A 111,233-nucleotide genomic window follows, 5' to 3' on the forward strand; every position below is an offset into this window, starting at 1 on the left:
ACGGCTCCCACACCCTCCGGCTGGAGAACCTCGACACGAGCAACGGCCCCGACCTGCGGGTGCTGATCACCGACGCCCCGGTGCAGGAGGGCCCCGCCGGCCGTTACGGCAACACCTCGCACTCGGGTGTGACCTTTGGCCGCGGCGGTCGTTCACCGGCAGTGAGGAAGATCATCATCGTCCCGCAGGACGGGCCATGCGACTGAGCCGCGCCCTGTGTGCCGCGGCCGCGGCCCTGCTGCTCACGAGCTGCTCCGGTGCTCGCCCGGGATCCCCTCACCCTGGAATCCCGGCCGGTGAGCAGGGACGGGCCGACCTCATCAAATCCGCGCAGCTCGCCCTCGTGACCCGCTGTCTCGCCGGGCAGGGGCTGACCGTACCGGCCGCACGGGAGCGCCCTGAGGCCACCACCGCCGAGGGCAAGCGGCTCCAGGCCGCCCTCTTCGGCACCGACCCCCGCGAGCTGTCCCTCACCCTCCCCACCGGGTACACCGTCACGGCCAACACCGACGGCTGCCTCGCGAACGCGCAGCGCGCCCTCTACGGGGATCAGAGGCGGTGGTTCGAGGCCGAGGTGGTCGTCAACAACCTGCGCGCGGAAGCCCAGGCCCGGCTCGGTACCGACCCCGGTTACCGCGCCGCGCTTGCCCGCCGGACACGCTGCACCGACCAATCACCCGGAATCCGGCCGGAACCACCGGTGCCGGCCGCCACCGACCACTGCGACCGCGACAGCGGGCTGGCCGAGGCCAGGGCCCGCCTGGAACCGGCCCTGCTGGCCGCGGTACGTGCCGAACGGCGCGAGGAGCTGAGCACGTACCAACGGCTCCGTACGGTCGCCGTGCGGCGCGCCGCCGACCTGGCTTCCTCCTCTTCCACCACCACCCCCACCAACACCCCCTAGCACCGAAAGGACCACCCCCCATGACCATGCAGCGCGTCTTCACCTCCGCCGCCGTGGCACTCCTCGCCGTGACCGGAGCTCTGGCGGCCTCCACACAGGCCGGCGCGGCCGACTGCCCCAGCGGACACTTCTGCGCCTGGGAGCACGCCAACTTCGACGGCCAGCGAGCCAACTGGTCCGGCGATGACGGCTGGTGGGAGAGCTTTATCGCCGACGAGGACTCCTCGTGGGCCAACCACGGCATCTCGGGTCCGGGTGTCAAGGACCACGTCAAGGTGTACTCCCGCGCCCAGCAGGGCGGACACATGACCATCTGTCTGGCCCCCGGCCAGGAGGTCGGCTTCAACGGGGCCGCGAACGACAACGGCGACTCCCACACCTGGGCGATGAGCTGCTGAGCACACCGGCCTCCCGCATACCTCGGGCCGCATGAGTCCACGCCACGGGCCTGGACTCATGCGGCCCCGTCACCCCCCCCGCGGCTCCTGAGGCCCGGGGGGCATGTTGCAGAATCACTGACCGAGGCCAGTACCTGCGGACATGGGGAGTCCCGGACATGCGCGTGTTGTTGTCGACGTACGGATCGCGTGGCGACGTCGCACCGCTGGTGGGACTCGCGGTGCGGCTGCGGGAATTGGGCGCGGAGGTACGGGTGTGCGCCCCGCCGGACGAGGAGTTCGCGCAGCTGCCGGCCGGTACCGGCGTGGAGCTGGTGCCCTTCGGTCCGCCGGTGCGCGCGCTGGTGACCGGGGCCGTGCCGGTGGCGGGCGGTCCGCCGCAGCGCGCGGCCGAGTTGGTCGCCGCGCATTTCGACACGGTGGCCGCGGCGGCCGAGGGATGCGATGTGCTGGTGGCGACCGGTTTGATGCCCGCCGGTGTGCGGTCGGTGGCCGAGAAGCTGGGCATCCCGTACGTGTACGCGTGCTTCCATCCTTTCGAACTTCCGTCGCCGCACTACCGGCCGTCCTTGCGGCCCGGCCGCCCGAACCCGCCGGAGGTGACCGACCACCGGGCGCTGTGGGATCTGGACGCCGAGCGCGTGAACGCGCTGTACCGGGAGCCGCTCAACACCCACCGGGCGTCGATCGGTCTGCCGCCGGTGGACAACGTCCGCGACCACGTCTTCACCGACCGGCCGTGGCTGGCGGTGGACCCGGCCCTGGGTCCGTGGCAGGAGCTGACCGACCTCGACGTCGTCCAGACCGGCGCGTGGATCCTGCCGGACGAACGCCCGCTGCCGGACGAGGTGGTGGAGTTCCTGGATTCCGGCGCACCGCCGGTGTACGTGGGCTTCGGCAGCATGCCGATGCGCACCTCGCCGGACGTCGCCCGGGTGGCCGTCGAGGCGGTCCGGGCGCAGGGCCGGCGCGTACTCGTCGGGCGCGGCTGGGCCGGCCTGGCCCTGACCGACGACCAGGACGACTGCTTCGCCGTCGGCGAGGTCAACCACCAGGCGCTGTTCGGCCGGGTGGCCGCCGTCGTGCACCACGGCGGTGCGGGTACGACGACGACGGCCGCCCGGGCGGGCGCGCCCCAGGTGGTGGTCCCCCAGATGGTGGACCAGCCGTACTGGGCGGGCCGGGTGGCCGACCTGGGCATCGGCACGGCACACGACGGTCCGGTTCCGACCGCCGAGTCCCTGTCGGCCGCGCTCAGTGCCGCGTTGACTCCCGGGACCCGCGCTCGAGCGCGGGCCATGGCCGGTGTGATCCGTACCGACGGCACGACGGTGGCCGCGGAACTGCTGTTCGGCGCGGTCCACGGGGGCAGGGCGCCTGTGTGAGCCTCGGGGGGGCGGCGAGTCGGCTCCTTGCCACCGCTACCGGCCGGCGACCGGCAGGCGCACCATGTAGAGGTCGACCGGGTCCTGGGACTCCACGGTGAAGCCGTGGCGCTCGTACAGGCGCCGGGCGGCGCTGCCCTGGAGGACGTTCAGGCGGACGGGCACGCCGTCGGCGTCGGTCCGGTCCAGGAGTGTGCGCAGGACGGCCGAGCCGAGCCCCCGGCCCTGGGCACCCGGGGCGAGGTAGAAGTGCTCCAGCCACTGTCCGGTCCCGGCCGGGCGCATGGTGACGCAGCCGGCGAAGGCGCCGTCGGACACGATGACCGACGTGTGCCGCGGTGAGAAGGAATCCCGCAGCCGCTGCCGGACACCGTGCTCGTCGAACCGGCCCAGCCGCTCGAGGTCCGGGCGCATGACCACGGCCCGCAGCTCCGCGATCGTCTCGACATCGGCCGGCTCCGCGGGGCGCATGGCCCATCCGGCGGCCTTCGTACGCGCATCCACGGCCGGATTATGTCAGCGCGTCACGTGGGCTGCGTGGGGCGGGTGGTGCCGGGACGGCAGATCACCCTCGGGTTGTACGTCTCGAACGTGCCCAGCGGGTTCTTCTTCCACAGCCACAGGTGCAGCGCGTAGTGGACCGGCTGGCCCGGGTAGTGACCGCGCGCCGGGCCCTTGAACGGGGTACCGAACAGGCTGGGCCGGTCGTCGTCCGTCGCCAGGTTCTGGTCACGGTCGTAGACCATCCACTGCACCCCGACGAGGCGCTTGCCGCCGTGCCCGTCGTCCTCGTAGAACAGCGCGGTGGGTTTCGCCGGGTCGAGGGAATTGTCGAGCTCGTGGTTGAAGTGCGGGTAGCCCAGCGCCCCCGGTCCCTGCTTGTTGACGACGCAGTACTTGTCCGGCACATAGCCCGCCTCCACCGCGTTGGCGTGCTGGTGGAACCTGGCGGTCGCCTCGTACGTGATCGCGCGGGCGGCCGCGCCCCGACCGGTGTCGGCTCCGGCCGCGGGGGCGGCGACGAGCGCGAGGGTCAGCGAGGCAGCGATCGTGAGGACCGGGGGAAGGCTTCGGGCCATGTTCGGACTCCTAGGGACGGGCTGACGTCACGAGCAGCCTGTCCCCTGATCGCCCGGCCCGCCACACGGTGCGACAGGTCGGCTGACCGCCGCCCGGGTGACGGCGGGCCGGGCCGTACCGAACCCTGTCAGGGCGGAAGCGGCTCACTCCATCGAGCCACGGTGGTTTCACGCCACACCGCTCCAGGGAACCCGTGTGTCCGCAGAACTCGAGTGCCACGGAGGGTGCGGAACATGACGCAGGAGAACGCGACACCGGGCGAGCACGGTGCGCTGCACGACCTCGTGTCGGCCGTGTCCAAGGGCGCGCCCGAGTACCGGGCCTGCCCCCATCCCGTCTACGCCGCGCTGCGCGAACAGGCCCCGGTGTGCCGACTGACGCCTCCGCACGGGGTCGACACGTATCTCATCACCCGTTACGAGGACGCCCGGGACGCGCTGTCGGACCCGCGCTTCAGCAAGGACATGCGCGGGGCGATCGACACGTACCACGCCGTGTACGGCAGCTTCTTCGACGCCCTCGACGACAACGTCCTGAACTCGGACCCGCCCCGGCACACGCGCCTGCGCCGGGTTCTCCGGAGCGGTTTCACCCCCCGGCGGGTGGAGGAGATGCGGCCGAAGGTCACCGCGATCGCCGAGGGGCTTCTCGGCGCGTGCAGCAAGAGCGACGCGGTCGACCTGATGGCGTCGTTCGCGTTTCCGCTTCCCATCGCGGTCCTGTGCGACCTGATGGGCATCCCCGAAGGGGACCGCCCCGAGATCCTGGCGCACTTCGGGGTGGTGTCGCGCGCCAGGTTCGATCCCCGGATGGGGGCGGAGCTGCAGGCGGCCGAGGAGTGGCTGCGCGACCGGTTGGCCCGGCTCATCGCGTACACGCGCGCCCATCCGTCGGACTCGTTCCTCAGCGACCTCATCCGGGCGGAGGAGGAACTGGACGACGCCGAGCTGATCTCGTCGTTGTGGGTCCTCTTCTTCGCCGGACACAAGACGACCGCGTTCCAGATCGGCAACTCCGTGCTGAACCTGCTGCTCCATCCGGATCAGCTGGAGAAGCTCCGCAAGGACCCGGGGCTGATTCCGCGGGCGGTGGAGGAGATCGTCCGGTTCGAGGGATCCGTGGAGACCTCGACCTTCCGCTACGCGACGCAGGACGCGGAGGTCCGGGGGACGGTGATCCCCAAGGGCTCGCTCGTCCAGATCGCCCTCACCTCGGCGAACCGCGATCCCGAGAAGTTCGACTCCCCCGACGCCCTGGACGTGACGCGCGAGGGCCTGCAGAGCACGCACCTGGGCTTCGGCCACGGCACGCACTACTGCCTGGGCGCGCCGTTGGCGCGGCTCGAGCTCGAGATCGCCCTGTCCTGCATGCTGCGGGAGTTCCCGGAGATGGAACTGGCGGACGCGGAGTCCGCCAAGGGGGCATGGCTCAAGGGGCCGATGCCGGCGTTCCGGGGACTCCAGGAGCTCCGGCTCGTGCTGGAGCCGTCCCGGCCGGCCCGCCACGGCGCGGAGCGCGTGGCCTCCGTGGTCTCCGTGACCTCCGTGGGCTCCGTGGGCTCCGTGAGCTCCGGAAACTGACCGACCAACTGACCCAGCCCGACGGACGGTGGATTTGGCATGACAGATTCCGCGAGCACCTCCAGGCTCGGCCTCCTCGGAACGCCGACGGACGAGCCGCTGACCGCCGCCGCGGGCGCCGCAGCGGCCGCCGAGGACCTCGTCGGCCTCGCCCGGGACTCCTCGGTCCCGGGCGGGGCGGAAGCCCACGCGGCGCTGTCGAAGATCGACATGCACCATCACTTCTGCGCACCGGAATGGCGCGAATGGGCCGCACGGCACGGGCTGGTCAAACCCGAGAAGCTGCCCCCGTGGTCCCGGCTCGACACCGAGGCCTCGATCGGCTTCATGGACCGCGCGGGCATCACGACGGCGGTCCTCAAGCCCATGCTGCCGGCGCGCTACCGCTCCTCCGCACAGCTGCGTGAAGCGATCAACATCACGCTCCAGTCGATGCTCGAGGTGGCGAGTTCGCATCCGGGACGGTTCTCGTTCTACGTGCCGCTCTTCCTCGACGACCCCGACGCGTCGTCCTGGGCCGTACGCCGGGGGCTCGGGCAGCTCGGCGCCGTGGGTGTGAACGTGACGGCCAACTACGGCGGCGTCTACCTCGGCGATCCCGCGTACGACCGGGTGTTCCACGAGTTGAACGACCATTGCGCCGTGGTCGACACCCATCCGCACAACCTCCCGGACGGCGCTCCCGGGGCGGTGACGGTTCCGGGCATTCCGAACTTCATGTGCGACTTCCTGCTGGACACGACGCGCGCCGCAGTCAACATGATCGTCCATCGGACGCTCGACCGTTTCCCGGACATCTCCGTCATCCTGCCCCATGCCGGCGGCTTCGTGCCGTACATCGCCGGCCGGCTGGAGGCACTCGGACGGTTCTGCGACCCGCCCCTCGAACCGGCCGCGGTAGGCGACCACTTGCGACGCTTCTACTACGACACGGCGGGCCCCATGGCCGGCGCCGCGACCCTCCTCGACCACGTGCCCGCCGACCACATCCTCTTCGGAACGGACTGGCCCGCCGCCCCCGCCGACACCGTGACGAAGCTGGCGCTCCCCGCCCTGGAATCGGACCCCGCCTTCAGCGCGGACCAACTGCGGGGGATCTACCACGGCAACGCACTGCGCCTGATCCCGCAGCTGGCCAGCGTCTGACGCGTCACCACCTAGCCGACCGCGGGGCGCGGGTGGGTTTCGTACATGCGGATCGCGACCACCAGGCCGGAGCCTGCGGTGAGGGCGGCGACCGTCCAAGTGGCGGCGGTCAGACCGTATGCGGCGGCGAGGGCTCCGGCCAGCAGGGCACCGACGGCGAAGCCGCCGTCCCGCCACAGGCGGTAGACGCCGACGGCGCGGGCCCGCCAGGCGGGGTGGGCGACGTCGCCGATGACCGCGAGGAGGGTCGGGTAGACCAGCGCGGTGCCGATGCCGAGGAGCACCTGGGCCACGGCCCAGACGGGGAAGGCGGTTCCGGCGGCGACCAGGCAGAGGGCGGCGGCCTGGAGCAGCATGCCCCCGGTGATGAGGTGTTTGCGGCCGACGCGGTCGGACCACCAGCCGGTGAGGAGTTGGCCCGCGCCCCAGACCGCGGGGTAGATGGCGGCGAGGATGCCGATCTGCGTGATGGGCAGGCCGTGGGCGGCGAAGAGCAGGGGGAAGATGCCCCAGGCGAGGGCGTCGTTGAGGTTGTTGACCATGCCTGCCTGGCTCGCGGCGGACAGCGCCTTGTCGGTGAAGCTGGTGCGCCGGGTGACCTGGGCGGTGGTCAGGGCCGTTTCGGCGGTGGTCTGCACGGGGTGGAGGGCTGCTTCGGCGCGGGCGTGTTCACGGGTCTCGCGGATGAGGAGGGTGGACATGCCCAGGCCGAGGGCGGCGTAGGCGGCGCCGAGGAGGAACGGCTCGGGGCGCAGTCCGTAGTGGGCGGCGATGGCTCCGGTGGCCAGGGACGTGGCCGCGACCGCGACGTATCCGGCGGCTTCGTTGAACCCCATGGCGAGGCCGCGGCGTTCGGGGCCTGCCAGGTCGATCTTCATGATGACGGTGGTGGACCAGGTCAGGCCCTGGGAGGCGCCGAGCAGGATGTTCGCGGCGACGATCCAGCCCCATGTCGGGCCCCAGGCCAGCATGGCGGGTACGGGCAGGGCGATCAGCCAGCCCGCGATGAGGACGGGTTTGCGGCCGTAGCGGTCCGAGAGGGTGCCGGCGAAGAAGTTTACGGCCGCCTTGGTGGCGCCGAAGGCCAGGATGTAGGTCAGCGAGAACGCGGACGCGGCCAGGTGGAAAACCCGGTCGGCGAGCAGGGGCAGGACGACGCGTTCTTGGCCGAGCATGCCGCCGACGAGCGCGTTGACGGCGACGAGCAGGGTGAACTGGGCGAGGTTGGCGCGCAGCCCGAGCCGGATACGGGTGTGGCCGGCGGTCGGGTGTGCGGGGGCGGGAGTGCTCACTCACCCTCCTCGAGCGCGCGGCCGGTCGCCTCGGCCCAGTCGCCGGGGCCGCCGTCGAGGACGGCGAGGTCGCGGTGCCGGACGCGCTGGAGCAGGCTGGCGGCGGTCATCGCGCGTTCACCGTGCCCGCAGGCCACGACCGCACCGGCCGGAGCCTCGTCCGTGCGGGCCTGGAGTTCGCCGAGCTCGATGCCGATGGCGCCCGGGATGCGGCCGGCGGTGTGCTCGGCCCGCTGGCGGACGTCCAGGACCGGCCGCCCTGCGATCCGGTCGGCTGAGACGAAGGCGATCGTCTCCTGTGCGCCGCCCTGAGCGGTCCAGGCGTCCATGGCGCCGTCCAGGAATCCGGCCAGCCGCTCGTAGCCGATCTTCAGCGCCTGCCAGGTGATCTCGTCCAGGTCCTGCCCGGGAGCGGTCACGAAGACGAGCGGAGCGTCGTCGGGCAGCAGCCAGCCGAGCCAGGTGGCGAACTGGTCCCGGAGCGGGATCGAGAGCGCGCCGGGAACGTGGCCGGCGGCGAAGTCGGCCGCGGGGCGTACGTCGACGAGCTGCGCCCCCTCGGCGAGCAGCGTCCGTACGCGCTGGGTATCGAGTGCGCGCAGGAGCGGGGCGCCGGCCAGGACGGCGGGGCCGCGCCGGTTCAGTTCGCCGAGCCGGTCGAAGTAGGCGGGGTAGGAGCCGAGGCTGCCCAGCAGTCGGGCCGCGAAGGTGTCCTCGTCGGGTGCGGCCAGCAGGGGGTTGGCGCGTTTCTGGGCGCCGATGGTGGTGGTGCGTTCGGCGCCGGGCGGGGCGGAGCAGAAGGAGCCGGCGCCATGGGTGGGCCACACCGCCACGGGGTCGGGCAGCTGCGCCAGGCGCTGGAGCGAGCGGTACTGGGCGCGGGCCAGCTCCTGCGTGCGGTCGGCGCCGAGGAGGTCGGTGCGGGCGGCGGAACCGACGATCAGCGAGCCGCCGGTGAAGACTCCGAGCTCCCGGCCGGCGTCGAGGAGCAGGAAGGACAGGTGCTCATCGGTGTGGCCGGGCGTGGCCAGGGCCCGCAGCGTCAGCCCGCCGAGGTCGACCTCGTCGCCGTCTTCGAGGCCGCGGTGGGCGAAGGCCCGCATCCCGGCCGCGGAGGCGAGCACGGCCGCGCCGTCGTCGTGGGCGAGCTGGAGGGCGCCGGAGAGGAAGTCGGCGTGCAGGTGGGTGTCGGCCGCGAACGCGACCCGCAGTCCGCGCCGGTCCGCCGCGGCGCGCAGGGCGCGCAGGTCCCGGGCGGCGTCGACGGCCAGCGCCCGGCCGTCGCCGAGGTCGACGAGGTAGGCGCTGTTGCCCAGGCCGTGGTCTACCAGGGGCACGAGGTGAGCGTCGGCGAAGCCCATGAGTCCTCCAGTGTCGGGGTCGGTGCCGGGTCCCTTCCACGCCCGCCCCTCATATACAATATTCCATGGATTTATGGAGGATTCCATGGGAGACCCCGAGCGCAAGACCGCGCTGTACGACGCCTTCGCCCGCACGGGCAAGGCGCTGAGCAGCGGCAAGCGCCTGGAGCTGCTCGATCTGCTGGCCCAGGGGGAACGCACCGTCGACGCCCTCGCCAAGGCGGCCGCCCTCAACCTGACCACCGCCTCGGCGCACCTGCAGACCCTCAAGCAGGCCGGGCTCGTCACCACCCGCCGTGACGGCGTACGCGTCCACTACCGGCTCGCGGGCGACGACGTCGCGGCCCTGTACGCCCTCCTGCGCACCGTCGCCCAGGCCCACCAGGCCTCCGTAGAGCCCGCCCGCACGGCCTATCTCGGCACCCCCCAGGCCGAAGAGGTCAGCCGTGAGGACCTGCTCGCCCGCGCGCGGTCCGGCGAGATCGTGGTCCTCGACGTGCGCCCGGCGGAGGAGTACGCCGCCGGCCACATCCCGGGCGCGCTCTCCATCCCCGTCACCGAACTCGCCGACCGCATCGCCGAACTCCCCGACGACACGGAGGTCGTGGCGTATTGCCGGGGCGCCTACTGCGTCCTGGCCTACGAGGCCGTACGCCTCCTGCACGACCGCGGCCGCGCGGCGGTCCGCCTCACCGACGGCATGCTGGAATGGCGCCTGGCAGGCCTGCCCGTGGCCGCGGGGAGCGCCGCATGATCCCCGCCCCGAGCGGCACGCACGGAACAGAAGATGACCGGACCATGCACGACACGGTACGAAGTCCTTCGTGAACGCACAGATCCAGTCCGCGACCGTTCGGATATTCATCGCCCTCGCTCCGCCCGATGACGCCAAGGAGGAGCTGGCACGGGAACTGCGCCCCGCCCATGCCGCGTACCCGCGCATGCGGTGGAACCGGATCGAGGACTGGCACATCACCCTGGCGTTCCTCGGAGAACTGCCGGTCGCGACCGTCCCCCTCCTGCGGCCGCCGCTCGCGGCCCTCGCGGCGGCGCACCGGCCCGTACGGCTGGCCCTGCGCGGCGGCGGGCACTTCGACGAGCGGGTGCTGTGGAGCGGGATCGACGGGGACCTCGACGGCTTGCACGTGCTCGCCGCCGAGGTGCGCGCCGCGGTCAAGGAGTGCGGTGTGGCCTTCGAGGAGCGGCCGCTGCGCCCCCATCTGACGCTGGCCCGGTCCCGCCGGAACGCACCGCCCTGCGCGGTGGAGGCCGCCGAGGGACTCGCCGCGTTCGCCGGTCGCCCCTGGCAGGCCGAACGCCTGCACCTGGTCGGCAGCAACATCGGCCGCGGCCCCGGGCCGATCCACTACCGCGACATCGAGGCGTGGAACTTCGGCGGCGGGCTCTGACGGCACGTCGTACGTCGCCCTCGTACGTCGTACGTCGCACGTCGCACGTCGCACGTCGCGCGGAAAGGCCCCGCCGAAGTCACACCGGCGGGGCCCCGATCCCACGTGCGTGCGTCAGAGGGCGCTCTTCGACGCGCTGGCGACGACGCATTCCTTGTACTCGCTGCCGTCGCCCTTGCCGGTGTACGGCGTCGTGGCCTCGGCCGGCTTGGACGCGCCCGCCTTGACGGTGAGTGCGGCCACCTTGGCCTGCGCGGTGGTCGCGGTCGAGGTGGCGTCCCCGCGGAACTTCATGGTGATGTTGTAGGTGTAGTCCACCGAACCGCTGTTGGTGACGGTGAGCCTGGCGACCAGGTTCTTGCCCGAGCCGTCGAGCTTGCAGCTGTCGATCTTGATGTCGCGCTCGGCCTTGTTGCTGCTGGAACCGCCGGTGACGGAGCCAGTGGTCGAACCGCCGCTTGTGCTGGTGCTGCTGTTGTCGCTGTTGCCGCCGGTGCTGCCCCCGCTGGAGCTGCTGGAGCTCGAGCCGGAACTGCTGCTGCCACCGCAGCTGGCGCCGCTGGAGCCACGGGCTCCGGTGAGTGCGAAGACGGCGATACCGAAGACGGCGACCGCGCGGACATGACGAAGCTTCACGTTCAACCCCGTTGAAATATCAGGAACCGAGACCGCCCATCTTGACGGGCGCACGTCACCCTAACAGCGAACTCAGCTGGTCCCGTCCACGCTTGTGCGCTCGGTGTGGCCCCGGGTCCGTGCCGACATGCCTCGGTGCAGGCAGGCGGTGAGGCGCGCCGCGATGGTCCCGCCGGGGTCCAGGCGGGGGTTGAAGATCGTGACGTCGAGGCCGACGGCCCGTTCGCCGGCCAGAGCCGTGCGCAGCACGCTCTCCAGTTCTTCCCAACTCAGGCCGTCGGGAAGGCGGTAGTCGACGGCGGGCATGACCGCGTCGTCCAGGACGTCGACGTCGAGGTGGACCCAGTACCCGGCGCTCCCGCCGTGCGTGAGCCGGCTGACCGCCTCGCGCGCGGCGGTGGCGGCGCCGGCCGCGCGCACACCGTCGAGGTCGATCGCCCGCAGGTGTGGCGGCAGCGGTTGCATCCCCGCCTCGCGCGACTCGGCGCCGTCGCGGAAGCCGAACGCGACGGCGTCCTCGTCACGGAGCAGCGGCCCGCGCCCTTCCAGGTCGGTGAGCGTCCCGGGGCCGCGGCCGGTGGCGAGGGCGAGTTCCATCGAGGCCGCCTCGCCGGCCGGCTCCGCCGACGGCTGGTAGAAGTCGGTGTGGCCGTCGAGGAACAGCAGGCCGTAGCGGCCGCGGCGGCGCAGGGCGAGGAGGCTGCCGAGCAGGATGCTGCAGTCGCCGCCGAGGACCACGGGGAAGCGGCCGTCGTCGAGAACGGCGCCGACCGCGTCGGCCAGCAGGACGGAGTACCGCGCGATGCCGACGGGGTTGAGGATCCCGGTGTCGGGGTCCCGCCGGGAGTCGTACTCCGGTGCCTCGACCCGGCCGGCGTGCACGAGCCCGGGGTGGTCCAGCAGACCGGCGCCGAGCAGCGCCGCCGGCAGGTCCTGGACGCCGGACGGGCGCAGCCCCAGCACGGACGGTGCTTCGATGATCGCCATGTCGTGCACGTCTGCGCCCCTTCGCCGCCCGTCGAGGACCGCCGCCACGGACCCATGGTCCCGCACGACGGCCGCCCGTGCCGAGCCGACGGGCGTCGGGGCAGGTCAGCCGGCGTCGAGGACCAGGTCGGCGCGGTGGCGGCCGGCGGCGACGAGGCGGGCGTTCGGCTCGTCCGAGCGGTCCACCCACGCGCGTGCGTGCGCGGGGTCCTTGCCGTGGCGTACGTGCCGGTCGACCAGGCGCCGGACCCGCAGGTCCTCGTCCGGGGCGAGGTACCAGGCCTCGTCCAGCAGCGGCCGCACCGACGCCCACTCCCCCGCGTCGTGCAGCAGGTAGTTCCCTTCGGTGATCACCAGCGGTACGCCCGGGGTGACCGGGATGCTGCCCGCGATCGGTTCCTCGAGGGCGCGGTCGAAGGCGGGTGCGTACACGGTGGCCGCGCACACCGGGTCCGCGCCCGCCTCGGACCGGTCCGATCCGCGCAGGCGGCGCAGCAGGGAGACGTACCCGGCCGCGTCGAAGGTGTCCGGAGCGCCCTTGCGGTCGGCCCGCCCCACCCGGACCAGCTCGGCCTGGGCGAGGTGGAACCCGTCCATCGGGACCACCACCGCCGTCTCCGGCCCGAGCGCTTCGGCGAGCCGGGCGGCCAGCGTCGACTTTCCGGCCCCGGGCGGTCCGGCGATGCCGAGGATCCGCCGGCCGCCCCGGGCGGCCAGCGCGGCCGCCCTCGCTACGAGTTCCGTCGTCGTCTGCACGGGTCCATCCTGCCCGACCTCAGGTACCGGGCAGCGCGCTTTTGAGCTTGGTGTGCAGGTCGTTCGCGAGTTGCTTATCCGAGGGCGGTTTGTCGGTGTAGAGGCGGCGCAGTTCGGTGGTGAAGGTCTGGGTGAAGGCGCCGTACAGGGGGGTGCGGGGTCGCTGGACGGCGTTCTGCAGCGCGGGCAGCAGGGTGTCGCGCGCGTACTTCGGGCGGCCGTGCTCGTCCCGCGGCATGCGGTCGGTGCTCTCGGCGTTCGGGGTGGCCGGGACGGGCGGCTTCGCCACGCGGCACGTCACGTCCTTGTCTTTGTACGCGGACAGCCTGGTGGCCGCGAACCCCGCGTCGAGCAGACAGCGTTCGCTCTCCTGGCCGGTGAGGAACCTGATCAGCTCCTGCGCCGCCGGCCCCCGCTTCGACGCCTTGCTCACGGCCAGGTTCTGGCCGCCCAGGACCGCTCTGCCGGGCAGCGGGGCCACCCCCAGCTGCTGGTCGGTCAGGGACTGGTGCAGGGTGCGGTAGGCGTACGGCCAGTGGCGCAGGAAGGCGGTCCGTCCGTCGGCGAAGTCGCCGAGGGACTCGGCCTCGTCGGAGCGGCCGGCGTCCCCGAGCGTATAGGGGGCCTTCGTGCGGTCGCGCAGCTCCGTCAGCCCCGCCTCCAGGGTGGACACGGAACCGGTGTACCGGCCGGCGGCGTCGGTGAGGGAGAAGCCCTCGCCGGCGGAGGCAAACGCCTCGATGCCGTTGACGGTGAGGCCCTCGTACGGGGCGAGCTGGGTGGTCCACCCCTTCTCGTAGCCGTCCGCCGCACTGCGACCGGCGTCCCCCACGGTGCCGATCAGCTGCTGGACCGTGGACCATTCGGTGCCCTCGCCGAGCTGGGTGTCCGTGACGCCCGCCTTCTTCAGGTAGTCGGGCCGGTAGAAGAGCAGCCCGACATCGCTGTTGAACGGGACGGCGTACGTCTTCCCGGCCCAGCGGGCGGTGGCGGCGACGGAGGGGATGACGTCCTCCGCGTCCAGCAGCTCGTCGGGGAGCTCCTGGACCAGGCCAGCGTCCGCGAACTCCGGTACCCAGGTCACGTCGAGGTTGACCACGTCGTAGTCCGCGCTGCCGGACTGAAGCGCGCCGAGCAGCTGGCTGCGCTGCTGGTCCGCCGAGCCGGGGAGCTCGACCAGCCGGGCCCGGGAGCCGGAACCCTTCTCCTCCTGCTGCCGGTTCCACTGCTCGATCAGCTTCTGCCGGATGCCCCCCTTGCCGGTGACGTCGCGTCCGCTGGCCACCACGATGTCGCCCTCGGGGGCGGCCGCGCCGGCCGGCTGGCCCGTCGCCCCGGACCCGGCGTCGCCGCTCCCGCTGCACGCTCCCAGCGCGAGCACCGCCACGAGGACCGCCGCGAGGGCCCGGGCCGGGGCGCGAAGGCCCGGCCCGGACGTGCCGCGCCGTCTGCTGCCGCGCGTCACCCCGCGTCTCCCGTTCCCGCCCGGGCGACCTCGTCCCGCAGCCCGGCCACCAGATCGGTCCTGGTGTCCAGGCAACGCCCGCCGCTCGCCTCGGAGATGACGGCGTCCGGCTTGCCCTTGTCGCAGCCGCCGCTGTCCAGGGATGCCATGACCACCGGAACCTTCCTCTCCCGCGCGTACGCGCGCAAACCGTCGAGCCGTCCGCCCTCGGTCAGCCGGTTGTTGTCCTCGTCGTCGGTGATGTAGACGATCAGCTGCGGACGGTCGTCGTCGGCGCCGCGCCGGGCCATGTCGTCCAGGGCCGCCGTCAGGGCACGGTACGGATCCGCCTCCATGTCCTTGACCTGGGCCCGTTGATCGATGGCGCGCTCGGCTTCCTCGCGCCGGTACCGGCCGAAGGGCAGCAGTTCCTGGTGGGCGAGCGGGGCACCGGGCGCGGCCGCGACCGCCCAGACGCCGTACTCGTCCTGGTCCCCCAGTCCGCCGAGCGACTGCTTGACGATGCCGGGCGCACCGCCCGGCCCCTCCCACAGGTCGCCCATCGAGCCGGAGCTGTCGACCAGGAACAGAACCCGTCCGGGCCCGTTCGCGTCCCGGTACTCCTTAAGGGCCGCGGCCATCGCGGCCTGCCGGGCGGGAGCGCCCAGGGCGCCGGGGTTTTCCAGTGCGCCGAAGTCCCTGAAAGTGAGGTCGGGGGCGAGGGGGCGGTGTTCCCCTGCGGCCTTGCGGAAGCCGTCCTTGCCGAACTCGACGAGTCCGCCGCGGATCTCCGCCGTGCCCGGACCGTTCCCTGTCAGCCAGGCACGGAACCGCTCGACCGCCTCCTGCCGCGCGTCCTTGTCGCGGTCGGCCTCCCGCCAGCGCACCCGTACGAACGTCGGGTCCAGGCCCGGCGCGTCGTCGGGGTAGGCGGCCAGCCGCCGGGCCCGCGTCGTGCTGTCGCAGTCCACGCCGGACTTCATCAGGAACTCCGGTACCAGGGCGGCGGTGCGGTCGTCGACGGAGTCGTCGTCGGGCAGCAGGCACAGCAGGTTCCCGCCGGTGGGCGCGGGTGGACCGGGCTGCGCGACGCGGCCCTCGGCGGTGGCGGCGTTCGTGCCGCCCGCGCTGCCGGCACCTCCCGCACCGTACAGCCCGATGGTCGCCACCAGGCCCGAGTCCGTGTGCTCCGGGTCCGGGCGCCGTACCTCCGCCTTCGGTTCGCGCGTGCGCAGTGCGTCCATCAGCGTCGTGAGCCCCCCGGTCCGGTCGGCGAGCGCCTCCGGCGCGAGGTGCTGCGGTACCGCGAGCACGAGGGGCGAGTAGGCGAACGGGGCCGGGTCGACCTGCAGTTCCGCGTAGCTGCGCTGGTCCTGGGGCGGGCGGGCGCGGGCGGCGCTCGCCGAGGTCGCGGGGATCCAGATGTCCGGCTGGGGGCCGATGTCGCGCTGCGGGTTGACCGCCTCGGAGGTGGGCCGCTGCCAGGGGTCGGACTGGTCGTGGAACGCGGCGACGACGTCCGCGGCGCCGGCGCTGTACACGGTGATGCCGCTGCGCCGGCAGCCGTCACCGGTCCGGTTCGCGTCCGACACCAGGTACACCTCCGTCGCCTTGCGTACGGTGGACTCGATGTCGGGATCGGTGAGCAGCCGGAGTTCGAGCGGAGGCTTGCAGGGTTGCCCGCCGCCCAGGAGTTCCCCGGCGAGGAGGAACCCGGCAGGGACGAGCCCCGCGAGCACGGTGAGCACTCCGGCGGTGACCGCGATAGCACGGGACCGGCCGGTCAGGCGCCTGCCGCCGGTGCGGAGCGGACCGCCTGCCGGGCGCGGACGGCGCGTTCCGGGAAGTGGCCACCGGGACCGCCGGTGCGGTAACGGCGTGTCCGGCACGGCTGTCAGGTCCGGGCGGCCGGTCCCGGGACCCGCTCCCGGATCCGCCCCGTCCTCCGGCCGGCCCGCGCCGCCCGCACCGCCCGCACCGCCCGCACCGCCCGCACCGCCCGCACCGCCCGCGGAGCCCGCGGAGCCTGCCGCGAGCAGCACGTCCGTGCCCGCATCGGCCTGGCGGCTCTGCGGCTCCCAGTGCTCGGCGGGCTCGCGCAGCGTCGTGTGATGCACGGACATGTACGCCCACACCCGCTCCGCCAGCTCCTTGAAGCCCACGGGAGGCGCGGAAGCGGCGTGCGGGTCGACGCGCAGTTGGCGGATCAGCTCCGCGGTGAAGGGGGTCGGGGTGGTGTCGTCCCCCGCGTCGATCCGGTTGTTGGCCTGCACGCTCATCAACAGCGAGATCCGGTGCCGCTGCGAGGTGTCGAGCGCGTCCCAGGCCGCCGAGGCGTTACCCGCGTAGCAGCAGTCGAGCACGACGACCACGTGCTCCGCCCTGGTGCGGGTCAGCACGGCCAGGACGCTCTTCCAGGGGACGGCCCCCCGGAACACCGACTCCGTGCCCGCCACGATCGTTGCCGCGCGCATCAGGAGCCACAGTTCGTCACCGGTGCTGGGCACGGCGCCGTGCCCGGAGAAGTACAGCAGGAGCAGGCCCTCGGCCTGTTCGACGGCCTCGTCCAGGCGACGGTCGAACTCGTCCACGTTGCGCGGCCGGACGACTCCGATCTCGCCCTCGCCGAACACGCCGCCCCCGCGCAGCACGGCCTCGAGGCCGACCAGGTTGTGCTCGACCGCCCCGAGGTCGCCGGGCACTCCGAACGGGTGGCCGGGCTGCGTGAACTCGTACGCGGGCACGCCGACGAGCAGCGCCCGGTTCACCCTCCCGCGCGGATCGAAGCGCGCCACCGGACTACCTCGCGTCGCCGTCCGGCACGACGTCGACCTCGACCTCCGGAGGTTCGCCCCGTTCGACGGAGCGGCGGTTCTCCCGCCACGCCCGTACCCCGCTCTTCGCCTGCTCGTACACCTCTTCGAAGAGCTTGGGGCCGACGATGCCGACCAGGACCAGCATGATCTCCAGACCGGCCCCCATCGGGCTGCCGGCATTCTCCTCGGCCGCGGCCCGCTCCCTGATCTCCAGGTCGCCGCTGCTCCTGAGCGCCTCCAGCTTGTGTTCCCGTTCGAGCCACGCCTTCAGGGCTCCGACATCGCTCGCGTTCGCACCCTGACCCAGGCGTATCCGGACAGCAGTTTTCGCCAAACCCTCCCCCTCGTTCATAACTCAGCATCATGGCACGTGGGTTGGGGGCGTGGGGAGACATCGGTCCAGTGCAGGTCCGCGCCCGCGCGCGCCGGGCGGCCGCCGGGGGCGGCCGGGAACAATCACGCCAGGCCGACAGGTTGTGACGCGTGTGCACGCACTGGTGGTCCTGCGCCGCTGCTCTCCGTGGCGGCCGTAATGCTCACGGTCATCGCGCACGTGTGGCGCCGGGGCGACCGAGAACGCCCCGGCCGGGCCGAGGGAGCGGCCGGCCGTGTGCATGAGGGTGGAGGAACGGGGGCAGGCGCGCCGAGGGGACAGCCCGCCCGACAGGACCTGTCGGGAGGAGAAACCCGAGGAGGACGCCATGGACGAGCAGGGCGGCGCAGGAGGAGTACCACTGCACGACGAGCAGGCGCAGGACAGCCACCGCAAGCCCCACGCAGACCGCCACCCAGACCGCCGCGGAGACGAGAAGACGGCGGACGAGAAGACGGCGGCCGCCGACACCGACGAGGCGAGCCGCCTCGACCGGCCGCAGCCCGGGAAGCCGGGCGGCAAGGGGACGCGCTGGGTGAGCCCGCGGGACGAGTGACCCGGGCGCTGCCGGCCCCGGCCGCGGGTCGGGGCCGGCAGTGTCGACGGCCGTTCAGGCGGCCAGGGGTGCGGTGGACATCCCCGCGCCCTCGCGCAGGCCCGCCAGGAACTCCTCGACGGCCTCCACGGCCGTGTACTCGGGCTGCCAGGCCAGTTCCGTACGGGCCCGGGAGGCGTCCAGCAGGGGCAGCCGCAGGACGGCGTCGAACAGGTCCGGTGACGCGGGCGCGAGGTGCAGCCGCCAGGCGGCGGCAAGGGCGGCCCGGACCGGGGCGCTCGGCAGGGGAACCCGGCGGGCGTGCAGGATGCCCGCGAGGACCTGCGCGTCGAGGGGCGGGTCGGCCGCCAGGTTGAACGCTCCACGTACCGGGCGGGTGACGGCCGCGAGGTAGGCGGCGGCCGCGTCGTCGGTGTGCAGGGCCTGGAAGGTCAGGCCGGGCATATCGGGGACGGCGGGGATCAGGCCGGGCCGGATGAGCCGCCCGGGCAGGAGCCGCCCCCCGAAGATCCTGCGCTGTTCGGAGGCCGAGGTCCGCTTGAACAGGAACGCCGGGCGCATGCGGACCACCCGGATGTCCGGATGCGACTGCTCGAAGGCGTCGAGGACGCGCTCGAGGTAGGCCTTCTCACGGGTGTACGCGGCTTGCGGCCAGCCGTGGGTGGGCCAGGACTCGTCGACCCTGCGGTCCTTGGGGCCCGGTGAGTACGCTCCTACGGACGAGGCGTGGACCAGGACGGGCACGGCGGCTCGTGCCGCGGCTTCGAAGACGCGCACGCTTCCGAGGACGTTGGTCAGCCAGGTCTGCGACGGATGGTGGGTCGGCTGGAACTTCCAGGCGAGGTGGATCACGGCGCCGGCCCCGGCGAACAGCGGCACGAGGTCCGGGCCGTCCGGTTCGATGTCCACGGCGGCCCAGGTCGTCTTGGCGGGCCTCCACTGGGGCACCCTGCGGGCCAGGCCGAGGACGGACGTGACGGCCGGGCTGTCCGCGCAGGCCTGGACCACGCTGGTTCCGACGTTTCCGGTGGCGCCGACGACCACGACCCGAAGGCCGTCGTCACCGGGTTCCAGGGGCGGGGGGCGAGTCATCCTGGGGGCTCCCTTCGGGAGGCGTGCTGTCACTCGTACGACGCGCCTAACCCGCACCGGGCCGGGCAAACCTCGGCTGGTCACCTCGTGTGTGTCACCGTCGCCAGAACAGGTGGTGCGTCACACCGCTCGGACTGGGCACGACGTCGAGGTGGAACCGGTCGAGCAGCTCCTCGGGGGACTCCCAGAGGCGTACCCCGGATCCGAACCGCACCGGCGAGACCGCCACGTGCAGGGTGTCGACGAGGTCGGCGTCGAGGAACTCCCGGATGGTGGTGGCCCCGCCGCCGAGGCGGACGTCCTTGCCCTGCGCCGCCTCCTTCGCCCGTTCGAGGACCGTGGCCGGGTCCTCGTCGACGAAGTGGAAGGTGGTGTCGGAGAGGGTGAACGAGGGACGCGTGTGGTGGGTCATGACGAACACCGGGGTGTGGAACGGGGGCTCGTCACCCCACCAGCCGCGCCAGTCGTGATCCTGCCAGGGGCCGCGCTGGGGACCGAACTTGTTGCGGCCCATGATCTCCGCGCCGATGTTGTGTGCGAAGTCCCGCGTGAAGTAGTCGTCGAGGCCGCGGCTGCCCCCGGGGTCGGTGCGGTTGGGCCAGCTCGCCGTGGCGCCGGCCCAGGCGAACAGGTCCCCGGGATCGACGTCGCCGAACGGCCGCTCGAGGGTCTGGTGCTCACCGGCGCCGATTCCGTCACTCGAGACGTTGAAGTTCTGGACTCTCAGCAGCTGCTCCACGCGTTTCCTCCTGCGTAGTCGATGACGATGAGACTGCCCGGGCCGGGCAGACTCATCGCCGCTGCCGTGACATCCAACCCGCTCCGGCCAGGGAACGCGATCACCGGGCCCGGCGAGTCCCCGCACCGCGGACGCCCCGGCGGGGCGGGACGGCGCCCTCAATCACCGGGCGCGGGCGCCGCCGTCAGGGAGAGGTCCCAGAAACGGGCGTAGCGGCCGTCTCGGTACAGCAGTTCGTCGTGGCTGCCCGCTTCCACGATCCGGCCGCCGTCCAGGAAGACGATGCGGTCGGCGCGTCGGACGGTCCGCATCCGGTGGGCGACCATCACCACGGTGCGGCCCGCCATCAGGCGCTCGATGCCCTCGTGCGCGGCGGCCTCGTTCACGGGGTCCAGTGCGGAGGTCACTTCGTCCAGCAGCACGATGGGCGCGTCCTTCAGCAGCGCGCGTGCGATCGAGACGCGCTGGCGTTCACCGCCCGAGAGCAGTGCCCCGCCCTCGCCGACCTTCGTCGCCCATCCTCCGGGCAGCCGCTCGATCACCTCGTCCAGCCGCGCCGCGGTCGCGGCTGCCCGCACCTCGGACTCAGCGGCGTCGGGGCGACCGAGGCGCACGTTCTCCTCGATCGTGCCGTCGAAGAGGTAGACGTCCTGGAAGACGAAGGCGATCCGCGCCATCAGCACGTCGGTGTCGACCGCGCGGACGTCCACGCCCCCCACACGCACGGCACCCGCCTCGACGTCGTAGAACCGTGCGATCAGCTGCAGCAAGGTGCTCTTGCCGGCTCCCGACGGTCCGACCACGGCGAGCCGCTGGCCTTCCGGCACGCACAGCGACACGTTGTCGATCACCGTGCGGTCCCCGTGCCGGAAGCCGACGGAGTCGAACTCCAGGTCGTGGCCCACCGGCTGGACCGGTTCGGCAGGCTCCGGCAGCGGCTCGGTGCGCAGCAGCGTGTCGAGTCGCTCCAGCTCGGCCCGTGCGCCGCGGAGTTGGCCGCCCATGTCCGCCAGCGACAGCAGTGGATCAGCGCACCGGGCGGCCAGCACCAGGATGGCCAGGACCTCCGCCGCGCCGATGTTCCCGCCGAGCGCGAGGTAGGCGCCCAGGACGAGCAGCACCGTGAACATCGCCTGCACCGTGAGGGTCAGGCCCAGTACGCCGGGCAGCGCCGACAGCGTGGAACGGCGCGACGCGCGCCGGAGTTCGCGCAGCGAGTCGTCGAGCGCCCCGAAGCGTTCCGTGGTGCGGCCGCCGGCCCGCAGCACCGGCTGGGCCTGGAGGTACTCGATGACTCGCCCGGAGGCCTCGTGTTCGCGTGCGGCGCGCTCGGCGTCGGTGGCGGCCATCGAGCGGCCGGTCCGGATCTGGATCGCCGCCACGACCGGTACGGCGGCCAGCGCGGCGAGTCCCAGCTGCCAGTTGAAGAAGAGCATCACGGCGACGATCGTCAGGGGGGTCACACAGGCGGAGATGAACGGCGCCAGCAGATGCGCGATCACGCTCATCGCCTGCAGGACCCCGCGGCCGGCCAGGACGGACACCTCCCCGACGCGGCCCGCGCTGTACCAGCCGAGGGGCAGTCGGGCCAGGTGATCGCCGAGGCGGTGGTACATGCCGTGCAGCAGCGTGGTCCCCGCGCGGAATCCGGACAGATCGCTCATGTAGCGCAGGACCGCGTAGACCGCGACCACGGCCCCGAACGCGATCAGCCAGGGCCGGGCGTCCTCGGGCGTGCTCCCGAACAGGGCCCGCAGCACGGGAACCAGCAGCGCGTAGGACAATCCCTCGACCACCGCGGTCGTCGTCATCAGGGCCACGGTGCGGCGCACCGGCCGGGCGTACTCGGGTCCCAGCACGCTCAGCAACAGTCGGATCATCGGGCCTCGTCTCCTTGCCGTACGCCGTCGTGGGTGTCGAGTTCGTCGGTGGCCGCCGATCGGTGGGCGTGCCAGAACGCGGCGAACCTGCCGTTCCGTGCCAGCAGTTCGACGGGCCTGCCGCGCTCGACGATCGATCCGTTGTCCAGCATCACGACGGTGTCGGCGTCGGCGACCGTCTCCAGGCGATGGGCGATGACCAGAACCGTCCGCTCGCCCTTCAGCGCCGCTAGCGCCCGGCGCACCGCCTGTTCGGTCTGCGGGTCGGCGAAGGCCGTCGCCTCGTCGAGTACGAGAACGGGTGCGTCGGCGAGCAGTGCGCGGGCGAGCGAGAGCCGCTGTGCCTCACCGCCCGACAGTCCGGCCTCCTCACCGATCACCGTGTCGTATCCGCGGGGCAGTTCGAGGATCCGCTCGTGGATGTTCGCCAGCCGGGCGGCCCGCACCACGTCGTCGAGGCCGGCGTGCGGGACCGCCAGCGCGATGTTGTCCGCGACGGACGCACGCAGCAGGCGCACGTCCTGGAAGACGAACGAGACCATCCGGTAGAGCTCCCTGCTGTCGAGGTCGCGCAGATCGACACCGCCCAGGGAGACCGAACCGCGGGTCGGGTCGAAGAACCGCGGCAACAGCCGGACCAGCGTGGACTTTCCGCTTCCCGACGGCCCGACGACCGCGGTGACCGTGCCCGGCTCGAGCACCAGGTCGATCCCGCGCAGCACCTCGTGATCGGCTTCGTAGCCGAATCGGACGCCGCGCAGTTCCACCCGGTGACCGCGTGGTGCGACCGGGTGGTCCGGCTCCGGCAGCGGCCGCACCGCGAGGACGTCCCGGATCCGGCCGACCGCGCGTCCGGCGGCCTGCATGTCGTCGAAGCCGTGGCCGAGGGCCGCCACCGGAGCGGTGAGGCCCAGTCCGAGCAGCAGGAAGGGCAGCAGGTCGGCCGGCGCCAGGCCGTCGGTGGTGATCAGCGCCGTGCCGCCGATCAGTACGGCGAGCAGGACGAACGGCGGCGACAGTACGAGCTGCATGCCCGCGGCGATCCCGGCGAGGCCGCGCACCATCCGGTAGAAGATCGTGACGAACTCGTCCGTGGCCGTGCGGAACCTGCGGTGGGCGCGCCCGGATCCGCCGAACGCCTTGACCACGGCGATGCCCTGCACGAACTCGACGACGGAACTCGAGATCCGTCCCATGGCCGCGTCGAACTCCTTCTGCTCGCGCAGCCGGGTCGGGGTCATCATCAGCGGAACCAGCGCCACCGCCAGCACCACCGGTATCAGCGTGATCAGCGTGAGCCGCCAGTCGACGGTGAACAGGTAGACCAGCGACACCAGCGGCACCACGAAGGCGGAGACGAGCTCGCCGGGGGTGTGGGCGATGAACGGGTGGACGGCGCTGACGTCCTCCCCGACCACCTTCGCCAGCTCGCCGGTCCGGCGCCGGGAGAACCAGCCGATCGGTACGCGCCCCAGCCGTTCGGCCAGTTGGCGGCGGAACGACAGTTGCACCCTGACGTCGAGGAGGTGCCCGAGTCCGGAGGACGCGGCCGTCAGCAGCAGCCGTACGAAGAGGCCTGCCGCACCCGCGAGGACGACGAACCGGACGTGACCGTGGTCCATCGGGCCGGGCGACAACAGCGCCCGGCCCAGTTCGGCGACGGCCAGCAGCGGCGCCAGGCCCGCGACGGCGCCGATGACCTGCAGGGTCATCACGGCGGCGAAACTGCCCGCGTACGGGCGCAGCAGGCCCGCGATGCCCTGCCTCACGGGGCGAGGGCGCGGCGCAGGGCGGAGCCGAGTTCGGCGATCTGCCGCTGCGAGACCGCGGCGGACTGGATCGCCAGCGATCCGTGGAAGGTGCCGGGCCACTGGTGGAGTTCGACCGACACGCCCGCCTGCAGCAGGCGCAGCGCGTACTCGATGCCCTCGTCGCGGTTCGGGTCGAATTCCGCGGTGGCGACGTAGGCGGGTGGGAGGCCGGTCAGGTCTTCGGCGCGGGCCGGTGCGGCGTACGGGGTGGCGGGCCGGGAGCCCAGGTAGTGGCCCCATGCGGCAGCGCGTACGGCGCGGTTGTTCCAGGGGGTGTCGGTGAAGTTCTCTGCGGACCACGTCTGCCGGCGGTCGTCGAGGATGGCCTCGTTGAGGAGTTGGAAGCGGATCGGCGGCCCCTGCTCGTCACGTGCCCGCAGGGCCACCGCGGCCGCGATCCCCGCGCCGGCGCTGTGGCCGCCGACCGCGATCCGGTCCGGGTCGATGCCGAGTTCGGCCGCGTGGTCGTGCGTCCAGTTCAGCACGGCGTAGACGTCGTCGAGGGCGGCCGGGAAGCGGTTCTCGGGCGAAAGGCGGTAGTTGACGGTGATGACGACCGCTCCGGAGAGCTGCGCCATCGGGGCGGCCCACAGGTGCTCCGTGTCCAGGTCGCCGCCGACCCATCCGCCGCCGTGCAGCCAGACGACGGCGCCGCGTGCCTGGTGCGGGCGGTAGACCCGCACGGCCACGTCCGGATCGGCGGCCACCGTGCGGTCCGCGATCTCCAGTCCCGCGGTGTCCGGTGCCGGCCGCGAGGTGGCCAACTCGGTGTACATCTTGCGGAAGGCGACCGGGTCGCTCAGGTCGGTGCGGGAGAGCAGGGGGACGAATGCTTCGAGTTCGGGATCCATGTCGCCATCCTCACCGCCGGCCGGCCCCGGGATCATCCGCCAACTGTCGCGCGTCCGGCCCGGATCGCCCGCCGATCGGCGCTTCTTCGCCCGGTCGATGGGGCCTATCCTCCTGGAATGGAGGCACTGGCCGTACGGCTGTCGGGAATGGACTCGTACGTCGAGGGCGCGATCCGCGTCGTCGCGTTCTACGACACGCTGATGCGCCGGCGGGTGGACCTGCCGGCACTCGCCCGGGCCTCGGCGGCCCTGGCCGAGTGCGTGGCGGGGTTCCAACTCCACGGCACCGGAAGGGTGACCCGCGTCTCGCCCGACGGCAGGCCGGCGTCCGACCCGCCGGCACCCCCGTCCACCACGGCGCCCGTCACCCTCGACGACGAGGAGATCGGCACGGTGTGGCTGGAACGCCCCGGCTCGCCGAATCCGCTCGACGAGGTGCTCCTCGACCGGCTCGCCATCGCCGCCGCGACGGCCGTCGAGCGGTACGGCCCGGCCCGCACCACCATGGCCGACCCCGCGCTCGTCGAACTGGCGATCAGCGAGGACAGCGACGAGGCGGCCAGAGCCCGGGCGCTCCGACTCCTCGGATTCACCGCGGACGTGCCGGTGCACGTGCTGGCCGTACGCTCGCACCTGCCGCTCGACCGGATCGGCTCCCTGCTCTGCCCCGCCCGCCTGGTGAAGGCGGCGGCCCTCGCCGACGTGGGCGTCATCCTGGCCGCCACCGTCGACCCCGCCCGGATTCCGGCGGACGTACGCGCGGGCATCGGCGCCGCCGAGGGCCCCGACCGCTCCTGGCGGCGGGCCCGCACCGCCCTACGCTTCACCAGCGCCCGCCAACCGGTCGTCCACTACGACGACTTGGGGGCGCTGGCGCTGCTCGCCCACGTGCCCCAGGACGCTGCCGCGGGCAATCCCGACGTGGCCGCGATCGCCCGCATCGCCGGCACGCCGGAGGATCTGGAGACTCTGGACGCCTACTGCGCCACGGGCTCCTTGCGCCGGGCCGCCGACCGCCTCCACCTGCACCACAGCAGCGTCGCCCGCCGGCTCGAGCAGATCGCGCGGTCCCTGGACATCGAACTCACCGAACCGACCGGACTGGTACGGGCCACCCTGGCCCTCACCGCGTGGCGGCTGCTCGACTCGACGGCGCGGCCGGGAGTTCGCCATGCCGACTGAGTCCTCGGCCGCCTGCCGGGCTTCGTCGGTCCCACCCGCCCTGGGAGCGTGACCCGTCAGCCTCCGGTCGCCGAGAAGTGCTGGTAGTCGGGGTTGGACCAGCCTCCGCCCCAGTGCCAGCCCACCTCCTCGAAGGCCCGGGTGACGACGTCGCCGGGGCGGATCATGCCCGGGGCGGGACGGTCACGCCGCAGGTGGGGGCGGCCGGCCGCGGGATGGGGAGTGCCGCCGCGGTCCACGTAAGGGTTCTCGAGCGGGTTGACGTCCACCGCGTCCCCGTAGGCGTGCCGCGAGAGGCGGCCGGGGTCCCCGGTGACCTGCCGGCAGTTGAAGGCGGACGTGTTGTCGTCCGCCATCGACCGGGCGTCGTCACCGTCGTACGCCGCGGCCGACCGCATGCGGCGGATGGGGAACCTCGCGTCGAACGCCTTGCCGAAGACGCGCAGGAGGGGACGGACCACCCTCTCGTGGACGACGAGTTCACCCCGGTGGACCTTGCCGTCGAAACCCCAGTGGTTCATCCGGATCAGCCGCAGCCGGTCGGGGCCGACCGGGCAGCCCGGCCGGTACGTGGCGCGCAGCGCCGCGTCCGGCACCCTCTCCACCTCCGCGGCCAGCCCCCCGTGGGCCTCCTGCACACGGACCACGGGCGGTCTGGCAGGAGCGGCCGTACAGGCGGCGAGGGTGGCGGTGCACACGACGACGACCGCCGCGGCGGCGTGGGAGGCCAGGCGCACGGCATCACGGCGTGGGGGCCGCCGACCCGCGTCGCCGCACCCCACGCGGAGCGGGTTCAGCCCGCGTCCCGGTGGGTGAGCCGTACCTCGAAGCCGCGCAGTTCCTCCGGCGCCGCCGGCTCCTCGCGGACTTCGACCGCGCGCACGTCGGCCGTCGGCGGCCCCGTACGCGCCCACCGCACCATCGCCTCGACGGCGGTCTCGCCGCCTTCGAACAGCGCCTCGACATCGCCGTCGGGCAGGTTCCGTACCCAGCCCGCCACGCCCTGGGCGAGCGCCTCGCGGCGGCAGGTGTCCCGGAAGAACACCCCTTGCACGGTCCCCGACACGATCACGCGCTTGCGTACCATGCTCCGACCATAAGGCGAGGCTGGGAGTCATGGTCGTGCACGTACTGGGCAGCAGGGTCCTCCTGACCCCCACGGACCCCGAGCGCTCGCGCGTCTTCTACGGGTCCACGCTCGGGCTGGCCGTCTACCGCGAGTTCGGCACCGGCCCCGAGCGCGGCACGGTCTACTTCCTCGGCGGCGGCTTCCTCGAGGTGTCGGGGCGCGCCGAGGCGCCGCCGGCACCCGGGCTGCGGCTGTGGCTCCAAGTCGCGGACGTGCATGCGGCGTACGAGGAACTGCGCGGCCGCGGCGCCGAGGTGCTGCGGCCGCCGCAGCGCGAGCCCTGGGGCCTGGTCGAGATGTGGATCGCCGACCCGGACGGCGTGCGCATCGCCGTCGTGGAGGTGCCGGCGGATCACCCGCTGCGCTTTCGCCCGTGACCGGGCGCGGCCGCCGTGATTGCGCGGGCATCCGCCGTTTGGGTCACCGCGCCCGGGGCAGAAGGGGACTGCCGCCCCGCGTAGAACGCGGGGCGGACCACATGCACGTGACCGCGACGGTTGCTCCATGCGGGGGAGCGTGGGTGGGCTGCGGTCCGCGGAGGCGCGGGCGAGGCCCGTGGCGGGGGGCAAGCGCCTCAAGGGCGCGCCCGCGGCGACCGCTGGCGTACGCGGCCACCACCGCAGCCTGGACCGGCTCCCCGGGCCGCGGGCCGGGCCGGAGCGTGATTCCGCACAAGAAGGGCAATCCCCGCGCCCCGGCCCGTGGAGGACCGGGGCCGTCAGTCCCCGATCAGTGCCCGATCGTGATCTCGCGCTTGAGGATCTTGCCCGTGGGGCCCTTCGGCAGGCCCGGTACCAGCTGGACGACCCTGGGGTACTTGTACGGGGCCACGCGGGCCTTCACGAACTCGCGGAGCTCGTCCGCGGTGACCTCGGCGCCCGGCTTCAGCGTGACCACGGCGGCGACCTCCTCGCCGTGGACCGCGTGCGGGACCCCCACGACGGCGGCCTCGGCCACGGCCGGGTGCTCGTAGAAGACCTCTTCGATCTCGCGCGGGTAGACGTTGTACCCGCCGCGGATGACGAGGTCCTTCTTTCGGTCGACGATGAAGTAGAAGCCGTCCTCGTCGCGCCGCGCCAGGTCGCCGGTGCGGAACCAGCCCTCGGCGAACGAGGCTTCGTCGGCCTCCGGGCGGTTCCAGTAGCCGGGCATGACGTTCGGGCCCTGCACGGCGATCTCGCCGACCCCGCCCTCGGCGACGTCCTTGCCCTCGTCGTCGATCAGGCGTACCCGCACACCGGCGATCGGGGTACCGATCGAGCCGGGCTTGCGGGGGCCGTCGAGCGACCCGAACGTGACCACCGGGGCGGTTTCGGACAGGCCGTAGCCTTCGACGACCGGGCATCCGAACGCCGACTCGAACCGGTGCAGCACCTCCACGGGCATCGCCGAGCCGCCGGTCACGGACAGCCGCAGGCCGCTGTCCTCGGTCAGACCGGTCGAGCCGGCCGCGTCCGCGGCGGCGAGCAGGCCCAGGAACATGGTGGGCACGCCCTCCATCACCGTGACCCGGTCACGGGCGAGGATCTCGAGCGCCTTCGCCGCGTCGAACCGCGGCAGCAGGGTGACGCGGGCGCCGGTGAGCACGGCCGCGTTCAGGCCGCAGGTCTGGCCGAAGACGTGGAAGAAGGGCAGGCCTCCGAAGACCGTGTCCGAGGCCGACATGTGCAGCAGGCTCACCACGGCGGCCGTGTTGCTGCCCAGGTTGCCGTGGGTCAGCCGGGCGCCCTTGGGCCGGCCGGTGGTGCCGGAGGTGTAGAGCAGCACGGCCAGGTCGTCGGTGTCCCGGTCCACGACCTCGGTACGCGGCTCGGTGGCGGCCAGGGCGGCGCCGAAGTCCTCGGCGGTGACGTCGACGCAGTCGATGCCCAGCTCGGCCGCCGCGGCGCCGGCCTCGGGCAGCGCCTGCCCCCAGGCCAGGACCAGCCGGGCACCGCAGTCGCCGGCGCTGTAGCGGATCTCGGCGGACTTCAGCAGCGGGTTCATCGGGACGGCGACCGCGCCGGCCCGCAGGACGCCGTAGTACACGACCGCGAAGTGCGGGATGTTCGGGAGCAGGATCGCCACCCGGTCCCCGGGACCGACGCCCTGGGCGGCCAGCCAGCCCGCGACGCGTGCGCTGCGCTCGTCCAGCGACCGGTAGTCGAGCGCCAGGCCGTCCAACTGGATCGCCGTGCGGTCGGGGTTCGCCGCCGCGGTGCGGGCCAGGTTGAGGGCGAGGTTGGTCATCTTTGACCTCTTTCCGATGGTTCGGTCTACGGGTGGGCGCCGGTCGCCGGGCCGGCCCGCCGTCAGCGGCCCTGCCCTGCCCAACGGCCAGGCTATCGGTCAGGCGTCCGGTACCCACCGCGCCGAAGACCGAGCCGGCTTCACGGTGGCCGGGGCAGGTCGGCGGCGTGCAACGCCCTGTGTGACCATGGCTCGTCGACACATCCGCGCCTCATGGGGGGACCATGCGCACCCGTACCACCACCGCCACGACCGGCCTCGCCGCCGCGCTCGCGGCGCTGCTCGTCCTGGCCGGCTGCACCGCCTCGGGCACGAGCCCGCGCGGGGCGGCGAGCTCCGGGCCTTCCGCGCCCGCGCCGAGCGGCGGGTCCGGGTACGAGGGCCCCCGGCCGCAGGATCAGAACCTGCTGGCGTGGACCGGCGACCCCAATGACGCGGGGCACGTCACCGCGCAGTCGGCCGCCGGGGTCGGGGGCCGGATCACCCTGGTGCGGATCGTCCTGCGCGAGGAGGTCACCTGGTCGAACATCTGGCTGGGCCTGGCCGGACTCGACCCGAACGCCCAGCTCGCCAACTGCTACCTCGGCGTGTACGACGCCAAGGGCACCCTGCTCGCGGCCACCCCCGACATCTCGCCCCAGCTGATGACCGAACCGATCGCCAAACCGCTCCCCCTCGCCAAGCCTTTCACCGCCCCGCCCGGCACCTACTTCATCGCCCTCCTGCTCAACGGCACCTGGGCCACCAATGCCCTCACCCTGAAGTCCACCGGTGCCGGCATCTCCGTCAACGCCGGTCTGACGCCGCCGCAACTGCGGTACAGCACCATCCTGACCGGTCAGACCTCGCTGCCGGCCTCCGTCAACCTCGCCGAGCAGTCCACCAGCACCATCCACACCGGCTGGGCCAGCCAGTGGTACGGAATCTCCTGAGCCCACCGGTGTAACGTGCCGGTGAATCACGTGAGTTGACGGAGGAAGCGAGCCCGTGGCGGACCACGACCTGACCGGATTCACCCAGAGCACGTTCACCCACGACGGCGCCTCCCGCCGGATACTGCGCCGCGGTACGGGCCCGGCGGTGATCATCATGGCGGAGATCCCGGGCATCACCCCGAAGGTCATCGAGTTCGCCGAACGCGTGGCGGCGTCGGGCTGTACGGCCGTACTGCCGGTGCTCTTCGGCACGCCCGGCCGGGACGCGAACCCCGCTGCCCGCGGCTGGCCGGGTACCGGGCGCTACCTGGCCTCGTCGCTGTGGCGGGTCTGCGTGAGCCGGGAGTTCACCCTGCTGGCCACGGGGCGGAGTTCGCGCGTCGTGCAGTGGCTGCGCGCGCTGGCCGCCGCGGAGCACGAGCGCTGCGGCGGCCCCGGAGTCGGCGCCGTCGGCATGTGTCTGACCGGCGGGTTCGCCCTGGCCATGGCCACGGACGAGCGGCTGCTGGCCCCGGTCCTGTCCCAGCCGTCGCTGCCGCTGGCGTGGACCCCGGGCCGGGCCGGCGCCGTCGACATCAGCCCGGAGGACCTCGCGGTCGTCCGCGCGCGGTGCGAACGCGAGGGGCTCCAGGTCGTGGGGCTGCGGTTCCGGGGCGACCGCCTGGTTCCCGGGGAGCGGTTCGCGCACCTGCGGCGCGAACTCGGTGACGCGTTCGTCGCCGTCGAGCTCGACGACAGCGCGGCGAACCCCGAGGGCGTCTTCGCACCGCACTCCGTCCTGACCGAGCACCTCGTCGACGAGCCCGGACAGCCCACCCGCCAGGCGCTGGACACGGTCCTGGACCTGTTCCGCACCCGGCTGCTCGGCGAACAGCCCCGAGCCACCGCCTGACCCGGCCCGGCGCCGGAGCTACTTCGGAGTGACCCAGGCCTGGCGCTCGTTCGTGTTCGCCGCGTAGAGCTGGATCTGCGTGTCGTTGACCGCCTTTCCGCCCTTGACGTCAAGGCACTTGGCACCGAGCCCGGTCACCGTGCCCTGCGGGGACAGCGCGACACCGGCACCGGCCGCGAGGTGGCGCAGGCCCTGTACGCCGAACTGCTGGACGTAGGCGTCCGCGCGCTTGTCCTGGTGGGCGTACGCGGCTGATGTGGTTGCGCATGTACGTCTCGCCCATGGCGGCGGTCGGCTTGCCGGCCGAGGTGAAGAACTCGTCGTCGATGTAGGCATGTCCGCTGGTCACGGTGGAGGCCCCCGAGGAACCCGTGAAGCCGCAGCTGAGGTTCGCGTTCCCGAGCCGTCGTGGACCACCTTCCAGCCGGTGCTGCCCATGCTGCCCTCTCCGGCGGGCAGTAGCCGGTCTGCAGCCACTTGGTGGCGCCGCCCAGCTTCCACCCCTCGCCCTGGGCGGCGCGGGGGCGGCGGCCGAGGCCGACCGCATCGCGGGCCCGGCCGCCGGCGCGCCGAGCGACATGACGCCGTCTCGTGCGGGACCCGCCGGCCGCGTCCGCGATGCGGGTGCCTGCTCCGGCGCCGCGTGCCGGTGCGGCGGGGCCGGGGGATGCTGGTTGCATGGCTGGCGTTCCCAGGGTGCGGCTGCCCGCCGCCGGCCGGGCGGCGGCCCGGCGGTCGGTGCGGGTCACGCTGGCCGGCAGTGCCGGTTTCTACCTGTTCCTGTACGGCTTCGGCTCGGCGGCCGGGGCGACCTACGCGCTGTTCGCCGCCGTGGCGATGGCGGGCCTGTCGCGCATCCCCGGTACCGGCCGGCAGCGCGCCGCGGTGCTGCTGCGGCTGATGCCCGCCTGCTGGGTGCTGATCACGATCGGCACCTACCTGTCCGTACGGACCTGGAGCGCGGCCCTCGGGATGCTGGTGGTCGGGTTCGCGCTGGCCTTCGCCGCCGTGGGCGGGCCGCGCCCTGCCGGGGCCGCGCCGGGGCTCCAGCTGATGTACATCCTGCCGTCCTTCCCGCCCTACGATCCCGGTTCGCTCGGCGAGCGGCTGGCGGGCGCGACGACGGGCCTCGCGCTGCTCGTCCTCGCGGAGGCGCTCCTGCTGCCCGATCCGCCGACCGTCCCGTACCGGGAGCTGGCCGCACGGGCCGCCGACGCCGCGTGGCGCTGCGCCGACGAGCTGACCAGGGGGACCTGCGCGCTGTCCGACGCGACGGCGCGGGCCTCGCGCCAGGCGGGTACCGGGCTGCGGTCCTCGCTCGTGCCGGAGGCCGAGCGGCCGGCCGGGGCGAGCGTACGGGACCGCGCCCTGGCCCACACCGGTCTGTCCCTGCGCACCCTGCTGAGCAGGCTGTCCGTGCTGCCGCCGGCGCCCGGCGGGCCGGATCCGGGCCGGGCCGGGCTGGACGTGCTGCGCGCGGTACGGGACGCGGCGGAGGAGACGGCCGGCCTCCTGCGCGGCCGGGCAGCCGCCGGGGACGCGCACGCGGAGCTGCTGCGGGCCCGTGCGGTCCTGGCCGCGGGCCCGGCCGCCGACGCCTCCCCGGCAGTGCTGCGCAGGTACGTGGCGGTGCTGGAGGCGGCGGACGCCGGGCTGGCGATGTCGACGGCGGCGGGGATCGCGGTACGGGGCCGGGCGGGCGCGGAGCGGGCGGCGCCGGGGCGGTTCTGGTACGCCGGGATGCCCGCACCACAGCTGTGGTGGCGGCGGCTGGAGGGGCATGCCGGCGGGCGGTCGGTGTTCTTCCAGAACGCGGTGCGGATCAGTCTGGCGCTGGCGGCGGCCCGGGTGATTGCGGGGGCGGACTCGCTGCCGCACGGGTTCTGGGTGCTGCTTGCGACCTTGACCCTGACCCGGACGACCGCACGGGAGACCCGCTCGACCGTGGGGGTGGCGCTCACCGGGACCCTGGTCGGCGCTCTGGCCGTGGCCGGGCTGCTGGCGCTGGTGGGGACGGACATCGAGGTGTACGCGGCGGCGCTGCCGCCGCTGATGCTGGTCGCGTTCACCCTGGGGCCGGTCAAGGGGGTGGGCTGGGCCCAGGCGATGTTCACGCTGGTGATCGCCCTGGTGTTCGCGCAGCTGGCACCCGCGACCTGGCAGCTGGCCGAGTTCCGGTTGCTGGACGTGCTGACCGGCAGCGCGATCGGCGCCGTGTTCGGGCTGCTCGCCTGGCCCCGGGGTGCGCAGGACGAGCTGCGGCGGTCGGTGGCGGTGCTGCTGCGGGGCATGGCGGAGACCGTGGTGGCCACCACCGCCCAGCTCTCGGCGGGCGGGGTGCGCAAGCCGGTGACCGCCGCGCCGGGGCACCGGTCACTCCAGCACGCGCTGATCATGGCGGAGTCGGCGTACGCGCAGTTCCAGAGCGAGCCGAAGGAGCCGGCCGCGCCCTCCGCCGGGCAGGACCGCAAGGACCGGCAGGACCGGCAGGACCGGCAGGACTGGCAGGCGACGCTGATGGCCGGCCACCACACGCTGTGGGGTGCGGGCCGGCTGCTGGAGCCGCCCGAGCGGGTCGCCGTACCGCCGCTGGGGCGGGAGCCCGCGGCGGCGGTGACCCGGCTCGGCGACCGGGTGGCCGGGCGGATGCTGCTGGTTTCGGCGCGCCTGGACCCGATCGGCGACACCCCGGAGGGGCCGGTGCCGCTGCGGGATCCGGAGTTCGACCTGTTCACGGCCGAGCCGCCGGACGCCCCGGCGTCGTACTACGCCGCCGCGGAGTGGCTGGACTCGCTCATGGCGGACCTGGAGCGCATCACCGGACAGTCCGGGGACGGGCAGGCCGAACCGAACTGACCGGCGGTCCGGCCCATCGGCGGCTGCCGTGGACCGGACCCCGCGCATCAGGTCACCAGCGCACGGGCAGCTCTCGGACGCCCCTGATCAGCATTCCGGGGACCCAGGACAGCTCCGCCTCGTCGGCGTCACCGGCGAGTTCCGGGAAGCGCTCCAGCAGCGAGCGGAGCGCGATGCGGCCCTCCATCCGGGCCAGCGGCGCGCCGAGGCAGTAGTGCAGGCCGTGCCCGAAGGCAATGTGGCCCCGGGCGTCCCGGCGGATGTCGAAGCGGTTCGGGTCCTCGAAGCGCGCCGGGTCGCGGTCCGCGTCCGCCATGGCGATCAGGACGGCCGAGCCGGCCGGGATCACCACCCCGCCCATCTCCACGTCCTCCAGGGCGAGTCGCTCGGTGCAGGTCTCGACCGGACCGTCGTAGCGGAGCATCTCCTCTATCGCGCCGTCGAGGAGACCGAAGTCCGCACGCAGGTCGGCGAGCTGGTCGGGATGGGCGAACAGGGCGCGCATCCCGTTCCCGATCATGTTCACCGTGGTCTCGTGCCCGGCGATCAGCAACAGGACGCTCATGCCGATCAGTTCGCTCGGCGAGAGCCGGTCCCCGCCGTCGTCGACGGCGTGGATCAACGCGCTGAGCAGGTCGTCACCGGGGTCGGCGCGCTTGGCCTCGACGAGCCCGCTCAGGTACCGGGGCATCTCCGCGTACGCGACGGCCTCGGCCTCCGGGCTGGTACGGGCCACCATTTCGCTGGACCACTTGCGGAACGCCTCACGGTCCAGCTCGGGCACGCCGAGCAGCTCGCAGATGACGGTCATCGGGAGCGGGAAGGCGAAGGAGTTCACCAGGTCGCCCCGGCGCTCCGGGTTCGCCTCCATGGCGTCCAGCAGTTCGTCGGTCACCTGCTGGATGCGCGGTGCCAGCGCCGCGATGCGGCGCGGGGTGAACTCCCGGGCCACCAGGCGGCGCAGCCGGGTGTGGTCCGGCGGGTCGGACATCAGCATGTGGGCGAGCGCCGGGTGGTCCTGGTCGGCGTTGATGATCTGCCCCATGTCGCCGGATCCGCGCCAGTCCCTGCTCAGTCGCGGATCGGTGAAGGCCGTACGGCAGGCTTCGTGGCCGACGACCAGCCACATTTCCTCGTCGTCCGGGGTACGCACGTGGTGCACGGGTCCTTTTTCCCGAAGTGCCGCGTAGACCGGGTACGGGTCGCGCGTGAAGTCCGGGCTGAGCTCCAGCAGATCGACAATGGCAGGTCGAAGCACCATTCCATTCCCCCTGAATCGAATGCGTCGCAAAATCATACGCCGGTTGTGTGTAATAGCCACCGTAGTCGCGGTGTACACCGGCTAGTTCACCAGGCCTGCCCAGCGGCGCAGGGTGGCGGTGGCCTGCTGGGCCTCGTCCGCGCGCAAGCCGGCAATGGACACGTGGTGGTTGGCTTCGGGAACGTTGAAGAGGAAGGAGTCGTGGGTGCCGCTGCCCAGGCGGAAGGGTTCCGCGGTCGCGAGGTCGTTCTCGCCGTTGACGAACATGAGCGAGCTCCCGCGGTGGCGGACCCAGCGGTCGACGTCCTTCATCGCGGCGGGCTGGAACCGCAGGTCGATGTCTCGAGGCACATACGAGCGGACCTCCTGAATGCCTGGATGGCGCAGCAGGCCGTCCAGGTGCGGGCTGGTGAACTGCGGGTACCCGAGCTGGGTGCCGAGTTGGTAGAAGTACGGGCCGTACGCGGCGAGGGTCCGGTCGGTGTAGGCGGGAAGCCGGGTCACCTTCGCGATCCAGTCGTAGAGCGGGTCGTCCGTGGTCCCGGTCGTGGGTATGGATGCGCAGCTTCCGGCGGGTTGGTGCATCCAGAACATCATCGGCAGGCGCAGGACGGCCAGTTCGAAGGCGCGGTCCACACCGCCGATGGTCTGGAAGCCATGGGCGCCGGCCTCGGCCCACCGGCCGTACCGCTCCGTCATCGCCTGACGCCGGATCAGCGCCTCGCGCTGAACGGACGTGAGGGCCGCACGGCAGTCGGCCGATCCGATCTGCTCGAGTCGGGCGTCGTAGGCGCTGTCGTCCCGGTCGTCCGTGTTGTTGGGGGCGGCGTACGCGACCGTGCCGGCCACGTCGTTCGGGTAGAAGCGGCGGTGATAGACGGCGGTCATGCCGCCCTTGCTTCCCCCGGTGGAGATCCACGCGCCGTCGTAGACCGCCTTGAGGGCCGTGATGAGTCGGTGGTGGTCACTTGCCGCCTGCCAGATGGTCAGCGTGGACCAGTCCGCCCCCTCGGGCCGCGACTCCCCGAAGAAGCGCTGCTCGGTGGTGACCTGGTTGGCGTCCAGCAGTCTGGTCGGCTCGCTCGGGCGCTGCGGCGACGTTCCGAGGTCGTAGCCGCCGGAGTAGAGCACGACGGGGCGTCGTGTCGACTTGTGGACGAGCGTCAGTCTCTGGTCGAAGAAGCCTTGACCGGGACGGCGGTGGTCGGTCGGCTGGCGGTAGGCGAGGTCGAGGACGGTCTGCCCCGGATCGGCCGGCCGTTCGCCCAGCACGCGCATTCCGGGAACGGCCTCGACCCTGGCACGCAGGTCGACGTCCGCGGGCCGAGCCGCGGCCGGGGCGGACAGTCCCGTGACCGTCAGCAGGACCACCATCAGGAACAGCAGGGGCAGTCGGAGTGTCGCCGTCTGTTTCATACGTCCAGACAACCGGGTGCGCGGGGCCCGCGGATCCCCCACGCGGGGATGCCGTCTCCCCCTGGCGGGGGAGGACACCGTCGCACCCCCAGCAGAGGGTCCCGCGCTCCGCGGGGCCCGATCTGGCGAACCGCCGGCGGCGCGCCGTTCGGCTACCGGGCGGAACCGTGGGCGCCTGCCAGGGTTGGCTGGCGAGGCATTACCGTCTCGCAGGCACCCCTGGAGTCCCCATGGTCTCGGTCGACAGCACGCCGGAACGGGCGCTGGGAGATGCGGATGCGGATACCGAGCGCCGCGTCGCGTCGGGGAACACCGTCCTGCGGCTGCTGTCGACCACCGACCACAAGGTGATCGGCAACATGTACCTGGTCACCGCGTTCGCGTTCTTCCTGTTCGCCGGCGTGCTGGCCCTGCTCATGCGGGCCGAGCTCGCCCGGCCCGGTCTGCAGATCGTGTCGGCCGAGCAGTACAACCAGATGTTCACCGTGCACGGCACGATCATGATGCTGCTCTTCGCGACCCCGACCTTCACCGGCTTCGCCAACGCGGTGATGCCGCTGCAGATCGGCGCACCGGACGTGGCCTTCCCCCGGCTCAACGCCTTCACCTACTGGGTGTACCTCTTCGGCGGGCTGATGGTGGTCAGCGGGTTCCTGACGGCGAACGGCTCGGCCTCGTTCGGCTGGTTCGCCTACGCCCCGCTCAACGGCGCCGTCTACACCCCCGGGGTGGGCGCGGACCTGTGGGTGATGGGCCTGGTCGTCTCGGGGCTGAGCACGATCCTGGGATCGGTCAACTTCATCACCACCATCGTCTGCCTGCGTGCGCCCGGCATGACCCTCTTCAGGATGCCGATCTTCACCTGGAACGTGCTGTTCACCTCGATCCTGGCCCTGCTGGCGTTCCCCGTCCTCACCGCGGCGCTGCTCGCGCTGGAGGCCGACCGCAAGTTCGGGTCCCATGTCTTCGACGCGGCGAACGGCGGGACGCTGCTGTGGCAGCACCTGTTCTGGTTCTTCGGCCACCCCGAGGTGTACATCGTGGCGCTGCCCTTCTTCGGGATCGTCAGCGAGATCCTGCCGGTGTTCAGCCGGAAGCCCATCTTCGGATACACCGCCCTGGTCGCCGCCACGATCGCCATCACCGGGCTGTCCGCCACCGTCTGGGCGCACCACATGTTCGCCACCGGGGCGGTCCTGCTGCCGTTCTTCGCGCTGCTGTCCTTCCTCATCGCGGTCCCGACCGGCGTGAAGTTCTTCAACTGGATCGGGACGATGTGGAACGGCTCGCTGTCCTTCGAGACGCCGATGCTGTGGTCCGTCGGCTTCCTCGTCACCTTCCTCCTCGGCGGTCTGACCGGCGTGCTGATCGCCTCGCCCCCGATGGACTTCCACCTCACCGACAGCTACTTCATCGTGGCGCACCTGCACTACGTGCTCTTCGGAACGATCGTCTTCGCCACCTTCGCCGGGTTCTACTTCTGGTGGCCCAAACTCACCGGCAAGCTGCTCGACGAACGCCTGGGAAAGATCCACTTCTGGCTGCTGTTCGCAGGTTTCCAGCTCACCTTCCTGGTCCACCACTGGCTCGGCGAACAGGGCATGCCGCGCCGCTACGCCGACTACCTGGCGGCGGACGGGTTCACCCTCCTCAACTCGCTGTCCACGATCGGCTCCTTCCTCCTGGGCCTGTCCACGCTGCCGTTCCTGTACAACGTGGCCCGGACGGCCCGGTACGGACGCCGGGTGGACGTCGACGACCCCTGGGGCTGGGGGCGTTCGCTCGAATGGGCCACGAGCTGCCCGCCGCCGCGGCACAACTTCGACGCCCTGCCGCGCATCCGGTCCGATTCGCCGGCGTTCGACCTGCACCACCCGGAGGTGAAGGCGGTATGAAGGGGGAGGCATGGCTCTTCAGCTGGGTCGCGGTCTTCTTCGCGGTGACCGGCGGCGTCTACGTGCGGTACTCGAACGATCCGGCCGGGGCCGCCGCCCTCGCCGTGTCCTTCCTGATGTCCGCGCTCATCGCCGTCTTCCTGTGGTGGCAGTTCCGCCGCGACGGCTACCGTCCCGAGGACCGCGGGGATGCGCTGGTCCGCGAGGCAGGGGACCGGCGGTTCTCCTTCCCCGCCCGGAGTTACGCACCGGTGGTCTCGGCCGTGGGGACGGCGCTGGTGGGCCTGGGCGTCGTGCAGGGGCTGTGGCTGGCCCTCATCGGGTTCGGCGTCCTCGTCCCGGGTGTCTTCGGGTTCGTGTTCCGGCCGGGCGACGACCGCGAGGGCTGATCTCCGCCCGGGTCAGTCTCCGGCGGGGGCATCCCGCGCGTCGGGGCCCGCGAGGATCGCGTCGACCGTGCGCCGGTCCTCCTGCGACAGCGGCGGCGTCAGCACGTCCTTGTAGTACCAGCGGCTGATGGCCGTACGCAGCCGCCCCACGAGCACGCGGAGCCGCCCGCCCCGCTCCGGCTCGGCCGGGCGGACGGGGCCGGACACGGGGTAGACCAGCAGCGGATACCGCCGCGCGGCGCTCAGAGGCCGGTGGGTCGGGTGGTATCCCCCCTCGACCGCCTGGCGCACCTCGTCGGTCTCCTCCCCGTGCGTCAGGGCCTCGATGTCCGCGCGCTGCAGGGCCAGGCAGATCCGCCGGGTGAGCCAGAAGGCCGCCGGCGGCAGGAGGAACAGCGCGCAGCGCAGGGCCCACGTCAGCCCGGGCAGCGGGAGGTCGAAGACGAACGCGATCAGGTCCTGCGCTCCGGCGAGCAGCAGCACGGTGTAGGCGCAGACCACCGACACCGCCAGGGCCGTCCGGGCCGGCCGGTGGCGCGGCCGGTCGCACAGGTGCTGTTCGCCCTGGTCGGGGCTGATCCAGCGCTCGAAGTAGGGATAGGCGTACAGGCCGGTGAACAGGGCGCCGGGGAGCAGGACGCCGGCGACGAGCGGGTTCCACAACAGGGTGTGGCCCCACAGCCTGGTCTCGACCCCGGGCATCAGCCTCAGCGCGCCCTCCAGGAAGCCCACGTACCAGTCGGGCTGGGCGCCGGTGGAGACCTGGTCCGCCACGTACGGCCCGTAGGCCCAGACCGGGTTGATCTGGCCCAGCGCCGAGAGCGCCGCGAGAACGCCCGCGACCAGGAAGAAGAATCCCGCCGACTTCGCCGCGTACTGGGGGAAGAAGGGCTGGCCGACGGCGTTGCGGCCGGTCCTGCCGGGCCCGGGCCACTGGGTGTGCTTCAGGTGCACGACCAGCAGGAGGTGGAGCGTCACCAGGGCGAGGAGGAGCCCCGGGACGAGGAGGATGTGCACGGGGTAGAGCCTGGACACGATGTCCTCGCCCGGGTATTCGCCGCCGAAGACGAAGAAGCTCACGTACGTGCCGACGACGGGCACGGACAGCATGATGCCCTGGGCCGTGCGCAGGCCGGTTCCGGAGAGCAGGTCGTCGGGGAGCGAATAGCCGGCGAAGCCTTCGACCAGGGCGAGCACGAACATCGTGACCCCGACCATCCAGTTGAGTTCCCGCGGTTTGCGGAAGGCTCCGGTGAAGAAGACGCGCAGCAGGTGCACGGCGATGGCGGCGACGAACACGAGCGCCGCCCAGTGGTGCATCTGGCGGATCAGCAGGCCGCCGCGCACCTCGAAGCTGATGCGCAGGGTGGAGGCGTAGGCCTCAGAGACGCGCAGGCCGCGCAGCGGGCCGTAGGAGCCGCTGTAGACGACCTCGTTCATCGACGGCTGGAAGAAGAACGCCAGGTAGGTGCCGGTCAGCAGGAGCACGATCAGGCTGTAGAGCGCGATCTCTCCGAGGAGGAAGGACCAGTGGTCCGGAAAGGCCTTCCGTACGGCCCCCTTGGCCACCTCGCCGAGGGGGAGCCGGGCATCGAGCGCGGCGGCGGATCGTGCGGCCGAGCGCCCGGCCCGGCCGGCCGCGCGCGCCCTCCTCTTTTCCGCCTGCACCGATCCACGCCTTCCCGCCGGGGGTCGCCGAAGTCCCGGCTCGTGCCGTCGAGCATGGCGCTCCGGCGGCCCGTCGGCAGGAAGGCACGCAGTCCGGCCGCGGAATGCGCCTCCCATGGCGGACCCGCTGCCGCGGGCGGTCGAGCCGACGCTCCCGTGTGGGCCTGTCGCCGTCGGGTGTGACCTGTGCCGTGGCACACTCAGGTCCGTTCTGTCCAGGTTTGCTCCGGTCTACTCAGGTTCCCCACGGGAGGCCCCGTGTTCCGCAGCCCCGCTCTCGTACGCGGCGGAATCGCCGCCCTCGCCGCCGCCGGCCTGATCCTCGGCCTCACCGCGGGCACCACCCGGACAGCTCCCGGGCCGCGCGCCGGCCCGGCTGCCGCGGCCACCACGCCCACCCCGGTCTCCGCCGCGCCGGGCAGCGCGACGGTGCTGTCCGGGTACGCGATCCAGTCGACGGCCAAGGTCGCGGACCCGGCGGCCACCGTGGCCAGTCCCGGCTATCCGGCGGCCGGCTGGTACCCGGCGGGGCCGCGCTCCACCGTCCTCGCCGCACTGCTCGCCGCCGGCGCGTACCCGGATCCCTTCTACTCCACCCAGCAGAAGCAGATCCCGGCCGCGGACTTCACCGTTCCCTGGTGGTACCGCTCCGACTTCACGGTCACCGACACGACCGCCCGCACGTACCTGGACTTCAGCGGGGTGATCTCCGCCGCCGACGTCTTCGTCAACGGCCGCCAGATCGCCGCCGCGAGCATGGTCGCGGGCGCCTACACCCGGCACGAGCTCGATGTCACCGCCCTGATCAGGGCAGGTGCCAACACGGTCGCCTTCCGGATCCAGCCCAACAACCCGCGCAAACGGCTCACCATGGGCTGGCTCGACTGGCTGCAGCCGCCGCCCGACGAGAACATGGGCATCGTCCGCGACGTCACGGTGCGCCGCGGCGGGCCGGTCGCCCTGCGCGACGCGCACGTGGTGAGCGCCCTGGCCATGCCGTCGATGTCCTCGGCCGACCTGACCGTCAAGGCCCGGGTGCGCAACGACTCACCGGACACCGTCACCGCGACGGTGTCGGGCACCGCGGGCCCGGCCTCCGTCAGCCGCACCGTCACGCTGGCGCCCCACGAGACCCGGAGCATCGTCTTCTCCCCCGCCGACCAGCCGGCGCTGAGGCTGAGTCCGCCCCGCGTGTGGTGGCCGGCCGCGATGGGCGAGCAGCCGATGTACGGGTTCGAGCTGACCGCGACGGTGAACGGCACGGCCTCCGACACCGCTCACGGGTCCTTCGCCGTCCGTGACGTGCAGGCGCCGCTGAACGCCGACGGCGCCCGGCAGTACCGGATCAACGGCCGCCCGCTGCTGGTCAAGGGTGGCGGCTGGTCTCCGGACGAGTTCCTGCGCTGGGACCGGACCTACGTCGAGGACCGTCTCCGGTACGCCCTTGACCTGGGCCTGAACACCCTGCGCCTCGAAGGCCACATCGAGCCCGACGAGTTCTTCGACCTCGCCGACCGGTACGGGATCCTGACGCTGCCCGGCTGGGAGTGCTGCGACAAGTGGGAAGGGGAGGTCAACGGCACCGAGGCCGGGGAGCGGTGGGAGACGCCCGACTACGCCGTCGCCAAGGCCTCGATGGCCGCCGAAGCGGCCCGGCTCCGCCACCACCCCAGCGTGATCTCCTTCCTGATCGGCAGCGACTTCGCACCGAACGAGGAGATCGAGGAGATGTACGTCGACGCGCTGAAGGCCGCCGACTGGTCGACCCCGGTGGTCCCCGCGGCCTCCGACGCCTCCGCGCCGATCACCGGACGCTCCGGCATGAAGATGACCGGACCCTACGACTGGGTGCCGCCCGGCTACTGGTACGCCAAGCGGGAGGGCGGCGCGACCGGCTTCAACTCCGAGACCAGCGCCGGGCCCGACGTCCCGACCCTCGACACGCTGCGCCGCATGATGGCCCCGGCCGAGCTGGAGGCCCTGTGGAAGAACCCCTCCGCGGCCCAGTACCACCGCTCCCCCTCCCCCACCTTCGCGACGCTCAAGCTGTACAACGCCGCGCTGGCCGGCCGGTACGGTCCGCCGACCGGCCTCGAGGACTACGTGCGCAAGGCACAGCTCGCCCAGTACGAGAACGTGCGCGCCCAGTTCGAGGCGTACGCCCGCAACGCCAAGGACGCCTCACGGCCGTCGACCGGCGTCATCTACTGGATGTTCAACAGCGGCTGGACCTCGCTGCAATGGCAGCTGGTGGACCGGTATCTCGACCAGGGCGGGGCCTACTTCGGCGCCAAGAAGGCGAACGAGCCCCTGCACATCCAGTACGGGTACGACAACCGCGCGGTGACCGTGGTCAACCACCGGACCTCGGCGGCCGACGGGCTGACCGCGCGGGTCACGCTCTTCGGCACCGACGGCACCCAGCGGTACGACCGGACCGTCACCGGTGTGAGCGTCGCGGGCGACGGCTCGAGCAGCACCGCGCTGACGCTCCCCGCATCCGTCCCCGGACTCTCCGGCACCTACCTGGCCCGACTGCTCCTCACCGACGCCGGCGGGCGGGAGGTGAGCCGCAACGTCTACTGGCTCTCCACTAGGCAGGACGTGCTCGACTACGCGAAGAGCACCTGGTACCACACGCCCACCACGGCCTACGCCGACCTCACGGGGCTCGGCTCGATGCCGCAGGCGCCCCTCACCGCGACGGCGTCGACGACGGCGGACGGGGACGCGGGGACGTCCACGACGACGGTGACGGTACGCAACACGGGCACCGGGAACACCCCGGCCCTACTCACCGACGTCCACCTCGTGTCGGCGCAGGGCGCGCCCGTCCTGCCCGTCCGGTGGAGCGACAACCAGATCAGCCTCTGGCCGGGCGAAGCGGCGACGCTGACCGCGACCTACCGGACCGGGGACCTGCGCGGCTCCGCGCCGAAGCTGCGGATCTCCGGCTGGAACACACCCACGGTCACGATTCCCGCCGCGGGCATGCCGGCAGGCGCGGTGCCATAGCCGAGGGCAGCGGAGCGGGCCCGCCGCACGTGAAGTGCGGCGGGCCCGTCCGAAGCCGGGGCGTCCGGTCTAGGCGATTGGGGACAGGAGGCTGCTGCCCAGCCCCGCGGGGCCGGTCCCTCCCTCCTGCGCCGCGCTCCGACGCGGGGCGGGCTGCGTGCTGCCCGCGACGATCAGCGCGATCAGGACGGCCGCGGCTTCGCTCTGCAGGATCCGGGCGGCCTGTTGCAGCCGCCGGGGGTCGGTGGCCGGGATGGACAGGGCCACGCACTCCGCGTTCGGCCCCGCGGTGATCGGAACCGCGGCGCAGACCGTGCCCAGCGCGTACTCCTGGAGGTCGAGCAGGGGGGCGCTGGGCCGGCGGCTGTCGAGCTGGTGGAAGAGGGCTTGCGGGGTGCCGAGGGTGTGGGCGGTGAAGCGGGTGAGCCGGTGACGGGAGAGGTGGTCCTTTCGCTGGTCGTCGTCGAGCTGGGTGAGCAGGGCCTTTCCGACCGCGGAGGCATGGGCGGCGGCACGGAAGTCGACGTATTCCTCGACGAGCGGTGTGGCGGGTCCGTCGGCGTACTGCGTGATGGAGACCTCTCCGTCGGTGTAGCGGGCGACGTAGACGGCGGCTCCGACCGCGTCCCTCACCCAGGCGAGCGTCTCCTGCAGGTGTGCGCGGCCGTCCTCGCCCTGGGTGAGCCGCAGGGCGCTGCCGGCGATGTAGGCGTCGGGTCCGACGGGGGTGACCAGTGCGGCACGGATCAGCTGTTCCACGGCCCGGGCCAGCGCCAGTTGGGGCAGTCCCGTCTCGCGGGCGATCTGCGTCAGGCTCACGCCGCCCGCGTAGCGGTTGATGACCTCCAGGACGCGCAGGGCCTGGTGGACCGATTCCATCGCGGCCGGCGCGGGGCGTCGTCCGGGTGAGCTGCGGGCGGGCCTGGCCGGCGGGGGCTCCTTGAGCGCGTCGAGGGCCCAGGCGTGCGCCGCCTCATCGGTCAGGTGCAGGGGGTTGAGGCGGGCGTGCTGCGCTACGGCCGCCGCGACCTGCGGGCCGGGGAGCGGAACCTCTCCCAGGTCCGGGTCCTCGGACCAGACCCGTGCCGTGACGGCCCGGCTCAGCCGCGCGGGCAGCCGGTACGGGGGGCGTACGAAGCGGCCCCCGCCGGTGAGGGCGGTGAGGTCCTGGGTGGTGATGGGCGGCGAGGTCCAGATGATCGAGGCCCGCAGGGCTTCCTCGAGGGTCTCCGGGATCTCCGGCAGGGACGGCAGGTGCTCGTCCGGCGGGAGGGCCTGGGCCTGCCGCTTCCAGTGGCGGGCGGTCTTCACCTCGGCGCGGGCCAGGTGGTGGAGGTAGAGGCACCGGGCGGCGGTCTGTGAACCGGCGCCGGCCGCGTACTGGAACCAGAACTGCGCGCCGTCGTCGTCGTCCAGGTGCAGGAGGCAGCCGAACAGCAGTGCCGAGTCCGCTCCGTGGGGCCAGGAGTCGGCGCCCAGGGCGAGTTCCGCGAAGGACCGGCTCTCGGCAAGGACCCAGGCGATCTCGTCCAGGGTCCTGGCCGCCCGCACGTGACAGGTGGCGTCCAGTACGAGGTCGTCGGCTCCGGCCGACCTCGGCGCGAACGCGACGCCGCCCTCCGTGCCGATCGCCGCGCGGGCACGGTCGGCCACGATCCGCCGGGCGATCCGTCGCCGTGCCGCGCCCTCGTCGTAGCCGGCGTACTCCTCGACCAGGACCTCCGCTTCCTGCAGTGCCGCGTCCAAACCGTCCCAGGTCACAGGGTCGCGGTCGCGAGTCACATCGCTCACTGGTCCTTCTCCTCTCCAGGGACCCACTCCACCCCGAGTTTCCGGGACAGGTTCCGGCGCGCGCCTCGGATGTGCGAGCGCACGGTCGCGGAGGAGATGCCCATCATCCGGGCGACCGTGTCGTTGTCGTTGCCCAGCAGGAAGGCCAGCAGCACCACGTCGTACTGCCGCTCGGACAGGTCCGCGATCGCCGCGTACAGGCCGAGTTTCGACTCCAGCAGCTCCATCCGCTCCCGGGAGGCGCGGCGCAGCGCGGCGAACCACGCGGTCTCCACCATCGCCACCGACCGGGCCGAGACCGCGAGCCTGCGCTCGACGTGCTCGCGGAGCACCGCCCACGCGAACCCGTGCAGGCTCGCCTCCTTCAGGGCGTGCGGCCACACCTTCAGCAGGAAGGTGAACACGTCATCGACGACGTACTCCGCGTCCTTCCTGGATCCCAGCTGCAGATGGGCATAGCGCAGGTAGGCGCGATGCTGCTGGGAGTGGAAGGCGGTGTACTCCACGGGCAGGACACCAGCCAGCTCGCTGGAGACCGCCTGGTCTCCGGATGGGTCGAACTCGCCCTCACTCATGCACTCTCCCACGGCTGCTCGTAGCCGCCCGCCGGGACGGCAACACCCTGACCACGTCAAAAGCGAAAACACGGACCGCGGTAGCGGTTATCAGCACGAGGGCAACGACCTCGACGTTCACGTCTGCGCGAAACCTTCCCGATGGCATGTGTAGCGCGTCTGCCTACCCCCACATCCGGCAGCCGTGGAGCACCAAGCGCTCCTCATCACCACCGAATCGGAAAACACGCCCGATCGTGCAAGCCGGTCCCCGGAAACCTTTCGGAAATAGCGCATCCGCTCCCCCGCGCGCCCCCTGGCGCCCGCGCACGCCCCTCGGCCTTCCTTAGCGGGAGGTTAGATCTGGGTGGCGGACCTTGTACGGAGGCCACGGCGGCCGCATGCTCTGGGCACTTCCCCGCCTCCGGGGCATCTCCCCCGTCCCGTCCGGCACTTCCGTCTGGAGCCGCCATGTCCTCGTCCACCGTCATGCCCAAGCCGCCGCCACCCGCCGACGAGCGCAAGAAGCGCCGGCTCGCGCTGGTCGGCGGGTCGCTCGGCAATCTCGTCGAGTGGTACGACTGGTTCGTCTACGCCAGTTTCGCGATCTACTTCGCCGACTCCTTCTTCCCCGGCGACAATCCGACCACCCAGCTGATGAACACGGCGGGCATCTTCGCTGTCGGCTTCCTGATGCGGCCCGTCGGCGGATGGATCCTCGGCCGGGCCGCCGACCGGCACGGGCGCAAGAGCGCGCTCACCCTGACCGTCACCATGATGTCGGTGGCCGCCCTGCTGATCGCCGTGGCCCCGACCTACGGCCAGGCCGGATACTTCGGCGCTCTGGTGCTGCTGCTCGCGCGCCTGCTCCAGGGGATGAGCATCGGCGGCGAGTACGCGGCCAGCGCCACCTACCTCACCGAGGCGTCGGCCCGCAACCGGCGCGGCCTCGGTTCGTCCTTCCAGTACGTGTCGATGACGTGCGGGCAGCTCCTCGGCCTGGGCATCCTGATCACGCTGCAGCACACGCTCACCACGGCCCAGTTGGAGAGCTGGGGCTGGCGGATCCCGTTCGTCCTCGGGGCGTTGTTCGCGGTGGTGGTCTTCTGGCTGCGGCGGCGGCTGCAGGAGACCGACGCGTTCAAGGAGGAGGCGTCGGGCGAGGACGCCCACGACGACAGCACGCGCGGCACGCTGAAGGTCCTGTGGCAGCACCGGCGGCAGGCCGGACTGGTCATGGCGCTCACCCTGGGCGGCACCGTGGCGTACTACACGTACACCACGTACCTCACCAAGTACCTCGTCGGCAGCGCGGGCATGCCGAAGACCACCGCCACACTGGTCAGTTTCACGGCCCTGACCCTGTTCGCCGTGCTGCAGCCCTTCGCCGGGATGCTGTCCGACCGGATCGGCCGCCGCCCCCTGCTGATCACCTTCGCGGTGGGCTGCACGATCGGCACGTACCCGATCATGACCGCCCTGGGGTCGGCCTCCTCCTACTGGTCCGCGCTGGGCCTGTCGCTGCTGGCCCTGGTGATCGTCACCGGCTACACCTCGATCAACGCGGCGGTCAAGGCCGAGCTGTTCCCGACCCGGGTGCGCGCCCTGGGCGTGGCGCTGCCGTACGCGATCGCCAACGCGCTGTTCGGCGGCACGGCGGAGTACGTGGCGCTGTGGTTCAAGAGCAGCGGCCACGAGACCCTGTTCTTCTGGTACGTCTCCGGGTGCGCGCTGATCTCCCTCGTGACGTACGTGCTCATGCCGGACACCCGCAACGCCGCGCTCAGCCGTGCCGAGGCGCAGGCCGACGCCGAGGCAGAGGCCGACGGCGGCCCGGACCGGCCCGCGGCGGCTCCCGTAAGCTGCTGACCCCGGTCCCAGGTCGCGAGGGAACTGTCTATGCACGCGCTTCTCGTCGAGGACGACGACCGCATGGCCCAGGCCCTCGGCACCGCCCTCGCCCAGCGCGGGCACACCGTCCGCAGGGTGGGCCGCGCGATGGACGCCCTGCGGCACGTCCGCGAGGCCGACTTCGTCCTGCTCGATCTGGGCCTGCCCGATCTGGACGGGCTCGAGCTGCTGCGGCGGCTGCGCACCGTCTGCGACGCGCCGCTGATCGTGGTGACCGCGCGCTGCGAGGAGCGCGACATCGTGCAGGGCCTGCGGGCCGGCGCCGACGACTACGTGGTCAAGCCGTTCCGGATGGCCGAGCTGATGGCCCGGATCGACACCGTACGGCGCCGGACGGGCGCGCCGTCGGGCCGGTCGGAGGCGGACGGCGGGCCGGTCCGCGCAGGAGACGTCGAGGTCGATCCGGCGGGCCGTACGGTGACGGTTGCGGGGGCCGAAGTCCGGTTGACGCGCCGCGAGTTCGACGTGCTGGCCTTCCTGGCCGCCCGCCCTGACGAGGTGCATTCCCGGGAGGAGATCCTGGACCGGATCTGGGGTGACGCCTTCCTCGCCGCCTCCCGCTCGCTGGACGTCCACGTGGCGGGCATCCGCGCCAAGACGGGCCGCTCCGGCCTGGTGCGCACGGTCCGGGGGTTCGGCTACCAGCTCGGGTCCCCGGCCGCGCGGGACGGCGGCGACGACGGGCGCGACGGCACGCAGGACGGCGGGCGGTGAGGCGCAGGCTCCTCGCCGTGCTGATGGTGCTCATGGGGGCGGCGGCGCTGCTCCTCTGTGTCCCGCTGGCCGATGCCTACGCCCGGGGCAGGACCGAGCACCTGCTCCTGCAACGGCGTTCGGAGGCCGTGCGGTTCGCCGATCTCGCCGACCGGATGCGCACGGGCGCCGACCGGTCGGAGCTGTCCGCCGAGATCGGCCGGTACGCCCAGCTGTACGGAGCCCGGGTGGTCGTCGTCGACACGGCGGGAGCCACGGTCGCGCGGGCCGGAGCGGGGCCCGCCTGGGAGAGCGCCCACGATGCGGCGCAGGCCCGGCGCCGCGCCCTCACGGGCCGCTCCACGGACCGGCTGCCCACCGTTCGCCCGTGGGGCCCGCAAACCGTGGTGCTCGCCGAGCCGGTGGGCCGCGACGAGCGGGTGAGCGGGACGGTCCTGATGGCCGTACCCACCGACGCCGCACGGCTGGACGTGACGGTCCGCTGGTCCGTCATCGCCGCCGGGGCCGTCGCCGCCTTCGCGGCGGCGGCCCTGGTGGCCGCGGGGATCGCGCGCTGGCTGATGCGCCCGGTGCGCGATCTGGACCGGGCGGTGGAGGGGCTGGCCGCGGGCAGTCTCCAGGCACGGGCCGTCTCCGACACCGGCCCGCCGGAACTGCGCAGTCTGCGCCGGCACTTCAACATCATGGCGGAGGCCGTGGCCGACTCCATCGGCCGCCAGCGCGACTTCGTCGCCGACGCCTCCCACCAGCTGCGCAATCCGCTGGCCACGCTGGTACTGCAGCTGGAGAACGTCGAACCGCACCTCGCCCCCGGGCCCGGCCGGGCCGAGCACACCCGCGCCCTGGACGAGGCCGAGCGGCTGGAGGAGCTGCTCGACGGACTGCTGGCCCTGGCCAGGGTGGAGTCCGGCAGCGCGGAGCTGACGGACCAGGACGTGTCGCGTGCCGTACGGGAACGGGTGCGGGCCTGGGCTCCGGTGTTCCATGACGCCGGGCTCGAGTTGACGGCGACCGGCCTGCCGGACGATCTGCGGGCGCGCGCCCTGCCCGACGCGGCTGGCCGGATCCTGGACGCGCTCCTCGACAACGCCGTCAAGTTCGTGCCGTGCGGCGGCCGCGTCGAGGTGAGCGCCGCGCACGGCGCTGACGGGACGGCCGTCGTACGGGTCACCGATGACGGCCCGGGTGTGCCGGAGGACCAACTGCCTTTGCTGCTCAGGCGGTTCGCACGTGCCCCCGAGCACCAGAACGTGCGCGGCAGTGGACTGGGACTGGCCATCGCCGAGGAGACCGCCCGCATCAGCGGCGGCCGGCTCGGCGTCTGCGGCAACGCGCCGCACGGCCTGGTCGTCGAGTTCCGGCTCCCGTCCTGCGCGTGAGCGCTCAGCCGTACACCGAGCGGTAGTACGCGACCGCGCCCGGGTGGAGCGCGACGGCGCCGGTCGAGATCGCGAACCGGGGTTCCAGGCGCGCGCCCGCCGTCACCTCCCGGAGCAGGTCGCTCCACCGCTCGAAGACCACCCGGAGCAGTTCGCGCGTGGCGCTCGCGGGTACGTCGTCGCGGGCCAGGAGGTAGTTGCCGACTCCGATGGTGCCCACCGGCTCCGTGAGCCCGTACACCCCGGCCGGCAGCGTGACCGTCGTGTAGACGGGGCCGTGGCTCTGGCGCAGCGCGTCCACGTACCCGTCCAGCGGGAGGAACCTTAGCGGCAGTTCGCGCGCCAGGGCGGACAGCGCCGGTGTGGGCACGCCTCCGGACCAGAACAGCGCGTCGACCGCGCCCCCGCGCAGCGCCGCCGCCGACGCGGCGAGCCCGAGCTGCCGCTCGCCGGCCGGTGCGGAGCCGCCGTTCAGACCGGCCGCCCGCAGCACCCGCCCGGCCACCACCTGCACCCCTGACCCCGTCGCACCCACCGCGACCGGACGCCCGGCGAGATCCTGCACCGATCGCACCGGGCCGTCCGCCGGGACGAGGAGGTGCGTGTAGTTCACGTAGACCCGGGCCAGCGCCGTCACCGCGGCGGGGCGGGTGAACGGCCGGCGCCCCAGTACCGCGTCCTCGGCCGCGTCCGCCATGGCCAGCGCCAGCTCCACGGAGCCGTCGTCCAGCTTCCGCAGGTTGTCCACGCTCGCCGAGGTGCTCACCGGAACGATCTCCAGGCGGCGGCCGCCCGCAGCGACGGCCTGGGCCAGGGCCTGGCCGAAGGCGTTGTACGGACCGCCCTCCGGCCCCGTCGCGAGTCGCAGCCGCCGCAGCGGACCGGAGTTCCCCGAGCATCCGGCCAGCGCCGCCGCGACCGCGCCGAGTCCGCTGCCCATCAGCCGCCGGCGGCTCACCCCTGCACTGCCGTCGCGGTCACGGCTCGCGGTGCCGGTGGGGTTCATGTGCTCCATTGAACGGGACCGGGCCCTTCGGGTGGAAGGGCCCGATGCCGTCAGGGACCGTCGCGTTCGTCCGGGGCCGGGGGCTGCTCGTCGCCATCGGCTTCGTCGAGTTCTCGCATGCGGCGCTCGATGGCCTCCTTCAGGCTCTCGCCCTCCGGTGGCTCATCGGACGGGGCGGCCGGCTCCGACGCCTCGCGCGCTCCCCGGGCGATCCGTCGGCGGATCTCCTGCGCGCGCTCCTTGCGCTGCGACGCCTCGTCGTCACTCATCACTTCTTGAATGCGGACGCCGCGGGGTTCTCGGTCCGCAGCTGGTCGATCTCGGCGCGCAAGGCATCGGCCAGGGCGCTGGTGGACTCCTTGCCCTGGGCGATGAGAGCCTTCGCGGCGCTGTAGAGCCTGGAGTCCGGACCGCTGGAGGCGAGACGGCTGACCGTCTTCGTCTTGGCGTCGATGGCCTCGCGGATGCTGCGGCTTCCGGTCAGGCGCCCGAGGTTGCGGAACTTCGGTTGGCTGCCCTTGAACCAGGTCTGCTGCCACCACTCGCCCGATACCGGCTCGCGCCAGCTGATGTAGCCGCCGCGCAGGACCTGCCTGGGTGCCTTGATGTGGCCGCCGAAGCTGTACCGGACCCCCTCGACGGTGACCGGATCGTAGAACCTCTGGGTAAAGAAGTCGGACACGAGCATGCCGTTGACGGTGTAGCCGAACTCGGCGGCCTCCGAGGGGTCGGCCACCTCCACGAGGAACTCGACCCTGCCCTGGTCCGGGTGCGGAGACGGGCCGGCCACCAGCTGGTCCCCGAACGGGTCGACGAGCATCTCCAGCATCTCGTGACTGGCCGTCAGCGACCAGCTGGTGCCGAACTCGATCAGGGAGTACGGCTGTCCGTTCTGGTCCGTGTGATATCCCGCCGCGCCGGGAACGTCGTCGACCACGATCAGCGGCCAGTACCCGACGGGAACGTCGTCCAGGCTGTCGAAGGCGTCCACGGTCGCTTCGACCTGCCAGAGCGGGCCGAAGTCCCGGCTTGCCTGTTTCTGCAGAGCGGCGGCCACCCGGGTCAGTTGTGAGGGGGTGATCCGGGCGTTCTGGGTCTCGGATACGAGGGCGAGCTGCCTGAGCAACATGTGCGTGGCTGACCTTTCGCTGCGGAAACGAGCAGGTGCCGAACGCCTCGAGGTTCACCACGGGACAGCCTGATCATGCACGTGTGCATCCAGATGCGTGTGGATGCCAGTCGGACGGTGGATGAGACTCAGCCGCGGGGGTGGTCCTCGCCTCCCGGTTGCACGCCCTCCCCCCGTTCCCAGATCAGCCGGACGGTGAAGTTCCCCTCCGCCGCCGTCTTGGCGATGATCGCGCCCGCCTCGGCGTTGATCTTCACTCCGAGTTCGACCTCGACCGTGTTCGGCGGACTGGGCATGGTGGTCATCCGGTCCAGCAGCACGGCGGCGGCCGCCCGCACCTGATCGAAGCTCTCGGCCAGCGAGCGCGCGGCCGTACCCGCGATCTCCCCGGGCCGGGCGGCCCGTACGATCCCGGAGCTGCCGGGCGGGACCTCCACCACCACCCGATCGGCCTCGCCGTCGCCCTCGCCGTCCAGCGGCACCCAGATGAGCTGCGCGTTGTCAGCCACGCGTTCGGTTCCTTCCCTCGCACAGAGGCCCCCGGTCGGCACCGGGCGGCACGTTCTCGTTCACCTCGGGCGGCAGCGTCTCGTCGCCGAGGATCCGGCACAGCCGTGTCATCCACCCGGCCGCCTCGTCGGCGGACGGCGCCTTCACCGGCTGCGCGCCGGGGGCCGGCAGCCGGCCGACTGCGTCGCCGTCGCCGGGTCTGACCACGGCGACCACGCCCATCGAGTCCAGGACCACGGAAGGCCCGTCGGCCGGTCCGGTCAGGTCCAGGCCCGACCAGGCCTGTCCTTGGCCGATCGTGCGGACGGGACCGTCGCCCGGTGTGGTCGCGAGCGGCGAGCCCTCGCCCGCCAGGTAGTACGCCAGCGGCTTCGCCCCGCCGGAACCCAGCGAGATCCCGCTGACCGGAACCGGCTGTGTGCTGCGTTCCTCGTGCAGGAGCCTGCCGTCGCCCAGGTCGTGAACGGCGATGCGGTGGGAGACCGGCGACTCCGGGTTCCCGGTCGCGGCGTCCGTCTCGACGAGCGCCAGCCGGGTGAGGTCCGGGCTCACGTCCATCGACACCTGCTTGTTCGTGGTGCTCTGCCAGCGCATCACCTCCCGGCCGGCCGGCGCGGCGCCCGTCAGGTCCCAGGACTTCACCACCATGGTCGTGTCCGCCAACGAGGCGCTCTGGCTGGCCACGGTGAGCAGCCGGTCGCCCCCGGCCGTCAGCCAGAGCTGCTCGACGGCCTCCGGAAGTCCCGGCATGACCTTCTTGATCCGCCCGTCGGCCGCGTTCCAGAGCACGAGCCGGCCGCCCTGTCCGAACAGGCCGGTCTGCCCGAGCAGCACGGTGGACCCCGGGTCGAAGGCGAGACGGGCGTACTGGGTCGGCAGTTGCAGTTCCAGTCCGGGGATCTCGGGGAGCGCGGGCATCTCCAGTCCGGGGATCTCGGGGCCCGTGTCGATGTCCTTGGGGAACGGGTCTCCGCCCCGGGGGGCTTCGAGGTCCAGGATCCGGCCGGTCTCGACGGTGAGCAGCCGGGCGGCCGTCCGCTGCGGATCGGGTGGCTGCGTGAAGTCCGTGGAGAGTCCCATCGAGTCGGCCAGTGCCACCATCGTGCCGTCCCGGCTGACCGCCGTGACGTCCCCCGTGCGCTGCGTGTCCATGCGGTGGAGACCCGAGCCGTCCGTACGCAGGACCACGAGCTTGCCCTCGCCGGTCCGCGCGGCCACGACCTTCGCCTCGCCGTCGGCGACGGTCTCGGCAGGAAGGCGCAGCGGTTCGACCACGGCGGCGGTGGCGCTCTTGTACCGGGGTGCGAGCAGGTCGGCGAAGCCGTACCGGGCGTACATCTCGCCGAGCCGCTCCCGCGTGCGCGGGGTGTCCTGGGTCCGGTAGGCGCGCAGGGCGAGCAGCAGCGAGGTGTACGACATGCCGAAGTCGCCGGGGTTTCCGGCCATTTCGGCGTCGCGGGACTGCTGGACCAGCACGGCCGATGCCTTCGCGGCCGCCTCCTGGCTGATGTCGTTGCGCCAGGCCCAGCTGCCGAGCCCCGCCAGCAGGGCGAGGACGACGCCCACGGCGGTGAGCCCGGTCAGGCGCCGCCGGGCACCCTTGCCGCTCGCCTCGATGAACGCCTCTTCGGCGGGGCGCAGTTCGCCCGCGCGGTCGGCCCTCCAGCGGCGGGCGTCGCGGAGGTCCGGTCCGCGCAGCAGCCGCCGCCCGGGCCGGTCGCCGGCGGACCACAAGGCGATCCGGCGGCGCAGCCCTTCCTGCCACAGGCGGAAGTCCCGGTCTTCGGCGACGTACGTGCGCAGTCGGTCCCAGTGGGTCAGCAGCGTCTCGTGGGCCAGCTCGACGGTCTCCTCGGGGGGACCGGAGTCCGGCCGGTAGTCCTCGCCGGGGACGAGCAGGCGGGTGGTCATCAGCCGCTGGGCCAGCCGCCACTGCTCGGAACGGAGTTCGGAGCGGGCCAGGGTGCGGCGGGTGGGGGCGACGCCGTCGTCGCCGGGGTGGACGAGCTGGACCAGCAGGGCGCGGGCCGCCCGCTGCTCGGTCTCCGTGAGGGCGCCGGTCCACACCTGCTCGGCGTGGGTGACCAGTGCGTCGTGGACCCGCCCGAGGGACTCGTACGCGGTGTGGCCGATGCGTCCGTGCCGCTGGCGTTCCCACAGTTTGGTCAGGGTGAACTCGAGCAGCGGCAGCCGGCCGGGGTCGCTGCCGACGTCGCCGAGGATCCGGTCGGCCAGCCCGGGATCGTAGGTGACGCCCGTGCCCGTGAGCGGCAGCTCCACCGCGGCCCGCAGTTCGGCGTCGGACATCGCGCCCACCGTGAAGAGCCGTTCGCCGGCGAACAGCGGGGCGAGGCCGGGATGGGCGAGGGCGGGGGTGAGGAAGTCGGCGCGCAGGCTGGTGACGAGCCGCATCCGGGAGCCGGGCTGCAGGCAGTACGCCAACGCGGCCGCCAGCGCGTCCAGTTCGGCGGGGGCGGCGGCTCCGGTGCCGGTGAGGGCTTCCTCGAACTGGTCGGCGACCACGAGCAGCCGCTCCTTGCCCTGCCGGGCGAGCAGCCGTTCCACCACCGCGGGGAGCTGCCCGTCCTGTAACAGCCTTGCAAGGGCTGGGAGTTCGGCGAGCCGGGCGGTCTCCGTCAGATCGGGCTCCAGCCGGGGCAGCAGGGCGAGCGCGAGCGCGTCCAGCGGGGCGCGGCCGAGCCGGCCGGGGCGGAAGACGACGATCTCCAGCTCGGTCCGTTCGCGCAGCCTGGGCAGCACGCCGGCGTACAGGAGGGAGGACTTGCCGCAGCCCGACGGTCCGACGAGGCTGGTCGCGGGGGCGTGGGCGAGCAGGCCGGCGATCCGGTCGGCGGGTTCGGCGCGGCCGTGGAAGAGGCCGGCGTCCTGCTCCCCGAAGGGCTCCAGGGCGCGGAAGGGACAGGCGGGCAGCGCGCTCGCGGCCAGCGCCGACCAGCTCTCGCGCAGCGTCCGGACGGGGATCAGGTAGGCGGTTCGTACGTCCTCCCGCGTGTCGGCGGCGACCACCATGCCGACGACGCCGCCCTCGGCGACGTCCCACACCGGCGCCCCGGAGAAGCCCTGCTCGACCCGGTGCTCGCTGGCGGGGTCCGTGTCGTACTGGAGCCAGCCGGCGCCGGTCGCGCCGCGCAGCCAGCCGACGCTCCAGGCGCCGTCGTCGTAGCTCTGCGGGAAGCCGAAGGCGCGCACCCGGCGGTCGGGGCCGGCCGCGTCCTCGACGAGGCGGGCGACGGGGGCCTTCGCGGGCGGATCGGCGAGGAGTTCCAGGACGGCGATGTCACCGGAGCCGTCGGGCCGGACCGGTGTCCAGGCACCGACCCGCGCGGGCACCCTGGCGCCGCGCTCGGCGAGCGGGAAGTCGATCCATAATCGGCCTCCGGGCGGTTCCTGGGTGTCCGGCGGCAGACCGAGCGCCGTGGCGACCACGTGCGCGCAGGTGATGACCTCGCGCTGCCCGGCGCGGAACCCGGCGCCCTCGGGTCTTCCGCCGGCGCTCAGGATCCGTGCAACCGAGGCATCACTGGGCGCTGCGCTTCCCGGTTCCATGGTGTCCACCCCCGTGCACCGATCCCTGTGGAGCCGCCGAGCATATCCGGGTGTCTGCCGATGTCCAGGGGTGATTCCGGACGTGTGCGGCGCCCGGCGCCCCGGCGCGGCTATCCGCCCTTCGCCTCCACGCCGTCCTCGTCCTGCGGCGGCCATCCGGACGCCTTCCCCGGCGCGAGCCGCTCCACCACCTCGGCGAGGTCCTGGCACGCCTGCTCGATCCGCGCGCGGATGATGTTCTGCTCGGTGACGAGCGCCGACAGCAGCAGCGAGGTCAGCGCCGCGCAGCCGTTGAGCGCCTGGAGGTTGGCCATGGCCTCGACGAGCGTGTGGTGGTCGAAGGGGCCGTCCTGGTCGATCGCCGCCGCGTTCGCCATGGCGGACACGAACAGCATGCACGGCGCGCTGCCCTCCAGCTGGAAGCGCAGGGCCGCCCAGATGAGGAGCGGGAAGACGAGGAAGAGCAGCGCCAGGCCGCTGCTGGTCGCCAGGAGGGTGACGGCGAAGGCCGAGACCAGCAGGGCGGCCGCCTCCGCCCACCGGTAGGCGTCCGAGGGAAGGCGGGCCATGCGCAGGACCAGGAGCAGCGGCGTGATGACGAGTACGCCCATGGCGTCGCCCGCCCACCAGGTCCACCACACGATCCAGAATCCGCTGTTGGGCATGCTGCCGGTGAGGAGGAGCAGCCAGGCTCCGATGGTGGCACTGATCAGCATCGGGACCAGGCCGCCCAGGAAGACCAGCGCCACGCCGTCCCGGAGCCGGTCCAGGGTGACGCGGAAGCCGACGCGCCGGAGCATCAGGAAGGCGCACACGGGAGCGAGGGTGTTGCCAGCGGCGATCCCGAAGCCGACGAGGTCGATCGAGCCGCTGATCGACTGGATGACGAGGCAGGCGCCGAGTGCGATGCCCGGCCAGACGCGCAGACCCTGCCACAGCAGGCAGGCCAGGGCGATGCCCGTGGGCGGCCACAGGGGTGTGACGACCGCGCCCTGGATCACCACCTGCTGGAACAGTCCGATGCGCCCGCCCGCGAAGTAGGCGGCGGCGACGACCAGGATCCGGAGCACCGTCAGGCCCAGACGTCGGAAACCCTCGGTGCGCATCGCATCATCAGACAACAGCCGCGCCCGCCGACGGAGCATGACACGCGCTACGCCTCCGCATCATCCGGTTCCGCCCAGGACGGGCTCGTGGCGCAGCACGAGCACTGCGGCGTCGTCCTCGTGGCCGGTGTCGTCGGCGACCCGCATCACCTCGGCGGCGAGCTCGCCGGGGTCCGCGCCCGCCTTCGCCCGGACCACCTCGGCCACGCGCCGCAGACCGGCGTCGATCGGGAAGGACGGGCCTTCGACGACCCCGTCGGTGACCAGGACGAACGAGCCCGCCTCCGCGAGGCGGCGGCGCGTCACGGGGTACTGCGAGCCCGGCAGCATGCCCAGGGGCAGGCCGCCTTCGTCCTCCACGATGCCGTGCTCGCCGTCGGTCGTCGCCCAGACCCCGGGCACGTGGCCGGCGCGAGCGCTCTGGATCTCCCAGGTGACGGGATCGAAGCGGAGGAAGGTGCAGGTGGCGAAGAGGTCGCAGTCCACGGAGAGCAGGAGGTCATTGGCCCGGCTGAGCACCTCGCCCGGGTCGGCGGCGGAGGCGGCGACGGCGCGTACGGCGATGCGGACCTGTCCCATGAAGGCGGCAGCCTCGACGTCGTGGCCCTCCACGTCGCCTATGGAGAAGCCCAGAGCGCCCTCGGGGAGCTGGAAGCCGTCGTACCAGTCACCGCCTATGCTCAGGCCGTGACGGGCCGGTGCGTAGCGCGCCGCGGCGCGCAGGCCCGGCACACCGGGGAGGGACGCCGGGAGGATCTCCCGCTGCAGTGCTTCGGCCAGCTCCACCCGGGCCCGCTGGAGCTCGGCCCCCTCCCGGGCCTGGGCCGTGAGCCGTCCGAGCCGGGTCAGCAAGTCGTCCGCGGTCGCCGACCGCGTGGACCGATGGGGGCTCATGGACGACTCCTGGACCGCTCCGACGTACGTCCGCTTCCGTTTCTGACACAAATGACCAGATTCATCATAGTGCGGCGAATGGCTGACCACATCCTGAGCGCGGGCGCCTCAGGGGTGGCCCACCTCGTTGGCCGCGTTCGACGACGCGCCCGACGACACACCCGACGACGGGGTCACCCGGTCACCGTCCACTTCTGGTTGGCGGCTCCCGTGCAGGTCCAGATCTGCAGCCGGGTGCCGTTGGCCGAGCTGTTGCCCGTGGCGTCGAGGCACTTGCCGGCCCGCGGGTTGACGATGTCGCGGGCCGCGGGGACGGCCCACTGCTGGGCGGCGGTCCCGTTGCAGTCGTAGAGCTGGACCGGCGTACCGTCCGCGGTGCCGCCCGAGGCCACGTCCAGGCACTTGCCCAGGGCGCGGATCGTTCCGTCCGAGCCGGCGGTCCATTGCTGCGCGGGGGTCGCGTTGCAGTCGTAGAGCTGTACGGGTGTGCCGTTCGCACTGTTGGCGCCGGCCACGTCGACGCACTTGGCGCCGATGCCGGTGATCGGACCGCCGCCGCCCGGCTGACCGCCGCCGGTGGTGACGCGGACGTGGTCGACCACGAGTCGGGCGGGGAAGGCCGTGCTGCCGTCGGGGTCTCCGGGCCAGTAGCCGCCGACCGCGAGGTTGAGGATCAGGAAGAAGGGCTTGTCGAAGACCCACTGCCGTCCGCCGAGGTCGGCGGGGGTGCGCCGTTGGTAGACGGTGCCGTCGACCGACCAGGTGATCGCGTTCGGGCTCCAGTCGACGGCGAAGGTGTGGAAGGCGTCGGCGAACGCCTGGCCGCCGGGCAGGCTGTACCCGGCTCCTATCCCGCCGGAGCCGGAGTATCCGGGGCCGTGCAGCGTGCCGTGGACCGTGGACGGCTCGAAGCCCACGTTCTCCATGACGTCGATCTCACCCGAGGCGGGCCATCCGACCTGGCCGATGTCGTTTCCCAGCATCCAGAAGGCCGGCCACATGCCCTGCCCGCGCGGGACCTTCATCCGGGCTTCGACGCGTCCGTACGTCGTGGTGAACCGGCCGGCCGTGTTCAGCCGGGCGGAGGTGTACTCACACCGTCCGTACCAGCACTGGTAGTCGGCCGGATTCTCCCGGCGGGCGGTGATGACCAGATGGCCCTGGCCGTCGAGGGCGGCGTTGCGGCTGCCCGCGGTGTAGAACTGCCGCTCGTGGTTGTCGACGTTGTCACCGGTCTCGATCTGCCACTTCCCTCCGTCGACGGCCGCGCCCGCGGGCCCGTCGAACTCGTCGGAGAACGTGACGACTTCGGCCGGCGCCGCCACGACGGCGGCCGGCGCGGCGACATCCGCCGCGGGCACGCCCTGAGCCAGTCCGGTGGACAGCGACGCGAGGGCGAGGAGTGAGGCGGCGGACAGCAGCAGACGCCTGCGTAAGCGCGGGGAGTTCATGGCTCTCCCTTCCGGGAGTGTGGGGGAAGGCCGGACTGAAGGTCATGACCATGCCAGGCCCTTAGCTCACTACGTGATTTAAGAAGTGAACGAATTCCCTGTCAAGGGCTTGGCCTAGACCACATAACTCCTCTGTCCAGCATGTGAGTTACCGCAGGCAAGACGTGGAACTGGACCGTCACGCTCAGGTACCTTCCATCACGTCACCGCCACACCCGGGGCACAGGGCCCCATGGGACTCGCGGCGACCAAAGGAACCGACGTCTGTTGACGACAGCCACAGAAGTCTTCACGGTCCGGCCCTACACCCCGCACTGCCAGGTGATTCACACCGAAGGCGACCATGCGGTGATAGGCATCTCACCCGGAAACAGCTATTTCTCCGCGCAGCGCGTCGCGGATCTGGCGCAGTGGGGCATGCGCAACTTCCGGCAGGTCGACCTCATCTACACCGACCTGCACGTGGCCGAGATGTACGAGGCCCTCGGGTATCCCCCGGACGAGGCGCGGCGCAAGGCGGTCAAGAACCTGCGCGGGGTGCGCGCGAAGGTGAACAACGCCGCGGCCGAGGCCGATCCCACGGGCACCCGCCTACGGGCCCGCCCCATGTCGGCCCTCACCGACATCCCGGCCTACCGAAGGCTGCACGCCCACCTGAACACCCTCCTCGACACCGACCCGGAGTTCCGCGAGACCTGCAACGCCCTGGTCGACGCGTTCCTCTCCTCCAAGGTGCTCGGCGGGGAGACCGCCACGCTCCGCCAGCGCGAGGTCTGCCTCGAGTACGTCTGCGCCGAGGCCCCGCTCTTCCTGGACACCCCGGCCATTCTCGACGTGCCCTCGTCCCTCAACTGCTACCACCAGCTCCTGCCGATGGCCGAGCTGCTGTACTCCCGCGGTTCGGGCCTGCGTGCCTCGCGCAATCAGGGCCACGCCGTCATCACCCCCGCCGAAGGACACCCCGATGCCCACTGACACACTCCTCGACTTCCCGTTCTCCGCGCGCGGCGACCAGCTTCCCCACGAGATCGAGCAGCTCCGCAGCGAGCCGGTCAAGCGGGTCCGTACGATCGCCGGGGACGAAGCCTGGCTCGTCTCGTCCTACTCCCTGTGCAAGCAGGTCCTCGAGGACCCGCGGTTCAGCCTCAAGGACACCTCGGCTCCCGGCGTACCGCGCCAGTACGCCCTGACGATCCCGCCCGAGGTCGTCAACAACATGGGCAACATCACCGGCGCCGGGCTGCGCAAGGCCGTGCTCAAGGCCATCAACCCCAAGACCGACGGCCTCACCGACTGGATGCGGGAGCAGGCCGGCACCCTCGTCGACAGCCTGCTGACCACGGGCGCGCCGGTCGATCTGCGCGGCCAGTTCACCAGTCCGTACGCCGAGCAGCTCCACTGCCGCATCCTGGGCATCCCCGGGGAGGACGCCCCGCGCCTGGCGGCGAGCCTCGACATCGCGTTCATGAACTCGGCCTGCCCCGTCACCGGAGCCAAGCTCAACTGGGACCGGGACATGGCCTACATGGTGGAGCGCCTCGACGACCCCGCCGTCACGGGCCTGATGGCCGAGCTCGCGGCCCTGCGCAAGGACCCCGACTACGCCCACCTGACGGACGAGATGCTCGCCACGGTCGGAGTCACCCTCTTCGGCGCCGGCGTCATCTCCACCATGGGCTTCCTCACCATGGCCCTGGTCTCGCTCATCCAGCACCCCGAGGTGTGGCAGCAGATCCGCCAGGACCCCTCCACGATCCCCGCGGCGGTCGACGAGCTCCTGCGCATCAACCTCTCCATCGCGGACGGCCTGCCCCGCCTCGCCCTCGAGGACCTCACCCTCGGGGACGTCGAGGTGAAGAAGGGCGAACTCCTCCTCGTCCTGGTCGAGGCCGCCAACACCGACCCGGACGTGTACCCCGACCCGCACACCGTCGACATCGGGCGGCCGAACGCGGGTACGCACCTCTCCTTCGGCGGCGGCCAGCACTACTGCCCGGCCACCGCCCTCGGCAAGCGGCACACCGAGATCGCCCTGGAGGTGCTCGTCGAGAAGATGCCGGGTCTGCAGCTCGCCGTGCCGGTCGACCAGCTCGTGTGGCGCACCCGCTTCATGAAGCGCCTGCCGGAGCGACTGCCCGTGCTCTGGTAGCGGTCCTGCGGTCGGCGGCGCGGGCACCCGTGACCAGGGTTCCCGCGCCGCCCTGCCCCGCGAGCAGCACGGCCCACGGCGTCCGAGGCGCTGTCCGCCCGCGGCAGCAGGGTCAGGCCGACAGCCGGATCGGGTTGGTCAGCGCCACCGGAGGACCGGGCAGCGGCGGGGCCGGGGCGGGGTGGCGGGCTTCGGCGCGGACGTAGGAGGTGCGGGACGGGGTGGTGCGCCATTCCAGGCGCGTGGCCGCGGGGGCGGTGAGCACCACGCCCTGGTCGGTGACCAGCCGCAGGTCGTAGGAGCCCGGTCCGGCCACGGTCAGCCGGACGAGGACCTCCTCCGTGTCGGCCGTGGCCCGGATCCGGTCGCCGATGCCCGCGTGGGCGCCCCGGGCGGTGACCGCGTCGAAGGTCACCGACACGGCCGAGGACTCGGCCGCGTAGCTGTGGCCGGCGCGCAGACCGGCCAGGATCGCCTCGCGGGACAGGTCCTCGGCCAGCACCACCGTCTGCGGGCTGCCCACCCGGTCGGGGTCGCGGTGGTAGTCGCTGCTCGCGAGGACCGGAAGCCACGGCCCGCGGCCGGCGGTGAGGGTGGCGTCCCAGGCGGCGAGGGCGACTTCGTCGTCCGGCGTCCAGGGGCCGTTCCACACCTCGACGGCGTCGGCCTCGCCGAAGCCGAACTTCCAGGCGCAGCCTATGCAGGTGGCGTGCGGGTGGGCGGGCACGACCAGCCCGCCGGCCTGGCGTATCTGCTGGGCGAAACGGCCGAAGCGCTGGTCGCGGGCCCGGTAGCGCCAGTCGGTGAAGGTGCCGGGTGTGGTGCCGACGGCGACGACGTGGCCGGTACGGGTGGTGATCTCCTCCCCGGTGAGGACGAGCAGCGCGGGTTCCGCCACGGCGGCCGGGCCCCAGGCCGCGTGCGCCGCGTGGGTGTTGTGCTCGGAGGAGTTGATGAAGTCCAGCCCCGCCGCGCGGGCGAGGGCGGCGAGTTCGGCCGGGGTGCGCCGGCCGTCGGAGTGCACGGAGTGCACGTGGCAGTCGCCCCGGTACCAGGCCCGGCCCCGGCCCCGGGCCCGCTGCGGCGGATAGGCGGGGACGGCGGGCTCGCCCTGCTCGCCGTAGGTGAAGGTGGCGGTGATCTCGTAGGCGAGGCCCTCGGGTGCCACCGTGTACGGTCCGAGCGCCACGTGCCAGCGGCCGGGCTCGACGGGGCCGGGCAGGTAGCCGGGGGTGGCGGCGTCGGCCCGCAGGAAGAACTCGCTGCGGGCGCCGCCCGACCAGCCGCGGAAGCCGCGGCCGCCGAGGCCCGTGCCGCGCTGGTCGAAGATGCCGATGTCGAGCGCGTTGCCCGGGGCTCCCGGGGGCACCGGGGGTTTGGCGTAGGTGTAGGAGATGCGCAACTCGGCGGTCTCGGGCGGGACTTCCAGGGGAAGGTACACCCAGTCCGGGGCGCCGGGTGCGATGGTCCCGCGCAGGGTACGGGTGGCCGTGTCCCGGCCGGTGGGGGTGAGCGGGCCGATGGCCGCGGTCACGCCGGATGCCAGTAGTTCTCGTCTACTGAGAGCCATACGGCGACGGTGGCAGCCCGGGGTGAACCGGGAGTGAACGCGGGCAAGCCCTGACACGCCCTCATCGGGCCCGTCGCCCGGCGCCCGGTACGGGTTCGGGGGCGGGCCGCCTCGAGGCGATCACCGTGCTGGCGGCGAGGAGGATCACGGCGCAGACCACGGCCCGCCACGGCGAGGTCTCCCCCTCCAGCGCCGGGGACACCCGGCGCTGCGGGTCGTAGGCGACCCGGACCTCCTCGCCGACGGCGGCGACGGCCCGGTCGTCTGCGAACGCGTCGGGGTAGCCGCCGGGGCAGTCCAACTCGAGCCGGTAGACGGTCTTCTGAGGGGGTGCCCCCTCGCCGAAGGATTCCTGGAGCCTGGTGTGGACCTCGCGCACCACACAGGTGGCGGACTCGGCGCGCGCTGCCGTCTGATCCGCGGCCGCCACGGTGACCAGCAGTCCCACGGCCAGCAGGAGCCCGCCGAAGAGACCGCCGCTACCACCGACGATGAGGCCGTACGCCGCGCAGGCGCCGACCAGCAGGGCCATTCCGCCGGCCACGGCGACGGCGGCCGGCGGCGAGGCGGGGCCCGCGTAACACCAGTGGGCCCAGCCGTACACGGCCGCCGCGGCAACGGCGGGCAGGCCCGCGGCGGGCCGCCATCCCCGTGGTTCCGTCCCCTGCATGAACACCACCCCCGCACAGGGACGCCCGCCGCCCCGCGTCCGGTTTCCGCGCGGGTCGGGACACCGGGATCAGGCGTCGCCGCGGAGCCGGTCGCGCTGGAGCTGGTGGGCGAGGGCCCGGCGCACCGAGGCCGGTGCGGCGCCGGGAGTGGCCGCGGCTGCCGCCTTCGGCGGGACGTCCAGGGCGCGGCTGATCTCGTCGTACGCGCTCCGGTAGCCGGCGGGCAGCCGGGCCCGGTGCTCTCGCAAGTCCACTTCGAGGTGGCGTCGCAGGTCGTCGACGGTCCGGGGCGTGAACCGCTTCCGGCCCCGGGCGAGGGCGTCGACGGCGCGCGAGCAGTGCGCGGTGTCGTGGAGCGCCTCGGAGACCTCCTCGGCGAGGCCCCACAGCCGCCCTTCGAGCCACGGAGTGTCGTACTGGTCGAGGGCGAGGTCGAGCGGCGGCAGCGGCTCGTCCGTCTTGTACTTCGTGACCTGTTTGGACACGGCGGGCTGGCTCATGTCGGTGAGCCGGGCGATCTTGTCCTGGGTCCAGCCGAAGCCGAGGAACACCTTGATCATTTCGGTGCGCAGCTTCCGCATCTCCTCGCCCGCGCGGATGACCTCGTTCATGCCGACGAGCATCCGAGCAGCCTGTTCCTCGGTCAGGGTCTCGGGGGTCCCGGGTTCACGCTCTCCACCTGCCATAACCACGTTATACACCACCGAGGGGAGCACCATAACCGGGTTGTATAACCTGGTTATCACTGACAGGATCCGCATCATGCACACCTTCTCCGCACCCGACGGCACCCTGCTCGCCTACCGCACCCACGGAAGCGGCGACCCCGTGGTCTGCCTCCCCGGCGGCCCCGCGGACTCCGCCTACCTCGGCGACCTCGGCGGCCTCTCCGCGCACCGCCGGCTGATCGTTCCCGACCTGCGCGGCACCGGCCGGTCGGCACGTCCCGAGGACCCCTCCAGCTACCGCTGCGACCGCCTCGTCGACGACGTCGAGGCCCTGCGCACACACCTGGGGCTCCCCGCGATGGACCTGCTCGCCCACTCCGCCGGGGCGAACCTCGCGGTGCAGTACGCGGCCCGGTTCCCGCACCGAGTGAGCCGACTCGCGCTGATCGCTCCCGGCACCCGGGCCGTCGGCATCGAGATCACCGGTGAGGCGCGCCGCGCGCTCGCCCGACTCCGCTCGGACCAGCCGTGGTTCCCGGATGCGTTCGCCGCGCTGGAGGCGATCAGCGCGGGCACGGGCAGCGACTGGGACGCCATCGCCCCCTTCTTCTGCGGCCGTTGGGACGACCGCGCGCGCCGGCACCACGCGGCCGGCCAGCCCGTCAACATGGAGGCCGTCGCCCTCTTCGCGGCCGAGGGGGCCTTCGACCCGCAGACCACGCGCACCGCACTCGCCGCGTTCGCGGCCCCCGTCCTGCTGCTCGCCGGGGAGTTCGACCTGAACAGCCCGCCCGGGTCGACGGCCGAGTTCGCCGGGCTCTTCCCCAACTCCTCGTTGGCCGTACAGCCGGGAGCCGGCCACTACCCCTGGATCGACGACGCCGACCGGTTCACGGCGACCGCGGCGGCCTTCCTCGGCTAGTGCTGTGACCGGGGCCGGACTCCGGCGATCGCGGGAAACCTGCCAGACTCCCCGCATGCCGCCTTTCACGTCCGTCGCCGCCTACGCCCCGCCCGGTGTCGGGATGCTCGCCGTCGGTCTGGTCACCGAGGTTTTCGGCACGCGTGAGGGACTCCCGCGCTTCGACTTCGCGCTGTGCGCCGATCGGCCCGGGCCCGTGCCCACCGACCTCGGCGTGCCCCTCGCGGTCGAGCACGGGCTGGAGCGGATGGCAGCCGCCGATCTCGTGCTCGCCCTGCCCTGGGCCGGATTCCGGACCCCGCTCGCCCCAGCCGTGCTGGAAGCGCTGTCCGCCGCCCACGCCCGCGGCGCCCTGGTCGCGGCGCACTGCGTCGGCGCGTACGCACTCGCCGCCGCCGGCCTGCTCGACGGGCGGCGGGCCACGACGCACTGGCGGTTCGCGGAGCTGCTGGCCGCCCGCCATCCGGAGGTCACGGTCGACCCCCACGCCCTCTACGTCGATGAAGGCCGCGTCGTCACGGGGGCGGGAGCGGCCGCGGGCTTCGACCTCTGCCTGCACCTGGTCAGGCGGGAGCACGGCGCCGCGACCGCCAACGCCATCGCGCGCGACCTCGTCCTGCCCTCCCACCGCGAGGGCGGACAGGCCCAGTACCTCGCCGCCCCCGTCCCCGAGGACGCTCAGGACACCCGCCTCGCCGAAGTCCTCGCCTGGGCCCGCGAGCACCTCCGCGAGCAGCTTCCCGTCGCCGAACTGGCCCGGCGCGCCGTGATGAGCAAACGCTCCTTCGCCCGCCGCTTCACCGCGGCGACCGGCACCACCCCGCACGCCTGGCTGGTCGGCCTCCGGCTGAGCCGCGCCGAGGAGCTGCTGGAGACCACCGACCTGTCCGTCGAGGAGATCGCCCGTGCAGTGGGTTTCGCGAGCGCGGCGGTGCTCCGCGAGCAGTTCGTACGCCGGCGCGGGGTGCCGCCCCGCTCCTACCGGCGTTCCTTCACCCGTACGCCGTAGCGCCTCGTGAGCGGGGACGCCGACGGCGCTAGGGTGAGCCGAACCCGGCCGTAGGTGAGCGCGAGCAAGGTGGACAGCTGTGTCGACGTCGAGTCACGAGATGTTCGGCGCCCCGTGCTGGGTCAGCCTGATGACCGGCGACCTCGCCGCGGCGCAGCGGTTCTACGGCGCCGTCATGGGCTGGCACTTCCGCGCCACCCGGCTCGGTGAGGGTTTCTCCATCGCCTTCCGCGACGGTGCTCCCGTGGCCGGCATCGGCGCCCTGGCGCACCGGCTGGGCCTGCCGCCCGCGTGGACCCCGTACTTCGCCGTCGACGACGCCGATGTCACGGCGGCGCGGATCCGCGAGCGCGGCGCGACCGTGGCGGTGGGCCCGCTCGCCTTCGGCACCGGACGCGCCGCGCTGGCCGCCGACCCCGACGGAGCCGTCTTCGGGTTCTGGCAGGGCCAGGTCATCCCCGACTGGACCGTCGGCGAGGGAGGCGCTCCCGCCTGGCTCGAACTGCGCACCCGTGACGCCTTCGCCGCGGCCGTCTTCTACGGCGAGGTCCTGGACTGGGCCGGCGAACGGCGCGGCTGCTGCACCGTCTCCTACGAGCACGACCACGTCGTCCTGCGCCACGGGAACGACACCACGGCGCGCATCGTGGGCGGGGCCCTCGAGGAGGCCCCCGATCCGCAGGTCCGGCCCCGCTGGCACGTCCACTTCCGCGTCCACGACCTCGAGGCGGCCGTGGAATCCGCCACCGGGCTGGGCGGCCGGGTCGTCACACCCGTGGAGACCACGAGCACCAGCCGCTCGGTCGCCCTGGCCGATCCCGACGGGGCGTTGTTCACCGTGGTGGCCCCGCAGGACCAGTGACCGGGACCGGGACGGAACCTCGACCACGGCAGCTGTGGAGGCTGACATGAGGAAGATCATCGCAGGGCTGTTCATCTCGCTCGACGGCGTCGTCGAGGCACCCGACCAGTGGCATTTCCCTTATTTCAACGACGAGATGGGGGCGGCCGTCGACGCGACGCTCGGCTCGGTCGACACCATGCTGTTCGGCCGCAAGACCTACGACAGCTTCGCCGGCGCCTGGCCCGAGCGGGAGGCCGCGGGCGGGGAGGACGCCGCCTTCGCCAAGATCCTCGGCGACGCCCGCAAGATCGTCGCGTCGAACCGGCCCCTGGAGTTCACCTGGCGCAACTCCGAGCAGCTCCAGGGCGACCTCGTCGAGGCGGTCACCGCGCTGAAGGCCGAACCGGGCACCGGTCCCATCGGAATGAGCGGTTCGGTCTCCGTCGTGCGTCAACTGCTGGCGGTGGGACTGCTGGACGAACTGCACCTGCTGCTGCACCCGATCGCGGTCCGCAAGGGCATGCGGCTCTTCGACGAGGGCGAGGCCCCGATCCCGCTGACGCTGATCTCTTCGGAGACCTTCGAGACGGGCGTGCTGAACCTCCACTACGCCCCCGCGGATTCGGTCGGGCAGGGGACGTACGAGGACGCCAAGACCCACCTGCGGCAGCCCGAGGGCTGACCGGACCCCGGGTCGGCGCCGGGTTGAGGCTTCGCGGCACCGGCGTAGCGTGGACAGTGCCGCGCGCAAAAAGCCGGCGGCACGACGCACACGAGGAGCGGTGGCCATGGGCAAGCCCTCGATCGATGACTTGCGGGAACGGGTACGCGGGGCGGTCGTCACCCCGCAGGACGACGGCTACGACGAGGCGCGCGCGGTCAACAACGCCATGATCGACAGGAGGCCGGCGGCCGTCGTGCGCTGCGCCAACGCGGGTGACGTGATGGCCTCGGTCGATTTCGCCCGTGACAACGGGCTCGACCTGGCGGTCCGCGGCGGCGGGCACAGCGTTCCCGGCTTCGGCACCTGCGACGACGGCGTGGTGGCCGATCTGTCCGGGATGCGTTCCGTCCGGGTCGAACCCGGCCGCCGGACGGCCCGCGCGGACGGCGGGGCGACCTGGGGCGACTTCAACGCGGCGACCCACGCCTTCGGCCTGGCCGCCACCGGCGGAATCATCTCCACCACCGGTGTCGGCGGCCTCACCCTCGGCGGAGGCATCGGCTACCTCGCCCGCGGACTCGGTCTGAGCTGCGACAACCTGCTGTCGGCCGATGTGGTGACCGCGGACGGCCGGCTGCTCGTCGCGAGCGACGAGGAGAACCAGGACCTGTTCTGGGCCCTGCGCGGCGGCAGCGGAAACTTCGGCGCGGTGACCTCCTTCGAGTTCAAGCTCAGCCCGGTCAAGGACGTCTACGGCGGACCGATGCTGTTCGAACTGGACGACGCGGGCAGCGTACTGCGATCCTTCCAGGAGCTGATCGCCGACGCCCCGGAGGAACTCGGCGGCTTCCCGGCCTTCCAGATCGCACCGCCGCTCCCCTTCATCCCGGAGGACCGGCACGGCGACGCCTTCGCCCTGATCGTGGCCTGCTGGGCCGGGCCCGTCGAGGAGGGCGAGCGCGCCCTCCAGCCCTTCCACGACATCGCGCCGGTGGTCGCCGAGCACGTCGGCCCCATGCCGTATCCCGCGCTCAACAGCGCCTTCGACGCGCTCGTACCGCCCGGCCTCCAGCACTACTGGAAGGCCAACTTCGTGACCGAGCTGACCGAGGACGCGATCGAGGCGCACCTGCGGTACGGGCCCCGGCTGCCCGCCGTGAACTCGACCGTGCACATCTACCCCATCAACGGCGCCTGCCACCGCGTGGCACCGGAGGAGACGGCCTTCGCCTACCGCGACGCCAACTTCGCCACCGTCATCGCCGGGATGTGGCCCGACCCCGCGGACAACGACGCCAACATCGCGTGGGTGCGCGACTACTACGAGGCGACCGCCCCGCACTCCGAGGAGGGCGGCTACATCAACTTCATGGCCGACGACGACCAGGGGCGGATCCGGGCCAACTACAAGGACAACTACGACCGGTTGGTGGAGGTCAAGCGGACGTACGATCCGGGCAACCTCTTCCATCTGAACCAGAACATCAGGCCGTGACCGGACGGCGGCGGCCGACGCCTGCGCCCGGCGGCCGCCGCCCGCTCAGCGTTCCGTCAGTTCCGACGGGGCCTCCTGGACCACCCAGCCGTTCCCGTCCGGGTCCTCGAAGGTCATGAACGAGTTCCAGGTCCCGCCCTTGCCGTCCGCCCAGCCCGTGTCGCCGAGGTGGCGGACCGGGGAGACGTCCACGCCCCGGTCCACCAGCTCGCCGTGGGCCGCCTCGATGTCCGTGACGCAGATCTGGAGCCCCTGGAGCGCCCCGGGTGCCATCGGCTTCGTACCGGGCGCGGCGGGCATCCCCTGGAGCATCGCGATCGAACACCGGGAGCCGGGCGGGGTCAGCTGGATGATGCGCACACCCGGGGCCACTTCGTCGTCGAGGTCGACCGCGAAGCCCACCTTGTCGGCGTAGAACTCCTTCGACCGGTCCATGTCGGTGACAGGGACCGGCACCACTTCGAGCGTCCAGTTCACGGCGCGTCTCCTCGCGAACGCCGGCCCGCCGCAGCGGGCCGGACCGAACGGATCAGGTCGGACCCACCCTCACCCACGGGGGAGCGGCCCCGCACGCCGAAACGCCGAACCTTCACGGACCGCTCCGGCGCGTCGCGGCTAGATGCCGATCGCGCCGTCGATGCGCTCCCGCAGCAGGTCCGCGTGGCCGTTGTGCCGGGCGTACTCCTCGATCATGTGGATGAGGACCCAGCGCAGCGACACCGTCCCGCGCCACGCGTCGTGCCCCTCGACGTCGAGGTCGGGGGCCTCGGCGGCGAAGCGGTCCGCGAACTCCACTTCGCCGCGCCAGGCCGCCCAGGCCTCCCGGACGGCCTCGCGGCTGGAGTGCGCGCCGTCGAAGTCGCCGTCGGGGTCGGTGGCCGAGGAGAACCGGGGAGGCGCGTCCTGACGGGCCAGCACCTGGCGGAACCAGCGGCGCTCCACATCGGCGAGGTGGCGGACCAGGCCCAGCAGCGACAGCGTCGACGGTTCCACGGACCGCCGGGACAGGTCCGCGTCCAGGCCCGCGCACTTCATCTCCAGGGTGGCGCGCTGATCCGCGAGGAAGGCGGCCAGCACGCGCCGCTCGTCACCGGTCGCGGGGCCACGGAACCGGCCGTCCTCCTGCGGCCCGGCGAATATCTCGGCTCTGCTGCGCGGGGTCGTCGTCATGATCGCGATTATGCACCGGCGCCGATTTGCGGTGCGGCCCTTTCTGGGGTTGTTTCGAAGTAGGTGTGTTCCCTGTTCTCCCTGGATTTGGGGGTGAACCACCGTGTTCTTCGCCCATCGAGCCGACGCCGGACAACGTCTGGCCGCCGTTCTCGGGCACCTTCGGCAAGACCGTCCCGTCGTCCTGGGCCTGCCGCGCGGCGGGGTCCCCGTCGCCTACGAAGTGGCGCGGGCGCTGGGTGCCCCGCTCGATGTGATCGTCGTCCGCAAGCTCGGGGTTCCGTACCACCGCGAGCTGGCCTTCGGCGCCATCGGGGAGGGCGGGGTGCGGGTGATCAGTGAGGAGATCGTCCGTCTCAGCCGGGTCGGGGAGAAGGATCGCGCGGCGGTGGAGCAGGCCGAGGAGGCGGAGCTCGTACGGCAGGCGGGACGGTTCCGCGCCGGGCGGCCACGGATGCGGCTCGACGGCCGGACGGTGATCGTCGTCGACGACGGGATCGCGACGGGGGCCACCGCCGCGGCGGCCTGCCAGGTGGTACGGGCGATGGGCGCGGCCCGCGTGGTGCTGGCGGCCCCGGTGGCGCCACCGGACGCGGTCGCCTGGCTGCGCACCGAAGCGGACGAGGTGGTGTGCCTGTCCACGCCGAGCGGATTCTCGGCCGTCGGCCAGTGGTACCAGGACTTCTCCCAGACCCCCGACGAGGAGGTCGTCTCGCTGCTGGCGCAGGCCGCCGCCGAGGCCGGGCCCGAAACCGAACCGCAGGGCGAGTCCGGGGCGGGCGTGGAGGCGGACGTCGAGGTGGAAGTGGAGGGGGGCGGCGTCCGGCTGGCCGGTGACCTCGCCCTGCCCCCGGGCGCCGGTGCGGTGGTGGTGTTCGCACACGGCTCCGGCAGCAGCCGCCACAGCCCGCGCAACCGGTCGGTGGCCGCCGCCCTCCGCGAGGCGGGCCTGGGCACCCTGCTCTTCGACCTCCTCACACCGGCCGAGGAGGCCCGCCGGGCGAACGTCTTCGACATCGAAACCCTCGCCCGGCGGCTGACGGACGCCACGCACTGGCTGCGGAGCCGCGAGTCCCTTCCCATCGGCTACTTCGGAGCGAGCACCGGAGCGGCGGCGGCGCTGTGGGCCGCCGCCGACGACACCGAGGTGGGCGCCGTGGTCTCCCGCGGCGGCCGCCCCGACCTCGCCGGGGCGCGGCTCGCCGGCGTACGCGCGCCGACCCTGCTCATCGTGGGCGGCCGCGACACGATGGTGCTCGACCTCAACCGGCAGGCCCAGGCACAGCTGCGCTGCGAGAACCGCCTCGACGTCGTACCCGGCGCCACGCACCTCTTCGAGGAGCCGGGAGCCCTGGAGGAGGCGGCCGGCCTCGCCCGCGACTGGTTCACGCGGCACCTGACGGTTCCGGAGCGCTAGCCCAGGTGTTCCACGGACACCGGCTCGAAGGTGATCCGGGTCAGCGATCCGTCGTCCGCCCACCGCACCTCGATGCCGTCGGGCTCCGCCCGCACGTCCGCGACCGCCGCTGCCAGCGGGGCCGGATCGGGCTCCGCCGTGAGGGTGGCCAGCGCCGCGTAGGGGCCCGTGTCCGCCGCCCCTGCCGTCAGCCGCGGTACGAGGGCCCACGGGGTGAAGGCCGTGCCCGCGGGCGCCCGGGCCTCGTCCTGGGCTTCCCATCCGTGCAGCGGGTGCAGCGCGGAGAGGACCGTGTCCCCGGGGCCGGCGGCCCAGCCCGTCTGTTCCACGCGAGCCCCCTCCGGCGCCCCCCGGACCCGGTGGACCCGCAGTTCGTGGCGGCCCCTGACCACGGTGACGCTGTCCACGCGCAGGCCCGGCACGGCGGGTGCCCCGGCCGCGAAGACCGGCCGGTGCCACGAGGCCGCCCAGCCCCAGCCGTCGCCGTGCCCGGCACCGAGCGGGTGGATGCGGCGCCGGGCGCTGCGTACGCCGGCCACGACCACGGCGAGGTGGTTGTCCCGGGTGTTGCCGTACGCCGTGGGCCCGGTTCGGGTGGAGTAGGCCTGGCGGGCGTAGAGCGGGTCCTCGCGGCCTGCCGACTCGGCCTCGTCCGGGCCGACGTGGTCGCTGCCGTGGTTGTGCAGGCGTACGAGGCCGTCGGCGCGGGTGGACTGGACGAGCAGGCCCGGCGCGGGCAGGGCGAGCGCCCGGTCCTCCCGCTCGCAGGGCGCCGCCTCCTCGGTCGCGGTCCACAGCGGATCCGCCGCGGGGGCGAGCAGGCAGACGAAGGCCTTGGAGGCCCAGTACGGCGAGGCCGGTCCGGAGTAGGGCTGCAGGGTCGCCGCGTGCCGGCCGTGCCAGCCGGTGCCGAGCAGCCCGTCGCCGTCGACCGCGCCCCGGTCCAGGAAGTAGCGCAGCGAGCCGCTCAGCAGCCGGCGCGAGGTGCCCGGGGTCAGCGGCGTGTGCCCGGTCACGGCGCCGAGGCCGACGGCGGCAGCGGCGGCGAAGCGGTAGGTCAGGGAGCGCCCGAAGTAGAGCGGCGCACCGTCGGCGCCGAAGAGCAGGGAGTGGCTGTCGAGGTGCTCGCGCAGCCGGGCGCCGTGGGGTGGGCGCCGCTCGGCCGGGGCGCCGTCCGCGCCGGCGAGGTGGGCGTCGAGTACGGGGTACAGGTGCAGGGCCCAGCCGTTGTAGTGGTCGAAGGCGCGGCCGTCGCCGTCGGCGTACCAGCCCTGGCCGCGGTACCACTGCTCCAGGAGGTCGAGGCCGCGGCGGCGGGCCCGGGCCGTTTCCGCGTCGCCCCGGCCCACCGACTCCAGGAATCCGGCCACGGTGTAGGGGAAGAGGTACCAGTTGTTGGGGGCGGGCACGTGGCGCAGTGCGCCGCGCAGCCACTGCTCCGCCCGGTCCCGCACGGCGCCGTCCAGCTGGTCCCACAGCCAGGGCCGGGTGAGCCGCAACCCGAGGGCCACGGAGGCGGATTCGACCATCGGCTGGCCCTGGACGTGCAGATCGCGGATGAGCGGCCAGGATTCCGTGTCGTCGCGGCCGGGGGAGCGGGTGCCGGCGGCGAGTCCTTGCGCGTAGCGGTCGAGCCAGCCGTACGGGTCTTCCCCGGCGCCGCCCGCGATGCGGAAGGCGGCGGCGAGGAAGGTGCGGGCGTACCCCTCGAGCCCGTCGGAGCGGACGCCGGAGGCGGAGGGCGGTCCCGGCAGGTCGAGCAGGGCTCCGCCGGGAGTGGCCCACCGCCAGGCGGCGCGCAGCAGTCCGTCCGCGGCCGCCTCCCAGTGGTCCCGGGTGTAGCCGGTGTAGGGGCTGAACTCGCGGTTGTCGGCGGGGAGTCCGGAGATGGCCATGCGGGCATGCTGTTCGCACGGCCACCTCCGGGTCAACCGGCCGCTCCCTGGCGGACGGTCAGGCGCAGGAGGTGAAGGTCGGGCCGGTGTTCGCGATGTAGAGGGTCGCGCCGCCGCTCGGGTCGTCCTTGACCGGGACGGTGACGGTGTCGTCGGCCTTCCAGGGGAACCCCTGTGCGTCGAAGGTCCAGTTGCCGGTCACCTTCCGCGCGAGCACGGACAGGGTCACCCACCCGTAGTGGGTGGCGGGGACGGACACCTGGATGGCGTCGCCGACGCTCGTCGAGCCGCTCCACACGTTCTGGAACGACAGGGTGACGCCGACCTCCGTCTGCAGGACCCCGGCGGTACCGCCGCTGAGGCTCGACGACAGCTGCGTCCCGATGCTGCTCTGCCAGCCGGTGGTCTTGGTCACCGAGAAGGTCTGGCTGACCGGGGAGGCGGAGTTGTTGTACCAGACGGCGGAGGCGCAGACCTTCGGCAGGGGCGCCGCGGGGGCCTCGCTCTTCACTGCCCAGGAGCAGCTGGCGGGGTCCCGCTGGCAGACCTTGGCGCCGTGGTCCACGGCCAGGTTCCAGGCGGCCGTCGAGTTCGTGGTCCAGCGCTGGTTCGTACCGGCGTGGCAGCGGGACTGACCGGTCCACGCGTCGTCGTACTGGGCGCTCGCGATCAGGTCGAGGCAGGAGTTGTCGCTGGCGTTGCGGATCATGAACGCGGTGGTGGAGCCCGCCACCGGCTGGAAGTACCACTTCTGGCTCGTCTGCCCGCGGCAGGTCTGCTGCCGCAGTGCCGGCCAGCTGAGGTCGATGCACTTGCCGGTGGTGGCGTTGACGATGGCGAAGCTGAAGTCGGCCGGGTCGACGGCCAGGTTCCAGGACTGGTGGAAGCCGGGCGCCGAGTTGGTGACGACGTACGCGTTGTCGTCGCGCGAGCCGTTCTGTACGTCCAGGCGGCGGCCGTTGCTGACGGAGGTGAAGTTCACGTTCTCGAGCTCGGAGCCGCTGTTCTGGTCCGCCGCGCTCGCCTGGGCGGCGGCGTTCGCCGGAGCCGCCGCCAGCGGGGAGGCCATGATGCCGAGGGCGACGCAGCACGTCGCCAGGGCTGCGGCGAGTAAGCGCAGCCAGGACGTGGCGTGTTCGGGCGCACGGGCCGGGGTTGACGTCATGGGTGGGGCCTTTCTTCCGTTCGGTGGAGACGGGCGGGTTCAGGGGCGGTTCAGGCGGTGGGAGCGGCGGCGAACGCCGCCTCCAGCCGCGGGACCCAGTCCACGAGGTCCTGGCTCCAGCAGCCGCTTTCGTGGCCGCCGTGGCAGTTCTCGCCCCAGCCGGAGCCGTTGCCGTAGTTCACGTAGTGGTAGGGGAATCCGAGGGCGTCCAGCGCGTCCTTGGTGTGCTTGGCCGCCGACTCGGCCCAGAACTCGAAGTCGCCGGGGTTGCCGTTGCCGGTGCCCGTGTAGACGGCGATGCCCATGCCTTCCAGGGCGGCCATGTGCGCGGTGGGATCCGCCGCGTTCCAGCGCCAGTCGGCGTCGAACACCGGATACGGGGTGCCGAAGACGGCGTCGCTGGAGACCGCGGGTCCGAACTCGAGGTTGCAGGTGGGTCCGGAGCTGGAACCGCACAGCGGGGCACCGAGGTTGGTCAGGGTGGCGACGACGGCCCCGCGGATGACCGCGTGGTTCCTGGACAGGTCGTTGGCGCCGGAGAGGGTGGCGACCTGGCTGAACAGGTCGGGGTGGCGCTGGGCGTAGTGCAGGGCGCCGAATCCGCCCATGGAGAGGCCCGCGACGGCCCGCCCCTGCTTGCCGGTGACGGTGCGCAGGTTGGCGTCGATGAACGGGATCACCTGGTTGATGTGGAAGTTCTCCCAGTTCTGCGCCCCTGCGGCGGTCTTCTGGTCGAGCCAGTTGGCGTACCAGCCCCGGCGGCCCCCGTCCGGGATGACCGTGATCATCGACTGGGCGGCGGTGAGGGCGGGGTAGGCGAGGGCCGGGTTCCCCGGGTCGTCGGAGGCGCCGTGCAGGAAGTACAGGACCGGGTAGCGCTTGGCCGGGTTGGCGGCGTAGTCGCCGGGCAGCAGGATCCGGATGCGGTGCTCGCCCGCGACCTGGGGCGTGGTGACGGTGAGCACGAAGTTGGTTCCGGTGCCGGTCACGGCGGCGCTCTGGGTCAGGCCGAACCCGTCGGTCATGGCGGGCGGCCCCGGCGGATCCGCGTGTACGGGCGGTGTGCCCAGCAGGAGTACCGCGGCTGCCAGGGCGACGACCACAGCCTTCGCCCGCAGCAGTCGGGCGGAGCGGGACGGTCTCGTCGGGCGTGGGCGAACGAGGTGGTTGGCCATGCGCCGAGTCTGGCCCAGCCGCCCTGCCGATTTGGAGTCTAGTTCTAGAAAATCTTTCGGCTTTTCATGGCCGGAACCGTCCCGTTCGCACGGCCGGGAGCCGCGAGCCACCGCTCGCGCCCCGGCCTGCGACGTGTTCGCGACCGGGACCAGCCGGCCGGGCACGGCCGAAAGGGGGGCGGCTCCGGGTGCATTCCTTCGCCGGGACGGGGCAGAAGCGGGTTGCGAGATCGGAGGCTTGTCATGATCGTCCTCGGAGTCATCCTGCTGATCATCGGCTACATCGCCGGCATCTCCATCCTGTGGACGCTCGGGATCATCCTGATCGTCATCGGCGCCATCCTGTGGATCCTGGGATCCGTGGGGCACGCGGTCGGCGGACGCAACCACTACTGGTGAGTACGACGCCCCGGGCGTCCTGCATTCCCTCAGGCCTCAAGGCTGCGGGACGGCCGCCCCGGTGCGGCCGAGGAGTTCGGCGAGGCCCCGTCGGGTGGCGGCCAGGACCACGCGGTCCTCGGGCTTCAGGACGTAGCCGGGATGCGGCTGCCACGCCAGTCCCGGGCCCGGGACCGTTCCCTCGCGCGGGGCGGACGCCAAGTCGGGGCGGCGGTCCGCGGGCGAGGCCGTGTCAAGGGCGACGACCCGCCAGGCACCGGGGCGGAAGGACTCCGTGACGGTCAGGCCCTCGAGCTGCGGGTGGCCCGCCACGTCGACGACGGCGAAGAGCAGCACCCGGCGTTCCACCGCTATGGCCCCGAGGATCTGCCGGCCCATCATCGCCCCGGCGAAGGCCGGGGCGGCGAGGTGGGTGACGCTCCGGCTGCGGGTGAGCGCGCCCGGGTGGGCGGCGCGCAGCGTGCGGTAGACGGCGGTCGCGAAGTCGTCCTCGTACAGGCGCATCACGACCCGCAGGTCGGGCTTGACCCCGCGCGCGTACAGCGCGGCTTCCAGGTTGGTGGTGTCCGAGCTGGTCAGGGCGAGCAGCGCGTGCGCCCGGTGGACGCGGGCGGCTTCCAGCACGCCCTCGTCGGTGACGTCCCCGACGACGACGGGCACCCGCAGGCGGCGGGCCAGCGCCAGTCCGCGGGCCCGCGGGTCGGACTCCACGCAGACCACCGGGATCCCCAGCTCCCGCAGCCGCGCCAGCACCCGCGTACCGATCTTGCCGAGGCCCAGCATCACCACGTGGCCGGACAGGCCGCGGGGCGGGCGGCGCAGCACCGTGGCCGTGCGGAAGGCGCCCAGCGCTTCGAGGGCGGCCGCCACCAGGACCGGCAGCAGCAGGAGGCCGACGAACCCGGCCAGGATCTGCAGCACCTGCCGCTGTGTCGGGGCGCCGACTGCCGGGTCGTTGATCGCGAAGATGTCGAGCAGGGTGACGTACGCGGCGTGCAGCGGGTGATCGCCCGTCGTCAGCCAGGAGGCCACGGCGAGCGCGGTGACGGCGGCAGCGATGCCGGCCAGCGACCAGCGAAGCCTTCGGGAGAAGAGCGAGGCCACCGGCAGCGAGGCGGCGCTGAGCCGTGGTGTCGCCGCCTGCGCCGGACCCGCGTGGGCCACCGTCTCCAGGGCCACGATGCCCCGTCCCGTCGCGGCCGCCACCGCACGGTCGTCCGGCAGGAGTTGGAGCCCGCGTTCGCCGCCGAGTACGGAACTCTCGCTGCCGGCCGGGTCGGTCGCCGTCGCGGACAGCAGCGCGAGCGTGCACAGCCCGGGATCGGCCGTCTCGCCGCGCCCCGGCGGCGTACGTTCCACCGCCCGCAGCAGCAGGCCGTCCGCCTGGACCACCTTGCTCGTTCCGGCGACCGCGCTCGCGGCCAGCGCGGGCGCCGCCGTGTCGGCGTCGGACAGCACGGTCGTGGCGGAGTCCCGGTCAAGCGGATCGATCCCCGGTTCGGCGACGATCGCCGCCTGGTCCAGGAGGTCCTCCAGGTGCTCGCCGAGCTTGCGGTTGTAGAGCCGGATCACGAGGCGCAGCCTGGGGTTGAGCCGCCGGGCCACCAGCGCGGCCCGTACGTTGCGGTCGTCGTCCTCGTACACGAGCGCGAGCGCGGCGGCTCCGGCCACCACGGCGGCCAGCACCTCCTCGTCCGGCTCCGCGGCCTCCACGACCCGCGGCTCGTCCGGCGGCCGCTCCCCCGCCGGTACGCGGAGGGTCCTGGTCGAGGGGATGCGCCCCCAGCGCCCGCGCCGCGCCGGCGGGCCCACCGCGAGCGGTGGCTCGCTCGCGGGCGGTACGACCAGCGTGACGCGCTCCCCGTACACCTCCCCGAGTTCGGCCGCCAGCCTGCGGGCCAGCCCGTCGTCGCCGCACACCACCATCCGGCCCGTGCCGCCCGGCACTTGAAGAACCTGCTGCGGAATCTGCACAGGTCCAGCATGCCTTGCGCCCCCGACAACGGGCGGGCGGGGACTACGTGGTGAAGGCGGTGCGCAGCGCGTCGCGGTGTGCGGCGAGCCAGGTCCCGAAGTCCTGCAGATCGGGATTGAGTTCGCGGACGGCGGCGAGGTCCCGGGCCGCGGTGAAGCGGTCCGCGCAGTCGGCGTAGTACTGGAACATGTTCCCGGCCTCGTCGGCGCCCGGGAAGCCCAGCGCACGGAAGCCGTCCGCGGCCAGGGGGCGGTAGCGCACGGTTTCACCGATGGCCTCGGTGAGGGCCGCCGCCATGTCGGCGACCGTGAGGTGCTCGCCGGCGATGCTCACGGTGGCGGCGATGAGGTCGGTGTCGCGCTTGAAGACGGCCAGGGCGGTCTTGCCGACGTCCTCGACGGCGATGCCCGCGAGCCTGCTGTCGCCCATCGGGAAGACCAGCTCCAGGACGCCGTCCTCGCCGCGCTGCGGGACGAAGGTGGTGAGCAGGTTCTCCCAGAAGAACGTGGTCCGCAGGAAGGTGGTGGGTACGCCCTCCTCGGTGAAGTAGTGGTCCGCCTCCGCCTTGCCGTCGAAGTGCGGCACCTTGTACTTCTCCTGGAGCGTCGGCATCCGCGGATCCTCCAGCGGGATGCACGCGCGTGTGTCCTCCAGCGTGGACCAGATCGCGTGCTGGACCCCCGCGTGGGAGGCGGCGCGGGCGACGGCCAGCGCCTGGGCCTTCTCGCGCTCGGCGGAGATGTGCTCCCAGAAGTTGGTGACCAGGAAGGCCCCGTACGCGTGCTCGAAGGCGGGTGCCAGGCTCGCCTCGTCGTCCATGTCGGCCTGGACCACCTCCGCTCCGAGCCGGGTCAGCTCCTGGGCCTGCGGGGAGTCCGCGTGGCGGGTGACGGCGCGGACCGCGAAGCCGCTCTCGGGGTCCGCCAGGATCGCCCGCGCCAGGCCGCCGCCCTGCGAGCCGGTGGCACCGAACACTGTGATGGTCTTCTTCTCGCCCATGCTCCCTTTCATCGCACACTCTCCGCGTCCGGGCCATCACGCCACGCCACGGACGAGGTGGTTCAGCGGCCCGGCGCCAGCGGTACGTCCGGCATGAGGTGCCTCGTGCCCGACTCCACCAGGGCGCACATCGGGCTGCCGTCGGGGCCGTCGGGGCAGGCGAGGTCGATGGCGAAGGGCTGCGGCGGATCCCCCGGCAGTTCGGCCGTCAGCACGGTACGGGCGGCCCTGGGGGCCCTGCCCATGGCGACGGTCTTGCCGTCGACGAGCACTTCCACGGGCCGGCGCGGGCCCTCGTACAGCACGCTGATCGAGTGGCCGTTCTGATCCAGGTGGAAACGGTGCCGGATGGTCATCGCGCACTCCCGGGACGACGCGTGTCCCTCCCTCGATTGCATCGTACGGCGCAACGTCACGCAGCGGGTGCGTAACCCATCCCGCGGCGGATCGTTTCTCCGTACGTCGCAGATACACACCCGCGTCCCCCGCGGTGTCCGCGGCCCAGGGCCCGGGGAGATCCATCACTCCCCGGGCCCTCGGTCATGCCGCCTTCACGGTGCCGGTGGGCCCGCCGCCGCGGGCGCCGCGGAACCGGCGCGCGCCACCGCCGCCCGGACGGTCGCGGCCACGCGTTCGGAGTGCGGATCGCTGACGACGATCCGGGCGAAGCGCGACGGGGGCCGCAGGTCGCAGTGGACGACGCCGTGGTGCCGGTGCCGGATCGCCACGAAGTCCACGCCCGTGGCGTGCTCCCACAGCCCCAGGCACAGTGCGCCGGGGATCAGCACGCCCCGCACCCGTACGCCGCGCAGCGGACGCCACCAGTCCGCCGTGGCTCCCACTCCGGCCACCGCCGCCAGCGGGACGCGCACATCGCCGTGCCGGGCCGTCACCTTTTCCCACCACGCCGTACGGACCACCAGAGCGTCTCCGTCGACAACCCAATGTGCCATGTCACACCTCGTCCGGCCTGAGGGCTGCCCCTCCCTCCACTATGGCCGCATCCGGGCCGTCCGCCAGGCCGCGGAAAATGCGGTGCCCCGGCGCGGCCCCGTTCCCTACACTCGCCACACGCGCTGCCGACAGAGCGGCGCGCCTCGAGCCGAGTGAAGAGAAGGGGAGCCGGGCCATGTGCGTTCACCGCACCGCAGACGCCTTCGCCGCCCCCTCCCGGTCCCGGTACGACGTGATCCCGGTGTCTCACGCCTGACGGTGCCGGCTGCGCGGCCGCCACCGTTCCCCCGTGACGCAACCCGAGTTGCCTTCCGCTGCCCTTCCCTGCCGTTGCCGCGCCCGTACGGGCTGCCCGGCGTGCAGGGCGGTGAGGGCAGAGCTCCGCCGTCCGGGAATCGCGCCGCCCTTCTCCTCACCATGCGAAAGCAATTCGAAAGGCCTCGGGCCATGCGCACCAACACCGTCCGGAACCTCGGCATCCTCGCCCACGTCGACGCCGGCAAGACCACGATCACCGAACGCATCCTGTTCGCGACCGGTGCCATCCACAAGCGGGGCGAGGTCCACGACGGAACGACCGTCACCGACTTCGACGCCCAGGAGCGCGACCGCGGGATCACCATCTTCGCCGCAGCCGTCAGCTGCACCTGGGACGGCCATCGCGTCAACCTCATCGACACCCCCGGCCACGTCGACTTCTCCGACGAGGTCGAGCGCTCCCTGCGGGTGCTGGACGGGGCCGTCGCGGTGTTCGACGCGGTGGCCGGTGTCGAGCCGCAGAGCGAGTCGGTGTGGCGGCAGGCCGACCGGCACGGGGTACCGCGGATCGCGTTCGTCAACAAGCTGGACCGGGCGGGCGCCGATCTCGACACGGCGGTCACCTCGATCCGCGAACGGCTGGGCGCCGTACCGCTGGTGGTCCAGCTGCCCATCGGGAGCGAGGACGCGTTCACCGGCGTCGTCGACCTGCTGGGGATGCGCGCGCTGATCTGGCGCGCCGGCTCCGACACGTACGAGGCGGGGCCGGTCCCCGAGTCGCTGCGCGAGGAAGCCGGCCGGCGCCGCCGCCTGCTGGAGGAGACGGTGGCCGAGCTCGACGCGGACGCGCTGGAGGAGTTCTGCGCGGCATCGGCGTTGAGCGAGCGGACGCTCGCCCGCGCCCTGCGCGAGCTGACGCTGCGCGGGGACGGCGTCGTCGTGCTGTGCGGTTCGGCGTACAAGAACCGGGGTGTCGAGCCGCTGCTGGACGCGGTCCTGGCCTACCTGCCCTCGCCCGCCGACATGCCGCCGGTGCGCGGCACGGCGGACGGCGCGGAGGTGGAGCGCGCGCCCGACCCGGCGGCGCCGTTCGCGGCCCTCGCCTTCAAGGTGACGGCGACACCGACCGGACGGCTCACCCACCTGCGGGTCTACGCGGGCACGCTGCGCAAGGGCGAGTCCGTACTGGACGCCGGTACGGGCCGTACGGAGCGGGTCGGCAGGATCCTGCGGGTGCAGGCCGACCGGCACGAGGAGCGGGAGGAGGCGGTGGCCGGCGACATCGTCGCCGTGATCGGGGTGAAGGCCGCCCGGGCCGGTACGACGCTGTGCGCGCCGCAGGCGCCGCTGGTCCTCGAACCGCCCTCGGTGGCCGAACCGGTGGTGTCGGTGGCCGTCGAGGCCCGTCGCGGCAGCGATACGGGACGGCTCGCGTCGGCCCTGGCCCGGCTCGCCGAGGAGGACCCCTCCCTGGTGGTGCGGTCCGACGCGGAGACGGGCCAGACCGTGCTCTCGGGCCTGGGTGAGCTCCATCTGGAGGTCGCTGTGGAGAAGCTCCGCAGCGGCCACGGTGTGGAGGTCGTCGTCGGGCGTCCGCAGGTCTCCTACCGGGAGACCGTCGTGCGCGGCGTGACCGGCCTGGTCTACCGGCACGTCAAACAGGACGGTGGCGCGGGGCAGTTCGCGCACGTCGTCATCGATGTGGAGCCGCTGGAGGAGGAGGTGACGGGTTTCGAGTTCCGGTCGACGGTCGTCGGCGGCCGGGTGCCGCAGGAGTACGCGCGGGCCGTGGAGGCCGGCTGCCGGGACGCCCTGGCCGAGGGTCCCCTCGGCGGGTTCCCGGTGACGGGGCTGCGGGTCACGCTCACCGACGGGGCGACCCACTCCAAGGACTCCTCGGAGCCGGCGTTCCGCGCGGCGGGCCGGTTCGCGCTGCGCGAGGCGCTGCGCGTGAGCACCGTGGAACTGCTGGAGCCGGTCGTGGAGGTCACGGTGACCGTCCCGGAGGACGGTGTGGGCGCGGTCCTGGGCGATCTCGCGGCCCGCCGCGGGCGGGTCTCGGGATCCACGTCCCAGTCCGGGACCGCGGTGGTCACGGCGGCCGTTCCGCTGGGCGAGCTCTTCGGCTACGCGTCGCGGCTGCGCGGCCGTACGCAGGGCAGGGGTACGTTCACCACCCGCCAGGCCGGCCTCGCGCCGGTCCCGCCCTCCGTCGCGGGGACCCTCCTGACCCGGTAGCCGCCGGCCAGGACGCCCCGCGTCCGCAACGCCCCGCCCCCGAACCACGGGGGCGGGGCCTCGCCGGAACGGCCGGGTCACGGCACTAGGCTGCGGTCCCGGGCCCCGGGTCCCGGGATGTCCACCACAACAGGCAAGGTGCGCACGTGTTCGAGTCGCCGCAGGAGAATCCGTATCCGGACAGCCACGTCCTCGGCGAGGGACCCGACCCGCACCCGCTGCTGCGGCCCGTGCTGCCGCTGCTGGGGCGCTGGCACGGCCGGGGCCGGGGCGAGTACCCGACCTTGGAGCAGGACTTCCGGTACGAGCAGGAGATCACCTTCAGCCACGACGGGCGCCCCTTCCTGCGCTACGAGGCGCGCGCGTGGCTGATCGACGCGTCGGGGACTCCCGTACGCCCGGCCGGCCGGGAGGCCGGATGGTGGCGGGTGACGCCCGACGCGTCCCTGGAAGTCGTCCTGGCCCATCCGACCGGCATCGTCGAGACGTACGTCGGGCGGGTGTCCGACACGGAGATCGAGATCGAGACCAAGGACGTGGCGCTGACCCCCTTGGCCAAGGAGGTCACCGGCACCCGGCGCCGCTACGCCCTCCAGGGCGCGGAGATGACGGTCACCCACGACATGGCGGCCGTGGGGCAGCCGCTGCAGCACCACCTCACGGCCCGCCTGCGCCGGCGCCCCTCCTGAACTCGCCGGGACACCGCGGGATCACCCGGGTGCCCGGCAGGTTCCGGCCCGGGTCCGGCCCTCGCTCTCGCATAGTCGTGGTACGCCGTGGCAGCCACGGCGTGGCGCCGGAGGGAGAGACCGTGGTGGATGCGGGACGACGGGCCGCGATGACCGCGCTGCTGGCGGCGGGGCTCGCTGCGGGCACGGGCTCGGGTACGGGCGCGGCGGCGGCCGCGCCGCCGGCGTTCGCGCGCGCCGCCCAGGCGGGCCCCCGCCCGCCGGCGGAGCTGCTCGGTGACGAGATCCGCCGGTTGCCCACGTCCCGCAAGGTCGTGGCGCTCACCTTCAACGCCGCGTGGGACGAGAGCGGGCTGGACACGGTGCTGGGCGAACTGCGCCGCCGGAAGGTGCCCGCCACGTTCTTTCCGACGGGCGAGTACGCCGCTGCCCGTCCCGCGGCCGTGCGGGCCATGGGCGCCGCGCACGGCCTGGGCAACCACTCGTACAGCCACCCCTACTTCGAGGACCTGAGCACCGAGGAGCGGGCGGACGAAGTTCGCCGCGCCGACACGGCGATCCGCAGGGCGTCCGGGACCGAGCCGCTGCCGTTCTTCCGTTTCCCCTACAGCGCCACGAGCGAGGACGCGATCGCCGACGTCAACGACCTCGGCTACGCGGCCGTCGAGTTCACCGCCGACACCAACGGCTACCTCGGCCCGGCGGGCGGCATGAGCGTGGACAAGGCGGTCGCGCGCGCCGTCGACGCCCTCTCACCCGGCGCGATCATCCAGATGCACGTGGGCAGTACCGGGGACGGCACCGTCCTCGACGCCCAGGCCCTCCCCCGGATCATCGACGCGGCCCAGGCCGCCGGCTACGAGGTCATCGACCTCCGCCAGTTCCTCGCCTAGGGGCCACATATTGGGATGCGGGCAGGTCAGCGGGTGCGTAGGGTCGATCCACGTGGAACCACTCACCGAGAAACAAATCCGCGCATCGTTCGTGAACTGCACCAAGGGCGAGGCAGCGCGGCTGCGGCTGCCGCTGGACTTCGCCGAACTGCCCTGGGAGGACCTGGACTTCCTGGGGTGGGTGGATCCGGGGGCGCCGCTGCGCGCCCATCTCGTACTGCCCCGGCAGCAGGGCCCGGTGGGGATCTCGCTGCGCGTGCCCTCGGTGGGCCGCACCAGCGCGGTGAAGTCCAGCCTGTGCCAGATCTGCCTGACCGGCCACGCGTCGTCCGGGGTCACCCTGCTGGCGGCCCCGCTGGCGGGCGCCCGCGGCCGGGACGGCAACACGGTCGGCATCTACGTCTGCGCGGACCTCGCCTGCCCCCTGTACGTGCGGGGCAAGCGCCAGCCGAAGCTGCGTGCCGGCCGGTACGAGGAGTCGCTGACCCTGGACGAGCGCCTCGCGCGCATGACGGGCAACCTCGACGCCTTCGCGACCAGGGTCGCGGCGGCGTGACCGGTCCCGGGCCACCGCCGCGACAGCGGCGGGGCCCGGGCCGCCGTCACTCCTCTTCCTGCTCCTGCTCCTGCCCCTGGGCGCGTTTGGCGACCACTGCGGCGGCCCCGAGCGCACTGGCCGCGAAGGCCAGCCCGACCATCCACGGCTGGTCGAAGCGGTGCCTCGTGGCGTGGTCGACCGACAGGCGGCCCGCTCCGGCGAGGCCGACGGCGGCCGCGGTGAACCCGAGGAAGGCCGGGTACTCGAACCCGCCGCCCTGGTTGAAGAACCCGGCGGGCGCGTGCACGGACACGGCTCCCGCCATGGCCCCCGCCGCTGCGGCGCCGGCAGCCGGTGTGGCGAGGCCGAGGACGAGCAAGGCCCCGCCTCCGGCCTCCCCCAGACCGGCGGCGATCGCGCTCTGCCGGCCGGGCCTGAAGCCCATGTGCTCCATCGCGGCCGCCGTACCCGCGAGCCCCGCACCGCCGAACCAGCCGAAGAGCTTCTGCGTCCCGTGCGCCATCAGCACCGCGCCCGTACCGGCCCTCAGCGCCAGCAGGGCGAGGTCACGGCGGTTCATGCAGCTCATCGGGATCTCCTCACGCAGCGGATGGGGTACGCACCATCCGTATCCGCTGCGACACCACCGCCCACACATATGCCCGCAGATCCTCCATACGGCCGGAACTGAGGGGGAACGGACACCATGGACTTCGAGCAGGTCTTCACGTACGCATGGCCGCACCACACCGGAAAGGGCTCCAGCGTCTTGTCTGTGGCCTACGAACCGGACGGGGCGGGCCGGCCGCGACGCTGGCTGCTCCTGGCGGCGCTGCCCGATTTCAGCGAGCTGCTGGCCTTCGACGATGCCGCACACGCGGGCGAGTTCGCCCGGGCGGTCCTCGAACTGCCGTCGACGCCGGGGTTCCACGAGCACGACATCGAGCTCCATGAGTCCGGCGAGCGGGAGGAGCGCCAGGCCACGCTGACCGTGGGCCGCGACCCCTCCGACGAACTGCGCGCCTACTTCGCGTACCAGTCGTACTACGTCTTCCCCGCCCGTGACGGCCGGGCGGATGTCGCCGCCCTCGGTCTGGAGGTGGTGTGCAACGACGTCGACGTGCCCCGGGCCCAGGCCGAGGCACGGGCCCTGCTCGCCGCACTGGACGGGGCCGGCCCGCCCACCCTGTGCGCATGACGACCCCGCCGGCCGGCCGACGGCCTCACAGGGGCTTCGCGCGGGCGATGACCAGGGCGACGTCGTCGTGGTCGTCCGGCCGCCGCAGGGTGTCCAGGAGCCGGTCGCAGGTCTCCTCCAGCGGGCGGCTGGTGTCGGCGAGCAGCTCCAGCAGGAGGTCGAGGCGTTCGTCGATGGGCTGGTCCCGGGTCTCGACCAGCCCGTCCGTGTACAGGACCAGCTGGTCTCCCGGCTCCATGCGCACGGAGGTGGCCTCGAAGGGGATGCCTCCCACGCCCAGCGGGGTGCCGGTGGGCAGGTCCAGGAGCCGGGGGGCCCGGCCGGACCCGATGAGGACCGGGGGCAGGTGTCCGGCGACGGCGATGCGGCATTCCGCGCGGTGCGGGTCGTAGACGGCGTAGACGCAGGTGGCGATGGTTTCCTCGAGGGCACTGGTGGTGCGGTCCAGCTGCTCGAGGACACGGGTCGGGTCGAGGGACAGTTCGGCGAGGGTGCGGGTGGCCGTGCGCAGCTGTCCCATCCCGGCGGCGGCGTTGATGCCGCTGCCCATGACGTCTCCGACGACGAGGACGGTGGTGTCGTCCGGCTGGGCGATGGCGTCGAACCAGTCCCCGCCGATCTCGCTGGTGGCCGCGGCGGGCCGGTACCGGTAGGCGACCTCCAGGCCGGGAGTGGGCGGCGGGTGGTGCGGCAGGAGGTGGTGCTGGAGGGCGAGGGCGGTGTGGTGCGCGTTGCGGTACCAGCGGGCGTTGTCGATGCACACGGCGGCGCGGGCGGCCAGTTCTCCGGCCAGGATGATGTCGTCGTCGTTGAAGGGCAGCGGATTGCGGGTGCGCTTGAGGTCGAGGGCGCCGAGGACCTCGCCTCGGGCGATGAGCGGCACGGCCAGGTACGAGCGCAGCCCGGCGCGGGCCAGCAGGGCGGCCGCGTCGTCGTTGCGGGCGATCCGCGAGATGTCGCGGGCGTGGACGTGGGCGACCAGGACCGGGTGGCCGGTGGTCACGGACTGGGTGACCAGGCGGTCCGCCTCGTAGCGGGCGATGTCGCCCGGCGGGTCCGCGGCGCGGACGGCCTCGCTGGGGTAGGCGGACGCCACGGCCAGGGCCCGGAACACGGCCGGCTCGTGGGCGGCGGACTTCAGGCTGGGGCGGCCTTCGAGGACGGAGTCGAGGATGTCGACGGCGGCGATGTCGGCGAGCTCGGGTACGACCACGTCGGCGAGCTCCCGGGCGGTCTGTTCGAGGTCGAGGGTGGTGCCGATGCGGACGGTGGCGTCCGCGATCAGGGCGAGGCGGCGGCGGCTGTGGGCGATCTCCTTGGCCGCCTGGTGACTCTGGGTGACGTCCACCACGGAGGTCGCGAGGCCCAGTACCCGCCCACTGGCGTCCTCCAGCCGGTAGTACGAGACCGACCAGGCGTGCTCGTGGTGCTGGTCGCCGTGCGTGTGCCCCGCGGTGAACTGCTCGACCAGCGGGGTCCCCGTGGCCAGCACCTGGCGCATGGCCGACTCGACGGCTCCCGCGTCGTCCAGGAAGGACAGGGCGTCGCGGACGCTCCGTCCGATGTGCTCGGCGGCGGGCAGCCCGTTGATGCGCTCCAGCGAGGGGTTGACCAGGACGTAGCGCAGGTCGGTGTCCAGGACCGCCAGCCCGATCGGGGACTGGGCGACCAGCCGGGCGGAGAGGGCCAGGTCCCGCTCCAGCCGGCGCAGCCTCGTACGGTCCGTGGCGATCCCGAGGGCGTACAGGTCCCCGTGCTCGTCGAGCAGCCGCATGTTGCGGAACTCGACCAGGCGGGTGCTGCCGTCCTTGTGCCGTACGGGGAACGCCCCGGCCCAGTCCCCGGCGCCGCCCATCACCCGGGCGAACAGTTCCAGGACCAGGTCCACGTGCTCCTGTGACGCCATCAGGCGCGCGGCGGGCCGGCCGAGGGCCTCCTTCGCCGTCCAGCCGAACAGCTGCTCCGCCTGGGGGCTCCACAGGGCGACCCGGCCCTGTGCGTCCAGGACGACCGCGGCGACGTTCAGGACGTCGAGCAGCCCGCTCGGCGGGGACACCCCGGGTGCGGCGCGCCCGGCCGTGTCCGCGCGGCCTCCCCCGAAGGCTTCGGTCGCATCCATCCAAGGCGCTCCCTTCCGGCGCGGCTCACTTCATCCTCCCTCCAAACCCGCCCTCGAGCCCTCCAACCCGCCTGCGGCCCGGCGCGGGCCCGGGCTACGCTCGGGCCATGGCGCTGGAATGGGAGCAGACGGTCATGGACGCCCGGGATCCGGTCGCCCTGGGCAGCTGGTGGGCGGGGGCCCTGGGCTGGGTGGTGGTGAACGACTCGCCGGAGGAGTACGAGATCCGCCCCGCGCCCGAGCGGCTGCCCGGGCTGATCTTCGAACCCGTATCGGACCCCAAGATCACCAAGAACCGCCTGCACCTGGACTTCCGCCCCGCCGACCAGGCGGCGGAGGTCGAGCGCCTGCTGGCCCACGGCGCGCGCCGGGCCGACATCGGACAGGGCGAGGACGTGACGTGGGTCGTGCTCGCCGACCCCGAGGGAAACGAGTTCTGCGTCCTGTCCTCCCGGCCGCAGCCCTAGGAGGCGGCTCCACCGGCGCCCGTGGAGGGGCCGGTGTCCGCGGTGAGGGCCGTCAGGACGCGGTCCGGGGTGAGGGGGAGGTCGCGCAGGCGGCGGCCTGTGGCGTGGCACACGGCGTTGCCGATCGCGGCCGCCGTGCCGACGATGCCGATCTCGCCGATTCCCTTGCTGCCCATCGGGTTGAGGTGCTCGTCGTGCTCGTCGATCCAGCCGACCTCGATCGCGGGCACGTCGGCGTGGACCGGCACGTGATAGGCCGCCAGGTCGTCCTCGGCGAAGCCGCCGTGGACGGGGTCGACCGTACTGCGCTCCGTCAGCGCCATGCCGATGCCCATCACCATCCCGCCGGTGAACTGGGAGCGGGCGGTCGCCGGGTTCAGGATGCGCCCGGCCGCGAAGACGCCGAGCAGGCGGCGTACGCGCACCTCTCCGGTGACCGTGTCGACCTGGACCTCGGCGAAGTGGGCGCCGAACGCGTGGCGGGCGTACGGGGACCCCCGCCGGACCGCCTCCGTGGTGTCGGCCGATGCCGAGAGCCCCTCGTCGGGCAGGGCGCCCCGGTGGCCGGCCAGGCGGGCGGCCAGGGCGGTGCAGGCCTCGTGCACCGCCCAGCCCCAGGAGGCGGTGCCGCAGGATCCGCCGGCGAGGGGGGCCCGGGGCAGGTCGGTGCGGCCGATGGCCACGGCCACGGAGTCCAGCGGGACGGCCAGGGCGTCGGCCGCCACCTGGGCGAGGACGGTACGGGCGCCGGTGCCGATGTCGGTGGCGTTGATCTCGACGAGGTGGCTGCCGTCGGGCCGGGCGTGCACCCGGGCGGCCGAGGGGGCGATCCAGACGGGATACGTGGCCGCGGCCGTCCCCACGCCGCGCAGGAACGGCCCGTCGCGGCGCGGGGTGCGGTACGCGGCCCAGCCGAACCGGGCCGCGCCCTCCCGGAGGCACTCCACGAGGTGCCGGCTGCTGAAGGGTCGGCCGGTGTCGGGTTCGAGGGCGGGCTCGTTGCGGATGCGCAGCTCGACCGGGTCCGCCCCCAGCGCATCGGCCAGTTCGTCCATGGCCGATTCGAGGGCGTACATGCCCGGTGCCTCGCCCGGGGCGCGCATCCAGGAGGGCGTGGGCACGTCCAGGGCGACGGCCCGGTGGAGCGTACGGCTGTCCGGTACGGCGTACATGACGCGGGCGGGGACGGCCGCCTGCTCGACGAACTCCCTGACCCGGGAGGTGTGCGTGGTGGCCTCGTGGACCAGCGCGGTGAGCGTGCCGTCGGGGCGGGCGCCGAGGCCGATCCGGTGCAGGGTCGGCGCGCGGTGTCCGACGACGGCGGGCATGTGGCGCCGGGGCAGGGCGAGTTGGACGGGGCGTCCGAAGCGGCGGGCGGCCATCGCGGCCAGTACGACGTGCGGGCGAGGGGTGCCCTTGCAGCCGAAGCCTCCGCCGACGTGCTCGCTGATGACCGTGATGCGCTCCTCGGGCAGGCCGAACAGCGAGGCCAGCACGGTGCGGACGGTGCCCGCGCCCTGGCTGGAGTCCCATACGGCCAGGTGCTCGCCGTCGGCGTCCCAGGCGGCCGTGGCGGCGTGCGGTTCCATCGGGTGGTTGTGCAGGGGCGGCACGCTGTAGGAGCAGTCGACGCGCACGGGTGCGGCGGCGAGGGCCGCGTCCGGGTCTCCGCGTTCCCGGAGGGCGGGATACCCGCCGTTGACCTCTTCCGGTGTGTAGGCGCCGGGATGGCCGGCGCGCAGACCTCCGTCGTGTTCCTCGGTCGCGTAGCTGATCCGCACGGCGCCGGCGGCGGCCCTGGCCCCTTCGAGGGTCTCGGCCACCACCAGGGCCACGTACCAGCCGCGGTGCGGGACTTCGGAGTTCTGCAGCACCTGGAGCGTGGGGTCGTCCGAGGGGCCCAGGCGGGGCGCGTCGTCGGGGGTGAGGACGCCCAGGACGCCGGGGATCTGCAGGCAGGGGCCGGTGTCCACGGCCGTGACACGGCCGCGGGGTACGGCGGCGGGCACCGGCCAGGCGTGGGCCCGGCCGGGCGGGCGCTGGTCGGTGGCGTAGCGGGCGGCGCCGGTCACCTTCTCGGGGCCCTCGGCGCGGACGGCGGAGGTGCCGAGCACGGTGTCGGGGCGTCCGGGGCGGTCGGGGGGCATTGCTGCTCCTACGGGGTGCGGGGCTGTCCGTCCGGAGACCGCTCAGGCCTGTCGGGCGAGCGTGGCGAGCGCGTCGCACGCGAGGTTGCGGGCGAGCGTGATCTTGTACGCGTTGTCGCGCAGGGGCCGGGCCTGGGCCAGTTCCGCCTCGACGGCCTCCCGCACGGCCTCGGCGGTCGGCTCGGCGCCGGTCAGCCGTGCCTCGGCCGCGGTGGCCCGCCAGGGCCGGTGGGCGAGGCCGCCGAAGGCGAGGGCGACGCGCCGTACGCGCCCGCCGTCGGGGCCGAGTTCGAGTACGGCGGCCACCGAGGCCAGTGCGAAGGCGTACGAGGCCCGCTCGCGGGCCTTGCGGTAGAGGGAGACGGCGCCTGGGGCGGCGGCGGGCAGCAGGACGGCGGTGACGATCTCGCCGTGCCGGATGACGGTGTCCTGCTCGGGCCGCTCGCCGGGCAGCCGGTGGAAGGCGGCGGCGGGCACGGTCCGGCTGCCCTGCTCGCCGTGCAGCTCGACGGAGGCGTCGAGGGCGGCGAGGGCGACGGCCAGGTCGGAGGGGTGGGTGGCGATGCAGTGCGCGGAGTGTCCCAGTACGGCGTGGTCGCGGTGGACCGCGTCCCGGGCGGCGCAGCCGGAGCCGGGATCCCGCTTGTTGCAGGCGGTGGAGACGTCCTGGAAGTAGGGGCACCGGGTGCGCTGGAGGAGGTTGCCGCCGGTGGTGGCCACGTTGCGCAGCTGCGCCGACGCCCCCGCGAGCAGCGCCTGGGTGAGGACGGGGTGGCGGGCGCGGACCAGGGGGTGGGCCGCCACGTCGCTGTTGCGGGCCGTGCCGCCGATGCGGAGGCTGCCGTCGGTCAGCTCCTCGATGCCGTTCAGGGGCAGCCGGGTGAGGTCGACGAGGGTGCCCGGGCGTTCGACGCCCCGTTTCATGAGGTCAACGAGGTTGGTGCCGCCGGCGAGGTAGCGCGAGCCCGGCAGGCCGGCGTGGGCGGCGGTCGCCTCCTCGAGGGTGGTTGCGCGCACGTAGGCGAAGGGCTTCACGCGGTCACGTCCAGCACGGCGTCGACGATGCGGGGGTAGGCGCCGCAGCGGCAGAGGTTGCCGCTGAGCCGTTCCCGGATCTCCTCGGCGGTCAGCGGGACGGGGCCGGAGCCCGGGTCGGCGATGGTGGCGGCGGGTGTGGCGTGCGACGGGTGGCCCGCGGCGGCCTCCTCGATCGCCGCGACGGCGGAGCACAGCTGGCCGGGTGTGCAGAACCCGCACTGGAACGCGTCCCGGTCGATGAAGGCGCGCTGCAGCGGGTGCAGGACGCCGGAGGGGTCGGCGAGCCCTTCCACGGTGGTGACGTGCGCGCCGTCCTGTGCGACGGCGAGCAGCAGACAGGCGTTCACCCGGCGCCCGTCGAGGAGCACGGTGCAGGCGCCGCACTGGCCGTGGTCGCACCCCTTCTTCGCGCCGGTCAGGCCGAGGTGCTCGCGCAGGGCGTCGAGCAGGGTGACGCGGTGGTCGAGCCGCAGGACGTGGTCCGTGCCGTTGACGCGGAGCGTGACCGAGGAGGCAGGGGGCTCGGTACCATGCGCCACCGCCGGCTCCCTTCGACTGGGTGGGACGTCGCCGTAACACGTCGACTATCCCGCCCCGGGCCCCGTGGCCGCCGTGCCACGCGGGGGGCCGCCGCCCGGGGCGCCGATCTTCCATCGGTCGGCCCCGTCGACGGCCGCCCGGGGGCGCATGCCCCCGGACGGCCGGGGTAGGCGCGTCGTACGGGGCGTGACCTGGCCACCAGGCTGCGACGGGGTCGCGCTCCGGCCCGGCTACGCGAGCGCTGCCAGGAGTTCGCGCTCGCGGGTGGGGCTGAGGCCGGCGCGGCGGGGGCGGTCCAGGCCCGTCTCGCGTTCCCAGTGCAGGGTGTCCGTCAGGAGCTCCCGCCGGGGGCGGTGGCGCAGGCCGGCCGCACGTGCGGCGGCGCCGCTGCGGGCGCAGAAGCCGGCCCACTGCGGGTCGGCCATCCACATCGCGAGGGACTCCGGGCCCATGAACTCGGCCACCCCCTGCCCGAGCAGCCAGTCACGGCCCGCCGGCACCACTGCTCCGGTGTGCCCGCCGATCTCCCTCGACAGAGCGAGCCACTCCCCGAAGGGCATCACCGGGCCGACCGCGTCGTACGTACCCGTCGTCCTCTTCTCCGCGCAGTCCAGCAGCCATGCCGCGAGGTCCCGTACGTCCACCGTCTGCGTCGGGACGTCAGCGGGCTCCGGTACCAGCAGCGGCGCCAGCGGCTCCCGGGCCGCGCGGCCGACCCAGTACCCGGTGCGGCCGCTGTGGTCGCCGGGGCCGCCGATGAGTCCGGCCCGCGCGATGAGGAGCCGGTCGCCCAGCGCGGCCGTCGCGGCCTGCTCGCAGGCCGCCTTGGCCTGCCCGTACTCCTCGCGGCCGAGCTCGCCCGCCACGGCCGCCGGCAGCAGCTCCGCCGTCTCGTCCGCGCCCGGCCGCGCGTGCGAGGCGTACGCGCTGACCGAAGAGACGTACGTCCAGTGGGCCGCCCGGGCGCCGAGCGCCTCCAGTGCGCCGCGCACGAAGCCGGGCTGCCAGGACACCTCCACCACGGCGTCCCAGTCCCGTCCCGTCAGGCTCTCGTACGCCGACTCCGCGCGCCGGTCGGCGGCCACCAGCACGGCGCCCTCGGCGACTTCGCCGCTCTCGCCGCGGGCCACGCACGTCACCCGGTGCCCTCGTTCCACCGCCTGCCGCGAGATTTCGCGGCCCACCCATGCCGTTCCGCCCAGTACCAAGATCTCCATCCGTCCACCCCAACACAGGCGGTGACCCCTTGCCCAGGGCCTTCGCCGAGAGCGGACCCGCGGCGTCCCGGGCTCCGCTCAGGCCGCCAGCGCCGTGGTGACCACCAGCGGCGGCCTGGTGCGTTCCGCCGACCAGGTGTGGCTGCGGGCGAGCTCGGGGTCCGCGAGGGGGAGCGCCTCCTCCACGGACGGGCGGTGCTGGGCGACGTCCCGGAACCCGGTGCGTTCCAGCAGCGCCGGGATGAGGGCGACGGGCCACGCGTGGTTGCGCACCTCCTGCCAGGAACCGTCGGTGCGCCGCAGCCGTACGGTCAGCCGCTCGCCCGGCCCGTAGGCCTCGCCGGGGCGGCCGATGCGCAGCGAGGCGTAGTCCATGCCCGTGCAGTCCGGATCGGTGGCCAGCAGCACGAACGGTGCTCCCGGCCGCAGCAGTCGGCGGATCTCCGTGAACACCGCGAGGACCGCCTCCTCGGTGGGCAGGGAGGCGAGCACGTGATTGCACATCACCGCGTCCGCGCAGCCGTCCGCCAGGCCGGCCGCGCGTCCGTTCCGGACGAGGTGGTACTCCGCCACGGCCGTGTCCGAACCGCGCGCCAGCGCCAGCATCTCGGGCGAGGTGTCCACGCCCAGCACCCGCGCCCCCAGCCGCCGGGCCGCTCGGTCGGCCACGGTGCCCGGCCCGCACCCGTAGTCCACCAGGACCTCGCCGCCGGCGAGCCGGCGGGACAGCTCCCGGAAGACGAACGGGTATCCGAGGAGCCAGTCCGTGGCCGCCTCCACGGCCGCGAAGGCCTGCGCGCCCTCACGGCCGGACCATGCGGCGCTCTCTCCGACACCGGGTTCCCCGGATCCCTGCGACCAGTCGCTCACAGCCCCACTATCGGCCCACCACGTCCGTACGGGGGTGGTACGACACGGGCCGGCGGTCCGCCGGGGGGCGGACCCTACGTCTGCTGGCGTGCGCGCTCGGCCTCCGATACGAAGGGCTGGAGGAAGCCTCCGATCAGCTGTTCGATATCCGTGATCCGCTGCTCGTGGGTGTAGAGCTGGTCCCGCAGGACCGCCTTGCCCTGCTCGTCGTGCCGGGACTCGTCGATGTTGCGCTGGACGATGCCGATGAGGTCCTGGAGCTGGGTGTGGAGCGTCTCGCTGATCCCGCCCCATACGGCGCGCAGATCGGCTGCGCGGCTGTCGGCGTACTGGCGGGCGGCGAGCGTCGCCGACTCCTTCACGTGGTCGGAGAACTCCTGCGCCGCCCGGGCTTGCAGCTTGCCGTCGGCGAACAGGACGGCCCCGGAGGCCATGAGCGGTCCGACGGCGGCGCCGATGGCGATCGCGATGCCGATCGGGGGCACGGTCAGCCCGAGCGTGATCAGACCGGCCGTGGCGGCGGCGGCCGTACCGCCCGCGACGGCCGCGCCGGTGCCCGCACCGATCGCCATGAGGGAGCTGGGCCGGAACATCAGGGGCACGTCGTCCCGGTGCCGCCGTCCGCTGCGGCCGTTGCCCTTGCCCGCCGCGATGGCGAGGGTGTAGAGGAGGTGGTTCTGGTCCCGGACCGACTGGGCGCCGGTGAGCTCCGCACGGAGCTTGTCGAGGAGGTCCGCGTGCGCCCGGATCAGCGGTTCGAGCTGGCGCAGCAGATCCGTCTGCCGCTGCTCGATCAGCTGGTCGAGGGTCTGGGTGCAGAAGACCTGCATCCGCTCCTGGAGTTGGGCGGTGTACGCGTCCATGAGCGCGTGCTGGGCCGCGACGCGACCGCCCCTGGTGAAGGAGCGGACGGCACGGGTGAAGCGGCCGGGACCGCTGGTGACGTGCCAGTCGGCGATCTCGCCGCTGGTGTCGGTCAGGAACCTGGCGAACCTCAGCTGCAGTTCGTTCTCGATGTCGAGGATCCGGCCGCCCACGATGTCGCGGATGGCGTCGGCGCTGGTCCGCAGCTGGTCCTGGGTGGCCTGGCTGCGGTCGAGCAACTCGCGCAGTTCCGCCGTGGACTTCATCAGGATGGCGCCCTCGTCGTGCAGCCGCAAGCGCAGGTTGACGGCGTTGTGCCGGAGGAACTCCGCGAGCCGGACGAACTTCACCCGGGCCGCGTCCCGCATGCAGAACACCTCGAGGGCCGACTCCAGCTGGCCGATCCCCGAGGCCCGCAGCCCTTCCTCGTCCCCGTCGAGCCGGGAGCGCAGTGCCTGGAGCGCGCTGACGAAAAAGACGTTGGGTGCGGCGGGCGAGCCGCTGTCTCCGCTGAGCTCGGCCACCGCGTTGCGGCAGCGGCTCATGACCTCCGCCCGTTCCTCCGGCTCGATCCGGTCGAACTGGTTCACGACGAAGAAGATGTCGCGGTGTCCGAGCTTCTTGACGCGTTCGAGGTAGTTCTCGGTTTCGTGGAGGGTGAACGGCCGTCCCGCGTCGGTGACGAACACGACGGCGTCCACCTCCTCCAGGTACCTCAAGGTGACCAGCTCGCGGTCCGGGCTCTCGTTGATCCCCGCCGAGTCGACGATCTCCACGGATCTGCGCAGCAGCTCCAGCGGCTGCTCGACGACGGCCAGCGCGAACGAGGGGGCCCGCGGCGCGCCGTGGGCGTCGATCTGGAGGGAGACCTCCCGCGCGAACTCCTCGGTGGTCACGGCCGTCTCGCCGCCCTGCCGGTCCGCGTCCCGGTAGAGCCAGGCCCGCTCGGTCTCGCCCCAGCGCAGGACGGTGGTGAACGCGGTCGCCGGATTGGCCTTGGTGGGCAGCAGCCGCTTCCCCAGCAGGGCGTTGATCAGGGTGCTCTTGCCGCTGCTGAACTCGCCGAGCACCATGATCCTGAAGGTCTCGCGCTCGAAGACCGCTCCGTTGATGCCCAGGTCCAGCGCCCCGGACGGGCCGCCGGGCGGGGCGACGACCTCCGCCGCCTCTCCGGCCACCTGCTGCAGTCGCTGGTAGTAGGAGCGCAGCGTTCCTATGTTGTCGCTCCAGCCGCGGAAATGCGCGGCCGGGGACTCCTGGCCGGAAGACTGCCGGGTCTCGTGGTCCATCAGGCCCCTTCCAGGGGGGAGAGGTGGGCGTGTACGGAGCGGCCGAGCGACCGCGCGGTGCTCCGCAGTGAGCTCCAGTGCCCGAACGAGTCCGGGCGGGCGGCGACCGCCGTCGTGTGCAGCCGCCACCACTGCTCGTCGCGGTCCCGGGCCTCGCTCAGCAGGCGGTCGTACACCTGGCCGATCCGCGCGTCCGTGCGGGCCACTTGTTCGGCGAAGGCGGCCTCGACGATCCGCTCCAGGTCGTCGATGGTGCGCTCGCGGCGCTCCGCCTGGCCGTGTTCGAGCGCCTCGGTCACCAGGGCCGTGCCGGCCGCTCCGGCGATCTGCGCGACGACCTCGGTGGAGACGGGGGTCAACACGCTCTCGATGGCGGTGCCGACGAACTCCGGCAGCCAGGAGGCGTCCCAGCCGGTCGCGTTCTGCGATTCGGCGTCCGCCGCCGTGGCGGCGACCCCGGGCAGCGCCGCCGCCGGCACGATCCGCCCGGCGCGCGGGGCGGCCAGTCCCTGGAACAGTTCCTCGCCGGGCCTGTTGCGCAGCAGGATGTCCCGCAGCCGGCGGGTGTCCTCTTCGAGTACCCGGTCGACGGTGACGGTGATCCAGGTTTCGAAGCCCTGGAGCGCTTCCGCGGTGAACGGGATGGTGTGCAGCCGGATGAAGTGCTGTTCCTCCGGAGTCTCCAGCATCCGGGAGAAGCGGGCGGCGAGTTCGCGCGCCGCGGCGGCCCGGCGCCTGCGTGCCTCGGCGGCGATCGCGGAGACGAGCGCGGCGCGCCACTCCCCGACGTCGGCGCTGAGCACGATCCAGTGGAAGCGGGCGCTCTCGTGCGCCGTGTGCCAGATCTGTGCGGCACGGGCCCGGACCGGGTCGGAGCGGTCCGCGTCCGTCAGCGCCCGGGCGGCGGCCTCCTCGACCAGGTCGCAGGTGGCGGCGAGCAGGTACAGCCTGCGGATCGTCCGTAACGCGCGGCGCAGGCGGACGCCGGCGAGCTGCGCGAGCACCGCGCGCAGCCGGTCGATCCCGTCCGCTTCCTCGGCCGCCGCCTCGGCCGCGGACTTCGTACCGGCCGTGCGTACCGGTCCGGGTACCACCAGCGCCTCGGGGGCCAGCATCCCGACGAGGTGGTGGACGCGCCGCAGGATGTCGGCCGCCTCGTCCCCGACCTCGCCGAGCTTGGTGACGACGACCGCGAGCGGCGGTGTGTGCGGGGCGGCGGCCAGCGCCTTGATCCTGGCCTGTTCGGTGGCGAGCAGCGCCCGGCGGGCCTCGGTGACCACGACCACCACGTCGCCGTCGGCCACGACCCGGGCGAGGGCGGCGGTGTCGGGCTGCCGTACGCCGGACCAGCCCTCCCAGCCGGGCGTGTCCACGAGTTCCACACCGGCCCGGGCCAGCCAGGAATCGGCCGGGACCCGGACCCGTACGGTACAGGGCTGCGCCGGGTCGGCGTCCGCGGGACCGGCGGCCGCGGAATCCGCGTCCTCGGCATCGGGGACCGGGCGGACGACGACGGGCGGGCCCGCCGTCGGGTGGACGGACACCGGCAGGCAGTCGGTGCCGACGAGTTCGTTGACGAGGCGGGACTTGCCGACGTTGCTGCCGCCGATCACGCAGATCCGGGCCAGCGGCGATTCGGCCCTGCGGGCGGCCCGGCGGATCAGCGAGGCCGCCGAGTCCGCCCCGGCCTGGTCCGCGAGCAGGGCCACCCGCTCCGCCAGTTCACGCAGCGGCTCGCCCGGTGGCCCGCTCCGGGGCAGCTCCCGCCCGTGCATCCCCGTACCGCCCACGGCGCCGCCACCCCACCCCGTCCCGACCGACCCGCCGCGACCATGATGCCAACGGACGCGCCCCGGCGCCGCCGATTCGGATCAGGTGGTCGGATGCAGGCGGGACGGCGCGAGCGGCGCGCCCTCGCGGCGCGCGTCGGCGACGGCCAGGGCGCTGCCCGCCAGCCAGCTCCCCCAGTCGACGTTCCAGTCGCCGAAGCCGTTGTCGAAGGGGGCCATCTTCTCGCCGCCGCTGTTGACCACCTCGACGATGTCCCCTTCGCGCACCGTCTCGAAGAACCAGCGTGCGTCCTCGGTGCTCATGCCCGTACAGCCGTGGCTGACGTTCTCCTCGCCCTGCGCCTCGACCGACCAGGGCGCGGCGTGGATGTACTCGCCGCTCCACGTCACCCGGGTCGCGTAGCGGACGGGCAGGTCGTAGAACTCCTTGGTGCCGCGCTTGATCCCGACGGTGTCCCCCCGCATCCGGACCTTGGGCTCCTTGCGCAGGACGACCTTGATGCCGGCGCGCGTCCGGAACCCGGCCTTGCCGGTGGTGACCGGGATCGTCCTGATGATCCGTCCGTTGCGGCGCACGGTCATCTCGTGGGCGGCGGAGTCGGTGACGGCTTCGATCCGGTCCCCGACGGTGAACTCCAGCGGCTCCGAGGGGCCGCCGTAGCCGAGGTCGCCGACCTCGACCCCGTCGAGCCCGCTGCGCACGCGGACCACGCTGTGGGCGGGCCAGTAGGTGCGCGGTCGGTAGTGCAGGGTCGAAGCGTCGACCCAGTGCCAGGCACCCTCGACCCGGGGTTCCGAGGTCACCTGCAGCGCCTGCTCCACCCGTTCGCGGGCCAGCGGCTCGTCGGCGGGCACCGGGCGGCTGAGCTCGGCGGTGACGATCTCCCCCGCGCCGTACGTCCCCGGGCGGGGCCCGAACTCGGCCGTCAGCCGGCCCCCGTGGTCGGAGTCGGCGGGCGGGGCGGTCCTGAACGCCATGGTCACGCCGACCGGGGTGCCGGCCGCGTCCTGGGCTCCGACCTGCACGGTGTACGTCTCGCCCGCCCTGAGCGGCTCGGTGTTGAGCCAGCGTCCGCTGTCGGGGCCGAGCTCCCCGGCCAGGTGGCGGCCGTGGCCGTCGGTCACGGTCACGTCCGTGAGGCGGCCCCGTTCCGCGAGGGCGATCTCCAGCGGCGCGCCGGCGTCCGTGGGGAGCTCGTCCCTGCGGGCGGCGCCCGAGGTGTCGCCGAGGGCGGGCATCCGCAGGAGGGTTCCGCTGCCGCGGGCGGTGGCCCGGACCCGTTCTTCCCGCCACCCGCCGCACAGCCCGGGCCGGGAGGTGTGGACGGAGCAGCGGCCGGCGCCGGTCCGGCCGCCCTCGTCGACCGCCCGGCCCACCAGCAGGGTGACCGCCGCCTCCTTCGGCCCGCTCCCGGCCGCCTGCTCCGCGACGTCCGTGTCGGACGCCCGGCCCGGCGCAGCGGCTGCCACCAGCATGGCTCCCGTCACGGCGGCCACCACGCCCCACGCTTTGGTCAGTTGCATTCGTTGCCCTCCCGATGTCACACAGTCAGATCCGCACGGCCGGATGGCAGCATCAAAACGATCGGGAGCCAAAATGATGATCATGAACTCGGCTATGCGGCCGAACGGGCACCCCAAGTGAACTCGTACGGAGCACGTTCCGGGCCGGTGGCCGCGGCCACCGGGGGGTGCGTAACATCCGGGCATGCCCGATTCCCGGCCCGGCCCCCGACCCCCTTCCCGGCCGCTGCTCCAGCGCCTGCGCGACGACCACGCCCCTGCCCTGCTCGCGTTCGAGCGCGAGAACCGGGCCTACTTCGCCGCGTCGGTTCCCGATCGCGGCGACCTCTACTTCGCGCGCTTCGGCGAACGGCACGCCGAGCTGCTGGCCGAGCAGGCCGCCGGGCTGCACCACTTCCACGTGCTCGCGGGCGGGGGCGGCGAGGTGCTCGGGCGGGTCAACCTGGTCGACGTGGCGGACGGTTCGGCCGAGCTGGGGTACCGGATGGCCGAGCGGGCAGCCGGCCGGGGGCTGGCCACGGCCGCCGTCGCCGAGATCTGCGCGCTGGCCGCCGCGGAGTACGCACTGTCCTCCCTGCGTGCCGTCACCACGCTCGACAACGCCGGCTCGCGCGCCGTGCTGGCCCGTACCGGATTCACCCCCGCCGGCGAGATCGAGCTGGACGGCCGCCCGGGACTGCGCTTCGTCCGGACCCTGTAGGGGCCCGGCGGCGGGCGGCCGGGCCCGTCACGACAGTCCGTACCGCCGGGCGGACTCCTCTTCCTGGGCCAGTCCGTGCAGGGCCTTGAGCACGGGCTGGAAGAGGATCGCCGCCGCGACGGCGGTCTCGGCCTTCTCCGCCTCGGAGGGGCGCGACTCCACGAAGTCCAGGTCCCGCACGGCCGCTTGGTGCATCAGCTCGGCGTACGGGGCCATCAGCTCGGCGTCCCAGGGATAGCCGAGCCGGATGAGGGTGGCCACCGCGACGACCAGGGAGCGGTGGACGGGTGAGAGCCCGCCCAGTTCCCGCGCCGTGGACCAGTCGAGCATCGCGAGCAGCCGGTCCACCTCACCGCGCGCGGCGGCCGCGGCTTCGTCCTCGCCCGCTTCCCCGTCCGGCCCCGCGCCCGCGCCGGGCGCCCCGGTCTCCTGCGGGAGCGCCCAGAGGGCCGCGCCGAGGCGGATCGTGCGGCCCAGGGAGTCGTCGTCGACGTGCCGGAGCACTTCCCGGACGGTTGCCACCGGGACCCGGCCGACCTGGATCACCGCGCGGACCAGGCGCAGCCGGCGCAGGTGGCCGTGGTCGCAGTCGGCCGTGGTCGGCCGTGGTCGCGCTGATCCGGCGTCCGGGCGCCAACAGCCCTTTGCGGAGGTAGTACTTGATCGTCGCGATGGAGACACCGCTCCGTTCGCTCAACTCCGCCAGCCGCATCCCGTGAACCTTCCTCGCGCATGCTCCGCGAACTGGCCCGGGACCGGAGCAGGGGCCTGCTCGGGCACGTCCTGCTCTCCGGCTCACCGCGCACGTACTTCCACCACAAGGTGTGGGGGATCATCAACCGCAAGGAGCGGGCGGGCAAGGTGCGCCGGCACGTGGGGCTGTGGCACGAGTCGTACATCGTGCCGGAGGGGTCGTACGAGTCCATCCACTTCGACATGCCGCCCCCCGGGCTGGCGGCGGCCACCGGAGTCCTCCCGGTCGGGGCCCGCGGCCGGCGCGCCGCGGACCGATTCGCACACCGCCGCCCGTCGCCGTGAACCCTGCTCACAGGTCCCGGCGCATGCAGACGCGCGGCCACCTGTCCAGGCCGTGCCGCGCTTCCTGCGCGCGGATGTCCCGCAGGCCGGGCGTGAGCCCGGCCTCGTCCAGCGGCCGGAACCCGCAGCGCTCGTAGTACGGGGCGTTCCACGGAACGCCGGTGAAGGTCGTGAGGGTCAGCGCGGGGATGCCTTCGCGCACGGCCCGGCCGGCCAGGTGGTCCAGCAGGGACCGGCCGACACCGCGGCGCGCGCTGTCCGGGTGCACCGACACCTGCTCCACGTGGAGGCCGCCGTCGACGCGGTCGGCGATCAGGTACGCGACGGGGGCGTCGGCCTCGTCGACGGCGACCCAGGCGAGCCCGGCCCGCTGGTAGCAGGCGAGTTCGCCGAGCGGGAGCGGCTCGTCGTCGGCGATCTCCGGCATGCCGATGTCCCGGAAGCACCGCCCGGCCGCCCTCTCGATGTCCTGGAGGAGGGGCAGTTCGTCCGGGCGTGCCGCTCGTATGCGCATGGACGCATTGTGGGGGCCGGGCCGAGCGACGCCACCTGATTTACCCGGCCGTGGGCATTTACCCGGCGGTCGGCGCCGCTCCCGCAGGGCGCCCGAGAGGCTGGGGCGGCGGGCGTGGTTATGATCACCGGCGGCAGGGCCGTAGCGCAGAGGTCGTCGCACCTGGCCTGCACAGCCGGAGGACGTCGGTTCGAATCCGACCGGTCCTGCCACCCTCCCGCCACTACTCCCCCTCCCGCTCCCGCCTCGAAGGGTGACGACTTGTGAGCAGAAGACCGCTGGTGGGCGGGCTCCCCGTCGATGAGGTCGCCGTGTGGCACCGGGTGCGGCGCCACGCCGTGCCGCGCTGGATGATCGAGGGCGCGACCGAGGCCCGGCTGGCCGGGGACTGGCGCGCGGCGTGCGCGGTCGCGGCCGTGGACATCGCCCTCGACCCGGCGCGGACCGGCGCCGTGACCGGGACGTGGACGGGAACCGGAGGGCGGATCGGGGCCTGGCTCGGGGCCCGGCACGGTACCGCCGTACGGGACGCGGCCGAGGCCGACCTCGCGCACCTGGCACCCGACCTGCTGCGCTGGCACCTGCCCCGGGCGCTCGCGGCCGGCTCGATGCTGGTGGGGAACCGGATCGTCCTCCTCGCCCGCTACGGCGGACGCGGGCGGGGCTCCCGGGCGGGGGCGCGGGCCTCGTACCTGGTGGCCCGCACCCCCGGGTGGGACGCTCCGCAGCGGCTGGCCCTGGACCTCATGGCCGCCGACGACCCCGAGCTGAAGCGCGACTACCTCGTGGAGGACTGGACCGCGGCCCGCCACTTCTGGGACGCCCGGCACGCCCCGGAGCTCCGCCCCTGGTGCGGGGGCGGTGCGGGGCGGCTCCCCTTCTTCCGCGCGGACGGCACTCCGCTGGGACCGCAGGAGCTGCCCGACACCGACCCCGGTTCCACCGATCCGGCCGCGCGGGAGGAGTGGATCGCCGTCCTCCAGGCGCGCGGGGACGTGGTGGGCGCCTTCGCGGCCGCGGGGGTGGACATCGACCTGACCACCCTGGCGCGCTCCTCCGGCTGGGGACCGGCGCATCCGGAGGCCCTCTTCGCGCAGCTTCCGCTGGACCTGCCCCGGATCGTCCGGGAAGTACGGCGCCAGGTCGCGGCGGGGGACGCCGCCCGGTTCCGGATACCGGGCGCGTACCACGGCGACGTCCTGCTCGAACCGGCCGGCCGGGGCGCGCACGCCGCCCTCCGCGCCCACGTCGGCGCGCCGTACGCGAGCTCCGGAGTGCCCACGATCCCGGGCACGGTGTGGCGGCGCCTGCCCGACCTCCAGCTGGTCCGCACGGGGCGCCTCGCGCCGGAGGAGCTCCATCCGCTGGTCGCGGCCGCCCTGTTCCCGGCGTCGGGCCCCGCCCTCGGGCCGCCCGGCCCGCCCGCCGTGCTGGAACCGGTGCGGGTCCGGTGCGGGGGCGAGTGGCACCTGGTCGGCTTCCGAGACGGGGAGCTGCGCGTACCGCACAGTGCGGCGGAGCAGCAGCGCGAGCGGGCCCTGCTGGCCTTCGGCGGCGCCGTCTCCGGCTGCTTCGCCGTACAGCGCGCGTGGGCCTCGGGGCGGGGGCGGCTGCCGCGCGCCCTGCGACCGCTCCGGCGGGAGGTCTTCGACCGCGCGCGGCACGGCGACGCCCCGGGGGTCGCCGCCCTGCTGGCCGCCGGACTGGACCCCGGCGTCCGTGACCCCGAGACCGGCCACTCCCTCAGGGAGGTGCTGGACCGTCTCGACCCCGAGGCGGGCCGAGGCCACGGGGAGGAAGATGGAAGGGGGCCGGTCCGGTGACGGGAGTGATCATGTTCCAGGACACCAAGGCGTTCAGCGGGTTCTCCGTGGACGACCTCGCGAAGGCCAAGGAGTTCTACGGCGGGACGCTCGGCCTGCCGGTCTCCGAGGAGAACGGCATGCTCTTCCTGCGCCTCGGGGGCGGCGGCACCGTGCTGGTGTACCCCAAGGACAACCACCGGCCGGCGGAGTACACCGTCCTGAACTTCCCGGTGGCGGACATCGAAAAGAGCGTCGACGAGCTCACGGCCCTCGGGGTGGCCTTCGAGCGCTATCCGGGCTTCGACCACGACGCCAAGGGCATCGTCAGGGAGCAGGGTGAGGGCATGCCGTCGATCGCCTGGTTCAAGGACCCGGCGGGCAACGTGCTGTCCGTTCTGACCGAATCGGCCTGAGCCGCCCGCCACCGGGCTCTTCCAGCTCCGCGAGCAGCCGGGGCGCCCGCCCCTGCCCGCACGCCGCTCGCCCTCGCCCTCGCCCTCGCCCCGCGCTGGACCTGCGCATTCTGGCGCCGGGGGCGCCCCCTGTGACGGCACTCACACGATTTCCGGCTGCCGCGTGTCGACCGGATGCGGTGCGGGGGGCGTATGCCCGGTGAGAGGGTCACCTGGATTCGGGAGCGATTTTTGACCGTCGAGGAGTTCGAACAGTTCTACGCGCAGGCGGCGGGACGGCTGACAGGCCAGTTGTACGTCATGCTCGGCGATCACCATGAGGCGCAGGACGTGGTGCAGGAGGCCTTCGTCAGAGGCTGGGGCAGACGGCGTCAGCTGGACCGGGACGGCCGGCCGGAGGCGTGGATCCGCACCGTCGCGTGGCGGCTCGCGGTGAGCCGGTGGCGCGTGCGCCGCCGCAGCGCCGAGGCCTGGCAGCGCACCGCTCCCGCGGGCCAAGTGGAGGGACCGGGGCCGGAGGCGGTGGCCCTCGTCCAGGCTCTGGCGCAGCTGCCCCTCAAGCAGCGCCGGACGATGGCGCTGCACTACGTGTGCGATCTGACGGTCGAGCAGATCGCCGCCGAGACCTCCCTGTCCGCGAGCACGGTCAAGACCCACCTGTCCCGGGGCCGGGCCACCCTCTCCCGCCATCTGCAGGACCCCCGCATTGAGGAGGCGCCCGATGCATGACTCCCAGGATCCGCTGCGCTCCCTGTTCCGGGAAGCGGCCTCCGCGCGGCAGTCCGGGGCCGGGCTCCCGCCGGTCTCCGACATCGCCCGGCGCGGGGAGCGGGCCCGGCGGCGCCGGATCGCCTCCCTCGCGGCCGCCTGCGTCCTGGTCCTCGGCGGAACCGGTGCCGCCCTGGCCACGCTGCTGCCGCAGGGCCCGGGCCCCGCCCTCCCGGCGACCACTCCCACTCCCGCGCCGCCGGCCCCCGCACCCACCTCGGCGGGCACGCCGACCTCGCCTCCCGCCCCGCCCGCCACGACCGCGGGCCCGGAGAGCTCCGCCCTCGCGACCACGAGCCCGCCCCAGTAGCCCCTCCCCCTCCCCGCGCAGCGGACACCGGCCCGGAACCACGGCCGGCGGTTCCGCACGCCTTCAGCCGAGCAGGAGATCCCTCCATGTCCGTTTCCGCCCCGCCCCGGGCCGTCGAGGTCCCCCGCGGGACCGCCGTGCGCCGCCCGGTGTTCGCGTGGCGCCCCGACCCTGCGGACCGCGAGGTGCTGTGGCTCTACCTGCTGACCCGCGTCGGCCTGTGGACCACGGCGGGAGCCGTCCGCTGGCTGTTCCCCGCCGACGGCCGGGCCCGGAAGCCCGCCGCGTTCCTGTCGCCGTGGCAGCAGTGGGACTGGTGGCACTACCTCCACATAGCCAGGGACGGCTACTTCCCCGGCCAGACCGGTCCCTGGACGGCCGGCTGGGACAACCGGGAGGCCTTCCTCCCCGGCTTCCCCCTCGCCCTGCGCGCCGTGCACGCGGTGGTCCCGCACTGGGCCGCGGCCGGAGCGCTGATCTCGTTCGTCGCGGGCGGCGTCGCCGTCCTGGCGCTGGCGCGCATCGCCCGCCACCGGCTGCCCGACCCGGACGCGGGGCGGCGTACGGTGCTGTTCTTCCTGCTGTCGCCGTGCGCCGTTTTCCTCGCCGCCGGATACACCGAGGCGCTGTTCCTGGCCCTGGCCCTGCCCGCCTGGCTGGCCGCACAGCGCCGGAACTGGCCTGCGGCCGCGATCCTGGCCTGCCTCGCCTGCTCGGTACGTGTCACCGGGCTGTTCCTCCTGGCCGCGCTCGTCCTGCTCTTCGTGCTGACCGCCCGGGGCCGCCGGGACTGGCGCGCGGCTCCCTGGCTGTGCCTGCCGGCCCTCTCCCCCGCGCTGTACAGCTGGTACCTGGAGGCGCGCACCGGGGACTGGATGGCCTGGAAGCACGCCCAGGAACGCGGCTGGTACCGGGATTTCCACGCGCCGTGGGACGCCTGGTCCCACACCTGGGACGCCGCGTTCCACCACCTCCACCCCACCGGATACGCCCTGATGTGGCAGGCCGAGCTGCTGGCCATGCCGGCCGGGGTGGTCCTCCTGATGGTGCTCGTACGGGGCCGCCGCTGGCCCGAGGCCCTCTACATCGGCCTCACCCTGTGGGCGCTGGGCACCTCCTACTGGTACACGTCGGTGCCCCGTTCGACCCTGCTGTGGTGGCCGCTCTGGACCGGCCTGGCCTCCTGGAGCCTGCGCCGCCCCCGGGTGCTGACCGGGTACCTGTGCGTCGCGGCCCCGCTGGCCACCACGGTCGCCATCACCTTCCTCACCGGTCGGTGGGCGGGCTGAAATCGCCGACCCGTTTCGGCATAGAGTCCTGCCCGTGGACAGACACATAACTTTCGACCGACTGCACAACTTCCGTGACCTGGGCGGCTATCCGACCGCGGACGGCCGTACGGTGCGGTGGGGCAGGCTGTTCCGGTCCGACTCCCTGGGCAAGCTGCGGGGCGGCGACTGGGACCGCTTCCTGGAGCTCGGTGTCGAGGCGGTCATCGATCTGCGGTACTCCTGGGAGATCGACGCGAAGGGGCGGGTGCCCGAGCACCCGTCGCTCGCCTACCACCACCTCAGCATCGAGCACCGCCCCTACGACCAGGCGGCCCTCGGCCCGGACGTCGAGACCGGCCCCTACCTCGCCGAGCGGTACATGGAAGTCGCCCACGACGGCGTCGGCGAACTGCGCCGGGCCCTGGAGGTGATCGCCGGCCAGGAGGGCCCGGTGGCCTTCCACTGCGCGTCCGGCAAGGACCGCACCGGTCTGCTGGCGGCGCTGGTCCTGGACCTGCTGGGGGTTTCCGAGGAGGTCGTCGTCGAGGACTTCGCCCTCACCGGCCTCGCGACCGGCCGGCTGCTCGCGGACTGGCGGGCGGACCACCCCGGCCTGGAGCCCGCCTGGCCGGGGTACGGGCAGGCGCCCGCCGAGGTGATGCGCCTGTTCCTCGCGGCCCTGACCCGCGAGCACGGGTCCGTACGGGCTTACGCGGCAGACCTGCTGGGCGCGGACGACACCCTCGTCGCCGCCCTCCGGGAGAACCTGCTCGAACCCGCCCACCGGTGACGTCCACCGGTGACCGCGCTAGACGCGGTTGCCGCCGAAGGGGCCGCCGAACGGGCCCGCGAAGCCCCAGTACGTGACCAGCACGTCGCGGTAGCCCGGGTCGCCGAGGTGGTGCTCCCGGTGGAACTCCGGGGCGGCCTTGATCTGTTCCTTGGTTCCGTCCACGTACACGGTCCGGCTGTCCGGGTCGACGCGGGTCACCGCGCCCGCCGGTACGAGGACCTCCTTGCCGAAGATCCACGGGCCGGTGTCGACCACCAGATAGGCGTCGCCGGCCTCGTCGTTGTGCTGGTCGACCTTTCCGATGCGGCCGTCGGCCGCCTCGACCGTGTAGCCCGTCAGGTCGGTGCCGGCCAGGTGGCCCGACGTCGAACGGAAACTCCACACATGCTCCGTCACGCGAAACAGCTCCTCCGGTGGGGCGGACGGCGGGGCCTTCCCGCCACACCAGTTCGACTGCCCGGTGGGCCCAGCCGTAACCACCCCCGTCGGCGTCGCGGACGGCGCATACTCGGACCATGGCTGACACCACCACAGTCGAGGTCGACACCGAAGTCCACGACCGCCTCGCCGCGCTCGCCGCGGCCCGTGGACTGAGCCTGCGCGCCTACCTGGCCGAACTCGCCGCCGCCCAGGAGAACGAGGCCGCCCTCGCCCGCGCCGCCCGCGCCTTCGAGGGGGCGGTGGCCCGGCCCGGATTCCGCGAGGGCTTCGCCCGCGACTTCGCCGTCTAGTGCGGTCACGGCACTAGGCCGACTCAGGCAAGCGGCGCGAAGCCGAGCCGCAGCGTCGTCCGCCGCGCGTGCAGCTCGTGCTCCGGCAGCGGGCCCGGGCCGCAGGAGGCCGTGCCGATGCCGTGGTGTGCGGCGTCGAGGTGGACGTGGACGCGGCCGCCTGCCGTGAGGTCGGTGGTGTGCCGGGCCGCGGCGAGGTCGGCCGAGGTCCAGCGGCGGGCGGTGAGGTCGTACCAGGGTTCCCCGGTCACCAGCAGCCCGCCGCCCGCGCCCGTCAGCCGCGCCCAGCGGACCTGGTGCCGGTTGCCGTTCTCCTGCGGGCGCACGTACGGGGTGTGCAACGCGTCGACCGTGTGGCGGTGGCGTCCCAGGCGGGCCGCGGCCGCCGAGTCGCGGTAGGCCTCGCCCGGACCGCGCCCGTACCAGTCCACGGTGTCGATCCAGCCGGGCAGGGCCGTGCGCAGCCCGATGCGCGGCAGCGGACCGGGCCAGTCCCCTTCCGGTACGACGGTGAGGTCGAGCCACAGGGTGGAGCCGTCCGCGGTCCAGCGGCAGGTGGTGCGCATCGCGGCGTCCGTGCCCGCGGGCGCCACCCGGGTGGTCACGGTCAGGGCGTCGCCGGAGGCGTCCAGCCCGGTCACCCGGGCGGTGAGCCGGTGCAGTCCGAGGGCCTGCCAGCCGTCGGCCTCCCGGCCGCCGAGCCGGTCGTTGTCGGTGGGCGCGCGCCACAGGTCGAGTACGGGCGGGTCGAGCGGCAGCCCGCCGACGGCGCTGAGGCTCCCGGTGGCCGCGTCGAACCGGCCTGGCCCGAGCAGGATCTCGGCGCCCTGCCGCGACAGGGGCGCGCGCCGTCGCTCCGGCGGCGGCGCGGGGGCCGCCACCGCCTGGCCCCAGGCGATCTCGTGGCCCGCCCGGGCCCAGGGCTCGTCCCGGGCGAGGCGGGCGGTGACCGTGAAGGTGCGTTCGGCACCCTTCGCGGGCGGCAGCGCGGGCCACGGCAGCAGGATGTGCTCGCCGGGCCGCAGTACGGGGACCGCCAGCGGGCCCTGCGCGAGGAGTTCGCCCTCGTCCTCGGCCCGCCACTCGAAGCCGAGGTGCGCGGTGTCGCGGAAGTCGTGCCCGTTGCGGATCAGGATGCTCTCCCCGTCAGGGTCCGGGTCGATGGCGACGGGCTCGATGACCTTCTTGTACTCGATCAGGCCCGGCGAGGGCGTGCGGTCGGGGAAGAGGAGCCCGTCGGCGACGAAGTTGCCGTCGTGGACGGGCTCCCCGAAGTCGCCGCCGTACGCGTGGTGGGTGCTGCCGTCCGCGGTCCTTCGGGCGATGCCGTGGTCGATCCACTCCCAGACGAAGCCGCCCGCGAGGCGCGGGTACCGCTCGAAGAGCCGCTGGTACTCGGTCAGTCCGCCGGGTCCGTTGCCCATGGCGTGCGCGTACTCGCAGAGGATGAAGGGCAGGGCGCGGCGGTGTGCGTCGAGCGCCGGATCGGTGGTGGCCGGCTCCTCGCCGCGGCCGATGAGTTCGGTCTCGGCGTGGTCGGCGTACATCCGGCTGTAGACGTCCACGGAGCCGCTGTCCTGGTCGCCCTCGTAGTGCAGGAGCCGGGAGGGGTCGCGGCGCCGTGTCCACGCGGCCGTGGCGGCGAGGTTCCGGCCGGTGCCGCTCTCGTTGCCGAGGGACCACAGGATGACGCACGGGTGGTTCTTGTCCCGTTCGACCGTGCGGCTCATCCGGTCGAGGTACGCCTCCTGCCAGCGCGGGTCGTCGCTGGGGTTGGCGCGCCAGCCGACCTGCTCGAACCCGTGCGTCTCCAGGTCGCATTCGTCGACGACCCAGAGGCCGAGTTCGTCGCACAGGTCCAGGAAGGCGCTGTCGGGCGGGTAGTGGCTGGTGCGGACGGCGTTGATGTTGTGCCGTTTCATCAGCAGGACGTCGTCGCGCACGGTCGCGTACGGGAGGGTGCGGCCGCTGTCCGGGTCCCATTCGTGGCGGTTGACCCCGCGCAGCAGCAGGGGGCGGCCGTTGACGAGCAGTCGCCCGTCCAGGGCGGCCACGGTGCGGAAGCCGATGCGGATCCGCACGCGTTCGTCCGCGGTGACGAGTTCGCCGTCGTAGAGGTGCGGCTGTTCGGCGGTCCAGGGGAGGACGGCGGGGAAGGCGTGCGGCCCGGCGGGGTCGGCGTCGTGCAGGCCGAGTGCCGGGACGTGCAGGCGGGCGGCGGCTCCCGATGTCTCCACGCGCAGGGTGCCCCGGCCGGTGGTGTGCTCGTAGCCGGCGTGCACGAAGACGTCGTCGAGGCGGTGCGCGGGCCGGGCGAGGAGGCGTACCGGCCGGAAGATGCCGGACAGCCACCACATGTCCTGGTCCTCGAGGTAGCTGCCCGCGGACCATTGGTGCACGCGGACGGCGAGGAGGTTGCGGCCCGGGCGCAGGGCGGCGGTGGCGTCGAACTCGGTGGGCAGCCGGCTGCCCTTGCCGTCGCCGAGCCGATGCCCGTTGAGCCAGACCGCGAAGCACGAGTCGACGCCCTCGAAGCGCAGCACGGTGCGGTCGGCGGGCCAGGGCTCGGGGAGGGTGAAGGCGCGCCGGTACTCGCCCGTCGGGTTCTCGTCGGGGACGTGGGGCGGGTCGACCGGAAAGGGGTAGGTGACGTTGGTGTACGCGGGTGCGCCGAAGCCGTGCAGCTGCCAGCAGG

Annotated in this window: 98 protein-coding genes, 1 tRNA gene and 4 pseudogenes (1 of these 103 cut by a window edge); 45 read left to right on the forward strand and 58 right to left on the reverse strand. The window is 73.2% G+C overall.

What is annotated here, in order from left to right:
- The 4 genes and pseudogenes from ACIPUC_RS02435 to ACIPUC_RS02450 form a co-directional block, all read left to right on the forward strand.
- A pseudogene (locus tag ACIPUC_RS02435) lies at nt 1–206 on the forward strand (hypothetical protein); the annotation flags it as partial.
- A complete protein-coding gene (locus ACIPUC_RS02440; protein WP_446586317.1) occupies nt 197–904 on the forward strand; it encodes a hypothetical protein in 708 nt (235 codons plus the stop codon). The pseudogene ACIPUC_RS02435 and the gene ACIPUC_RS02440, both read left to right, overlap by 10 nt.
- 26 nt (nt 905–930) lie before the next feature.
- Nucleotides 931–1,302 carry a peptidase inhibitor family I36 protein gene (locus ACIPUC_RS02445; protein ID WP_446586762.1) on the forward strand — a complete coding sequence of 124 codons (372 nt, stop codon included), beginning with the start codon at nt 931–933 and terminating at the stop codon, nt 1,300–1,302.
- A gap of 158 nt (nt 1,303–1,460) precedes the next feature.
- A complete protein-coding gene (locus ACIPUC_RS02450) occupies nt 1,461–2,687 on the forward strand; it encodes a nucleotide disphospho-sugar-binding domain-containing protein (protein ID WP_446586318.1) in 1,227 nt (408 codons plus the stop codon).
- Nucleotides 2,688–2,723: 36 nt separating this feature from the next.
- On the opposite strand, the gene ACIPUC_RS02455 is transcribed toward ACIPUC_RS02450, so the two are convergent.
- Both ACIPUC_RS02455 and ACIPUC_RS02460 read right to left on the reverse strand, forming a co-directional pair.
- Nucleotides 2,724–3,158, reverse strand: a complete 435-nt coding sequence (locus ACIPUC_RS02455; protein ID WP_446586763.1) for an N-acetyltransferase family protein — start codon at nt 3,156–3,158, stop codon at nt 2,724–2,726.
- A gap of 53 nt (nt 3,159–3,211) precedes the next feature.
- A complete protein-coding gene (locus ACIPUC_RS02460) occupies nt 3,212–3,766 on the reverse strand; it encodes a hypothetical protein (protein ID WP_446586319.1) in 555 nt (184 codons plus the stop codon).
- 234 nt (nt 3,767–4,000) lie between these two features.
- Here ACIPUC_RS02460 and ACIPUC_RS02465 point away from each other — a divergent pair, with 234 nt between their 5' ends.
- Nucleotides 4,001–5,347: a cytochrome P450 family protein gene (locus tag ACIPUC_RS02465; RefSeq protein WP_446586320.1), complete on the forward strand. Its 1,347-nt coding sequence runs from the start codon at nt 4,001–4,003 to the stop codon at nt 5,345–5,347.
- A gap of 39 nt (nt 5,348–5,386) precedes the next feature.
- Nucleotides 5,387–6,493: an amidohydrolase family protein gene (locus ACIPUC_RS02470; protein ID WP_446586321.1), complete on the forward strand. Its 1,107-nt coding sequence runs from the start codon at nt 5,387–5,389 to the stop codon at nt 6,491–6,493.
- Between the two features lie 11 nt (nt 6,494–6,504).
- Here the strand turns inward: ACIPUC_RS02470 and ACIPUC_RS02475 are convergent, their stop codons facing one another.
- Both ACIPUC_RS02475 and ACIPUC_RS02480 read right to left on the reverse strand, forming a co-directional pair.
- Nucleotides 6,505–7,785 (reverse strand): MFS transporter, encoded by a 1,281-nt coding sequence (locus ACIPUC_RS02475; protein ID WP_446586322.1) that lies wholly within the window; start codon nt 7,783–7,785, stop codon nt 6,505–6,507.
- On the reverse strand, nt 7,782–9,122 hold the full coding sequence (locus ACIPUC_RS02480; protein ID WP_446586323.1) for an MBL fold metallo-hydrolase: 1,341 nt from the start codon (nt 9,120–9,122) through the stop codon (nt 7,782–7,784). The genes ACIPUC_RS02475 and ACIPUC_RS02480 overlap by 4 nt, the downstream gene beginning before the upstream one ends.
- Before the next feature lie 109 nt (nt 9,123–9,231).
- Here ACIPUC_RS02480 and ACIPUC_RS02485 point away from each other — a divergent pair, with 109 nt between their 5' ends.
- Entirely contained in the window at nt 9,232–9,900 is a 669-nt protein-coding gene (locus ACIPUC_RS02485) for an ArsR/SmtB family transcription factor (protein ID WP_446586324.1), read from the forward strand.
- A gap of 70 nt (nt 9,901–9,970) precedes the next feature.
- Complete coding sequence (thpR, locus tag ACIPUC_RS02490; protein WP_446586325.1) at nt 9,971–10,555, forward strand: RNA 2',3'-cyclic phosphodiesterase; 585 nt, start codon at nt 9,971–9,973, stop codon at nt 10,553–10,555.
- Nucleotides 10,556–10,669: 114 nt separating this feature from the next.
- Here thpR and ACIPUC_RS02495 read toward each other — a convergent pair whose 3' ends face one another.
- The 6 genes from ACIPUC_RS02495 to ACIPUC_RS02520 form a co-directional block, all read right to left on the reverse strand.
- The gene (locus ACIPUC_RS02495) at nt 10,670–11,191 is read right to left on the reverse strand and encodes a hypothetical protein (protein WP_446586326.1); all 522 of its coding nucleotides are present in this window, start codon (nt 11,189–11,191) and stop codon (nt 10,670–10,672) included.
- A 72-nt stretch (nt 11,192–11,263) separates the two neighbouring features.
- On the reverse strand, nt 11,264–12,178 hold the full coding sequence (locus ACIPUC_RS02500) for an arginase family protein (RefSeq protein WP_446586764.1): 915 nt from the start codon (nt 12,176–12,178) through the stop codon (nt 11,264–11,266).
- Nucleotides 12,179–12,283: 105 nt separating this feature from the next.
- A complete protein-coding gene (locus ACIPUC_RS02505) occupies nt 12,284–12,934 on the reverse strand; it encodes a nucleoside/nucleotide kinase family protein (protein WP_446586327.1) in 651 nt (216 codons plus the stop codon).
- 19 nt (nt 12,935–12,953) lie between these two features.
- Nucleotides 12,954–14,399, reverse strand: coding sequence for an extracellular solute-binding protein (locus ACIPUC_RS02510; RefSeq protein ID WP_446586328.1), 1,446 nt, complete (start codon nt 14,397–14,399; stop codon nt 12,954–12,956).
- The gene (locus ACIPUC_RS02515) at nt 14,396–17,173 is read right to left on the reverse strand and encodes a VWA domain-containing protein (protein WP_446586329.1); all 2,778 of its coding nucleotides are present in this window, start codon (nt 17,171–17,173) and stop codon (nt 14,396–14,398) included. Before ACIPUC_RS02515 ends, ACIPUC_RS02510 begins: the two co-directional genes overlap by 4 nt.
- Nucleotides 17,174–17,177: 4 nt before the next feature.
- Complete coding sequence (locus ACIPUC_RS02520; protein WP_446586330.1) at nt 17,178–17,528, reverse strand: hypothetical protein; 351 nt, start codon at nt 17,526–17,528, stop codon at nt 17,178–17,180.
- A 367-nt stretch (nt 17,529–17,895) separates the two neighbouring features.
- On the opposite strand from ACIPUC_RS02520, the gene ACIPUC_RS02525 reads away from it, so the two are divergent.
- Nucleotides 17,896–18,123 carry a hypothetical protein gene (locus ACIPUC_RS02525; protein ID WP_446586331.1) on the forward strand — a complete coding sequence of 76 codons (228 nt, stop codon included), beginning with the start codon at nt 17,896–17,898 and terminating at the stop codon, nt 18,121–18,123.
- 54 nt (nt 18,124–18,177) lie between these two features.
- Here ACIPUC_RS02525 and ACIPUC_RS02530 read toward each other — a convergent pair whose 3' ends face one another.
- From ACIPUC_RS02530 to ACIPUC_RS02550, 5 genes are all read right to left on the reverse strand, one after another.
- Complete coding sequence (locus ACIPUC_RS02530) at nt 18,178–19,215, reverse strand: NAD-dependent epimerase/dehydratase family protein (RefSeq protein ID WP_446586332.1); 1,038 nt, start codon at nt 19,213–19,215, stop codon at nt 18,178–18,180.
- A 94-nt stretch (nt 19,216–19,309) separates the two neighbouring features.
- A complete protein-coding gene (locus ACIPUC_RS02535; protein WP_446586333.1) occupies nt 19,310–19,954 on the reverse strand; it encodes a dihydrofolate reductase family protein in 645 nt (214 codons plus the stop codon).
- Between the two features lie 158 nt (nt 19,955–20,112).
- Entirely contained in the window at nt 20,113–21,834 is a 1,722-nt protein-coding gene (locus tag ACIPUC_RS02540; protein WP_446586334.1) for an ABC transporter ATP-binding protein, read from the reverse strand.
- Nucleotides 21,831–23,603 carry an ABC transporter ATP-binding protein gene (locus ACIPUC_RS02545; RefSeq protein WP_446586335.1) on the reverse strand — a complete coding sequence of 591 codons (1,773 nt, stop codon included), beginning with the start codon at nt 23,601–23,603 and terminating at the stop codon, nt 21,831–21,833. Before ACIPUC_RS02545 ends, ACIPUC_RS02540 begins: the two co-directional genes overlap by 4 nt.
- Nucleotides 23,600–24,496, reverse strand: a complete 897-nt coding sequence (locus tag ACIPUC_RS02550) for an alpha/beta hydrolase (RefSeq protein ID WP_446586336.1) — start codon at nt 24,494–24,496, stop codon at nt 23,600–23,602. The genes ACIPUC_RS02545 and ACIPUC_RS02550 overlap by 4 nt, the downstream gene beginning before the upstream one ends.
- Before the next feature lie 117 nt (nt 24,497–24,613).
- Here ACIPUC_RS02550 and ACIPUC_RS02555 point away from each other — a divergent pair, with 117 nt between their 5' ends.
- The gene (locus ACIPUC_RS02555) at nt 24,614–25,678 is read left to right on the forward strand and encodes a PucR family transcriptional regulator (RefSeq protein WP_446586337.1); all 1,065 of its coding nucleotides are present in this window, start codon (nt 24,614–24,616) and stop codon (nt 25,676–25,678) included.
- Nucleotides 25,679–25,734: 56 nt separating this feature from the next.
- Here the strand turns inward: ACIPUC_RS02555 and ACIPUC_RS02560 are convergent, their stop codons facing one another.
- Together ACIPUC_RS02560 and ACIPUC_RS02565 are read right to left on the reverse strand one after the other, a co-directional pair.
- Complete coding sequence (locus ACIPUC_RS02560; RefSeq protein WP_446586338.1) at nt 25,735–26,415, reverse strand: M15 family metallopeptidase; 681 nt, start codon at nt 26,413–26,415, stop codon at nt 25,735–25,737.
- A gap of 56 nt (nt 26,416–26,471) precedes the next feature.
- The gene (locus ACIPUC_RS02565) at nt 26,472–26,765 is read right to left on the reverse strand and encodes an acylphosphatase (protein WP_446586339.1); all 294 of its coding nucleotides are present in this window, start codon (nt 26,763–26,765) and stop codon (nt 26,472–26,474) included.
- A 29-nt stretch (nt 26,766–26,794) separates the two neighbouring features.
- Between ACIPUC_RS02565 and ACIPUC_RS02570 the strand changes: the two genes are divergently transcribed.
- A complete protein-coding gene (locus ACIPUC_RS02570; protein WP_446586340.1) occupies nt 26,795–27,184 on the forward strand; it encodes a VOC family protein in 390 nt (129 codons plus the stop codon).
- 352 nt (nt 27,185–27,536) lie between these two features.
- Here the strand turns inward: ACIPUC_RS02570 and ACIPUC_RS02575 are convergent, their stop codons facing one another.
- Nucleotides 27,537–29,036: a long-chain-fatty-acid--CoA ligase gene (locus ACIPUC_RS02575; RefSeq protein ID WP_446586341.1), complete on the reverse strand. Its 1,500-nt coding sequence runs from the start codon at nt 29,034–29,036 to the stop codon at nt 27,537–27,539.
- A 224-nt stretch (nt 29,037–29,260) separates the two neighbouring features.
- Between ACIPUC_RS02575 and ACIPUC_RS02580 the strand changes: the two genes are divergently transcribed.
- Nucleotides 29,261–29,968: a hypothetical protein gene (locus ACIPUC_RS02580; RefSeq protein WP_446586342.1), complete on the forward strand. Its 708-nt coding sequence runs from the start codon at nt 29,261–29,263 to the stop codon at nt 29,966–29,968.
- A gap of 55 nt (nt 29,969–30,023) precedes the next feature.
- Nucleotides 30,024–30,863, forward strand: a complete 840-nt coding sequence (locus ACIPUC_RS02585; protein WP_446586343.1) for a dienelactone hydrolase family protein — start codon at nt 30,024–30,026, stop codon at nt 30,861–30,863.
- 18 nt (nt 30,864–30,881) lie between these two features.
- On the opposite strand, the gene ACIPUC_RS02590 is transcribed toward ACIPUC_RS02585, so the two are convergent.
- Nucleotides 30,882–31,199, reverse strand: a complete 318-nt coding sequence (locus ACIPUC_RS02590; RefSeq protein WP_446586344.1) for a hypothetical protein — start codon at nt 31,197–31,199, stop codon at nt 30,882–30,884.
- A 342-nt stretch (nt 31,200–31,541) separates the two neighbouring features.
- Between ACIPUC_RS02590 and ACIPUC_RS02595 the strand changes: the two genes are divergently transcribed.
- Nucleotides 31,542–33,719 (forward strand): FUSC family protein, encoded by a 2,178-nt coding sequence (locus tag ACIPUC_RS02595; RefSeq protein ID WP_446586345.1) that lies wholly within the window; start codon nt 31,542–31,544, stop codon nt 33,717–33,719.
- A gap of 52 nt (nt 33,720–33,771) precedes the next feature.
- Here the strand turns inward: ACIPUC_RS02595 and ACIPUC_RS02600 are convergent, their stop codons facing one another.
- Complete coding sequence (locus tag ACIPUC_RS02600) at nt 33,772–34,980, reverse strand: cytochrome P450 family protein (protein ID WP_446586346.1); 1,209 nt, start codon at nt 34,978–34,980, stop codon at nt 33,772–33,774.
- Nucleotides 34,981–35,061: 81 nt separating this feature from the next.
- Complete coding sequence (locus ACIPUC_RS02605; RefSeq protein WP_446586347.1) at nt 35,062–36,396, reverse strand: S28 family serine protease; 1,335 nt, start codon at nt 36,394–36,396, stop codon at nt 35,062–35,064.
- Nucleotides 36,397–36,626: 230 nt separating this feature from the next.
- On the opposite strand from ACIPUC_RS02605, the gene ctaD reads away from it, so the two are divergent.
- Together ctaD and ctaF are read left to right on the forward strand one after the other, a co-directional pair.
- Nucleotides 36,627–38,291, forward strand: coding sequence for an aa3-type cytochrome oxidase subunit I (gene ctaD / locus ACIPUC_RS02610; RefSeq protein WP_446586348.1), 1,665 nt, complete (start codon nt 36,627–36,629; stop codon nt 38,289–38,291).
- Nucleotides 38,288–38,680, forward strand: a complete 393-nt coding sequence (ctaF, locus tag ACIPUC_RS02615) for an aa3-type cytochrome oxidase subunit IV (protein WP_446586349.1) — start codon at nt 38,288–38,290, stop codon at nt 38,678–38,680. Before ctaD ends, ctaF begins: the two co-directional genes overlap by 4 nt.
- A 12-nt stretch (nt 38,681–38,692) precedes the next feature.
- On the opposite strand, the gene qcrB is transcribed toward ctaF, so the two are convergent.
- Complete coding sequence (gene qcrB, locus ACIPUC_RS02620) at nt 38,693–40,348, reverse strand: cytochrome bc1 complex cytochrome b subunit (protein WP_446586350.1); 1,656 nt, start codon at nt 40,346–40,348, stop codon at nt 38,693–38,695.
- Nucleotides 40,349–40,606: 258 nt separating this feature from the next.
- On the opposite strand from qcrB, the gene ACIPUC_RS02625 reads away from it, so the two are divergent.
- The gene (locus tag ACIPUC_RS02625; RefSeq protein WP_446586351.1) at nt 40,607–43,363 is read left to right on the forward strand and encodes a glycoside hydrolase family 2 protein; all 2,757 of its coding nucleotides are present in this window, start codon (nt 40,607–40,609) and stop codon (nt 43,361–43,363) included.
- Between the two features lie 168 nt (nt 43,364–43,531).
- Here the strand turns inward: ACIPUC_RS02625 and ACIPUC_RS02630 are convergent.
- Together ACIPUC_RS02630 and ACIPUC_RS02635 are read right to left on the reverse strand one after the other, a co-directional pair.
- Nucleotides 43,532–44,242 (reverse strand): annotated as a pseudogene (locus ACIPUC_RS02630) (IclR family transcriptional regulator); the annotation flags it as partial.
- 908 nt (nt 44,243–45,150) lie between these two features.
- Nucleotides 45,151–45,729 (reverse strand): RNA polymerase sigma factor, encoded by a 579-nt coding sequence (locus tag ACIPUC_RS02635; RefSeq protein ID WP_446586352.1) that lies wholly within the window; start codon nt 45,727–45,729, stop codon nt 45,151–45,153.
- 468 nt (nt 45,730–46,197) lie between these two features.
- Here ACIPUC_RS02635 and ACIPUC_RS02640 point away from each other — a divergent pair, with 468 nt between their 5' ends.
- Genes ACIPUC_RS02640 through ACIPUC_RS02650 form a run of 3 tightly spaced genes read left to right on the forward strand, consistent with a single transcriptional unit; the run spans nt 46,198 to nt 49,712 of the window.
- Entirely contained in the window at nt 46,198–47,577 is a 1,380-nt protein-coding gene (locus tag ACIPUC_RS02640) for an MFS transporter (RefSeq protein ID WP_446586765.1), read from the forward strand.
- 30 nt (nt 47,578–47,607) lie between these two features.
- The gene (locus ACIPUC_RS02645; protein ID WP_446586353.1) at nt 47,608–48,333 is read left to right on the forward strand and encodes a response regulator transcription factor; all 726 of its coding nucleotides are present in this window, start codon (nt 47,608–47,610) and stop codon (nt 48,331–48,333) included.
- Nucleotides 48,330–49,712, forward strand: coding sequence for an ATP-binding protein (locus ACIPUC_RS02650; protein ID WP_446586354.1), 1,383 nt, complete (start codon nt 48,330–48,332; stop codon nt 49,710–49,712). Before ACIPUC_RS02645 ends, ACIPUC_RS02650 begins: the two co-directional genes overlap by 4 nt.
- 4 nt (nt 49,713–49,716) lie before the next feature.
- Here ACIPUC_RS02650 and ACIPUC_RS02655 read toward each other — a convergent pair whose 3' ends face one another.
- The 8 genes from ACIPUC_RS02655 to ACIPUC_RS02690 all read right to left on the reverse strand — a co-directional run bounded on the left by ACIPUC_RS02655 (nt 49,717) and on the right by ACIPUC_RS02690 (nt 59,375).
- Nucleotides 49,717–50,718, reverse strand: coding sequence for a TAXI family TRAP transporter solute-binding subunit (locus ACIPUC_RS02655; protein ID WP_446586355.1), 1,002 nt, complete (start codon nt 50,716–50,718; stop codon nt 49,717–49,719).
- Nucleotides 50,719–50,768: 50 nt separating this feature from the next.
- Complete coding sequence (locus ACIPUC_RS02660) at nt 50,769–50,987, reverse strand: hypothetical protein (RefSeq protein WP_446586356.1); 219 nt, start codon at nt 50,985–50,987, stop codon at nt 50,769–50,771.
- A complete protein-coding gene (locus ACIPUC_RS02665) occupies nt 50,987–51,847 on the reverse strand; it encodes a hypothetical protein (RefSeq protein WP_446586357.1) in 861 nt (286 codons plus the stop codon). Before ACIPUC_RS02665 ends, ACIPUC_RS02660 begins: the two co-directional genes overlap by 1 nt.
- Nucleotides 51,848–51,975: 128 nt before the next feature.
- Nucleotides 51,976–52,356, reverse strand: a complete 381-nt coding sequence (locus ACIPUC_RS02670; RefSeq protein WP_446586358.1) for a CU044_2847 family protein — start codon at nt 52,354–52,356, stop codon at nt 51,976–51,978.
- Entirely contained in the window at nt 52,349–55,924 is a 3,576-nt protein-coding gene (locus tag ACIPUC_RS02675; protein ID WP_446586359.1) for an nSTAND1 domain-containing NTPase, read from the reverse strand. Before ACIPUC_RS02675 ends, ACIPUC_RS02670 begins: the two co-directional genes overlap by 8 nt.
- Nucleotides 55,925–56,034: 110 nt before the next feature.
- The gene (locus tag ACIPUC_RS02680; protein WP_446586360.1) at nt 56,035–57,030 is read right to left on the reverse strand and encodes an MASE1 domain-containing protein; all 996 of its coding nucleotides are present in this window, start codon (nt 57,028–57,030) and stop codon (nt 56,035–56,037) included.
- A gap of 60 nt (nt 57,031–57,090) precedes the next feature.
- Complete coding sequence (locus ACIPUC_RS02685) at nt 57,091–57,924, reverse strand: PP2C family protein-serine/threonine phosphatase (RefSeq protein WP_446586361.1); 834 nt, start codon at nt 57,922–57,924, stop codon at nt 57,091–57,093.
- A gap of 173 nt (nt 57,925–58,097) precedes the next feature.
- On the reverse strand, nt 58,098–59,375 hold the full coding sequence (locus tag ACIPUC_RS02690; protein ID WP_446586362.1) for a ricin-type beta-trefoil lectin domain protein: 1,278 nt from the start codon (nt 59,373–59,375) through the stop codon (nt 58,098–58,100).
- Nucleotides 59,376–59,642: 267 nt separating this feature from the next.
- On the opposite strand from ACIPUC_RS02690, the gene ACIPUC_RS02695 reads away from it, so the two are divergent.
- Both ACIPUC_RS02695 and ACIPUC_RS02700 read left to right on the forward strand, forming a co-directional pair.
- Entirely contained in the window at nt 59,643–60,350 is a 708-nt protein-coding gene (locus tag ACIPUC_RS02695; protein WP_446586363.1) for a tRNA-dependent cyclodipeptide synthase, read from the forward strand.
- A complete protein-coding gene (locus tag ACIPUC_RS02700; protein WP_446586364.1) occupies nt 60,340–61,524 on the forward strand; it encodes a cytochrome P450 in 1,185 nt (394 codons plus the stop codon). Before ACIPUC_RS02695 ends, ACIPUC_RS02700 begins: the two co-directional genes overlap by 11 nt.
- 112 nt (nt 61,525–61,636) lie before the next feature.
- On the opposite strand, the gene ACIPUC_RS02705 is transcribed toward ACIPUC_RS02700, so the two are convergent.
- The 3 genes from ACIPUC_RS02705 to ACIPUC_RS02715 all read right to left on the reverse strand — a co-directional run bounded on the left by ACIPUC_RS02705 (nt 61,637) and on the right by ACIPUC_RS02715 (nt 64,451).
- The gene (locus ACIPUC_RS02705; protein WP_446586365.1) at nt 61,637–63,094 is read right to left on the reverse strand and encodes a CehA/McbA family metallohydrolase; all 1,458 of its coding nucleotides are present in this window, start codon (nt 63,092–63,094) and stop codon (nt 61,637–61,639) included.
- Between the two features lie 61 nt (nt 63,095–63,155).
- Nucleotides 63,156–63,764, reverse strand: coding sequence for a hypothetical protein (locus ACIPUC_RS02710; RefSeq protein WP_446586366.1), 609 nt, complete (start codon nt 63,762–63,764; stop codon nt 63,156–63,158).
- Between the two features lie 69 nt (nt 63,765–63,833).
- Nucleotides 63,834–64,451 (reverse strand): sigma-70 family RNA polymerase sigma factor, encoded by a 618-nt coding sequence (locus ACIPUC_RS02715; RefSeq protein ID WP_446586367.1) that lies wholly within the window; start codon nt 64,449–64,451, stop codon nt 63,834–63,836.
- A 76-nt stretch (nt 64,452–64,527) separates the two neighbouring features.
- Here ACIPUC_RS02715 and ACIPUC_RS02720 point away from each other — a divergent pair, with 76 nt between their 5' ends.
- From ACIPUC_RS02720 to ACIPUC_RS02740, 5 genes are all read left to right on the forward strand, one after another.
- Entirely contained in the window at nt 64,528–65,355 is an 828-nt protein-coding gene (locus ACIPUC_RS02720; RefSeq protein WP_446586368.1) for an alpha/beta fold hydrolase, read from the forward strand.
- A gap of 55 nt (nt 65,356–65,410) precedes the next feature.
- Entirely contained in the window at nt 65,411–66,364 is a 954-nt protein-coding gene (locus ACIPUC_RS02725) for a GlxA family transcriptional regulator (protein WP_446586369.1), read from the forward strand.
- A 130-nt stretch (nt 66,365–66,494) separates the two neighbouring features.
- Nucleotides 66,495–67,226 (forward strand): VOC family protein, encoded by a 732-nt coding sequence (locus ACIPUC_RS02730; protein ID WP_446586766.1) that lies wholly within the window; start codon nt 66,495–66,497, stop codon nt 67,224–67,226.
- Nucleotides 67,227–67,272: 46 nt separating this feature from the next.
- Entirely contained in the window at nt 67,273–67,890 is a 618-nt protein-coding gene (locus ACIPUC_RS02735; protein WP_446586370.1) for a dihydrofolate reductase family protein, read from the forward strand.
- A gap of 106 nt (nt 67,891–67,996) precedes the next feature.
- Nucleotides 67,997–69,367 carry an FAD-binding oxidoreductase gene (locus tag ACIPUC_RS02740; RefSeq protein WP_446586371.1) on the forward strand — a complete coding sequence of 457 codons (1,371 nt, stop codon included), beginning with the start codon at nt 67,997–67,999 and terminating at the stop codon, nt 69,365–69,367.
- A 45-nt stretch (nt 69,368–69,412) separates the two neighbouring features.
- Here ACIPUC_RS02740 and ACIPUC_RS02745 read toward each other — a convergent pair whose 3' ends face one another.
- On the reverse strand, nt 69,413–69,844 hold the full coding sequence (locus ACIPUC_RS02745; protein ID WP_446586372.1) for a VOC family protein: 432 nt from the start codon (nt 69,842–69,844) through the stop codon (nt 69,413–69,415).
- A 138-nt stretch (nt 69,845–69,982) separates the two neighbouring features.
- Nucleotides 69,983–70,537 carry a DinB family protein gene (locus ACIPUC_RS02750; protein ID WP_446586373.1) on the reverse strand — a complete coding sequence of 185 codons (555 nt, stop codon included), beginning with the start codon at nt 70,535–70,537 and terminating at the stop codon, nt 69,983–69,985.
- A gap of 103 nt (nt 70,538–70,640) precedes the next feature.
- Between ACIPUC_RS02750 and ACIPUC_RS02755 the strand changes: the two genes are divergently transcribed.
- Entirely contained in the window at nt 70,641–71,954 is a 1,314-nt protein-coding gene (locus ACIPUC_RS02755) for an alpha/beta family hydrolase (protein ID WP_446586374.1), read from the forward strand.
- On the opposite strand, the gene ACIPUC_RS02760 is transcribed toward ACIPUC_RS02755, so the two are convergent.
- Genes ACIPUC_RS02760 through ACIPUC_RS02770 form a run of 3 tightly spaced genes read right to left on the reverse strand, consistent with a single transcriptional unit; the run spans nt 71,951 to nt 76,189 of the window.
- A complete protein-coding gene (locus ACIPUC_RS02760; RefSeq protein ID WP_446586375.1) occupies nt 71,951–73,849 on the reverse strand; it encodes a DUF2264 domain-containing protein in 1,899 nt (632 codons plus the stop codon). The genes ACIPUC_RS02755 and ACIPUC_RS02760 overlap by 4 nt on opposite strands.
- Before the next feature lie 58 nt (nt 73,850–73,907).
- Nucleotides 73,908–75,014 (reverse strand): RICIN domain-containing protein, encoded by a 1,107-nt coding sequence (locus tag ACIPUC_RS02765; RefSeq protein WP_446586376.1) that lies wholly within the window; start codon nt 75,012–75,014, stop codon nt 73,908–73,910.
- A 50-nt stretch (nt 75,015–75,064) separates the two neighbouring features.
- Entirely contained in the window at nt 75,065–76,189 is a 1,125-nt protein-coding gene (locus tag ACIPUC_RS02770; RefSeq protein ID WP_446586377.1) for an alpha/beta hydrolase, read from the reverse strand.
- Between the two features lie 243 nt (nt 76,190–76,432).
- Here ACIPUC_RS02770 and ACIPUC_RS02775 point away from each other — a divergent pair, with 243 nt between their 5' ends.
- The gene (locus ACIPUC_RS02775; RefSeq protein WP_446586378.1) at nt 76,433–76,588 is read left to right on the forward strand and encodes a DUF6131 family protein; all 156 of its coding nucleotides are present in this window, start codon (nt 76,433–76,435) and stop codon (nt 76,586–76,588) included.
- Between the two features lie 36 nt (nt 76,589–76,624).
- Here ACIPUC_RS02775 and ACIPUC_RS02780 read toward each other — a convergent pair whose 3' ends face one another.
- The 4 genes from ACIPUC_RS02780 to ACIPUC_RS02795 all read right to left on the reverse strand — a co-directional run bounded on the left by ACIPUC_RS02780 (nt 76,625) and on the right by ACIPUC_RS02795 (nt 80,515).
- Nucleotides 76,625–78,514 (reverse strand): potassium channel family protein, encoded by a 1,890-nt coding sequence (locus ACIPUC_RS02780; RefSeq protein ID WP_446586767.1) that lies wholly within the window; start codon nt 78,512–78,514, stop codon nt 76,625–76,627.
- Nucleotides 78,515–78,605: 91 nt separating this feature from the next.
- Entirely contained in the window at nt 78,606–79,574 is a 969-nt protein-coding gene (locus tag ACIPUC_RS02785) for an NmrA/HSCARG family protein (protein WP_446586379.1), read from the reverse strand.
- A gap of 50 nt (nt 79,575–79,624) precedes the next feature.
- On the reverse strand, nt 79,625–79,918 hold the full coding sequence (locus ACIPUC_RS02790; protein WP_446586380.1) for a hypothetical protein: 294 nt from the start codon (nt 79,916–79,918) through the stop codon (nt 79,625–79,627).
- A gap of 195 nt (nt 79,919–80,113) precedes the next feature.
- On the reverse strand, nt 80,114–80,515 hold the full coding sequence (locus ACIPUC_RS02795) for a hypothetical protein (protein ID WP_446586381.1): 402 nt from the start codon (nt 80,513–80,515) through the stop codon (nt 80,114–80,116).
- Nucleotides 80,516–80,963: 448 nt separating this feature from the next.
- Between ACIPUC_RS02795 and fusA the strand changes: the two genes are divergently transcribed.
- From fusA to ACIPUC_RS02815, 4 genes are all read left to right on the forward strand, one after another.
- Nucleotides 80,964–83,012: an elongation factor G gene (gene fusA, locus ACIPUC_RS02800; RefSeq protein ID WP_446586382.1), complete on the forward strand. Its 2,049-nt coding sequence runs from the start codon at nt 80,964–80,966 to the stop codon at nt 83,010–83,012.
- Between the two features lie 146 nt (nt 83,013–83,158).
- Nucleotides 83,159–83,701 (forward strand): FABP family protein, encoded by a 543-nt coding sequence (locus ACIPUC_RS02805; RefSeq protein WP_446586383.1) that lies wholly within the window; start codon nt 83,159–83,161, stop codon nt 83,699–83,701.
- 125 nt (nt 83,702–83,826) lie between these two features.
- Nucleotides 83,827–84,594: a polysaccharide deacetylase family protein gene (locus ACIPUC_RS02810; protein WP_446586384.1), complete on the forward strand. Its 768-nt coding sequence runs from the start codon at nt 83,827–83,829 to the stop codon at nt 84,592–84,594.
- 52 nt (nt 84,595–84,646) lie between these two features.
- Entirely contained in the window at nt 84,647–85,150 is a 504-nt protein-coding gene (locus ACIPUC_RS02815; RefSeq protein WP_446586385.1) for an FBP domain-containing protein, read from the forward strand.
- Between the two features lie 46 nt (nt 85,151–85,196).
- On the opposite strand, the gene ACIPUC_RS02820 is transcribed toward ACIPUC_RS02815, so the two are convergent.
- Nucleotides 85,197–85,721, reverse strand: a complete 525-nt coding sequence (locus ACIPUC_RS02820) for a DoxX family membrane protein (RefSeq protein ID WP_446586386.1) — start codon at nt 85,719–85,721, stop codon at nt 85,197–85,199.
- Nucleotides 85,722–85,838: 117 nt separating this feature from the next.
- On the opposite strand from ACIPUC_RS02820, the gene ACIPUC_RS02825 reads away from it, so the two are divergent.
- Nucleotides 85,839–86,330: a hypothetical protein gene (locus tag ACIPUC_RS02825; RefSeq protein WP_446586387.1), complete on the forward strand. Its 492-nt coding sequence runs from the start codon at nt 85,839–85,841 to the stop codon at nt 86,328–86,330.
- A gap of 25 nt (nt 86,331–86,355) precedes the next feature.
- On the opposite strand, the gene ACIPUC_RS02830 is transcribed toward ACIPUC_RS02825, so the two are convergent.
- Nucleotides 86,356–88,449 (reverse strand): SpoIIE family protein phosphatase, encoded by a 2,094-nt coding sequence (locus ACIPUC_RS02830; protein ID WP_446586388.1) that lies wholly within the window; start codon nt 88,447–88,449, stop codon nt 86,356–86,358.
- A gap of 107 nt (nt 88,450–88,556) precedes the next feature.
- Here ACIPUC_RS02830 and ACIPUC_RS02835 point away from each other — a divergent pair, with 107 nt between their 5' ends.
- On the forward strand, nt 88,557–88,916 hold the full coding sequence (locus tag ACIPUC_RS02835) for a VOC family protein (RefSeq protein WP_446586389.1): 360 nt from the start codon (nt 88,557–88,559) through the stop codon (nt 88,914–88,916).
- Here ACIPUC_RS02835 and ACIPUC_RS02840 read toward each other — a convergent pair.
- The 8 genes from ACIPUC_RS02840 to ACIPUC_RS02875 all read right to left on the reverse strand — a co-directional run bounded on the left by ACIPUC_RS02840 (nt 88,913) and on the right by ACIPUC_RS02875 (nt 100,195).
- A complete protein-coding gene (locus ACIPUC_RS02840; protein WP_446586390.1) occupies nt 88,913–91,063 on the reverse strand; it encodes a xanthine dehydrogenase family protein molybdopterin-binding subunit in 2,151 nt (716 codons plus the stop codon). The two genes, ACIPUC_RS02835 and ACIPUC_RS02840, sit on opposite strands and share 4 nt — an antisense overlap.
- 42 nt (nt 91,064–91,105) lie before the next feature.
- Complete coding sequence (locus ACIPUC_RS02845; RefSeq protein WP_446586391.1) at nt 91,106–92,098, reverse strand: FAD binding domain-containing protein; 993 nt, start codon at nt 92,096–92,098, stop codon at nt 91,106–91,108.
- Nucleotides 92,095–92,640, reverse strand: a complete 546-nt coding sequence (locus tag ACIPUC_RS02850) for a (2Fe-2S)-binding protein (protein ID WP_446586392.1) — start codon at nt 92,638–92,640, stop codon at nt 92,095–92,097. The genes ACIPUC_RS02845 and ACIPUC_RS02850 overlap by 4 nt, the downstream gene beginning before the upstream one ends.
- A gap of 231 nt (nt 92,641–92,871) precedes the next feature.
- Nucleotides 92,872–93,858, reverse strand: a complete 987-nt coding sequence (locus ACIPUC_RS02855) for an oxidoreductase (RefSeq protein WP_446586393.1) — start codon at nt 93,856–93,858, stop codon at nt 92,872–92,874.
- Between the two features lie 78 nt (nt 93,859–93,936).
- Entirely contained in the window at nt 93,937–94,728 is a 792-nt protein-coding gene (locus tag ACIPUC_RS02860) for a class I SAM-dependent methyltransferase (RefSeq protein WP_446586394.1), read from the reverse strand.
- A 74-nt stretch (nt 94,729–94,802) separates the two neighbouring features.
- Nucleotides 94,803–96,881, reverse strand: a complete 2,079-nt coding sequence (locus ACIPUC_RS02865; RefSeq protein WP_446586395.1) for a dynamin family protein — start codon at nt 96,879–96,881, stop codon at nt 94,803–94,805.
- Nucleotides 96,881–98,671 carry a GTPase gene (locus tag ACIPUC_RS02870; RefSeq protein WP_446586396.1) on the reverse strand — a complete coding sequence of 597 codons (1,791 nt, stop codon included), beginning with the start codon at nt 98,669–98,671 and terminating at the stop codon, nt 96,881–96,883. Before ACIPUC_RS02870 ends, ACIPUC_RS02865 begins: the two co-directional genes overlap by 1 nt.
- 81 nt (nt 98,672–98,752) lie before the next feature.
- Nucleotides 98,753–100,195, reverse strand: a complete 1,443-nt coding sequence (locus ACIPUC_RS02875) for an Ig-like domain-containing protein (RefSeq protein ID WP_446586397.1) — start codon at nt 100,193–100,195, stop codon at nt 98,753–98,755.
- A 184-nt stretch (nt 100,196–100,379) separates the two neighbouring features.
- Between ACIPUC_RS02875 and ACIPUC_RS02880 the strand changes: the two genes are divergently transcribed.
- A complete protein-coding gene (locus ACIPUC_RS02880; protein ID WP_446586398.1) occupies nt 100,380–100,895 on the forward strand; it encodes a GNAT family N-acetyltransferase in 516 nt (171 codons plus the stop codon).
- A gap of 27 nt (nt 100,896–100,922) precedes the next feature.
- Here ACIPUC_RS02880 and ACIPUC_RS02885 read toward each other — a convergent pair.
- A pseudogene (locus tag ACIPUC_RS02885) lies at nt 100,923–101,607 on the reverse strand (MerR family transcriptional regulator).
- A gap of 17 nt (nt 101,608–101,624) precedes the next feature.
- Here ACIPUC_RS02885 and ACIPUC_RS02890 point away from each other — a divergent pair.
- Nucleotides 101,625–101,933, forward strand: a pseudogene (locus tag ACIPUC_RS02890) (monooxygenase family protein); the annotation flags it as partial.
- 7 nt (nt 101,934–101,940) lie between these two features.
- Here the strand turns inward: ACIPUC_RS02890 and ACIPUC_RS02895 are convergent.
- Complete coding sequence (locus tag ACIPUC_RS02895; RefSeq protein WP_446586399.1) at nt 101,941–102,447, reverse strand: GNAT family N-acetyltransferase; 507 nt, start codon at nt 102,445–102,447, stop codon at nt 101,941–101,943.
- Between the two features lie 135 nt (nt 102,448–102,582).
- Between ACIPUC_RS02895 and ACIPUC_RS02900 the strand changes: the two genes are divergently transcribed.
- The 7 genes from ACIPUC_RS02900 to ACIPUC_RS02930 all read left to right on the forward strand — a co-directional run bounded on the left by ACIPUC_RS02900 (nt 102,583) and on the right by ACIPUC_RS02930 (nt 107,804).
- Nucleotides 102,583–102,659 (forward strand) — tRNA-Cys (locus tag ACIPUC_RS02900).
- A gap of 51 nt (nt 102,660–102,710) precedes the next feature.
- The gene (locus tag ACIPUC_RS02905) at nt 102,711–104,270 is read left to right on the forward strand and encodes an ankyrin repeat domain-containing protein (protein WP_446586400.1); all 1,560 of its coding nucleotides are present in this window, start codon (nt 102,711–102,713) and stop codon (nt 104,268–104,270) included.
- Between the two features lie 11 nt (nt 104,271–104,281).
- Nucleotides 104,282–104,665, forward strand: coding sequence for a VOC family protein (locus ACIPUC_RS02910; protein WP_446586768.1), 384 nt, complete (start codon nt 104,282–104,284; stop codon nt 104,663–104,665).
- A 192-nt stretch (nt 104,666–104,857) separates the two neighbouring features.
- Nucleotides 104,858–105,394: a SigE family RNA polymerase sigma factor gene (locus ACIPUC_RS02915; RefSeq protein ID WP_446586401.1), complete on the forward strand. Its 537-nt coding sequence runs from the start codon at nt 104,858–104,860 to the stop codon at nt 105,392–105,394.
- Complete coding sequence (locus tag ACIPUC_RS02920) at nt 105,387–105,743, forward strand: hypothetical protein (protein ID WP_446586402.1); 357 nt, start codon at nt 105,387–105,389, stop codon at nt 105,741–105,743. The genes ACIPUC_RS02915 and ACIPUC_RS02920 overlap by 8 nt, the downstream gene beginning before the upstream one ends.
- Before the next feature lie 86 nt (nt 105,744–105,829).
- On the forward strand, nt 105,830–107,032 hold the full coding sequence (locus tag ACIPUC_RS02925; RefSeq protein ID WP_446586403.1) for a mannosyltransferase family protein: 1,203 nt from the start codon (nt 105,830–105,832) through the stop codon (nt 107,030–107,032).
- A gap of 34 nt (nt 107,033–107,066) precedes the next feature.
- A complete protein-coding gene (locus ACIPUC_RS02930) occupies nt 107,067–107,804 on the forward strand; it encodes a tyrosine-protein phosphatase (RefSeq protein WP_446586404.1) in 738 nt (245 codons plus the stop codon).
- Between the two features lie 18 nt (nt 107,805–107,822).
- Here the strand turns inward: ACIPUC_RS02930 and ACIPUC_RS02935 are convergent, their stop codons facing one another.
- A complete protein-coding gene (locus tag ACIPUC_RS02935) occupies nt 107,823–108,203 on the reverse strand; it encodes a PRC-barrel domain-containing protein (protein WP_446586405.1) in 381 nt (126 codons plus the stop codon).
- 119 nt (nt 108,204–108,322) lie between these two features.
- Between ACIPUC_RS02935 and ACIPUC_RS02940 the strand changes: the two genes are divergently transcribed.
- The gene (locus tag ACIPUC_RS02940; protein WP_446586406.1) at nt 108,323–108,538 is read left to right on the forward strand and encodes an antitoxin MazE7; all 216 of its coding nucleotides are present in this window, start codon (nt 108,323–108,325) and stop codon (nt 108,536–108,538) included.
- A gap of 23 nt (nt 108,539–108,561) precedes the next feature.
- Here the strand turns inward: ACIPUC_RS02940 and ACIPUC_RS02945 are convergent, their stop codons facing one another.
- A protein-coding gene (locus tag ACIPUC_RS02945) for a glycoside hydrolase family 2 TIM barrel-domain containing protein (protein ID WP_446586407.1) crosses the window boundary here: on the reverse strand, nt 108,562–111,233 show its 3' portion. The gene runs 211 nt beyond the window's last position; the window shows 2,672 of its 2,883 coding nt (coding positions 212–2,883); the start codon falls outside the window, past its right edge — the gene reads right to left on this strand; the stop codon is at nt 108,562–108,564.

Source organism: Streptomyces sp. LARHCF249, assembly GCF_052871255.1.

What these genes read in the sequence shown, in the direction of transcription:
- ACIPUC_RS02465 (WP_446586320.1), top strand. Translation starts at nt 4,001, where the DNA reads ATGACGCAGGAGAACGCGACACCGGGCGAGCACGGTGCGCTGCACGAC.
- ACIPUC_RS02920 (WP_446586402.1), top strand. Translation starts at nt 105,387, where the DNA reads ATGCATGACTCCCAGGATCCGCTGCGCTCCCTGTTCCGGGAAGCGGCC.
- ACIPUC_RS02605 (WP_446586347.1), bottom strand. Translation starts at nt 36,396, where the DNA reads ATGAAACAGACGGCGACACTCCGACTGCCCCTGCTGTTCCTGATGGTG.
- ACIPUC_RS02580 (WP_446586342.1), top strand. Translation starts at nt 29,261, where the DNA reads ATGCGCACCCGTACCACCACCGCCACGACCGGCCTCGCCGCCGCGCTC.
- ACIPUC_RS02590 (WP_446586344.1), bottom strand. Translation starts at nt 31,199, where the DNA reads ATGCCTACATCGACGACGAGTTCTTCACCTCGGCCGGCAAGCCGACCG.
- ACIPUC_RS02685 (WP_446586361.1), bottom strand. Translation starts at nt 57,924, where the DNA reads ATGAGCCCCCATCGGTCCACGCGGTCGGCGACCGCGGACGACTTGCTG.
- ACIPUC_RS02665 (WP_446586357.1), bottom strand. Translation starts at nt 51,847, where the DNA reads ATGTTGCTCAGGCAGCTCGCCCTCGTATCCGAGACCCAGAACGCCCGG.
- ACIPUC_RS02540 (WP_446586334.1), bottom strand. Translation starts at nt 21,834, where the DNA reads ATGATCCGACTGTTGCTGAGCGTGCTGGGACCCGAGTACGCCCGGCCG.
- ACIPUC_RS02450 (WP_446586318.1), top strand. Translation starts at nt 1,461, where the DNA reads ATGCGCGTGTTGTTGTCGACGTACGGATCGCGTGGCGACGTCGCACCG.
- ACIPUC_RS02555 (WP_446586337.1), top strand. Translation starts at nt 24,614, where the DNA reads ATGGAGGCACTGGCCGTACGGCTGTCGGGAATGGACTCGTACGTCGAG.
- ACIPUC_RS02840 (WP_446586390.1), bottom strand. Translation starts at nt 91,063, where the DNA reads ATGCCCCCCGACCGCCCCGGACGCCCCGACACCGTGCTCGGCACCTCC.
- ctaD (WP_446586348.1), top strand. Translation starts at nt 36,627, where the DNA reads ATGGTCTCGGTCGACAGCACGCCGGAACGGGCGCTGGGAGATGCGGAT.
- ACIPUC_RS02820 (WP_446586386.1), bottom strand. Translation starts at nt 85,721, where the DNA reads ATGAGCTGCATGAACCGCCGTGACCTCGCCCTGCTGGCGCTGAGGGCC.
- ACIPUC_RS02705 (WP_446586365.1), bottom strand. Translation starts at nt 63,094, where the DNA reads ATGGCTCTCAGTAGACGAGAACTACTGGCATCCGGCGTGACCGCGGCC.
- ACIPUC_RS02925 (WP_446586403.1), top strand. Translation starts at nt 105,830, where the DNA reads ATGTCCGTTTCCGCCCCGCCCCGGGCCGTCGAGGTCCCCCGCGGGACC.
- ACIPUC_RS02730 (WP_446586766.1), top strand. Translation starts at nt 66,495, where the DNA reads ATGACCGGCGACCTCGCCGCGGCGCAGCGGTTCTACGGCGCCGTCATG.
- ACIPUC_RS02455 (WP_446586763.1), bottom strand. Translation starts at nt 3,158, where the DNA reads ATGCGCCCCGCGGAGCCGGCCGATGTCGAGACGATCGCGGAGCTGCGG.
- ACIPUC_RS02725 (WP_446586369.1), top strand. Translation starts at nt 65,411, where the DNA reads ATGCCGCCTTTCACGTCCGTCGCCGCCTACGCCCCGCCCGGTGTCGGG.
- ACIPUC_RS02690 (WP_446586362.1), bottom strand. Translation starts at nt 59,375, where the DNA reads ATGAACTCCCCGCGCTTACGCAGGCGTCTGCTGCTGTCCGCCGCCTCA.
- fusA (WP_446586382.1), top strand. Translation starts at nt 80,964, where the DNA reads ATGCGCACCAACACCGTCCGGAACCTCGGCATCCTCGCCCACGTCGAC.
- ACIPUC_RS02700 (WP_446586364.1), top strand. Translation starts at nt 60,340, where the DNA reads ATGCCCACTGACACACTCCTCGACTTCCCGTTCTCCGCGCGCGGCGAC.
- ACIPUC_RS02940 (WP_446586406.1), top strand. Translation starts at nt 108,323, where the DNA reads ATGGCTGACACCACCACAGTCGAGGTCGACACCGAAGTCCACGACCGC.
- ctaF (WP_446586349.1), top strand. Translation starts at nt 38,288, where the DNA reads ATGAAGGGGGAGGCATGGCTCTTCAGCTGGGTCGCGGTCTTCTTCGCG.
- ACIPUC_RS02575 (WP_446586341.1), bottom strand. Translation starts at nt 29,036, where the DNA reads ATGACCAACCTCGCCCTCAACCTGGCCCGCACCGCGGCGGCGAACCCC.
- ACIPUC_RS02865 (WP_446586395.1), bottom strand. Translation starts at nt 96,881, where the DNA reads ATGGACCACGAGACCCGGCAGTCTTCCGGCCAGGAGTCCCCGGCCGCG.
- ACIPUC_RS02600 (WP_446586346.1), bottom strand. Translation starts at nt 34,980, where the DNA reads ATGGTGCTTCGACCTGCCATTGTCGATCTGCTGGAGCTCAGCCCGGAC.
- ACIPUC_RS02795 (WP_446586381.1), bottom strand. Translation starts at nt 80,515, where the DNA reads ATGGCACATTGGGTTGTCGACGGAGACGCTCTGGTGGTCCGTACGGCG.
- ACIPUC_RS02715 (WP_446586367.1), bottom strand. Translation starts at nt 64,451, where the DNA reads ATGGCAGGTGGAGAGCGTGAACCCGGGACCCCCGAGACCCTGACCGAG.
- ACIPUC_RS02460 (WP_446586319.1), bottom strand. Translation starts at nt 3,766, where the DNA reads ATGGCCCGAAGCCTTCCCCCGGTCCTCACGATCGCTGCCTCGCTGACC.
- ACIPUC_RS02550 (WP_446586336.1), bottom strand. Translation starts at nt 24,496, where the DNA reads ATGGATCCCGAACTCGAAGCATTCGTCCCCCTGCTCTCCCGCACCGAC.
- ACIPUC_RS02570 (WP_446586340.1), top strand. Translation starts at nt 26,795, where the DNA reads ATGGTCGTGCACGTACTGGGCAGCAGGGTCCTCCTGACCCCCACGGAC.
- ACIPUC_RS02765 (WP_446586376.1), bottom strand. Translation starts at nt 75,014, where the DNA reads ATGACGTCAACCCCGGCCCGTGCGCCCGAACACGCCACGTCCTGGCTG.
- ACIPUC_RS02875 (WP_446586397.1), bottom strand. Translation starts at nt 100,195, where the DNA reads ATGCAACTGACCAAAGCGTGGGGCGTGGTGGCCGCCGTGACGGGAGCC.
- ACIPUC_RS02825 (WP_446586387.1), top strand. Translation starts at nt 85,839, where the DNA reads ATGGACTTCGAGCAGGTCTTCACGTACGCATGGCCGCACCACACCGGA.
- ACIPUC_RS02785 (WP_446586379.1), bottom strand. Translation starts at nt 79,574, where the DNA reads ATGAAAGGGAGCATGGGCGAGAAGAAGACCATCACAGTGTTCGGTGCC.
- ACIPUC_RS02565 (WP_446586339.1), bottom strand. Translation starts at nt 26,765, where the DNA reads ATGGTACGCAAGCGCGTGATCGTGTCGGGGACCGTGCAAGGGGTGTTC.
- ACIPUC_RS02855 (WP_446586393.1), bottom strand. Translation starts at nt 93,858, where the DNA reads ATGGAGATCTTGGTACTGGGCGGAACGGCATGGGTGGGCCGCGAAATC.
- ACIPUC_RS02655 (WP_446586355.1), bottom strand. Translation starts at nt 50,718, where the DNA reads ATGAACCCCACCGGCACCGCGAGCCGTGACCGCGACGGCAGTGCAGGG.
- ACIPUC_RS02780 (WP_446586767.1), bottom strand. Translation starts at nt 78,514, where the DNA reads ATGGTGGTGTGCGGCGACGACGGGCTGGCCCGCAGGCTGGCGGCCGAA.
- ACIPUC_RS02710 (WP_446586366.1), bottom strand. Translation starts at nt 63,764, where the DNA reads ATGCAGGGGACGGAACCACGGGGATGGCGGCCCGCCGCGGGCCTGCCC.
- ACIPUC_RS02445 (WP_446586762.1), top strand. Translation starts at nt 931, where the DNA reads ATGCAGCGCGTCTTCACCTCCGCCGCCGTGGCACTCCTCGCCGTGACC.
- ACIPUC_RS02880 (WP_446586398.1), top strand. Translation starts at nt 100,380, where the DNA reads ATGCCCGATTCCCGGCCCGGCCCCCGACCCCCTTCCCGGCCGCTGCTC.
- ACIPUC_RS02660 (WP_446586356.1), bottom strand. Translation starts at nt 50,987, where the DNA reads ATGAGTGACGACGAGGCGTCGCAGCGCAAGGAGCGCGCGCAGGAGATC.
- ACIPUC_RS02680 (WP_446586360.1), bottom strand. Translation starts at nt 57,030, where the DNA reads ATGCGCACCGAGGGTTTCCGACGTCTGGGCCTGACGGTGCTCCGGATC.
- ACIPUC_RS02895 (WP_446586399.1), bottom strand. Translation starts at nt 102,447, where the DNA reads ATGCGCATACGAGCGGCACGCCCGGACGAACTGCCCCTCCTCCAGGAC.
- ACIPUC_RS02675 (WP_446586359.1), bottom strand. Translation starts at nt 55,924, where the DNA reads ATGGAACCGGGAAGCGCAGCGCCCAGTGATGCCTCGGTTGCACGGATC.
- ACIPUC_RS02525 (WP_446586331.1), top strand. Translation starts at nt 17,896, where the DNA reads ATGGACGAGCAGGGCGGCGCAGGAGGAGTACCACTGCACGACGAGCAG.
- ACIPUC_RS02740 (WP_446586371.1), top strand. Translation starts at nt 67,997, where the DNA reads ATGGGCAAGCCCTCGATCGATGACTTGCGGGAACGGGTACGCGGGGCG.
- ACIPUC_RS02835 (WP_446586389.1), top strand. Translation starts at nt 88,557, where the DNA reads ATGGCGCTGGAATGGGAGCAGACGGTCATGGACGCCCGGGATCCGGTC.
- ACIPUC_RS02720 (WP_446586368.1), top strand. Translation starts at nt 64,528, where the DNA reads ATGCACACCTTCTCCGCACCCGACGGCACCCTGCTCGCCTACCGCACC.
- ACIPUC_RS02485 (WP_446586324.1), top strand. Translation starts at nt 9,232, where the DNA reads ATGGGAGACCCCGAGCGCAAGACCGCGCTGTACGACGCCTTCGCCCGC.
- ACIPUC_RS02645 (WP_446586353.1), top strand. Translation starts at nt 47,608, where the DNA reads ATGCACGCGCTTCTCGTCGAGGACGACGACCGCATGGCCCAGGCCCTC.
- ACIPUC_RS02915 (WP_446586401.1), top strand. Translation starts at nt 104,858, where the DNA reads ATGCCCGGTGAGAGGGTCACCTGGATTCGGGAGCGATTTTTGACCGTC.
- ACIPUC_RS02595 (WP_446586345.1), top strand. Translation starts at nt 31,542, where the DNA reads ATGGCTGGCGTTCCCAGGGTGCGGCTGCCCGCCGCCGGCCGGGCGGCG.
- ACIPUC_RS02735 (WP_446586370.1), top strand. Translation starts at nt 67,273, where the DNA reads ATGAGGAAGATCATCGCAGGGCTGTTCATCTCGCTCGACGGCGTCGTC.
- ACIPUC_RS02500 (WP_446586764.1), bottom strand. Translation starts at nt 12,178, where the DNA reads ATGGCGATCATCGAAGCACCGTCCGTGCTGGGGCTGCGCCCGTCCGGC.
- ACIPUC_RS02770 (WP_446586377.1), bottom strand. Translation starts at nt 76,189, where the DNA reads ATGGCCAACCACCTCGTTCGCCCACGCCCGACGAGACCGTCCCGCTCC.
- ACIPUC_RS02910 (WP_446586768.1), top strand. Translation starts at nt 104,282, where the DNA reads ATGTTCCAGGACACCAAGGCGTTCAGCGGGTTCTCCGTGGACGACCTC.
- ACIPUC_RS02470 (WP_446586321.1), top strand. Translation starts at nt 5,387, where the DNA reads ATGACAGATTCCGCGAGCACCTCCAGGCTCGGCCTCCTCGGAACGCCG.
- ACIPUC_RS02750 (WP_446586373.1), bottom strand. Translation starts at nt 70,537, where the DNA reads ATGACGACGACCCCGCGCAGCAGAGCCGAGATATTCGCCGGGCCGCAG.
- ACIPUC_RS02635 (WP_446586352.1), bottom strand. Translation starts at nt 45,729, where the DNA reads ATGAGTGAGGGCGAGTTCGACCCATCCGGAGACCAGGCGGTCTCCAGC.
- ACIPUC_RS02760 (WP_446586375.1), bottom strand. Translation starts at nt 73,849, where the DNA reads ATGGCCATCTCCGGACTCCCCGCCGACAACCGCGAGTTCAGCCCCTAC.
- ACIPUC_RS02440 (WP_446586317.1), top strand. Translation starts at nt 197, where the DNA reads ATGCGACTGAGCCGCGCCCTGTGTGCCGCGGCCGCGGCCCTGCTGCTC.
- ACIPUC_RS02830 (WP_446586388.1), bottom strand. Translation starts at nt 88,449, where the DNA reads ATGGATGCGACCGAAGCCTTCGGGGGAGGCCGCGCGGACACGGCCGGG.
- ACIPUC_RS02530 (WP_446586332.1), bottom strand. Translation starts at nt 19,215, where the DNA reads ATGACTCGCCCCCCGCCCCTGGAACCCGGTGACGACGGCCTTCGGGTC.
- ACIPUC_RS02640 (WP_446586765.1), top strand. Translation starts at nt 46,198, where the DNA reads ATGCCCAAGCCGCCGCCACCCGCCGACGAGCGCAAGAAGCGCCGGCTC.
- ACIPUC_RS02775 (WP_446586378.1), top strand. Translation starts at nt 76,433, where the DNA reads ATGATCGTCCTCGGAGTCATCCTGCTGATCATCGGCTACATCGCCGGC.
- ACIPUC_RS02790 (WP_446586380.1), bottom strand. Translation starts at nt 79,918, where the DNA reads ATGACCATCCGGCACCGTTTCCACCTGGATCAGAACGGCCACTCGATC.